Here is a 115,343-nt window from a genome sequence, read left to right on the forward strand (position 1 = left end):
GCCACCAATGAGCTGCACGATATTGCTCTGGTTTTCTGAGGAAATATCAAAACGCTTGAAATCGAGTTCACGCCGTTTCTTCAAAAAAAACACCACCCATAAACTATAAAGCACGCTGCTCACCAGGAAAATAATAAAGATATTGACATTATAATAAGCCAGGACAAATGAGAACACCACTAAATTGAAAAGAGAAAAGATCGTATTTAACGATGAACCTGTTAGAAAACTCTGAATCCTGCCCTGATCACTCATTCGCTGCATGATATCCCCCGTCATCTTAGTCTCGAAGAAGCTCATCGGAAGTTTCATCAACTTGATCAAAAAATCAGTAAGAATAGAAATGTTTATTCTTGTGGTCATGTGTAGCAATATCCAGGAACGAATGAAATCTACACTCATACGACCCAGAAACAGCATGGTTTGCGCAATCAAAACAATGTAAACAAAGTTTAAGTTGCGTGTATTGATCCCAATATCTACAACTGATTGTGTTAAGAAGGGTAAGATCAGTTGTAGTAGACTTCCTACTCCCAGCCCCACAAACAATTGAACGATCAATTGCTTATACTTAAAAAGGTAACCTAACATGTAAGTTAGGTTCAGTCCTTTTTCAGGGTCCCCACCTTGTTTGTAGAAATCCGGACTAGGAGAAATCATCAAGGCAATCCCCTCAGAATGACCATTATTTTGGGTACTTAACCAATGCTTTAAAAATTCTGATTCGGTGTATTCCACTAATCCCTTAGCTGGATCAGAAATATAAAAAACCCATCCTTTTGATCTTTTGGAGACTATCTTATATAAAACAACAAAATGCTTCTGATTCCAGTGTAAAACACAAGGCAATTCAATTTCAAGAAGCTTATCCAGGGTGATTCTAATCCCTGTGGTACGAAAACCAATTCTTTCTGCTGCTTCGCTGATACCAAGTAAGGATACGCCTTCCCGGTTGATACCAGAGATTTCACGTAGTCGCTGAAGAGTATAATTTCGTCCGTAGTGCTTGGCGACCATGCGCAAACAAGTAGGCCCGCAATCCATTTGATCCGGCTGCTTAAAATGGGGGAATTTTTTCAAGTAATCTGCAATTTATTATGTAAATAAAATGACATTGATGTTCATTTTGATCAAGTCTCTTATGAATTCTGTGTTAAATACTAACTAGTGCTTCCTTAAGTTTATTTAAACGCGCGGAAGTATCTCGAAATGTATCGTCACTCCTGTAAGAGTCCCTTAAACAGATATCAGAATATCCAAAATCCTGTTGGACAGATATGAATGGATAAATAACCATTTTACGGCTTGTCATTTCTGAAAACTTTCCATCTGCAGTTACTGTTTCTGAAAAAGGCTCGTCCAAAATTTGCTGAAAAAATTGTTTAAAAACTACAACAAACTGTGTACTCCAGTGTGTATCTATCCACCATAGTTCATCGACTACTGGAACAGCTGTTCCGTAATTACCTATTCCCCCGGAAACAACATATGCACCCAGATCATTGGCCTTGATAATATTTTCTATTAATTTTTCTTTAGTATAGTCTTCCGTAAAGACATGATCGTCTTCGCATATGATAATAACATCGTCATCATTTTCTATTGCTATCTGAATAATTTTCCGAAAACTTTGCCATAAACCAACTGCCCCAATTTCGTGTCTACAGGCTTCAACTACCTTAATATCAAATTCTTTTCTCCCTGAAAATTGTAACTTTGTATGTTCAAGTCTTTCTGTTCTTTCGGGCAGATTGACAATATAAGTTGGTATAGTGAAGTTGTCATCTGTAAAACCACTCACATCAATTTCTTTCACTAGGTTTTGATAGAATCTCTCTACTTTTAGAATCTTTTTCATCATTGCCGACGTATTTTTAAACAGGAGATTTATGTATCCCTTAGTGTTGTTCATATGGGTTACATCCGAGTATCCAAATTCCTTCTGGATAGATATAAATGGGTATATTATAAATTTATTGTTTGATAGTGAAGCAATTTTTTTGTCAGCTACGTCCAGATCTTCAAAATCTGCTTCCAATATTGTTTTAAAAAACTTTTTAAATACTATTGTAAACTGTAGTCCTGTAAATTGATCTACCCAAAATATATTTTTTGAAACTTGTAAGGCATCACGAAACCAACTCACACCTCCGAGCAATATATCTGCATTTCTTTGCTCGCCTTGTAAAATGTACTCATAGAGTAACCTAGGCCTATATTTATTTGTGAATATATGGTCATCTTCACAAATAATCACATAATCAAGATCCAATCCTTTCGCTTCAGTAATGATTTTAACTATATTATGCCATAAACCCAATGCACCTATATGGTGTTTATTGACTTCCAATAAGTTTAGATCAAATTCTGATTTATCTTCAAATTGGGCTTTTATATGTGCTAATCTATCCGTACGTTCTTTTAGGTTTATAGCATAGGTGGGTATAGAAATACCGCTGCCTATATTTTTTCTTTTCATTCTACAGTTTTACTTTAGGCAAGTTTGCTTCTATCAGCTTTTTATAACTATCCAGGTGATCCAAACTGAAGCCTCTGAATCTGGCTATTTCTTTTCCATTTCTATTGGTGAAAATCACTATTGGAATCGCTGTAAAAGCATATTGAGCCTCTATTTTATCCAATTCATTTTCACTAATAATAAACTGATCCCAGTTCAGCTGCTCTTGTATTAAAGCTGTATTCCAGTCTTTTTTATTTTTATCTATCGATATACTGGCCATATAAAAGCCTTGGTCTTTGACCAACTCATTGAGTTTCTTTAACTGTGGGATCTCCATTCGGCAAGGCCCACACCAACTAGCCCAAAAAATCAGCATATTCAGATCTGCTGTTTTATTGATATTTTCTTTTCTAATTCCTAGGTCTGACATTAAAGATAAAGGCCTTGTGTTTTCTCCGACATTCAAAGAGTTAGATATATATTCTTTCATGCGGTTTCCTACCCTGGATTTTTGCACTTCCTCATCAAAATAATTTAAAATCTCTTTGAGCTCATCTTTCGAATAATTTTGACGGTATTCTAATATGCAGCTTAGGAGATAAAAAGAATATGGATTACCCTTAATCAAATTAACTACTTCTTTTAATCGTTGTTCACGTGCTTCACTTCGTGCCTTAGGTATATATCCAAAATTTTGATAGTCATACCGCTGGAATAAATCTGACTCCCTCCCTCCCTTTATATTTACTTGGATAGATCCATCAACTTTATTGAAATACGTAAGATTAGTTACTCCATAATCTAGCATAAAACTATCATTAGAGTGGTTTTTACCATCTTTTTTAATCTCGATTTCACTTCTGACAGCAAAATTATTTCTTTTAAAATCGTTATCAACATACTTCAAACTGGCTTTAAATGGTTCAAAGGAGACAGGTGGACGATATTTAAGCTTAAATCTTCCGTCTATGCAATCGGCAGAATCAAGAAGGACTTTCCATTTACCAGCCTCAATTAAATAAACCTTCTTTATTTTCTTACCAAAGCCGTCACCTTCAATAAGAATTTGTGATTTATCTATCTTCTTACACGAATAGTTTAAATAGCACAAGCACAGCATGATCATACCTAACACGTTTTTTATCGTTATCTTATTTAGCATGTTAATAAGATTGGTTTAGAGCCAATGTTAGCCGACAAGTGATTCCACTATTTTCAGCTAACATTGACAAAATTTGTTTTGCAATCATACTTCCGTCAACAACAGCTAGACGTTGCAGTTCGAGGAACTAGTAATTGTGGCAGGTGTTGAATGATTGTCTGTCTGGCAGAAACACTCAACAATTGGTCTATCACCATCCATAAATCCATACGAAGAACAAAATCCACTTTCCTTAACGTTACCACTAGTAATGAGCTGGCATGCTACATCTTTACAAACAGGTGAGCCACCGCCAAGACTACCACCAACACCTCCCATCACTTTTTTCAATTGCGCCCTTGTTAACACCTCTCCTTTGTTAAAGGCAGTCATACTTAGTTTTAATTTTTTCATAAAGATTTTAGACTTTTTGTTTAATATTTAGTAGCTGTTCAAGCTTGCTATCTATCGCTTCATGCATTTTTAAACGGCATGATCGTTATTTGAGTAAACCATACGTTAACCTATCAAATACTCAATATCCTCTAGCCTATAAGGCTCTGATAGTTTGTAGCCATTTATAAATATGGTAGGCGTAAAGGTAATTTCTGCCATTTCACACCATTGTTTTTGTTTTTTTGTTAGATCCTCCATTTCCCCATTAAAAGTGACGGGGTACTTTTTAGCCCATATATCATATTTACCTGTGCTATGGAGGTACCAATCGTTCAAAGCATTTTCTAATAATTTAGAGTTGTTTAAAGACGCTAGCGCACCAATATGTCGCGCCACCTTAGTTCGTTCATCTTTTTCATCATTACCTGTTGAAAAAATAACCTTTAGTTGTAAATCATCCCTGTACTGTAACCAATCGTGAATAGTTTGGTGCGCTTTGGCGCAAGGTCCACAAAAAGGATTACTAACCATAGTAATAACAGTGTTGGCTTGACGATTTCCCAAGGTAATAGGTGTTATGTCATCAGAAATAACATATCTATCCTGACTTGTAAGTAACTGACTAAAAAGATCACTGTTGTATTTAAACTTTCTAAGTTGTTGTTTTAAAGAATCGGTTTGCTCAGATTTGGTTAGCAATGGTTTTAAAACTGCCCATATGGCTATTGGGAACAAAAAAGAAAATACAATGCTAAATATTTCCCCAGTAGGTAAGAGCAGGCTGGAAAATGGATAGTTCAACATAAAAACTAATCCCTCAAGCCATAGAAGAACTTGTATAGTACAACACAATATGCACCAATTCTTTTGCTTAAACTGATAGCCAATAGAATAAATAGTATAAGGCAAGCAGACAATATTTAACCAAGCCAATAGCACAGCACTCGAAGGAGTAAATAATAGGCAAACAAAAGAACCTGTAAAATAAAACATACCTACTTCACTCCAACTTAACCAACTGGTTACCTTTGCAGCTTCGGATTTTAGGATTGCGTTACAATTATTTTTTCTACCTAATGAACATAAATTTTGGATAAATGGATTACTTGCATTTATACTGTGTGTGATCAATAAAACACTTACTACCACTCCTACCGACTTTAAAGCCAATAGAGATAAATATGGTAAATTGATACTAATGGAGCCCATTGCCATAATTAAGAAAGCTAAAAGAACAGCAACTAAAAAAGGTAATCTAAGCATATCCAACCACTCGCTAATCAAAGCTTGTATGTAGTTACTTTCTCCACTTTCCTCTTCCCTCTGAGCGTACAATATAATACCACTCCACCTGTTCAAAAAATTTTCTTTAGTTAAAATCTGATTTGCACCTCCTTCATCGCTATATTTTATGGTGTCGCCTTTAATACTCTCCACCAAAATGAATCTACCAGCGTCTTCAGGGAAATGAGCAATAAAAGGATAAGATAATTCTTCAGCTTTAAAATGTTGCAGATCTATTCTGTAAGACTCATGAGGCACTTTCCAACTGGTCAAACAATCACTTGAAGCTAATAAGCTGGGGTATTCTGGATGATCTGCCAAACATTCCCCGGAGGTTTTGGCCGTTACTTTAATATTTAGTTTCCTTAAAAGTTTATTTAATACCACGTTGGCATTTCCGCCTGATGATTTAGACAACTTCCAGTTTTGTAGAGTGTCAGATAGATTTCCAGTTGTTGTAAAAAAGGATTGATTCCTTTTAAAGATTAATTTGAGAGCGCCCATATTGTTATTATTAATTGTCCGAAGATGGACCAACAATTTAAACTCAACGTTAACCATTTATTACCTTTAGATTACCCGTCCATTTCAAAGACTTCTAGCAAACTCGATCTCCATACCAGCAAAGTCGACAAAAAAATCTACACGGCCTTTTGAAAAATCAAAACTTAACTTTGTTATAATATTCTGGCAACATAAGCCAACTAGCTTTGTGAGAAACCAATATATAAAGGCCAAATCTAACACGCTATTCATAAGCGTGAATATATCCAACTCTTATATACTGGATATTATATCTGTTTAGGCATCAACTTGCGACTAAAATGTTGTTTTGCTTGATAGTATAATAAAAGTAAAAAACTATATGCGAACGTACTCTCATCAAAGGAATAGTCAAATATTGATCTATCCATTTTTTTCCCTACAAAGAGATTTTAATTATTCAGAAAACTACAAGTCTCAAAACACATTCCAACAAAACTCTGAAAAGAATAAGGAACGCAAAAACCTTAGCAGTTCTTATATATCAGATGTATGGGATAATTATCAATTAAACGAGCTTGAAGGTCACTACAATTAACTATGACGATAATTAATTTAATTGGATGGTTCGGTGCCGTGGTATACATTGTCGCTTTCTTTTTGTTGACAATTCATGTTATTTCATCATCATCCTTCCTATATAATTTTTTGAATATTCTAGGAGCAATCGGTCTTATAATCAATGCTTATTACTTACGGGACTCGCCAAATATTATCGTCAATCTCGCATGGCTATTAATTGCTACAATTGGAATCAACAATCTATATAGAAAAAAGTCGAGACAAAAACCATAAAATCCAGTACTGATCGAAAATCTGAACTATGATCCAAATAACAAAAAATATCAGGGAGGTGTTAGATAATGCTAAATTGTTGGAAAAAGGAAATAGAAGTCCCATAAAAATCCGGAAAACCATTACAGGAATGACAAATGACAATTATATATGTGCCCTTTCAACCGGCGAACAATTTATAGTAAGATTCCCGGGTAAAGGAACAAGCGATATGATCAATAGAAAGGATGAACATCAAAACCAGAATTCAATTGCTCGCCTTGATCTAAATACAGAAGTTCTATTTTTTGATGACGATTCAGGAATAAAAGTCACCAGATATATTGAGAATACATTTGTACACAATCCATCGATCTACCATAAAATCCCCTATGTGTGTGAAGGTTTAAAGAAACTTCATAACTCTAACACTCATTTCAATAATAAGTTCTGTTTTTTTGACAAGATCCAATTGTATGAGACAATATCTTATGACCTTGGACTTATTTTATGCAACGATTATTTGGAAATAAAAACCGAAATACTGAAACACCAAGAAAGTCTCCATAGCAAAATGAACTGGCAACCGTGCCACAATGATCCCGTGCTTGAAAATTTTTTGATGGATGATAATGCTCATATCTATTTAATTGACTGGGAATATTCTGGCATGAACGATCCATTGTGGGACATTTCTTCTTTTGCGCTTGAGAACAGTTTAAGTGAAGATGAAGAAATCTATTTATGGAGTTGTTATTTGGACGATAAATACCCAACTCCCAACATGCTTGAGAAAATAAAACTGTTTAAAATTTGTCAAGACCTCCTTTGGTATGTATGGGCAAAAATCAAGCAATCACAAGGTGCCGATTTGTTGGATTATGCTGAAATGAGGCTAAAAAGGGCCATGCTGAATTACGATACTATCCAGTTAATAACAACAACACTATGAATGCGATTATACTTGCAGCCGGAACAGGATCCAGACTTATGCCATACACAAAGATGTGTCCAAAACCACTTATACAGGTTAAGGGAGTTCGGATTATTGAACGACAAATAGAGTTTATAAGAGAAATTGGCGTACATGACATTTATGTAATTACTGGGCATTTACATGAACAATTCGAGTATTTAAAAGAAAAATACAATGTTCAATTAATCTATAATCCGGAATACTACCGATATAATAATATTTATTCGTTTTATTTATGCCAAGAGTATTTTGGAGACACTTGGGTATTTGATGGAGATGTATTTTTAAACAAGAATTTCCTTCAACCAAATATTTCATGTTCTACCTATTTTACAGGAAAAAAGCAGATTCTGCATTCTGAATGGGAACTTATATTTAGCAAAAATAATATCTTGGAGAATATTGTTATTCATGAAAATCCCCAGGAGTTTAAAAAAAATGAAATCCCGGTTTATGTAATGTCTGGTGTTTCATACTGGACTCAAGCATCCGCAAAAATCATTCTCAAGGCGTTAAACGACAAAATTCCTTTATTGCTCAGGGATAATAGCAGCAACTTAGGCACCCAATATTGGGATCAGATCATAGTAGAAAATCTTGATAGATTAGATATTAAAATAGAATCCATCGAACCAGATGACTGGGCAGAAATAGATTGTGAGTATGATCTCTCACGATTATAATTCTACAAAAATTTAACTCATATTAACACAATCTTCTCTATGTTAACTTATATCATTAATTCCAATTTTAAAGAATCAAAACACTTAAAAATGGAAACCATATTGGAAAAGGCCTGGATAGACAAAGTGCCTTACGATAAAAATTCATCGCTCCAATTAGACAGGGACTATATGTTAACCAGGTATGGTTTTCCCCTTTCTAATTATGAACGTGACCATTTCAACACCCACTTCGAAATTTGGAAAATATTTAAGAATTCTGATGCTCCATTCTGCTTGATTATCAACGAAAACGTCAATTTTAAATCTCCTCTAAGCAACTGTATATTGGAATTGGTTAGTCTTTTAAGTGATGATCAAAAATGGGACGTATATTTCCCCTTTGAGAAAGAGGAAGTAAAAGATGTGGATAAATTTGACTTCGGTTATTTACTAGGCTGTTACTGGGGTATTGATGTATATTTTGTTAGTCGCAAAGGAGTTGATAAACTATTAAGCATAAATACAATAAAACAGCCGTTAGATGAAGAAATTTTAACAAGATCTATATTATGTGAATTGGAGGTATACTATGAAAACACCGATTATTTCGATTTCAAAGAAAATATTACTCAGAAAAAAGAGCGAAAATTAGCGATAAGGAACGCCATCTTTCAATCCAAAGCCTGGTCTTCTGAAAACAAACAACGAGTTCGAAATCTAATTCAAACAATAGGCGATCTGGCCGCTAAAAACAATGTTGATCTGATTCTTAGTGATGGGTCCCTTCTTGGACAGGTAAGACATGGATCTATTATGCCATGGGACGACGATGTAGATCTAGCCATCAACAACATCCAATACGAATTTTTTAGCTCTCTTATAACAAATCACACAACATTAAAACATTGTATTTGTCATTGGGGCAGCAGCAAAACGCCATACTGTAAAATCTGGAATGAAAATGGCAGTCCAATAAAAGGATATCCATATACTTTTCCTTTTGTTGATATCTGGTTCTTTTCTGAAACTGGAAATAGTATAATTTTTGATACAGGAACTGTATATACCACAGAAATATACTATCCTTTCTCGGAAATATGTTTTGAAGGATCCGTTTTCAAATTGCCTGCCCAACCTCTGAGATGTTTGGATATACTGTACACAAACTGGAGAAACAAAATACAGGTATTCTCATGGTCCCATCAGCTTGAGCAAGATTCGGTAATTCCACTAGGTTATGACATAATGGTTGACCGCGCCGGGAGAATTATCGATGAAACCTGAGCAGGCACAACAATTAGTCATCGAGAGAATTAACATATTTTATTAGAGATGTTAGATTTTTAGGTAATTTACCCTTAAACCCGGCTAATCTAATTTCAGTTCTACTTTTAACATCAAAATCGATCAATAAGACGCATGCTTTCTTTAAAATTAGTTCGTTTTCTGTGATATCACTGATCCCCCACTTTTCCAGGAAATAAAAAAATTCAAATAGATTTACAGTTTTGTTATGTTCACATTGCTTCGTAACCTGGATAGCACTCGATCCGATACTAACTGCTTCTATGGGATTGAATGCCAATTTCGATTTTTTACTCAGTAAGTAGACATAAGCATCAATATCGACAAACCATTTTAAATTTGGATCATAATATTGATCAAACTCAAGTTTCCTAAAAATCATTGAACTTGGTGGCCCCAACCAATTACCATAAAGCAAGATTTCTGGTGTTTTCTCAATATGTTCTATCCGGGAACTATCGGGAGTATTAATTCTAGTCGTTTCAAAATTATCTGAATTTACAATTCTTGAACTTACAAAACCCATCGAGGCCTCTACATCATTATCTAGTAAGTCAACAAAAATCTGCAAACTACAAGAATAATTAAACCAATCATCATGATGCATAATTTTAATGTACTTACCTGACGATTTTCTAATTGCCTCATTCCAATTTTCAGGGCTACCCAATTGCATATTATTTTTATAATATTTCATTTTCGCTTTAAATGCTGGCGGGTAGGATGCAATAAAATCCTTAACTATATCATCTGAACTGTCATCTGTTATAATTATTTCATAATCATGATATTCTTGCATTAAAATAGAATCTAGATTTTTTTTAAGCAAATGAATCTGGTTATAGGTAGGAATACATATAGAAACCTTAGGAATTTCCATGATTTTCTTTTTTACTCTCATTTAGTACAAAAATAATTTGATCTTAAATTTATATTCTGCGTTTCATCTTATTCTTACCGCCAAAAAAATGACTTCCTTCCTAAAGAAAGTTGGAAAAATTAAGTCTCTTCGGATAATATTTTAGCCTGTTTTTTTTCTAATTGCACTAAAAAATACGCTGATCATGCCAATAATTAATAAAGTCTTTCTTCCGCATAGAATTTTCAACTTACATTTTTTTCACTCCATTCTTTCTACTATAAAGTACATTCTTTAATAAGATCCATATCATTTACGGCCATCCAAATGATATTTAATGGATTTAAGTGTGTCGTTATTCTTTCCTTTTGTTTACGTATGTAAGGAATCCTCTTTCTCCACTCATTAGAATTAATGGATCTTACAATTGTTTCAATTGAAGCCTCAATATTGTTCACATCTAATTTCACATAAGCTCTATCATCGATAAATGACGATATATTAGTACAACCATCATAAAAACATAAGCTTTCTGCCAGAATCGGGTCCAACAATTTTTCTGTATAATAATTTTCATTAAATGAATTCTCACAGTTGAAGTGGTATTTATACTTCAATAATGCATCATATTTATCTTCAATTGGACCTTTATAAGAACTGATCATTTGAAAAAAATTTCCATTAATATTTTTACCCCACAGGTCAAATCCATCTTGAACAATCTGGTCCAAGGCATGGATAAACTTAAGTCGAGCTAGATGTCCATCCAGATAACAAAGATCACTTGTAACAGAGGACAAGAGTCCTGTTTTTCTAATTGCCATTCCTTTATTAGCGAATATTTCTCTCGATATATTTGTTGAACTCCAACCAACTAAAGATAAAGGCGCAATAAACGAAGTTTTATGTAGTCTATTATTCCTTGATGCTATGGGTTCAGTCCGAAATGTAATGGCCTTTCTGTCATCGTAATCTGCATCATCACTATATGGTCTTGTCAGAATGATTAACCTATCATAAGAACCCACCGTAAATTCAATATTTTTCCAAATAGTATTTCCTAAACTATAATCTTTTACCATTTCCAACATTTTTAAATCTGACTGCCAGAATCCCGTAATTTTAACACGAATCTTTTTCATTATATGAGAGAATTTAACCTATAAAATTGTCCTATTTATTCTCAGAAACTTATCTGTGTTATTTTTCAAAAACCCTTTAAATTTGAGTTGGCATCAATGTCCCTTAAAGGGGAAGTGACTTAAAGGAGATGTTTTATGGATTGTGAGCATAATTTATTAAGAGTTAATTCATCTCTAAGCTAGAAAGTAAAATCAGGATAACACCAATAATATTCGTTAATTTTTCATTAAATAAATGTTAATACATTTCTAATAATTCAGAGAGTGTATAGTACGCTGTAAATTTCATACTTCGATTACAAAAACAAAGCCTATGAAATTTTAGGTTTACTACTTCAATCCACTTCAGAAGCACCTTTGGTTCTCCACCGCCTTGTTAAGGCATAAAAACCAATAGAAGCCCATAATAAATTGGCTACAGCATTTGGTATGTCATTACTCATAATAGCTGTAGCTAATAAACATAATCCACCAACAATATTAAATGCTTGGAAGCCCCATGACTCTGGGGTTAACTTTTTTGTACTTAACAGTAAATAGCCCAGTGTACATAAGCACACACCCAGCCAGCCAATACTTGTTGATATCATATCTATCATAATAGGGGTCTAATATAGAGGAAATTTAATTCTGTCTGTTAATCTGATATCTTCAGAAGAAGATCCAATCATGATCTTAAACCAACCAGGTTCTACTATTCTTTCCATCTTCTGGTTAAGAAGAGAAAGATCGTGGGAAGTTAAAACCATAGATACCTTTTTACTCTCTCCTGGCTCGAGACTTATGCGTTCAAAGCCCCTTAAATTCATTACATAAGTAGTAACAGAACTAACCTCATCATGAAAGTAGAGTTGAGCAACTTCATCTCCCCTGATCTTTCCAGTGTTAGTGATCTTAAAATCTACTTTTATCTTCCCTGATTTTTGATAGGTACCCGCGTCTATTTTTAAATCACTGTAATTAAAAGTTGTGTAACTTAAGCCGTAACCAAAAGGATAAATAAAGCCGTTAACATTGGCATCAGATGAACTATGTGCATCAGCAGAAGGCTTCATTGGAAAAGAAAGAGGAATTTGTCCAACAGATTTTGGAAAGGGTACGGATAGTTTTCCACCAGGATTATATCTACCAAAAACAACATCTGCAATGGCGTTCCCCATATATTCCCCCAAATACCAGGTTTCCAGAATTGCAGGAATATGTTTGCTGGCAAAATTAATGGTCGCTGGCCTGCCGCCAACCAATAACAATATTGTAGGTTTATTCAGAGCAGCTACCCGCTCCAGCAATTCTTCCTGATGGCCGGGAAGTTTAAGGTCTAATCTGGATTTAGTTTCCCCAATCGTGTTCTCATTGTCACCCAGCACCAAAAATACAACATCTGCTTTGGAGGCTATCTCCATCGCCTGATCTATTCCTTTCTTTTCTTGTTCCGATAGAGGAAATGATTCTACATCACTTTCCGGAAAATGATCATCCGTATGGTTGCAACCTTTCGCATATAAAACATTTACCGAAGCGGGGAGCATTTTTGTAATTCCTTCAAAAACCGTAGTAACCCTAACCCTTGATGGTCCATATCTGGAAAGTAAACTCTCATGCTCTTTAGCATTAGGACCAATAATGGCAATATTTTTCAACTTTTCGGGGTTTAAAGGCAAGAGGTTGTCCTTGTTTTTGAGTAATACAATCCCTTCCCTTGCGGCTTGCAAAGCTATATTACGAGCATCTTTTGTATGAACAATTTGATCCGCAGCTTTAACATTTTCAACAAAAGGATGATCAAATAACCCAATTTCAAATTTCACCTTTAACACCTCTTTTACTCGTAAATCCACAACAGACATTGCGATACTTCCATTTTTAATGCCCCTTCTCAAGCCCCTTAAATAATCGGCTGGATTATGAAATTCTGTTCTAACATTTAAACCCGCTGTTAAGGCCAAGCGGGCGGCATCTGCTGTATCTACAGCGACATGATATTTGTCAAACAAATCTTCAAGGGCATGACTGTCACTAACCACATAACCATTAAAGCCAAATTGCTTTCGCAGGATATCCGTTAAAAAATATGTACTGGCAATAATTGGTACCCCATCATAATCATTATAAGAAGCCATCACGCCTTTCGCTTTTGCTTCCTGAATTCCAACCCTGAACGGCTCCAGGTATAAGTTCCACATTTCCCTTGGTGCCACATGCGGATCCGTACGGACGCCGCCATCACGCCCACCAACAGGGATACTGTAAACAGCGAAATGTTTAACTGTCGAAATCACTCCATTTTCTTGTATACCAAGTATATTTTGTTTCCCCAGCTGGCCAACAAGGTAAGGGTCACAACCATAAGTTTCTTCAATACGCCCCCAACGCGGATCGGAAGCCACATCCAATATTGGTGAATAAACATTGGTATAGCCTAACGCCTTTGCCTCTTTGCCGGTAACATTTCCAATTTGCCGAACCAGATTTTTGTTAAAGCTGCTTGCCTGTGCCAGCTGAGATGGAAAATAAGTCGCTTTCATATGATTCAGTCCGCGGATTCCCTCTGTTGTAAAATCAACAGGTATGCCAAGTCTGGTTTCTTCAATAAACCATTTCTGAATGGTATTGATGGCCTGCGCATGTGAAGAATATGGAAACGCATACAGCGTATCTCTTCTATAACCGGTTAATTGCTCATCAATATTTGCAATCCCATCCTTCCATACACTGTCCTTCCAGGAAGAAGCGGGTAAACGATCTTTCAAAAAAGCACCATAACCATAAAGAGTTGCCAACTGACAGGTCTTTTCATCCACCGTCATTTGTTGCAGTAAGTCATTAACCCGTTCATCAATGGGCTTTGAAATATCTTCGTACACATCTTTTTTACCATTTTTATTAAAATCAATCCAATGGTCTTTATAAACGGTGCCTTCCTGTTTAAAGGAACACAACAACAAAAAAACAATAACGATGGTAAATCTGTATTTGTATATCATATCTAATGATGCAATAAATGTGTTAAATCAAAATTAACATCTTGCTGGCGTTTGAGCGAAAAAAATATTACCATTGGCATCCGCTTACCCGGACAAGATAAATACCAAATATGGAAAGCCTCTCAGTAATGTCCTCAAAGCATAGAAGCTATTAAATCTGTTATCCTTATTTATTCAATATCTGTATCTGTTATGCCTTTATTTATACCCGTAACTTTATGGAGTTAATTTAATTAAAACATGGAAATACAAAACTCAGTAAATAAAGACATTCAAGAAATTTTCAGACTGTACAAAATAGCCACAGATTTCCAAAAATCGAAGTTTATTGTTCACTGGCCAGAATTTGAACTAAACCTGGTACAGACAGAAATCAATGAAAACAGACAATGGAAAATTCTTATTGACGGCAAAATAGCTTGTGTTTGGGCAACAACCTTTAATGATCCTCAAATTTGGGAAGAACGCAATGATGATCCTGCAGTCTATATCCACAGGATTGCAGTAAACCCTGAATTCAGAGGCCAAAATCTTGTACAACAGATCGCGGAATGGGCAAAGCTATATGCTCTAAGCAATGAAAAACGATTTGTGCGTATGGACACTGTCGGTGAAAACACCGGGCTTATTAATTATTATACAAAATGCGGCTTTGACTTTTTAGGATTGCTGAAACTTCAAAATACAGAAGGATTACCAGCCCACTATAACAACGCAATAGTAAGTTTGTTCCAGATTGAAGTTTAGGAGAACCATTCTGTCTAATCCTTTTTCCTTTCTCCTCCCTCCCCGGTCTGCACCCAAGAAAAATATGTTTTACTGATCAAGCCTCAGAACCTGGAAGGTTCAGCGAGATCAAAAAACATATTTTTCAAACAAAATTCTTATTGTAAAAATGAAATCAGGTTATTAACTTATATTCGTATTTTATGTAGATTACCTCAATTTTACATTACTTTATGAAATCAATTCCGCTGGTTATTTTAGGGCTATTACCCCTAACCATGTTCGCTCAGAAACAACAAACAGCCCCCTACCAGTTAAAAGGCGAAGTTAATTTTCCAAAAGGCGACGAAACCGGGCGCAAAATATACCTTGTTTACCAGCAAAATGGACAGCTAAAAACAGACAGCGCTCTAATTAACAACAACAAATTTAGCTTTAACGGAACAGCAGATATCGCTATTAAAACCATTCTGCAGTTTACAAAACCCAATACTACGCCCGAGCCAGACACCGACCCAAACACCCTGATACTGTACTTAAACAAGGGCCTGACAGATGTTAAAGCCACTGGTTTTTTAAGCCGGGCACAAGTAACCGGATCTCCGGTACAAGAAGAATATATAGCCTTTACACGAAAATACAGTAAGTGGGACAGATTGCTGAGATCAACGGATCGGCGCAGGAGAAATCTGGATAAAAAGGACTTATTAAAATTGCAATCCCTTAATAAGAGCATCGATTCCCTTCAAAATTTAAAGATGAATGACCTTTCTGCCTATTTAAACGAAAGCACCGCTAAACCCTTTGCTATTGAATCGATTTTGATGTACCTAAAAGCCAAAGGATCATCATTAGATGAGCACAAGATCGAGCAATATTTTGACCAGTTACCCGAAGATCAAAAACGATCAGTTTACGGGCAGGAAGCTCAAAAAATGATTGCCGATTTAAAGAAACATAATTAAGAACCATTAGAGCAAAAGCCATTCATGAAGATATTTTTTTCTATACTCCTTTTACTTTCCCTGAATTTTAAATTCACCCACGCACAATCAAAACACGAAACCACTATTTCCGTCATAAAAGATGTGAATTTTTATGATGGTTACGCCAAACCCGTTAATGAACCCGTTAAACCAGGAATAGTACGCATCAGCAACACCAAATATATCCGCAAGCTGAGTAACCAGGAAAAACAAAGCATTGGCGATTCCATAACCCTTAAAGTAGTAGTTAAAGCAGGTTGCGATAATTATGACAGGATAGGCAGAGTTACACTTTTCTATGTACCAAAGGATAAAAATTACGATAGCCCCGAGGCAAAGCAATTTGAATTGCTTAGAATTATGACCCCCTTTAACTATAAAACCCGCGAACCAGATAATACCCCTTATACAACAACCATCAATCAATTAGCAGGTTTATTTAAAAACAAACAAGCAGATGTATGGATAATGACCGAAATCTTTGGCACCACAAGCGCCGGCCAAAAAGAAACCATGGGCTGTGACGGATCATTATTAACCTATACAGCTTCGGTAAACCTAACCAGCTCTAAAACAAAAAAGAATAGCCTTGTACAACCAATTGCCTTATTGAGCTATTTCCCTTTAAACGGAGAAGACAGCACGGCCGGACACAATACCAAGGAAGTTGCATTTCATGTAGACAATAACATCAAAACAGCCGTATTGTATTTAATCACCTCCGGACATGGCGCAGGAGAAGGCGGAGAAGAATACAACTGGCGCGAGCATGTCATTTATGTAGATGGAAAAGAATACACACGCATAGCGGTAAACCAAAACTGTGCACCTTACGAAATTTATAACACCCGCAGCAATGGAATTTATGGTCTTAATATTGCACAAGAACGCCGCAGCTGGTGCCCGGGTGCGCCCGTACCCACCAGAGCTATAAATTTAGGCAGATTGGCCCCAGGTGATCACCGTATAAAAATTGCAGTCCCGGAAGCCAGATTGTTAAACAATCAAAGCACCTATTACCTATCGGCCTATATTGCTGCAGAATAAGCGTTATAACAGAAAACATATTTTTCCTCCATAAGTCACAAATGTAATATTACATTTGTTTAGTGTTTAATGAGATAACAATTTAATAATCAAATTGATATGTACACATCCTTACGGAAACTTGTTCAGAGCAATAAAATTGACATTAAGACTTTCGAACTACTTGCCGGGCATATCACTCCAGTAACATTGTCTAAAGGTACCTTTCTTATCAGGCAGGGACAGCGGTGCGACCATATCTACATTATTGAAAATGGGTTTGCCCGGATTTTCTCGGTTATCAACGAGAAAGAGACAACAATCCTTTTTGCTAAGGAAAACGAAATCATTACCTCAACCTATTCGTTGTTTACCGATAGTCCCAGTAACGAAAACATTGAAATACTGGAGGATTCATTGCTATTAAAAATACATTACGGGGAGTTTTCAGATCTTTGTAAGCAACATGCCGAATTGTTCGTTCTGTATCGCCTGTTAATGGAAAAATACTACCTGTCGCTCGAAGAACGAACCCTCTCCCTACAATTTGATAGTGCGCTCGAACGTTATCAAAAACTGCTTACCCAATTTCCCTATATTCTCCAAAGAGCTCCACTCGGCCAGATCGCTTCCTTTCTGGGTATGTCACCTGTTACCCTAAGCCGTATGAGGGCTAAAATCTAAGCATGTTCGTTTTTAGCAAATGCTAAAAAATCGTCTTCCTTCTTTGCTGAAATTTGTGTTGTAGATCAAAATAAGATGACCGCAAGTTTTAGATTATAAATAGTGTTCTGGTCAAATGTTTTGCTAAATCAAACACAATGGAAAGAACAAGTTTCAGCAGCAAATTTTATAGGGTGGCAATCCGGTTGAAAGGGATAAAGGGCAGTCTTGAAAAGGAATTTCAAAGGGGGGAGTGGAACGGGAGCCAAAAAGCAGCCGCAATGCCTCAAAAGGTTATTATGGGATGCGATATCTTCTATCGAGACAATACAACAAAGAGAACTGTTTGGCAACTGCAAAAAAAAGGCAGAAAACCAGAAAAATATCTTTTATACCTGCATGGCGGGGCTTTTGTCCATAATATCAGCACCTATGATTGGCCGTTTCTAAACAGGATAGTCCAGCATACCGATTACGGAATAATCGTGCCGGACTATCCACTGGCACCTGAATACGGTTATCAGGATGTTTATGATATGCTTGTCCCTTTGTATAAAGAATTGCTCCATGATATTGGAAGTAAAAATCTGGTTTTAATAGGCTTTTCAGCGGGAGGTGGGCTCACACTTTCATTTGCACAATACCTTAAAAATATGGGACAGGAGCAGCCTGCACAAATTATTCTGCTGTCACCCTGGCTTGATGCCACATTGCAAAATCCCGAAATTACTGCGCTTGATGGAAAAGATCCCTATTTGAGTGTTAAAGGTTTGAAATTGTCGGCTAAGGCATATGCAAAAGGTGACGATCTGAACAATTACATGATAAGTCCGATAAATGGTACTTTGGAGGGTTTGGCTCCCATGCATTTGTTGATCGGTACAAATGAAATCCTGCTTGCCGATGCGCGGAAACTGGTGGCTTTAGCAGAATCTAAAAACGTCCATATTGATTACCATGAATACTACAAAATGTACCATGCCTGGATTTTTCTGAACATGCCCGAAGCGCGAGATGTTTTTGACCAACTAATCAATATTTTAAAGTGACGCTTAGTTAAATTGGTTGTCATCCTGCCTTACAAATATTTTTTTATTTCGTGTGACCCCGACTATCTAAAACTCCAGCTTAAGCCTGATCCCTCCGGAAGTCAAATTGGTCTTTAGATTCGAATAGGACCTCATCGGAATCTTAATAAAAGGCTCGATAACCAAATGTTGCTTTTTACTGATCTTTTGGCTAAAGCCGTAAGACAGATTATAAAAACCAAGATAGTTTTGTTGCGGAAGCTCATCTGACGCAACGGGAACCGTTTCTGTTGAAGACATCAGTTTACTTTCGAAACCTGGCCCATCCTCTCCGGATACCAATACATCAACAAATTTTTTCTCCTCATAAGCCAGGACCTGAGATTTTCTCAGCACACCTGTAACAGATACACCAATACTCACATAGGTATGAGAACTCAAGCTGTATTTGAAATCTATGGGTACATCTAGTCCAGAAATGGAAGTTTGCACAGAAGTAAGCGTCTTTCCCGGAACATCCGGCGGATCCTTTTCCAGCTTATTTAAAGCAGAAAGCTGACTCAGGGAAAGTCCGGACGTGATAGAAAATCTGGCATTCAAAGCATACTCCAATCCTCCGCCAACACCCAGTCTCATCTTTCCTGAATTACTGTAACTATTGGATACCAACGCGTTGTATTTCCATTTTTGTATATCATGATGTTCTGCAGGGCTATCCTCTTTCAAAGCAACAAATGGATTATTTTTTTCTGCGGGTTTTGAATATCGGCGAGTAGCCGCAGGAGGAGTCCTGAAAGCATTTCTACAGGAATCTTTGGATGGCCAGGAATCCCTGGAATCTCGTTGAGGAGAAATCATTTCACTGGAAGTCATTTGAACATCTTCTGTTCTTTGTTGCACTATTTTCGTCTGAACTGGCAGCATTTTACTTCTACTCACCTCCAAATGCTCAGGCAATAGCTTTTTTTCCACTTTTATTGCAGCTACAGATGGAGATTGCGCGTGTTTTTTCTTCAAATACGGAGGTTCTTTCCAATAAAAAAGAGCAAAAAAGAATAAGATAAAAATTGCGGCCTGCGTTGTCCACCCTATCCATGCCGCATTTTTCTTTTTACGATGCTGCTGTTGAAAATTTTCCCAGGCACCGGGCTGATAAGGAAATTCCTCCTGCTGGAAAATTTCTTTAACATGTGTCAAAAATTCTTCTTCAGTATGTGCCATTGGGTTCCATATTAATTTGGTACAAGGTTCTTAATTTGAGTTTTGCCCTGTTCAGATAGACCCGGCAAATGTTCTCTTTGATGTTCAGCATTTTTGAAATCTCCTGGTGCGAAAACCCCTCTATTTCATAAAGATTAAAGATGAGTCTTTGTATTTCGGGCAAATGGTTCAGCAGATTCATCAGATCGGTCACATTCAATTTTAACATCTCTTCTGGAAAAGTCAGAGGATGGTGCAAGTCACTAAATTCATTTTCCAAAATATCAATTCTGGGCTTTTTTATAAAATCAATCGCGATTCTTGAGGCAATTTTGGCCATCCAGCCTTTAAAAGCCTTTTCCAGTTCTTCTGGTCTTTCTGGTGGTTTGAAAGACTCTATATATCTGAATATCTTGATGAAACTGTCATTCACAAGTTCTTCGGAATCATGGATGTTTGAAGTATACCTTACAATTACAGCCATTATATATCCATAAAACATCTTGTAAATCTTCTCTTTGGATGAATTACTATTTTTGCTGAATCCAGACAGGATTTCTGCAAGTCCGAAATTGCTTTTCATCGGCCTCAGCATAGTGCAGATTTTAGTGTCATCTTTTTAAAGGGATCAGATCATCAAAGAGAATAGAACAGGACTTGCTGTTTGAGACACAGCAGGCCCTGCCCCATTCTTAATAGCTTACTTGTTTGTCATCACTTCGATCCCCAGTTTGGTGGCATCAGTAGCATCTTTTAAGCCTCTTACCCAAACAGTATAGATTTTTCCTTTTTCAACCTTAAATTTGTCCAGGGTGGCCAGAACATCCGTCTTTCCGTTTTCTTTAATCTCAAATTTAAGTTCCGCTGCAGGATCTATATTAACATAAGATGAAGCTTCTTTGAATGCTTTTTTGTTCAATGCAGCCTCCGTCTTTCCTGCAACGTATAGGTCAAGCACCGTAGCTTCAGGAGATAAATTCACGAAACGCACCTTTGCTTTATCTGTCGCAGGAGCAGAAAGATCATCTTCAACCAAGACAACAGCTGCCTTAGGAGATTTATCTCCAACCAGAAGTGTATACGAAACTCCGGTTTTTGCAGTATAGTTGATTTTTGCAAGTACATCTGTGGCATCTTTCTTTTTAAAACTGAATTCCCCTGTTCCTGGTTTCAGGTCCATATAGTCAATGACAGTATTATAATTTAGTGCCTTTGATGTGGTTACTTTAGTACCATTTGCAAAAAAAGAAAGTTCAGGGGCGCCAGGTGAAGAAACCACCAAAGCAATTTTTGCAGGTTTTACTGCAGGGGGATCTGTAGCTTTGTCTTTTTTACATGCCGCCAATAGAAGCGCAGAGCATAATAGTATCGTTCCTTTTTTTGCTAAAGCTACCGCGTAATTTTTACTTTTCATTTTTAAAAGTTTAAGTGAATAGATTAAATGATTTTAATTTCTATACACTTAAACTTGCATTTGATCAGGAACGCAACAGGTGCTTCCAGATTTATTCTTAGACCGTATGCGGATTGATTACAGCATAATATTTCAGATCTATAATGTTATTTGGCAAAGGTCTGGAGTTCCATGACTTATGGATAGCCAATGCCGCACCTACGGCAGTAGCCTGGGCCATGTGTGCCGCAAAAACTTCCATATCCGGAAGTGCTCTGGCCAGTAAATTCATAAATAATGTATTTTTACTAAAGCCTCCGTCTACAAAAATCCGCTTTACCTGGGTATCCGTAAGCACCCTGCGGGTAGAAATAACCTGTTCATGAACCAGATCTGACATCAGCTGATGATAAGCAACTGCAGCCGATTCATAATCATTAAGATTTCGTTTGCCAAATGCGGAAACTTTAAGGCCGGAGGTCTTTTCTTCTGGCAAAGTATCCACCTTCTGCTCCATCAGTAACAATCTTTCCATGACCTGTGGATCATAACTCATCGACCTGAAAGAAATACTATCTGCTCCAAAATGAGCTGCAATTCGTTTAAGTTGCTGCTCGTGTTCATAGCCCGCAAATAGCCTGGAAGCCTTCACCGGCTTACCTTCATACTGCAAATAACACAAACAGTCATTTTCCAATTCCTCTGCAGTTAGCGGCGCTGCATTAAAGGGATTAAAACTAATGCACCAGGTACCTGTTGACAATAAAATAAAAGGTTCGTGGAAATTAACCAGGTAAGGTACCAGGGCAGCTGAACTGTCATGTAGCCCAGTCCCTACGGCACAACTGCTCCCGGGAAAAGCAGCAGGCATTACACTGCTCGAAGGCACAATAGGCGCCAGTTTATCTGCTATATGCTCTTTTCTAACCCATTCATGGTATTCATTTTTTGTAAAATCCCATAAATTGGTGTGGCAACCGATACTCGTAATATCAGAATAAGCCTTACCGGAAATCAGGTAGCTTAAGTATTGGGGCAAATGAAGGGCATATTTAATCTGCTCAAACACTTCCGGTTTTTGATACTTCATGCGGTAAAGTTGCATTCCTGAGTTTAAACTTCCCAAAACCGGAGAGGCTGTTCGATTGGAAAAAGCTTCCATCCCACCGTAGGTATTGTAAAACTGTGTCTTCAAATCCTCCGGATACCTCTTAAGATAGTTGTACAATGGTGCCAATGGCTTACCATTGGCATCAATATAAACGAAACTCGCCCCGTAAGTTGCAAAATTAATGGCTTTGATCTCAAATGCTGGATTTCTAAAAACCTCCGTCAGGGAATCAAAAACAGAAAGTCTTAGACTTTCCAGGTTCTCACAGGGATCCCCGTCCTCATCAGAAGTCTCTATAAATCTCGCTGTTCTCTCAAAAACAATCTTATAGTGCTCATCAAAGAGAAACAGCTTTTTGTTTGTTTTCCCAACATCAAAGACCGCTATAACAGGTACTTTTTTGATTTCCGACCCCATACCTAAAGTCCCGTTGCTACCGTTTTAGTTCCACGGTTTTTAATCAGTTCCTGTCTGACATTCAATTTTCTGAATACTTCTAATGGTGCCAAAGCAGCCCCTGAGCGTAACCTTGCCTCAGCAACCAGTGAACGAACATCAGTTCTGAAAGCATGTTGCAGGATTTCCTGGCAGCGGACCACGTCATTAACAGCTTGTGCCTCCTGCAATGCTTTGCGATCTACAGATAAGGCTTGTGCGTAGGCAATCATAATGGCCTCTACAGATTGCAGGAGATCTTCAAGCGGATCCTTAACGTTATGAGATGCATCAATCATCCAGCCCAGATCATCCTCATGGTCCATTCCTCTGGCATCCATTCCTTCTACCAGCTCATTAAAGATCAGGAACAACTGGTAAGGCTTCATACTGCCCGCAGTTAAGTCATCATCTCCATATTTGGAATCGTTGAAATGGAAACCACCCAGTTTTCCTTCCATAAGTAATAAAGCAACAATCTGTTCGATGTTGGCATTAGGCAAATGATGTCCAAGATCAACCAACGTAAAGGCCTTTGAACCCAGCTTATTTGCAAACAATAAAGACTGCCCCCAATCGCCAACGGTAGTAGAATAAAAATTAGGTTCAAAAGCTTTATACTCTATAAATACCTTCCAGTCGCTTGGCAAAGCCGCATAAATTTCCTGCAAACTTTCAAGTGTATTTTGAAATGCTTTTCTGAAATTAAGCTGTCCGGGAAAGCATGAACCATCGGCTAACCAAATGGTTAAGGCTTTTGAACCTAATTCAACACCCTGTCGGATCACTTCTATATTATGCTCAATCGCCGTTTTTCTCACCGCAGGGTCAACATGCTGTAAAGAGCCAAATTTATAACTGTTCTGCTGTCCGGGCTGATCCTGAAAAGTATTCGAGTTCATGGCGTCAAAACGCAAACCCTGCTGTGCTGCAAGATTTTTGATCGCGCTTACGTTATCTGTAGTATCCCAGGGAATATGCAAAGAGATCGCGCCACTTGAAGCGTTTAGTTGATGAAGCAGACCTATGTCTTCTATTTTTTCTTCAATATTCCTGGGCTCACCCCCCGAAGAAAAACGACCAAAACGGGTACCACCCGTTCCTAAAGCCCAGCTCGGAATTCCAATTTGAAAAGAGATCAGCTTTTCTATGATCGCTTCGACATTTGGAATATCTGAGCCAACAGACTCTAGTTTTCTCTTATGAGCAGATAAACTTTCCTGGTTATATTCCTCTATATGATAGTTTTCTAAATTCATCAGTTTATATTTTGGTTACTATTTATCTGTTTATTAACGAACAAAAGCATTGGCAACGCCTCCATCTACATTTAACACATTACCTGTTGATTTATTCATTAAGCCACTTACAAATGCAAAACAAGCATTAGAAATATCTTCAGGCAAAATCACTTCATTTAATAGCGTCCGTTTTGCATAAAAAGCAGGCAGTTCAGCTACAGAAATGCCATAAGCTTTGGCTCTTCCCTCTGCCCAGGCACCTTCCCAAATCTTGCTGTCAGAGATCACTGCGTCTGGATTAACGGTATTGACCCGAATATGATCAGCGCCTAATTCAGCCGCATTTAACCGGCTTAAATGCAGTTGAGCAGCCTTTGCAGAACCATAGCCGGCATTATTTGGCCCGGAAACCAGGGCATTTTTACTCACTATATTCAGTACATCACCACCAATATCCTGCTTGCGCATCACTTCTACTCCAAATTTGGTGACTAAAAACTGCCCCTTAACCAAAATATCATATAGAAGATCCCAATCTTGTTCCGTATGCTCTTCAATAGGTTTCGAAATAGATATTCCTGCACAATTTACAACAATATCCACCCCGCCAAATTCCAGGCAGGCCCTTTTGAAAGCATTATTGATACTATCTGCTTTCGTTACATCCAAAATTACTGAAGTAAATGCATCCCTCCCAAATTCCTGATGAAAACTTTCATTGGCTTTTTCTAACCTGCTGGCATCATTGTCATTAATCACTACGCAAGCGCCTTCTTCAATAAACTTATGCGCTATCGCCTTACCAATTCCCCCGGCACTGCCTGTAATTAAAGCAATTTTTCCAGATAAGGCTTTAGGTTTAGGCATCCGCTGCAATTTAGCTTCTTCCAGGAGCCAATATTCTATATTGAAAGCTTCCTGTCTGGGCAGTGAAGTGTACTCAGAAACGGCCTCTGCCCCCTTCATTACATTGATGGCATTGATGTAAAATTCTGCAGCTACCCTGGCCGTTTGCTTATCTTTAGAGAAGGAGAACAGACCTATTCCAGGATATAAGATAATCACCGGATTGGCATCCCGTATGGCTGGACTGTTGTCATGTTTGCAAGATTCATAATAGGCCTTGTACATTTCCCTGTAAGCTTTAAACTCTGGTGCCAGCTTTTCTTTTAAAGCTTTAACATCACTTAAATCAGCTGCAGCGTCCAGCTTAAGAACCAGGGGACTGATCTTGGTCCGTAAAAAGTGGTCAGGACAACTCGTACCCAAGGGTGCCAGTCTGTCCAGATCATTGGAATTGATAAACTCCAGCACCCTGGCGTCGTCTGTAAAATGGCCGGCCATATGCTTTTCACTAGAGCAAAAACCTCTTAAAACTGGTGCAATAGCAGCAGCTTGCTGTAATCTGAGCTCAGGATCTGCAGCCGGAATCTTTTGCCCACCAAATACCGGTCCTTTTTTACCATAGTTCTGTTCCAGATACTCAGCACATTTCTCTACGACCTCCAATGTATTGATATAACTTTCATATGCGGTATCTCCCCAGGTAAACAAACCATGAGAACCGAGCATAATGCCACGAATCCCTGGATTTTCGTCCAAACACTGACGCAGCATCAAGCCCAGTTCAAAACCGGGTTTTTGCCATGGTACCCATCCTATTTTACCTCCAAACAATTCTTTGGTAATTTGTTCCCCATCCTTTGCCGCTGCTATCGCTATGGCTGCATCCGGATGCAAGTGATCAATATGTTTGAAAGGCAGAAAACCATGTAAAGGTGTATCTATAGAGGGTGCTTTAGAATTCAGGTCATAAATACAATGGTTAAACAATTCTACCATTTCATCTTCATGCTGAAGCCCTCTGTAAATGTTCTTTAAATTCCTTAAACGGTCTACATACAGCGCCGCAAGCCCATTTTTTTTCAATGTCCCAATATCTCCTCCTGAGCCTTTAACCCACATCACCTCTGTTTCTTGTCTGGTAAGGGGATCAACAGCCATTGCTTTGCAGGAGGTATTCCCTCCGCCGTAATTTGTTAAGCGCAAATCTGCGCCCAATAAGTTAGAACGGTAGATTAACAATGCAACCTCATCGCCAACCATTTCAGCGGCCTTCGCATCGTCCCACAAATAGCTTACATGTTTAAATTCAGTTGCTTTAGCAGTCATAATAATTATTATTCATTGATTTTGGTGATTTCATTTATTTGATAGAGTTGCCGTATCCTACAATAAAAACAGATAAGATCAGGATGGTTACTCCAGCCAATACAGTTACAAAAGTCTTTCTTTTTACCCCGCTCCATTCTTTAAGAACCAGCCCCCAGCCATTGGCCACCAAAATGATACAGGCCATATGCAAAATCCAGCCGCTGGCCCCATTACCTAATTTACTTTCTCCCATTCCGTAGAAAAAGAACTGTAAAAACCAGGTGGTACCTGCAAGCGCGGAAAAAATATAGTTTTTAAGTAGTGGTGCCTTTTTATTGGTGTAATCACCAAAGGTTTTATTGCGCTTATTGAGCACCATACACCAGAACAGATTGGTGGTTAGCCCGCCCCATAAAATGACCACATAGGTTACATTGTTCTGGAACAGGAATTCTCCTTGTCCGGGATTTAATGCCTTCCAGGCCTCATTGGCATGGCCAGCCATGTCCTTACCGGCATCAATACCAAATGCGAAACAGGCACTCAGGATACCTGATATTATAGAAACGATCAACCCTATTCCGATTTTATAGTCCTTGTTCGATGGATCTCCTTTGCCTGAGGCCACCAGATCTTTTTCTTTCATACTTCCGGCCAGACCACAAACAACAATCCCAATTACACAGATCACCAGGCCTGTCAATACCATTTGCCCCCATGGGCTGCTTGCCATATCTGATAAGCTGTTTTTACCCGGAGTTGGATTAAAGTCATAGTATAAAGAGGGTACCAACGCGCCAAATACTGAACACAAGCCCAAAATAATGGTACTTCCAAGAGATATACCGAGATAACGTACGCCAAGTCCATAAGTCAGCCCTCCTATTCCCCATAATAGACCAAAGAAATAAGTCAGTAATAAAATTTTGCCGTTGGTTTGAACAATAATGTCCATAAAACCAGGAATGGTTAACCAGGCAGCCAGTGGCGGCACAATCAGCCAGGAACACAGACCTCCAACAATCCAGTAACTTTCCCACGCCCATCCTTTTACTTTTTTATAGGGTATATAGAAACTACCGGAAGCAAAGCCTCCTATAAAATGGAAAATAACGCCGAAAATTACCTGCATAAAGGATTTATAAATGGTTAATAGTATAAAGTCCTAATTTATGCAAGTTGTTTTATTCAACTGTCATGTACCATCATGCTAATGCATAAACCGGCATTGGATCGGCTAAATAGAAGCCCGTTTAGTAAATTTAAAAGGCACTTCAACATGGGCCCTGGATTTGTCCAGTATCATTCGTGCAGCGGCAGATCCCATGAATCTGAAATCGGTAGATATGGTGGTAATCCCATTAAGCAGTATTTTCTTCAGAGGCGTTTCATTGTAAGAAATAACACCCACATCAGAACCGATCTGATACCCCATCTCAAGAATACGTTCCAGCAACTGCACAAGATCATTTTCCATCAAATTGATGAACACTTCTCCTTCATTGATAGGTTCCTGCTCAATATTGCTGACTACGTAATGAGAAAATGCGTATTGCTGACAAAAACGATGAAATCCATCCAGAATTTCTTTTGGAAAATAACTTTTTGCAGGAAATATGATTTTTAAGGTGTGGTATTTACTCAAATCGGTTAAAGCCTGTTCCAGTGCGTCATAGATATTCTGTTCAAAATTCTCATAAACTGCACCAAAGGTCCCATCAACCCCTGGAATAAACTTATCCATCAAGATCAGTTTTTCTTTTGGGATCGTATTGATAACCTCCTTTGCATATTCGCCACCCTCTATGAAATGAGGAATGATCACATAATGAGAATACTCGCCCATTTTCTTCTGAGAAAGAAACTTCTTAAAAAGCATAAAGTCATTATTGTAGATATAAAAATCCACAGACACATCATCGCCTAATGCAGCAATAAAAGCATCGTAAACAATTTTTTTATGTGCACTCAGTTTATTAAACAATAGAAATATCTTAATCTTCAGTTTAAAATCTACGTTGGAAATATAATATCCCTTACCTGGAACAGAATTAATAACGCCTATTTTTTTCAGGTACCTGTATCCTTTTTCTGCTGTATCTCTCGAGATCTCGAGTTTATAACTTAGTTCATTGATAGATGGAAGCAAATTGTCCTTTTTAATATTGCCCAGCTCAATCGCATTGATGATCGCGTCAGAAAGCTGCAAGTATTTTGGTGTAGCAGAATACTCATCAATATGTACAAAATCAAAAAAAGGTTCAGCCATCATTTCTTAAACAATTTAGTTATTTAATTTGGAACTGATACTTACCTGCTGTAATTTCCAGCTGATCGGCCACTATCTGATCATTTCTATAGGCCTTTTTACCGCCAGCTAATGGAAAAATAACGGTAGCGCTGGAATTGGCTGGAATGTTAACGGTATAGATAACCGATTGGCCTGATCTTTTCCAGGAAGAAACAATCTTACCGAAAGGTCCGTCATGTTCAGACTCAAAATGTTCCAGTCCTGAAACAAAATTGGGCCGCAGCAATACATTCTTAAACCCAGGATGTTGCTCATCCGGATGGATACCGCCCAGGCCTTTAAAAAACCAGCCCCCTATTTCTCCAAACATCATATGGTTTAAAGAAATATCCCTTGCTGCTTTAATATCCCAGTTTTCATAAAGGGTAGTAGCTCCATTTACAATCCACCAACCCCAGGAAGGATAAGTATCCTGAGCAGCAAGCTTGTAGGCAGTTTCTGCCTGTCCATTGTCACTCAATGCATTTAAAATGGCTTTAGCCCCGAGCACGCCAACATCCAGGTGCATCCCATCAGCAGCCACCTTCTTTGCAAGCTGTTCGGCCAGTTTAGTTTTAAATTCGTCAGGAACAATACCCCATTGAAGTGCCATGCTCAGTTCAGTTTGCACGCCTGAGGCATAGGTACATTTTTCCCGGTTGAAATATTTATCGTTAATGGCCTTTTTAATTTTCTCGGCAAGGTTAGTATAAGCACTGTAATCAGCCTGTTTACCAAACATTTTTGCTGCCTTCGCTAAAATAACAGCATCTACATAATAATAAACAGAGGAAGTGTACTCCAATGAAGAAGGTGATTTAACCGGTACCCAGTCTCCTCTTCCAAAAGTGGTTAATCCTGATGGGCTGATCTTTTCAATATAATCAACATACTTTTTAATACTCGCATAAGAATCTTCGAGCAATTTACTATCGCCATAAAAAAGATAAATATTCCATGGAATAATGGCAATGGTACTGGTCCAGTCTGTACCGTTGGCTGTACCATAGCCCCAGCCTCCGGTTGGAATAATATCAGGAAGTACGCCATCCGGGCGCTGCTCGTCGCGGTGGTCTGCCAGCCATTTCTCATAAACCGTAATCCCGTCGAAATTAAATAAACCAGTCTCCACGGCAAAATGCCCATCACCTGTCCAGCCATTCTTCTCTCTTTGCGGACAGTCTGTTGGATAGCCCATCAGGTTAGACAAATAAGAATTATTCGTTGCCCACCATAAACGATCTATCAAGGGGTTAGAAGAACTGATTTTTCCTGTAGCTGCAACATCACTGTGCATAAAATAACCGGTAATACTCTCCTTAGTTAAGTTTATTGGTTTACTACTGGTTACTTCTACGTATTGAAAGCCTTTGTAATTAAATTTAGGCATGAACTCAAGTGGCCCTTTGCCAGATAAAGTAACAATATCTGTTTGAAAAGGATCTGTATTGTCTTTAGGCCTGTAATATACATCGATATTAGAAAGGTCTACCCTTCCGTTTTCATATAAACGTTCCCCATGTTTTATCCGGATTATAGTTCCGGCTTCGCCATTAACCTTAATCTTACTTACCCCCGATATATTTCTGCCCAGATCAAAAACATAGGTGGTATCATTGAATTTTTTCACCGATCTGGCCGGAATTTCTTCCACATTACGGATAGGCTGCATAGCCTGACTCACCACCTGACCTGAAGGTGCTTTGCGTAAAAATACCTTTGTCCATTTCGCATCATCAAAATTTACAGTATTCCAATTGGGCTGTTCAAGCCGCGCATCATAATGCTCTGCAGTATAAATATTGTTCAGTACAATTGGACCAGAGCTGGTTTTCCAGTCTTTTCCTGAAGTAATCACTTCTGAGGTTCCATCGGCATATGTAATTCTTAAATCCATGCAAAAAGCAGGTCTTGCCCGCCATGGTGCCTTATCAAAATTCCATACGGCTATAGATTGATGGTTGTACCAGCCATTGCCCAGCAACACACCAATTGCGTTCTTTCCCTCTTGAACTTGAGCGGTTACGTCGTAAGAAACATACAGGTTCCGCTTATCAAAGCGAGTATACATTGGATCCAGTCTATGGTCTCCAACCTTTTTTCCATTTAAATACAGTTCATATAATCCAGCTATCGCGATATAAGCCCTGGCAGATTTGATCTTTTTCGAAGATTGGAATATAGTTCTGAAATAAGGCGCTTCACGCTTATTGATGTCGTCTCCGTCACTGATCCAGCTCCCCTTCCAGTTTTCCATCTTCATCATACCGGTTTCGAAACTCGATACCTTGGAGAAATTTCCAGGCTTACCATCCTGGTCCCATACCTCAATCCCCCAAAAGTATTTGGTAAAAGGTTTTAATACAGCTCCACGATAAGAAATTAATGAAGCACTTGTCGTACTTTTTCCGGAATCCCAGGAAGCACCTCTTTTTTTTACCACATCCAGGGAATCTTCGCTCACCAAAATACGGTAAGCCGTTTGTTTTGCACCTTGTCTGCCATCAGAAATCATCCAGGAAAGTCGCGGATGCAGTACATCTATACCCAACGGACTGGTTAAATGTTCGCATTGAAGGCGTATAGCCGAGGTTCTGTTTGGAACGGTATCTGCCTGTGCACTTAAACCAAGTGTTAAAAAACAAGAAAGCAGAACATTCTGGAAAACAGGCTTCATATCTAGCTTAGAAAGGTTCATATTGGTTTTAAGAGGTAAATTGCAATAATAAACCTCTATTCCGAGATTAGCAACCTGTACTGTCCTGTTATTCCTGTTCCTGCCACTCTGCGTATGAATTTTGCAGGGTTTCCAGAAATACCGGGGTTTCCTGTGCCCCTGAGACAGCATATTTTCTATTGAATACAAAAAATGGCACACCACGTACACCAACTTGCTGTGCTTCATAAATATCAATCCTCACCTCATCTGCATAACTCCCATTCTCTAATGCTGCCTTTAGTGCGACCGGATCAAGTCCAATTTCAGATCCCAATTGAATAAGAGTGGGATAATCATCGATATTTTTTCCATCGGTAAAATAAGACCGGAACAGAGATTCTTCCGCTTCATTCTGCTTACCATATTGTTTTGCAAAATGAGTAAACCGATGCGCATTAAATGAATTTGCCACAATTGAAGCGTCAAAATTATAAACTAGTCCTACCTGTTTAGCCAACTGGCTGACATGATCATTCATACCCTTTGCCTGCTCAAGACTAATTCCTTTATGTTCCGACAAAAACTGATGCAAACTTTTATCCGGTTGTGTAACCAGTTCTGGCGCAAGCTGGAAACTTTTCCAAATCAATTGTACTTTATCTTTATCTGGGAACTGTTCCAATGCTGCTTCGAACTTCCTTTTGCCTATATAGCAGAATGGGCACATTACATCGCTCCATATTTCTACTTTCATTGTATTTTCCATGTGTGTATATTACAAATTCAGCATAAAATTAGCAATTACAATTTGAATAGGTCACTCTCTCTATTTTAACTGAAAGAGACAGACCTTCCAAAGTCAAATCAATACCTTTGTTAATTCACACGGAGGAAGTTCGACTATAGTAAGTCCAGAGATTTTAAGACCTAAATGGGATGAGGTGCAGGATGTACTTTCAGGTAGAAAACCACTAAGTTATTTATCAAAAAATTGTCCAGATTAATTGTTTTACGAAATGAAAAGAAGGTCAATGCAGACTCCCCACACCTTGCCACAATTTCACAAGCTACAGGTGGTTGGTTTTTGATACTTGTAGGTGTAATGTCCTTCTTTTTTTCATTGTTTGGGTCATCTGCAAAACGCATGCCTTCTGCATTAGCGTATCTTGGACGCATATCTTATGGAATGTATGTTGTTCATATAACAATATATTGGATAGTATATAAAATTTTCAAGGATGAATTATCAACTTTTAGCGATAAAATAGGTTTGCATGAATGGAAAAATGAAATAGGGCTTGTTATTGCATTTCTTATAACGGTAACCATAGCTATGCTATCGTACAATTATTTTGAGAAGCAATTTTTAAAATTGAAAACCCGATATACGTTTATTCCCTCAAGAGATTGATTTGTAAAAATTAGCTGTTCGTATTTCTCTCAATTACATCCATGAAAAAAAACCAATGGGATTGCCCTCGGTATCAAGACATAAACTGCAATAGCCCGGCGCATCCACTGGAAATTTGGATTTTAAAATTTTGCCACCAGCTGCTGCGACTTTTTTCTCACTCGCAATACAATCATCGGTAGGAAAATATACAATGGTGTTTACTACTTTTTCGTCTCCGGCTTTCGTGCCTTCCATTTCTATCAACGCACCGCTAACAATACTGCTGTCTTTGCCTGTAGCAAAGGAAGCCATTTTTAATGCTGGAATGCCAGCTCCTCCCGGGGTTTCCACCACTTCATTGATTTTTTCACTCAAGACACTTGCATAAAAGTCTCTGGCTCTATGAATGTCTTTTACATAAATTTCAAACCAGCAAATGATATTTTTTTTCATAACAGAATATTTTTAATTAGGAATGGATATGTAATTGATTTGCAATGAGTATTGCGATTATTTCCATGATTGAAAAACCCGACAATAGATAAGAAGTATAGGGGATAGTGAAAAAAACAAATTAACCTTGTGGCAAACCAATAAGCTATTTTCTTCCTCTTTTCCACCTGGACTTCTATTTAAGTTGGTTAAACATTTCTTGTATGCGGTCATGCGCCATATTAATGCCCTGGGCAAATGGCATTTTAAGCAGTTGATTCCTGATTTCAACAGATTTAAATATCATTTGCATCTTAAGCCTACTTGTGCTGTACGTAAGTTTTTCGAATTCGATAAATTCCAGTTGAACAGGAAAAGGTGCATTTTCCATTTCAAATGTCCTTGTAATTTTCTCGTTGAGAATAAATTCAAGCGTTACTCCGCTGGCGCCAAAAACTTTATTACCGTTAGGGTCAATTGTTTCAAGTTGCCAGATACCGAATTTCTTATTTTCCTGTTTCAGCACTTTCGTCGCTCCGTTTTTGTGCGACATCCATTGCTCAATAATTTCAGGCTCCGCGTGCGCTTTAAAAAGCAATTCCAACGGCAAATCAAATTCTCTTGTAATGATCAAGTCCTGCTTGCCTTCTTCGGCAATGATTTTTGTTTTTTGTTCCATGTTATTCGTTTTTATAGTTTTTCATAACTGTTTCCAATTTATTGCAACCAATAGCAGAATAGTCCTTCTAGTGGGGTCGGCAATGGCCTGGAAAACGTCTCGTCGCAGATTCATTATGTAGCTATTTGACTACAAATATAAGTGTAGTTATTTGACTACGAAATTTTTTTTAAAACTTTTGTTATATTACCTGGCTTGCTATTGATAAAGGACTATATAGTAATTAGAATAAATTTTATTTGATATCGCTTTTAAATCAACGACTCCTGGCGTATGCTTATTTAGCATACACCAGAAGAGTTATATTTTAATTTGTTAATGTTTTTTCAAGTAAAACTTTAAGTTCCGGTGTAGATGGCCTTGGTGAATCAACTGTTACGATCTTACCTGTTTTATCAAATACCATAAATCGCGGAATACCATCAATTTTATAATACTTAGCTAACTCTCCCCATCCGGAAGCAAATAACTGTACCCCACCAAGATTTTCGTCTTTAACCATCTTTAGCCATTTTTCTTTATCCTTAGCCTCATCTACAGAAATACTTACCACTTGTACGTCTGTACCTTTCAATTCTTCCTCCAGTTTCTTTAAATGAGGAATTTCCCCTTTACAAGGTCCGCACCAAGTTGCCCAGACATCCACCAACACTACTTTCCCTTTCAAATCAGCCATGGACACCATATTTCCATTTTTATCAGGATAAGAAAAATTGAATGCGGCCTCACCCGGTTTTAAGGTAGCTAAAGGAGCGAGGATTTCCCTTTGTTGTTTCTTCAGCTGTTCTGTCAAAAAGTACTTTCCGAAAACATTGGTATAAGCCATATATTCTGAATAGTTCTTCAACCTGCTCATCCTTTCCAATACAAAATCTCCCTTTAAAGTATCATTCGAGATTAAAGGCAACAGTGCCCCCAAACCTTCTACGCCATCCTTATAAGCAACTTTTTTCTGGCTGATATTGATCATCAACATAGAATTTAAAAGCCTTTTTCCCCAAGGATATCCGTAAATTTTAGCCGCTGTTTTACTCAGTTTAACGATACTTAAACCTTTGTAATAATTGCTAAACTCTTCGGACGAAGGATGCGCCGTGCGAGGCGTATTTATAAAATTCGATGCATAATTAGCCAGATCAAGCTCAATAATTTCTTTTATACGATGGTCGAATTTAGAATTCCCAGTGGTCCTTCCTTTCAAAAAGTTACTGGATTTTGCTACTACGTTTTCTAAGTCCGGAAAGAAATCTACGTAAGTACTAGATGCCCCACCCTTCATGAAATTTATGGACTTCTGATAAATTGGCTCCGACAATTTGAACCAGTCTCTTAAAACCACATTCTCCTTTGAATTGGATGAACCCGTCAATTCATAATTATTTTCTTTAAGCGTTAAAGAAAGTTTATCCCCCTGCTTAAAATAAAATGTATAATTGTCGCTTGGATTGTTTTGGCCGCCTGTACCGATAAGGTATAAACCTTCATATTCAGGATAAAAGACAAATCCGAATTTCCCCGCTAAATTGGGGGTTGTATCTGCAATTTCCTCTGGCTTGCCATCGCTCACTTTAAATAGCTTCACGTGACCTGGCTTTTCTCTGTTCATCGAACCTGTAACTTGTACGGGCGACTGCGCAAATACATACATTGACCCAAGTGTAAGGATAAATGTGCTGCCTATTTTATTCATATTCATAACTGGTTGTTATTGATTAATGTTCTATATTCTAAAAGTCTGTTTACTCTCTGTAAGCAACGTCGATGATCTTCCCCATTCCATCAAATGATTTGTAGACCGACAAATTTCCGTTAAGATTTGGCACGTTATACAAATCCATTTTCCCTGAAGAATCCGGGTTGGTCTCCTCATAAGTACAAACAATTAATTTTGTTGCATACCCGGCATATCTCGCATTGTCAGGTTTGTAAACCATTTTCTGGTATTTAATCAAACTGATTTTTCTGGATCCATAGTCCAGAACCATTGTATTAGATTTATCAAATACATTATACCTGTATATCTTAGAACCAACCGTGTATATTAAATACCCTTGCTGAGGGTCTATGGCAAATTGTGTTGCCCCTGCCATTTGAGATGCATTTGTAATTTCATCAAATGCCAGAGGCACGAAACTATATGCATCACAACTTATCCTCGCCAAAAACAATTTCCCTGCAGTATTCTTAAATAAAGCATAAGTCTGCGCACTAACTGCCGTAGTAGAGGCCATATATACGAGCTCCATATCGATATGACCAGGATCAAATAAAGAAGGCGCGGAAGGCGTAGCATCATCCACAACCGGAACAGATACTGAAGTGCCGTACTCTTTGTGCTCCATGAACCTCTTTTTATCCACATCATATAGTAGTGCGTAAGAATCAATTCCCTGCTGGTAGCCTTCTGCGTAAAACGGGGAGATATTTACGGTCTCACCAGTGATTGTTTTGTTGATTGGGCTGCTGTACACTATAGCAAATGTGGGGTTCTCAAAAAACAGTTGGCCTAAGTTATCGTACATATAGCTTAAATTACCCCCCTGGCATCTAACGGATCTAGCATAGTATACCGGAGGATAATAATTGGTCATTGTATTAACGATATCGGTGTACTTACTGAATGTGTTGTCGTCCGTATTGATCACAAAAGTATTCTGGTCTGTTCCTACGAGAACGGATCTTGGAGAGGTACTGGCGTAGAGGTCTCTTCTTTGATAAAAGTACACCATTTGAGGTTTACCTTTTAATTTCAATGTACTGAAAGAAGCGAGCACGTCTTTATAGTAGTTAAAATTGTCTGTTTTGGCATCGTAATTTAAGTAATCCAGCCTCGCCCCTTTATCAATTTCATTTAGTACTACCCATCCATCCGAAATATCCGTATTGATCTGCAACGCAAATTTCTTCCGCCAAATGACTCCGGTACTTTTTTCTGTTACAGTATAATAAATGGTATAAGGTTTATTTGTAGACGCGAGGCTGATTACCCAATCCAGATTACGGGTAGTAGCAAGGACCTTAGATACTGCAGGTATAGTTTGAGGATCCAGGGACAGCCATTGATAACTATACTTACTCGTGTCATTTGAATTATCTTTTGTAAAAGATAATTTTGGCATAATCGATAGCTTGCCGCCCCTCAAAACGGTATAAGCATTATCAATTCCATTAATTGCACTTTCATTAATATCATTATAACTATAATTACCTGTATCTTTTTTACAGGATATAATGACCACGGACAATAGCAAGAAAATCCCTGTTAACCCCGTTTTAAATTTATGTTTCATCACTTTTTTATGAGTTATATTTAAATTTCTTATTCGGCATACTGCCCCATTTTCATTAAGGTTACTCCGTCGGCTTCATACACCGGAGTGCCTTTCGCTTCCATTTGATCTAAATAGATCTTTAAGCCATTACTCCAGCCAATTAACCTGTAGTAATTTGAATTGGTCATAAACCAGTCTGGTTTAACGATTTCGTCTGTATTCAAATTAAATCTATTGATCAGCAACTGAAATTTAAGCGTACTAAAGGCCCCAAGATAGTCTTCTGTAAAACTACCGTAAGAGCTGCCAGACACCCAAAAGGGTGGAGCTCCAGCAATATCATCTACTTTGATCTTTAAACGGGTAACATATTGCTTACGGGTTCTACCACCGGAAACAACGTCATTATTTAAAAAAGCATTGGTAAAATTCTCATTCGGTTTTAAGTCCAGATACAAAAACAAACTATCTTTTCTTATATTTTCTGTTCGAAATAGTTTAAAAAAAAGGGTGTCGGCCACTTTTCCTGCTTTGATTACGGCCTTTTCGTTTAAGAGCTTATAATCCCTGTTCACCTTTAATGTGCTGCTATCGGAGATGGACAAATTGTATGGTCTGTCCATATTAGTTGCAGAACCTATAGATCTGACAACAATTTTGAGTAAAGAATCCTGAACATTGATTTTTGCATAACCAAAACTAATATTTACATTGTTTGTGGTTTCGGCGGCAGGAAAATAAATGCTATTCTTGCTAAGCTCATCATTGTAGGTTAGGATATCTTCTTTTTTACAAGCTGCAGTTATGATTACCAATAACATGCATACATAGATCAATTTCTTTTTCATCATGATTTGATTAACTAAGGTCTATCTTGGACCGGTCTCGGATAAAGGAATTGGCAATACATAATTATCTGCGCTCATCGGTAAATTGCCGTTAGATGACGCTGCAACAACAGAAATTGCATTGGTCCTTTTATAAAAGAAAAACAATTGGCCCTCTCCATAAAACTCCCTTCTGTATTCTTTAAGGATATTTGTGGTTAACTGCGATTGAGTTGTAGTAGAAGGAAGTGCACCAATGTTCCTATGTATGCGAAGTTGGTTCAAATCATCAATGGCGTTGATCAGATTAGGTTCACACTCTGCGGCAATTAAATACATCTCCCCCATCCTGATCAGTGGTACAGTTCTGTTCGCCGGCGATGCCGCGCTTGGAGCATCCTGATATTTAAAAAAAGTAGGATAAGCTTTACCGGCAACTTTCCAGATGTACTGGCTCCGGTAATCGGTCGGTAGATTTTCAAATATGGTTTTGTTTATAAATGTACCGCTCGTATTTCCTGCTAATATGCTTCCATCAGCCACACTTGGACTAAATACGTCATTGAATAAATCATTCAATTTCGGATTTTCGACCGCAAAGATGAGTTCCGTAGAGAAGATCTTATTGCTAATCGCGGGGACATTTAAATCTGATGCTGTAATCCATGGAAACTTGCTTTGATTAGAAATGAGAAATTTTGCTTCTTTTAATGCTGCAACTTTATCCCCTTTCCATAAATATGCCCGGGCTTTTAATGCTCTTACCGCATAATAGTTCATCTGATAGTTGCGGGAGGTACGGCCAGGTACACCTGTAGTAGGTCTGCTTACCATAGACTGTCCCACTGCCGGGTCACTTTCCAATAATAGCTGCTCTGCCGCAGCCAAATCGTCAAGTACCTTTTGCATAACGAAATTAGTGGGTTTATAATCCGAAATATCCTTTCCCAGTTTGTCATAATAAGGCAGAAACTTTGTCACAGAGTCTACGGTTGTATAGTTTTTGGTGAACATGCGCATGAGATCCAGATAGTAAAACGCACGTAACCCATAAGTTTCCCCCTGATAACGTTTTTTTGTTTTTACGTCCAGTATGCTGCCATAAGTTTCCAAACTTTGGAGATATTTATTGGCGTTTGCAATATTCAAGTACATATTGGTCCAGATCCTATCTATTTCTCCTTTAACATAGGTATCTCCAAAACTGTATTTTGATACAGGGAAATAGGTATTTGTGGAGCTTAATGCATATAATTGCGCCAGCACATCCATAGTAGTCATAGTAAGGGTGCCCCCGTACATACCATTATCTCCATTTTTAATATAAAAGCCGTTTAATGCATCGGCAAAACCTTGTGGTTTCGAATACAATTGCTCTTCGATAAACTTATCCTCAGGTTTCACGTCAAGCCATTTGTTACATCCGGCTAAAAGGAGTAAGCCAAATAGTAAGCTGTATATATATAGTTCTTTTTTCATTGTTATCGTTATTTATTTGAAGGTTGCCCTAATACTCATGGAAATTGAACGTGCAAAAGGATAAGCTGTTCCGCGTTCAGCTTTAACAGTAGAAGCATAGAAGAAATCATTGGAATATGCATTTATACTTAACGCAGACAAACAGGCGTTATCCAACCATTTTCTGTTTTTAAACTCATACCCCAGGTTCACAGATTCACCGCTAAAGGAGGTTTCATCTTGTATAAACCTGGATGATATAGGTGTGGTCTCTGTAGCTGAAATGGCTTTAAATTCTGTAACATCCCCAGGATTCTTCCAACGGTCGTACAAAGCCCTTTTATCCTGGTTCTGGCTTAGTCCAGTATAACTTATATTTTCTACTTTTTGATAAAGCGCATCGTTAAATGCTTTTCGGCCAAACACGTAGCGTACGTAGAGCCCAGCGTTAAACCCTTTATAAAAAAGGGTTGTATTGAATACCCCTTCTGCTTTTGGACGGGAACTCCCCACAACGACCTGATCGTTTGGATCATATGTAAAAGTTTGCTGGCCATTTTTCTTCAGGAAAACTTCTCTGCCAGTTGCCGGGTCTATCCCTAAGGAAGGTACTGCCCATAAATCATAGGCACTATAACCGTCTCGATACCGCGTTAATGCATTGCTGTTTCGCAACTCATTATTTAGACCTGACAATTTGTTGTCAAAATGATCGTATTTTTGGTTTAACATTGCTCCTGTTGCACCTAATGTCCAAACTACCGTGCCAGGTTCGTAAATTGGAGAAAAAGAAACTATACTTTCTATACCCTTTACTGTCGACGTCCCTGCATTGAACGGGTAATTACTTAAACCTGTTGATGTTGGAAGTGTAATGGCCACTACCAGCGGATCCGTCACCTTCTGATAGGCATTGAATTGGATATTAAGTCTGTTGTTTAACAAAGCTGCATCTATACCTACACTGGTTTGTTTGGTACTCTGCCATTCCAGATCAGGGGCACCCAGGGCACTTAAATAAACACCCTGACCAAGACTATTTATGGCTGCATTATAATTGTACACAGATTGGCTTACATTACCAAAGTTCTGGTTTCCGGTTAAACCATAGTTGCCTCTCAGGCGTAGGCTGTTAATCCAGCTCACATCCTTTAGAAAATGTTCTTTATGTAGGTTCCAGCTCAAACCAATAGCATAATAAGGTGCAAAGCGTCTGTTAGAACCAAATGCAGTGGAACCATCCAGGTTAAAGTTTACATCCATGTTATACCGCTGGTCATAGGAATAGTTAACAGAGCCGACCAATGAGGTACGGCGGGTTAATAAATTTGCAGCACTTGGTGTAGATCCGCTTGGAAATCCATATGCAAAGGCTGGGTTTCCATTACTTGCATTTGGAAAACCTATTGCCTGATATCCATTTAATGTGGAATTATTCTGACTAATCTCTCCCCTCAATAAAGAAGTTACCGCATGCAGCTTCCCGAATACTTTTGCATAGGTTATTCCTGCATTAACAGTATAACTCACCTGACCATTCTTTTGATTGGTAAAAGATCCTCTTAAGGCAGGATCCGTTTCCTCGGCATATTGTGTATCCAATGGACTGATAAACACCTTACCTTCTGTACTGTTTTTTATGATTTGGGCACCTGCCTGTAACCTGAATGAAGGTGTAAAATCAGCACTCAACTGAAAATTATTTTGCACATTGAAACTGGAAGTGGTATTAAAGCTTGCTAAGCTGGCGTTATAATATGGATTTGGAACGTTAAGTGAAGGCGTGCTTTCAAGGTACATCTGATCTGGTCCAAGCACCCGATAATAGGGGTTTGTATTTACCCAGTTGTCAAAACTTCCGTAAGGAGATTCTGCTGATTGCGACCCGCTAATGTAAATCCTGTTCCCAATGTTTAAGATTCCTGAACGATAGGTTAGATTGAGGTTCGCACCCCAGTCATCTCGTTTACTGCCTTTCATTGCGGCGTTATTTTGTCTGATATTCATTCCAATATCATACCGTATCTCATTCGAACCACCTGATGCGGCAACAGAGTGTCGATGAGAAAAACCGGTCTGTAATGGTTTATTCAGCCAGTACGTATTAACACCTTTCAATACTTCTTTAAGCCTGCTGTTATAGATACTATCTAATGCCAATTGATTTTCAGCAAAGTCCGCTTTACCTGTATAACGGCCGGCTAATTTTTCAAATGTGAGCTTTTCACTGGCATTCATCATGTTATAAGAGGAAAGATCTGGCATTTCAACAGCAAGATCTGCAGTATAACTTAACCTGATCTTACCAGGAAGTGGTTTTTTGGTTTCTACCACAACCACACCGTTAGAAGCCCTTGACCCATAGATTGCTGTTGATGCGGCATCTTTGAGAATAGTGACCGAAGCAATGGTATTCATGTCCAGATCAACGATGACTCTCAATGAAGTTTCAAAACCATCCAGGATAAACAAGGGCTGATTTGGATCAGTAGAAAATTTGTCGCGAAGGGCAGCCGTTGAGATACTCGTCTGACCACGGAGTTCAATGGTAGGCAAAGTATTGGGGTTTGAACCAAACGTGTTGTTTACAATCTGCACAAAAGAAGGATCAACCGTCTTTAAACTTTGAACAATATTCTGGTTTCCCAGCATTTTTAACTGATCACCTGTAAATGATGCCGTAGCACCTGTAAAACTTTCTTTCTTCCTTACAGTCATCCCGGTGATGACCACATCTTTCATCGCAGTTTCCAATACCTCCATTCTGATCTCTAAAGAAGTCTGATTGGGTTTAACTTTAATTTCTTGTGTTTTATAGCCAACATAAGAAACCATTAAAATATCTTTACCTGGTTCTATCGATATCTTAAACTTGCCTTCACTATTACTTGCGATGGCTTTTGATGAAAGTCCTTTAATCCGAATGGAAGCGCCGGCTATTGGCTTTCCATTTTCATCCAAAATAAGACCAACAAGGTCCATCTGGTTTCTTGTGAAAGTCTCAACTGGTTTATTTTTAATGATGATGGATTTATCTTCTATAGAATAAGTAAAGGGCTGGTTTTCAAAACAGGCCTTCAGAACAGTTGAAAGTGAAGCTCTGACCATTTGAATAGTTACAGGTTTTGAGCCTTTCATTTGTGGAGTAGTATATACAAAATCATATCCAGTCTGTTTCCTGATTTCTTTTATAACCTCCTGCAAGGGTGCATTCGTTTTGTCCAGACTAATGATCTGGGCGTAACCAGCTGCGCTCACCTGGAGCAAAAAGCTGGTCATTAAAATAATGGTTAGGTTGATTCGCATTATATATTTTCGTTTATCTGCTTCTTTGATCTGCCGAAGGATCAAGTTCACATATAGCAGTATTTTATTTGTCGTACAGACAAATTTCTCACGCTTAATTAGCGCATTAAATTTCATACATTTGAATTTAGCCCCCTTGCCTATGGTTTGTAGGTATTAGAGGGAATGGTTTGGAATTTAGTTGATTCATGTGTTTAGCATAGTAAAGCGTATTCCGGCCATCAGCCAGGAGTGGGTCCAATCACTCCTGGCTATTTAAGGATTACCATAAAGTATAATTACTCCATAACAATCACCCTCCTTTCTTCAATCTTAAAATGTACGCTTCCAGTTTTTTCCAGCATGCTCAAAACCTTAACCAGGGATTTGCTTCTGGAGATTTCTGCATTAAAATTTATATCGCTTATTTTCCCCTGGTAAACGACTTCGATATCATACCAGCGCTCTAATTGATGCATAATGTTCCTGATATTTTCATCTTTGAAAACAAAATCACCATTCATCCAGGCCATTACCTGATCCCTATCTGCGGTCAGAATTTTAACTTCACTTCCAATTTCTGTCTGCATACCCGGTTTGAGCATATAATCTTTTGCATTCCAAATTACTTTTACACTTCCTTCAAGTAAGGTTGTCCGGGTTCTTCCCTCGGAAGGATAGTTATTGATATTGAAATGGGTTCCCAGTACCTCTACAATTTGCTGCTCCGAACGCACCTTAAAAGGATGGTCTTTATTTTTGGCAACTTCAAAATACGCTTCTCCAGTGAGTTGTACTTCCCGGAAGGTACCAACAAAAGCAGTTGGATAAGTTAATGTGCTGGAAGAATTTAACCAAACTTTAGTTCCATCTGGTAAGCTAAGTTGGTATTTCCCCCCTTTTGGGGTAGTGAGTTTATTGATCAAAACGTTAAACGCACTTTTCTTATCAGAGTTATAGATGAGTTCTCCATTCGTTGTTTTATGGATACTTGTTTTTCCTTCATTTGCCAACAGGCCAGCTTTAGTATCCTCAAGCACCAATACTTGACCGTTAGCCAGAGTTAATACGGCTTTATTACCTCCTGGCTTCACATCATTCCTATATCTTTCTGCCTGGTTAACCTGCGATGCAGGTTTGTCTTCTTTAAACCGGAGCATATAATAGGCCCCAGATAACATTAAGATGATAGAGGCCGCAGCTGAATATTTTATCCATAACAACCTGGTCTTGCTTTTTTGATCTGTATGATGAACAGGAAGCGCTTCCCAAATGGCTTTGCCCGCATATTCAAGCTCTTCCTCATCTGGCATAAAATTGCTTTTATGAAGTTCTTTAATGTGCCAGCTTTCTATAATAGCTTTTTCTTGATCTGTACAAGTGCCAGCTTTATATTTCTTTAGTAAATCCTCTGCCTTATAGTTGTTTTTCATAGTTCGGGCAGCTCCATAGCACTGCTTTAACCATATGTAGGTTAACTAGGCACCTAGGAGTAGATTTTTTTTTAGTATTAGAAATTAATGCTGATAAAAATCGAAAACAGCTTCAATTTAGTTTTCAGGATTTTTACTGCATTACTCACTTGCTTCTTAACTGTTAAATCAGAAACACCTAATTTTTCAGCGATTTCTTTATGAGAGAGCCCTTGATTGCGACTGAGTTCAAACATCTCTCTCATTTTTGAAGGTAATTGCGAAACTTCATTTTCTATAACCGCTGTGAGTTCTTTTATGCGAAGTTCATCATCTGTAATATATTCACCCTCGTCAATGAATTGCTGTAAATACAATTTATAATCGGTCCTTACTTTTTTATGATCAAGTAAGTCGAATATCCTGTACCGCACTGCAGTGTATAAATAAGTAGAAAGAGAATTGATCATCAGCGTGGCCCCTTTGTGCCACAAATAAGTAAACACTTCCTGAACAATATCTTGTGCATCATCGGCATCAGACATTACCTTCCTGGCATAAACATACATAATTGCCCAATATCGGTTATAGATCTGTTCATACGCCGTCCGATCGCCCGCTTTAAACAGCGTCAATAGCTCGTCATCCGGAATATGTTTTAAATCTACTTCTTGCATTTATAGGGCCAAATATACAAATACTAAACATAAGTTAATAAAAACTAACTTCTGTTTAGTATTATATCTGTGCTCTTGATTTTATACCCTGATAATTAAATTGGGCGACTTTACAATTAAAGAGGTAGAAATGAATAAACGGGAAAATTGTAATAATTATTAGTACTGAAAAATGTTGTACCACAATTAACTGATAAAGAGGCTAGTCCAAAAAGCATAGACGAATAATCAATTCCCTGAACTTCAGCAGCTTTCCAGGATAAATTTGCAGTACTGTACCTCCATAATATTTTATAAGAAGTTCCAGGAAGTGTATAAATACCTTTGTTGGCATTATACAAACTCACCAGATCATCTTTTGCGGTTGAATTAATGGGGATGAAACCACTTATAATATGCGGAGAAACAACTTTATCGGCATTGTCATCAATTCGGTCGGCATGATAGCCCGAAGGTGCAGTACCAGCGCCTAATCCCCATTCATAAGATGACAGGCCACTCGTAAAGGTCCACCATTTTTTATCTGCCTGCATGGAGCTATTCATATAAGTCATGTACTGTGTATTTGCCGCATAAGGATGACATAAGTAATAGCAGAATTGTGGAATGAAATCAGAAAGAAAGGAAGTCGGATTGTCAGTCAAGACCTCATATCCCCAATAATTTGACTTGGGTAAATTTGTAGTATTGGCATAGAAGTTATTCCATAAAGTCGTAGCAGGTCCTCCATTTCCATTTTCAGCTTTATAGGCCAGATAGGCTACAATCATATATTCATTATAGGCGGCTGTCGTTCCTACTCCATTTCCGTTTGCATCAAGAGAAAGGTATATTTTTCCTGTTGATGAATTGGCTATAGCTTTTGACCAGTTGATGGATTTATATAACGAGTCAGCAAGATTGCCAATAATCGTATTTGTACTGAAATATTTCTTGCAAAATAATGCTCCTGAAACCATTATGGCAGCATCAATTGTACTGTATTCTGAACTCCAGGCTTGAACTCCTGTTTCCATATCAACAAAATGACGTGGGAAACCCGCTGTGTTTACATCCAAGTGAAAAGTACTGTTATAGCCCAGTACGGTCTTTAATGTTGTAATGACCTGTTGACTGCCATTGGAAATCCAACCCATTTTATCAGCAATACAAAGTGAGGTGAGTCCGATCCCAATATTGGCTACCGATGCTGGATGGTAGTCTGTTCCGCTAAAAAGTTTTGAATCTCTATAAATTCCCTTTGAATTGCGCTGCATTTCATAAACCCGATAGGAATTTCGAAACAAATCTGTCAGAATTGCTGCAGATGGACTTTTACTATCTGACACTACTTCTGGAAGTGGTGCAATAGTCAATTTGTCTTCTTTGGAACAAGATGCAATTCCCAGAAAGAACATTACTAAAATGAAAAGTGAGGTATTTTTAATTCTTTGTAATTTCATATCTTTAAATTTAAATGGTCTGTTTAATTCTGCCATAAACATTCTCTATTTTAACTGAAAGATAGCCTCTATTGCAGCATGATCTGAAGGAAACACGACCCTGTGATAATCGATCACTTTCGACTCTATTGGATTAAGCTTTCGTCCTTTGTAATAAATAAAGTCGATCCTATCTCTTACCCCATACAAACCGGTAGTTGTAGCCGCTCTCACTCCCCAGGTTAGGCCAGGATCCAGTAAAGGATTGATATGAAGTTCTCTGTAGCTGTCTGAAAACCCTGCTTTTAGCATTTCCTTACTTTCTGGCCATTCTACCTTTCGATTGTAATGGATTGCTTTGGTTTCCGATATCCAGTCCAAATGCGAGCCCATATTAAAATCTCCAGCCATAATTACAGGCAAATTATCAGCGTTTTTAAGATAGGGATCAATTTTTTCAAGTATTTGTTTTATTTCCGCATGGCGGGTAGCACCTTCATCAGCAACCAGCTGTTCCGGGCTTTCGTTTTTCTCTCTGATGCTTGCATCAACATCCGGCAGGTAATTAAGCCAGGTGTTAAAATAAACAAGCTTTCTGTTTGGACCTAATGTTAGTTTTACCCCACCAAAATTACTGGGATGAAATTCCCTGATGGTTTCTGCGATTGGATAACGGCTCATAATAGAAAGATTTGAGCTGATCAGATAAAAATAGTACCCTAATGAATCAGCAATGGTTTCTCCTGAACCATAGGTTTCTACAAGACCAACAATATCGGCCTTGCTGGATTTAATAATTTCAATCACACGTTCAAGTCCAACTGCTTGTCCGGTGCGATGTCCCCCGTGCCATATGTTCCAGGACAGAATTTTTAAATGGCTGGGATCAATTACTTCTTCCTTCTTGAGGGCATCCGGAAAAAACTGTAAATATTGTTTTTCTACCTCTGCGCTCGTAATGGCTCCATTCCATACTTTTACCTCATCAATGAAACCATTGAAAGCATTCCATTGGGAATTAGATCCATACTCCCACTTTTCATCAGATCCACCAACAATCGTTGAAAATGTGGTTTCTAAACTCCCAAGATCTGGAGTATTGTAAATCGCTGTATTTCTCCCATCCAGATACAACCAAACCTCGTGTCTGTTTCGATCGAGGGAAACAACGATCTGATGCCATTGGCCGTCATTTATGCGTTGTCGTTCTGCAGTAGGTTTATAATCATACCTATGTTTACCATCATTTAGTGTCAATGCCCAGGCTCCATTGTCTTGGGAATAAATCTGCCAGCCAATTTTTGTATAGTCATCAGCAATTTTATTTCCCATCACAGGAGTACCCATATGAGCATTGGGTAATGTCTTTACCCAAATCTGCACGGAAAAAGAAGCCTTTTCGGAAAATCCAGGTAAATCTTTTTTATCCAGCTGAACAGGTCTTCTCAAAATCGCATTTGCAGACAGATCCAATGCTCTACCGCTTAAACCTTTCGCATATTGAGATTGCTGAAGATCTGCAGTATAATATGCGCTGTCTTTCCTGGTTATTTTTTCCTTAACATTGAACTCATCAAAATTCAAGTACAACGAAGGTTTCTGGGCCTCTACCCTCAGAAGAGCTAGAAGTAAGATTAGACTTAGTGATATTTTTAATTTCATATTGTTTAACTCCCGTCTATTTTAGTTCAATTTGCATAATGGTATACAGACTATTTAGTTTGGATTCATTTAGCTTCAAAAATATTCTGCCCTTATTATTTCCATAATTAACAGGTTCTTTTCCATCAAAGTATAAGATTCATTTGACTTTCAGCAAGAAAAGTACTTGTAAAAAATCTTTTCGTCATTATTTATTTGTATTATCTTGATTTACAAATTTACAAACAGGTAGACTCCTCCCGAATGGAAGAAGTCTATTGTTAGCTAACTTATTGTATAACGATCATTGAAGGAGATGGTAAAAAATAAATTGATGATATATACAAAGAAGATACTCCGGTTTGCGTAACAGACTGAAATTTCAACGAAGAATCGCCATTACCACTGTAAAGGGTTACTTCCAATTGATCTCCAATTGCTAATTGTATGCCTGTATTAACAGGGAGTGTTCCTGTTGTTGGAGCAAGACTTGTTGAATAAGTTTGACCCGTAGTAATGTCATAAATAACCAGATATCCTGCATTTGCTTTTAGGTTTCTATAGGTTACAGGTGCTATGGTTACCAATGACTTTGATGATGTTTGCAAATTTGAACCGGGTACTACATTTATCATTTTTTCACTTGAAAATGCAGTTAGTGTACATACAACTAACAGACTAAAAATTAACTTTTTCATACTTCTGGATTTAAGGTTTATAATTAAAGGAATTAAAATTATCGGTTAATATTATGTTGGTCACATTTATAAGATCTATTCTAAAAGAAGCATATATTTTTTCTATACTACTGATCCCCCCGCATAGGACCGTATAATCAAAACTTTTTCGCGGCGATTATCGGCATAAATATTTTTTAAAAAACAGTTAGAAGCAATCCATCACAGCTTTGCCACGCCAACTTTGTGGTGTTTTCAATCCAAATATCCATGCTATCGTGGCGGCGGTATCATAAGTGATAATAACGTCTTTTATTTCATGATCTTTTTTGATCCCGGCACCGTTAATTATCCATGGTATCTGAATTTCGTCCAGAGACTTTCCACCATGTCCCTTGTTTATTCCACCGTGATCAGCCGTAACTATAATAATAGTTTCATCAGCGATCCCAGCTTCTTTTACGGCTTGTACAATTTTTCCGATCCTGACATCTACTTTTTGCAACGTATCGTAATAAGCAGCAGTTCGATGTCCTATCTCGTGACCTGCTCCATCTGGCTGGCTTAAATGGATGAATGTAAAAAATGGCTTCTCCTTTTTAATCACCGCAGCTGCAGTATCCGCACAGAACTCGTCGCCGGCCTTACCGCCTGGTATAACAATGTCAATAGCATCCTTTTCAATAAGTGGAGCAATACCTTGCCAGCTATATATTACTGCAGTCTTTGCAGAAGGTCTTTGATCTCTGATTACACTGAAAATAGTTGGAAATATCCCATACTTCGTTGTGGTAACTGATGGGATCTCGGGTACCTTGCTATTCCATTCTGTATAGCCATGTTCCGTTATTCCTGCCCCCATTAACATAGAGGCCCAGTTATCAGCACTGGAGGATGGCATTACACACCTTGCTTTTAACGACCATGAACCCTCCTCCATTATTTTTTTAAGATTAGGCATTTTTGCATCTGGCAAAGCATAGGCACCAAAGCCATCACAACCTATTAAAACAACATGTTTTACTTTTTTAACTTGAGCGCTCAGTTGCAAAGCAAAAGAGAAAAAACAAAAGACAACAATAATTTTTTTCATTTGATTGACCATTTTAGTAGTTTAAGATCATTTTGTGTTCCAACCATTTATTTAGCAACACTTTCAATAGCAGCCCCAATTGGGTTTACAGAAGTAATGATAGAACTCCTTTCCTGGGAAAGGAGTTCTATCTAATTAACTTTAAATGTTCTGGAAATTATTACCAACCCGGATTCTGTTTTAAATTTTTGTTGATTAATAACTCCGTAGTTGGTAAAGGAAAATAATAATTTTTAGGATCTGTAAACGTCTTTACAAGGGTTGGATTAACGACCACGTTCCCGCTATTACCATTAGATAAGTAAATATTTGATCCTATAACAAAATAAGAAACACCTGATACCGGGTTAGCTGGTTTGCTTGTTACCACAGCTACATCCGGTTGTCCATCGCCATTCAAATCATAGGTTCCTAATCCTGGAAAATACATCCCTAGAAATTGCTGCGCCAATAGCGCCCCCGCCTTCCATCTCATCAAATCATCATAACGGAAATTTTCACAAGCCAGCTCTACTCTCCGTTCACGCCGGATTTCAAGGATTACATTTTGTAGTGAACCCGTTACACCTGGATAATTTACAGCCAATGCGGGATCTAATGGTACATTCATCAGCAAGTGTGGCATACCTACCCTATCGCGAAGTAAATTAATCGACATATCCAAATCAGTCTGTGTAAAGCTTCCTGTTCCACCATTAGCTAACTCAGCTTTTGCCTCTGCATAAATGAGTAGGATCTCTCCATATCGAAAATCTATTGCGGCATTATAATTAGTATTGTAGGTAGGTGTAGTAGGATCATAGTATTTTATCTGCGCATAGCCCGTGGGCGCAAAACCCAATGTTTGTGTCCCTTTCAAATCACCATAGACTACCGTAGGTTGTAATGCAGTTTGCGCCATCCTTGGATCACGGTTATTAAATTCTTGTGTGATCATCTGGGTTGCGTATCCCGGTGTCGAAGTGAAAGGAATACCATTTGCCGTCAGATATGAATTCATCAGCCCTTTCGACAAACTCAAGCCGTAAGCTCTCATATTGCCATCAAGCGCGTTAGTAACATGCAGGGTATTACTGTAATAATAGCCTAATATTACTTCTGTATTTTGCGGATCAGTGGGTGAATAAAATAAAAATAAATTTAAGTAATCTTTGTTTGGGTTTCCGGTAGTGTATAATTTAAAAGTATTACTTTGTATCACTGCCTGCGCAGCGCTGCTGGCAGTTTGTAAAAGGGATTGCCAACCCGCTATTCCCCTATATTCCCGAAACGTTCCCTCATGCAATGCGGCTCTTGCCAGCAAAGCCTCTGCTGTCCATTTAGTGATGGTACCCGAAAGTCCCGTCGCATTAACATTATTAACCGCATAAGTAAGATCGGACATCACAGAATCCATTACCAGTTGCCTGGTATCCCTTGCTTTGTATAAATCTCCATCGTCATTTGGCAGTATGGTCGATCCGTACCATGGCACATCACCAAAGCGTTTTACCATATCAAAATAAAACCATGCCCTGAAAAAGCGGGCTACTCCCGCGTAGTGTTTTTTTACAGCATCCGAAGCATTTGCTTTTTGATAATTCTGTAAAAAATAATTTACCTGGCGTAAATAACTCCAGGTCCACCCTGCTTGACTAGCGCTTGTGGGCAGCGTGATCTGGCCAGCCACAACCTTATTAAAGGGGTTACTTTCATAATTATCGCTTTGCTGATCGCCCAATGCTATTGAATTACTGCCCGGCAGGTAAGAATACAATCCGTTGCAATAAGTATTCAAATCATTGGCATTTGCAAAAAAGTTTTGTGCTGTTAAGTTTGACACCGGATACCTGGTAAGAAAACTATCTTTTTTACAGGAGTATAAGGATAAGATACTTATCACCACACCTAATAACATATATATATCAATCTTTTTCATCGTAATAATTTCTAATTATACACTAAAACTTGGCATTAAGACCGAATGAATAGCCGCGTTGAAAAGGGTAGACTTTTCCTGCACCAAAGTTCCCCCCCAATGCTTCCGGATCAAATCCTTGTGGTAAATGGTCTGACTCCCAAAGATCCTCACCGCTGAAATAAACCCTTAAGCGGTCAATACCTATTCTCTTAAATAAAGGCAGATTAAAGGAATAACCTACAGTTAAATTCTTCAGACGGATATAGGCCGCGCTATATAAATATCTTGTTTGCGGAACAGCAAGGTCAACCCATGGTCCGTCATCACCCGCTCTCCAGCCTTTCAGACTGGGATAAAGTGCATCCGGGTTTTGCGGTGTCCAGGTATTCCCAACTATATTTTTGTATACATTATCCCACGGAGCAAAAAACATACTCCAGTAGTATCCGCTTGTACCCGGCCAGAAGGTTTCTTTTCCTACTCCCTGGAAGAAAATACTGAAATCTATATTGTTCCAGGTGAAATTTCCCCCTACACCAAAATTATACCGGGGGCTTGTATTACCGATCACATGGGCATCACCAGAGTTTCCAACTGTACCATCACCATAATCAATTTTTCCATCGTGATTCAGGTCGGCATACTGGATTTCGCCAGCTTTGTTCCAGGGATAATATCCCTGCAATTTAGATTGATCAGGGGCTCCCTGCGCTGCAGCATCCGACTGGAAGATTCCCATAGTTGTCATCCCCCATATATCACCAGGATGCGCCCCAACATAATAATCACCTCCGAACCAGAATTTATTAGGATTATTATATCGGGTAATTACAGTCTGCGAATCCCAAACATTTGCCCGTAAACCAAAGTTAAAAGGCTTTCCGGCCAACTGAAACTGACTGTTATAAGTGATGTTCAAATCCCAGCCCTGAGTTCTTAAATCAGCTGCGTTTTCCAAAGGCTGAGTTGCGCCTAATACAGCCGGGAGTTGGAACCCTTTAGTGATCATGTTTTTGGTATCGCGCTGATACCAATCAAAAGTGGCGTTTAATTTATTAAACAAAGTGATATCTATTCCAGCATCTTTATTGTACACTTTTTCCCAGGTAAGCGTTGGCGATACTAAATTGGGGGCATACACCGCTATTGGCTGGGCCCCATTTAAAATATTACTGATCTTGCCAGAGCTCAGTGTAGGAATAAAACTGTAATTACCCAGACTCTGGTCATTTCCTAGGGTGCCGTAAGAGGCCCGGAGTTTCAGATTATTTACAACCTTTGTCAGCCCTTTGAAAAATGGCTCCTCAGACACCCTCCATCCTGCAGAAGCAGAAGGCAAAAAAGTATAATGCTGATCTGCAGGAAAACGGGAAGATCCATCATAACGTGCATCTACTTCCAGCAGGTATTTATTGTCATATGAATAGTTCAGACGGGAGAATGCTCCTCTCACTGCCCATTCATAACCATTCCCCTTTACCGAAGGTGTGGCTCCTGTTGACTGATCAATATAACCTACACTACTGCTGATCAGGTCGTTATTAGAGGCTGAAAAATAGTTATACTTGTTTAATTCCTGGTTATAACCAACCATTCCTTTAAAATAATGTTTACCCATGGTTCTTTCATATTCCGTATAAATATTAATTGCCTGGTAAGAAGTATTATCGGCCCAGGCAGAGGCATCGCTATGCCCTGCATAGGATATTACCCTGTCAGGGCCGACCTCGTACGGAAGGGCGACCTGGTAAGCCTGGTTGTAATTATTGGTTGCCCTAAAAGTATAATCACCTTTAATTCTCCAGGTATCTTTAAAAAATGATGTCGTAAAACCTACAGTGTTTTGCGGTTGGTTAGTTGCTGTATTGCCACGGCCGCCGTCCTTTAAGTAACCAACTTGTACACCAGATGACGTATAAGAACCATCCGGATTTGTAAGAACACTATAAGACTCTGCACGTCCAATTTGATGGTAGAGATCTCCGGAAGTAAAATCGGAGGTCCATAGGGAAGGATAATTATAAACCGTGCGGTTATAGGCTGAATTGGTATAAAGATGCAACCAGTCTGTAACTTTAAAGTCTAATTTTCCACGAATGTTAAACCGGTTGTAATAATCAGGATTATAACGAAATACGCCTGTTTGCTTGTTGTAATCGGCAGAAAAGTAATAAGTGATTCTCTCGCTCCCCCCACTCACACTCACGTTATGGGTCTGGCTGTAATTAGTTGGGTTATATAATTCATCAAACCAATTTGTTGCACCAGCATATTCATATAAATTAGGATTTGTCGGATTTACAATTGTTGTTGGCAAGCTAGGATCTAGCGACCGTTGTTTAGCGTAAGCAACCAAAGCTGCATTCCAGTCTGGATTATTTACTCCATAATAACCGGAATAAGCCTGATTCTTAAGGTCAAACACCGTACCTGGGTCGGTTACCACATCTGGTAGGTTGGTGATCTTGCGAATTGCGTAGTTCATACTATAACTCACTTTGGGGTCTCCCTTTTGCCCCGCTTTTGTAGTGATCAGTATAACACCAAATGCCGCCCGAGAACCATAAACTGCTGCAGAAGCCGCATCTTTAAGCACAGTAGCACTAGCTACGTCGTCAGGATTAAGGTTGTTAATATCAGTTTGAACACCATCTACTAAAATCAACGGGCTTCCGCCGTTAATAGAAGTAAAACCCCGGATATTAAAGGTAGGTGCAGCCCCTGGTTGTCCACTGCTGGAAGTTATCGTTAGGCCAGGTAGCTCGCCTTGCAAACCTCTTCCAATATTAGGAATAGGCCTATCTTCCAACACCTTTCCACTAATGGTGCTCACTGCTCCTGTCAGATTAGCTTTCTTTTGGCTACCATAACCCACCACAACCAATTCACCAAGATCTGAAGCATTTTCTTCTAACTGAATATTTACGCGGGTCCTTCCATCAACTGGAACCTCTTTGAGCTTGTAACCGACAAAAGAGATCAATAAAACATCATTCTTTTCTGCTTTTATTGAAAACTTGCCTTCACTATCGGTCATGGCTGTTGCTCCCGACCCCTTAACCTTAATAGATGCACCTGGCAACGGGACATTATTTACATCTGTTACTTTTCCAACAATATCAACAGGAATAGTTGGGTTGATTGTCGTTTTTGGAAAGAAAGAAATTGGCTCCTCCTTTTTAAAAAGGATGACCGATTTGTCCTCTACTCTAAAATCAAAAGGCTGTCCGGCAAATATTTTCTCCAGAACATCGTTCAAACTTGCATCCTTAACATGAATGGTAACTTTATTGGCATCCTTTAGAATTGTAGCAGTAAACAAAAAATCATAACCTGTTTGCAGGCGAATTTTGTTAAATACGGAAACCATTTGCGAATTCCTTTCCGACAACGTGATCTTCTGAGCAAGTGAGCTTGCACTTACATGCAGAATAAATGCAGTTAAAAGGATGGCGATTAGATTTAGTCTCATAATCCATTTTCTTTTTTCAGCTATAACAAAATAATCTCTGATCAAAATCTGCTTTAGCAAAGTTCTAACTGTATAGCCTGCTGGCCATACAGCGATTTTACGGTAAAAGTTGTACATTTGTTTTGATTGGTTAATGCGAACACCTCCACATTTTGCGATGAATTAGGTGTTAGCGGTTCATAAATGGTTTATTCATTTTAGGCTCCAGTCTCAGTCATCCTGGCCCACCCGGGATGACTTTAAATTGAATAACCTGTGCGATATTTTATGGCGTTACAGTTATCCTCCTTCCTTGTATTTTAAAGTGAACACTTTTTGTTGTTTCCAGCATTTTTAAAACTTCACTGATATTTTTGGAGCGTGATATGGTACCATAGAATCCTATATCTGATACATTTCCGTCAAATGTTATTTCTATATTATACCAGCGTGCTAGCCTGGGCATAATCGTTTTTATGCTTTCATTGTTAAACCGAAAATATCCGTTCTTCCAGGCCAGAGCCTCTTCAAGATCTGCTTCACCAACATCTAAATGATTCTCTTTCAAAACAGATTGCTGGCCAGGCTTCAACATTTTAGTACCTGATTTTGTATAAACCTTAACCGACCCCTCTTCGAGCACGGTTTTTACCGTATTGTCATCTCCATAACTATTGATGTTAAAATGTGTACCCAAAACTTCAACAACCTGCTGATGGGTAATAACCTTAAAAGGTTTAGATTTATCATGGGAAACCTCGAAATAAGCTTCTCCGTTGAGTTCAACAACACGTTCACTCTTTGAAAAAGAAACTGGGTATTTCAAGGTAGAGGCCGAGTTCATAATAACATGAGTACCATCCGAAAGGGTAATGGTATACTGCCCGCCCTGGGGTATAGTCAAAGTATTGTAGACAACAGGCAAACTGCTGTCATCAGCTCCATTCGAATAAATAATCTGACCATCGTCTGTTTTTCTCACTAATGTTTTACTTTCCTTGGCCAGATTGCCATTTTTTGCATCCGTTAAAACAATATTTTTACCGTTGGATAGCGTGAGTACCGCATAATTACCTCCTGGTTTGATATCGGCTAGTTGCTGATCATTTTTTTGAAATGCGGGATGAACAAAACAGACAATTACTGCCCCAATTAGAAGCACAGCTATGGTTACAAGACTGATTTGTAAACTAAGTTTGGATTTGAAAATCCTGCTTTTTAAATTTTTAGGCTCTCCGGAAAGTTGTTCTTGAATTCTGGAATAGATTGCATCCTGAAGTTGGTTCTTCTCCCTTTTGCCCAGATTTTCTGCATAACCTGGTTTATCATCATACTGAGTATATAAAAAGTCTAATTCCTCAATTTCCGATTCGGATGCTTTATTTTGATAAACCTTTTCTATTAATTCTGTTATTCTTTTCTGATCCATAGCAACTCCAATTATCTATAAGTCGTGTTGAATCAGAAAAACCGCTATTGAAAAATGATTTATTTTTCCAGAATATATTAGAGATCAGAATTAGCTCGCATTGTAATTACGAAAATCGGCTTTCATAATACTCATGGCCTTTCCAATATGTTTCTCAACCGTACTCACCGAAATGCCCAATTTCTCTGCAATTGATTTATTCGACATCTGCTCTATTCTACTCAATAAAAATACCTCACGGCATTTTAAAGGCAGTCTATCTGTTGCTGAAGTAATTTCCTGAGATAATTCCTTGGCCTCCAAACTATTTTCTGGCGTAATATTATAAGACTGTGGTTGATTCAATATGTTGTTTACATGCCGGTTATGGCTAGCCATTGAACGAAAAACATCAAAGATTTTATATTTTAATGCATTTTTAAGATAACCTTCCAAAGAAGATTTGATTTCAAGTTTCTCTCTTCTCAAAAAAAGACTTACAAATATATCCTGGACGATCTCTTCTGCAATTTCTATATAGCCCACTCTCTTATAAGCCATATCCAATAACACCTCCCAATACCTGTTGTACAGCTCCTTAAAGGCTAAACTGTCGGCTACCCGTATCAAATCCAGGAGCTCTTTATCACTGCGACTATTTGGTTGATTTGAATCCATGAGAAAAATTTTAAAATAATTACTTTTTATCTCTTGTTGAATAGGTATTCATAAACCAAATATAGTAATACTAAACTGAGGTTTAGTATTACTATTATTTTATTTTTTCGTTAAATTGCTTCTTTTATCGTTTTGACAAGTCTTCAAAACGGATAAAACTAAGGCATCAGTTCCTTCAGTTTTTTGCTCAGTCCTTCTCCCCTCAGGTTCTTTTCGACAATCTTCCCCTCTCTGTCTACCACCACCATAAAAGGAATGCCACTAAACAAATAATCATTCATCACCTGCTTAGAATCTTGAGCATTAACCTGTGGCCAGGGCATATTTTCTTCTTTTAAGGCTTTTTTCCAATCATTGGGTTTGGCATCGATAGAAACACCAAGTATTTCCAAACCTTTATCATGATATTTAGCGTATAGTGCCTTGAGATTAGGAATTTCCTGCCTGCAAGGCCCGCACCAGGATGCCCAGAAATCGACCACCAGATATTTTCCTTTAAAATCAGCAGGGCTGTATTTCTTCCCGTTCACATCTGCATAGCTAAACGCTGGTACGAGATTTCCGTTTTCTATCCTTTTGGTTTGGGCCTTATTGGCCAGAATAGCTTCTTTTTCTTCCATTGCCTGTTTGAACCAAGGGTATTTCAAAGTTAACCCCTCTAAAGTGGACATCATGAGTTCTGAATCCTTTTTCCAGTTTAAAGCCTTAAGGGCATATAATACAGTTGGCCTGTCTTTGTACATTCTTACAATATTACGGATCCGCTCTTCCTGATCATCATACAATGCACCCATTTGATCCCCCGCAGCTCTCATCCATAAAGAATCCTTTGCTTGATTGGCTTTATATTGTTGTTTACCAATGGCAATCATGGTTTGATAATTTCTGTAAGAGATAAAATTAGCAAGATTGATTACATTATTATCCTCCGATCCCTCTATTAAGATATATGGTGGGTTTTTAACTTTTACCCTCGCTGTATCTATACCTCTGAATTTAATTTTCAGATCATCTTTGTCCGCCCAGAAATCAATCCTGTCCATATAATAAACCCTGATCTGATAAAAATCAGGCTTTGCAGTTTTAATGTGGAAGCTAAAAGTATTGTCAGCGTTTAACTGTACACTATCTATGGGGCTGAAGACTTTTTTAAAACCCTCTCCTTTCATTTGTCCAAGATAAATTTTGTATTTACCTGTAGGATCAGGGAATTTAACCTCTCCCTGTACCACGATCTCTTTCGCGATGGCCTTATTCCTTTTGGGAGTCTGTGCAAATAGGGTACTGGTCAACAATAGCAGACCAGCACACAATTTCATTTTATAATTCATGATTTCTTTTTAAAAAATTACAGCTTACAAGAACCCTTTTATTGACATTGGGAAACTTTCGCCTCTTTGTTCAGCCTCGGTTTTAAGTTTTTGCTGGAATACGATTTGCTTATCTACAGACTGAACATCATCTGCCTTACCTTGTTTACTTAAGATTGCCTTTTTAAAATACAGGAGATCAACAGCTACAGGCGGAGTAACATCCGTTTTCAACAACAGGTCTACCCAACTCACTCCATCTTTCAGATGATCCTCAGGAGCTGAAGCAGTAAATTTCCTGGTAAAATTCAATAACATAGAGGCTTTTGCACCAACATAAGAAATTGGTTTTGCCGAAGTGATCATTTCGACCATGACCTTATTGAAAGTATCCCAGTCTCCCTTATTTCGGCTGCTGATCAACTTCATTTTAAGAACTTCGGTTGCTGCTTTATCATTATGAATCGTCCCCAAGGTTTTGATCAGCCACTCTTCTTTTTCAGCATCAACCGGTTTCCTTCCATAATAAGCTAAACTTAAACCACCAACTTCTCTTCCAAGCACATTTAGGATATAGGTATTTACCTGTTCTTCGCCATGAGCTTTATTCAACTCCGTTCTGTGACCCAGAACATATTTAAATGATTTTGATTCCGTATTAAATAAATACTTACTCATTAATGCCCATACGTCTCCCTTTTTAAGATCGGTTGTTGGCAATGCATCAAAATAAGTAGTAGCCACAGCCTTAGATTTTTCGGCGTCATTTGAATTGCCAAGGGTTTTAAAATAAGCGGTAACTGTGCTCACTGAACGGTCTCCTGCTTCAAACTTCTGCGCCAAACCTTTCAAGGAAAGCGCAGGATTCAATGCAGGTCTTGACAATTCCATAAAATTCTTTGCCGAAGGAGCTCCTACGATTTTATGCACGATCTCTCCCTTATCGTTAATAAAAAGTAAGGTTGGATAGGCTGTTATATCAGATTCATAACGCTTTTTAAGTTCTAATCCCTCTCCTTTTTCCATATCATAATGCACATTAATAAAATTTGCATTAAAGAAATCTGCTATACTGTCTACGGTAAATACCTCTTTGGCCAAAACCTTACAAGGTACGCACCAGGAGGTATAAGCATCCAGGAAGATCAGTTTTTTTGATTTCCCAGCTTCCGCCAGACGATCGGAAAAGGTACCCTCATGTTTAAAATCTATGGATTTATTTTGCGCATTAGCGCCCAGCAATAAGCCTATGCTTATTGCACATGTTAACATTGTTCTTTTCATTTTATGTGTTCTTTATTCTCTTTTTTACTTTTTTTAGTATCCAGGATTTTGTGTCAGTACACCACTGGTAATGTTAATTTCTGATTGGGGTATTGGGAATGGAATCTTGTTTGCTGGAAAACCAGGATTGATGGCAAGTCCAGAACGCTGTCGATCGAATCTGTCATGCCCTTCGTAAGCCAATTCCCAGCGTCTTTCTTGTAAAATCCGGGTGATCAGTGCATCTTTACTGGCAAAAGATCCGGTCGTATACAACGCAGGTTTTTGTCCGGTTAGGAACGCACGCTGGTAAATGGTATTCAGCAGATCTACCGATGTTTGATTGATGCCATCCCTTCTGGCCAGGGCTTCTGCTTTGTTCAGCATTACTTCGGAAAGCCTGATCACCATTACATTATCGTATCGGTTTGGACTGGTATACTTATTGGTCCCAATTGCTCCAGCAGGAAGATTTAAACCACCAGGGCCGATCATTGTAGTGCCACGCAGATCATTCTTGGTATAAGACTGAATGAAAGCTGGCTCCACTACAAACGAAAATCCATGAGCTATAGGACTCGTACTCCAACTCAAGGGATATCCGTACACAATCTCTTTGTTAAAAGGAATATTAGCCGAAACGGTTTTAACAGAGCTGTTGTTTGGAAATACGACTGATGGGTCTGCAGCAAGCACATAATTATTGTCTGCCAATACCATATTGGCATTATTTACTGCACCATCATAATTTCCCAAATAAAGGTAAACCCTCGACAAAAATGCTTTGCCTACAGATTTAGCGGCCCTGGACCTCAATTTTACATCCATGAAATTTGCGGCTGCACCTGGATAGGCATCTGGAAGATCAGGAATGGCCTCTGTCAAATCCTTCACCACCTGATCAAATACCTGCTTATTGGTAGATCTTGGAATAATCTGGTTCACATCAGAGCGGTCAAACGCAGTTAACCTTAACGGCACACAAAGTCCACCTGGATTGGTCAAGGCCTGATCACCATACAAAACCCCAAGGTTCATATAGCTAAAAGCCCGCAAAAATTTCGCTTCTGCAATAAATTGCTTCTGCAAGCCCACATCAAATTTTGCGTTCTTCGCCAGATTATTGATGATCACATTTGCGATGTTAATCACATTATAATGCCCAGTCCATACCCCTAATGCAACCGCATCATTGGCATCGATAGTTCCCGTATAGTAGTTATTGGTTTGCAAATAAGCGATGCCCGTACTTTGATCTGCTATAGGTATTTCCTGCTTCTGTGCCTCAAACTGTGCTTCAAAACCACCTGCCAATAACCGTTCTGTTGTATTTTTATCTTCAAGCAACTGTGTTTCTACCAGGATGTTTTCTGGCTTAAGGTCCAATTGTTTATTACATCCTGCTGTGAGCAATACCATTGCCACCACCAGACCATAAAAAGGATTGATATGCATTTTCATTTTCTTCTTCAATTTATTCATTGTTAAAAACCCATTTTTATACCTAAGCGAAAACTCCGTGGATTTGGCAAAGTAAATTCATCCCGGCCAACCTGTATGGCGGACGAACCAAAAGCACTTACTTCCGGGTCAATCCCAGAATATTTTGTGAGCACAAAAACGTTATCTGCCTGAACGTATATTTTAAGAGATTGAACGCCTATTTTTTTCAATTTTAAAGGTTCGAAGTTATAGGCTAGAGTCGCTGTCCTTAACTTGATAAAAGAAGCATCTTCCAAAAATCTGGAAGTTGTTCTGCTTAAGGTATAGTCATTAGAAGAAGGTATAAGATTGCCAGCGAGGTTCAAACTGGAATTGGACGCATTCAACAATGCAGGAATATCAGTCTGCTGTCCTGGGCTTTTCCAATAATTCAACAAATCTGGTGAAAGGTTATTTCCGTCGTTGCTCGTATAAGCATACAGATAAGCTTTAGATCCGTTGATCATCTTATTTCCATAAGAGAAAGAGAAAAAAGCATTAAATTCAATCCCCTTATAGCTAAAGGTATTGTCTATTCCACCAAAGAATTTTGGTGCAGCATCGCCAAGTAGTTTCCTGTTTTTATCGGATCCGTTAGCGGGTAGCTGTACGTTCTTTTCAGTTACATTGCCTGCCTGGTCTATCCATTGCGGATTTCCATTGGCCGGATTTACCCCCGCCCATTGGTATAGATAGAAAGCTGTTGCAGACTGACCTTCCATCAAAAACCTGCCCACTGTTTTTTCCAGCGTTACCCCTAAAGCAACGGGATCTGTAAGACCATTCTTTTCATACAGTTTTTCCACCCGGTTTACATTATGAGTAATATTAAAGGAACTTGTCCATTTAAAACTCTTGTTGTTGATGTTGGTTGAATTAATGGTGATTTCTACCCCCTTATTGGTCAGTTCCCCAACATTTTGCTGCTGGTTAACAAAGCCTAGATAGGCAGGTATAGGAAAAGAAAGAATGGCATTTTTTGTTCTTTCATTATAGTAATCTACTGTAAAGCTAAGGGCAGATTGGAACATAGATATGTCCAGACCAGCATTATACTTGGTCCTGGTTTCCCATTTCAAATCCGGATTATTTGGGTTGACAGGAATGATGGCCACGTCTCCCGCCCAGCTTACATTACCCGGAATATTACCATATGTTCCTTTATTGCCATAATATCCTGTTCCACCGTCAGATCCGGAAAGGCCTAAACTTCCCCTCAGTTTTAACTGGTCTATAAAAGTAATACCTTTCATAAAATCTTCTCCTTTAATATCCCAGCCGGCAGAAAAAGAAGGAAAACCAACATAACGTCTGTCCGCACTAAATTTAGAAGAGCCATCCAAACGATAGGTTACTCCAGCCATATATTTTCCCTTATACAGATAATTCATCCGGCCGAAATAAGACGCCAGCGCCCATTGCTGCTGAAGGGCAGAACCAAAAGTTCTGGTACCTGCAGCATTCAAACTAAGAGCCTGATCGTTTGGAAAATTGCCAGCTGAAACACTGGTTGAATTTTCAGTTGATTTTTCAAAACTTTGTCCCACAACAGCATTCAGGCTGTGGTCCCCCAGTGTCTTGATCATCGTCAGCGTATTATTCACTACCCATTTACGCCTCCATCCATCTGTTTCCGAAGCCAGACCTCCAGAAGTATTCGGTTTGTTAGAAAACCGGCTAAAAGCCCTGCTGGTTTCCCAGTCTACACCAACCTCTGAGCGTAATTTTGCCCAGGGCGTAAGTTTTAATTCAGCAAACAAGTTACCGACCACACTGTTGTCACCCAGCGTATTGACCGTAGTAGCCGAATACCCCACAGGGTTTAGGTCGCGTGCAGCAGGGGCAATTACCGGATTATTCCAGGTATTCCATACATAATTTCCAAAAGCATCAAATATTGGTTTGTTTGGTGCTGTAATAGCGGCATCACCATACATCAAGTTTGCATCCAGGGCATTATTAGTAGTCGAAGAAATGTTTAGGTTTGTTCCCACACTTAATGTCCGGCTTAAGTTTTGGTTTAGGTTAATCCGACCCTGGTAGCGGGTGTAATCATTGCTGATAATATAGGGTTGGTCTTTAGTATAGCCTCCGCTGATGTAATAGTTTCCTTTCTCATTGCCATTAGAAATATTAAAGGCTCCATTATAAGCATGTCCAGTTCGCTCAATCTCCTTGATCCAATCTGTATTTACACCTTTAGGAAAAACACCCGCCTTATTCCTTGCCTTAAAATAGGCAGTATAAAAATCTGCATACTCATCGCCGGTCATCACTTCATGCGCTCCAAAAGGCTGATTTATAGAGGTAGATAACTGCACCCCTATTTTAGGATTGTTATAACGTCCTTGTTTGGTTTTGATTAAAATAACCCCAGAAGCACCTCTGGAACCATAAATTGCCGTTGCATAGGCATCTTTTAAGACCTCTATAGATTCCACATCTTCCGGATTGATCAAATCCAGCGGGTTACGTTCAAAAGTCTCCCTATTGTTTTGAGTTAAGGAATTCGGTACATTTCCAGTAAAACTGCTCCCATAGGTTCTTCCGCTAAAGTCGCTGGTATTGTTGTCCCGGTCTATTCCATACATCGGAATTCCATCTATCACGATCAATGGCGAATTTCCTTTTCCATTAATGCTGGTAATCCCTCTAACAGTGATCGCAGAAGCGGACCCCGGGACACCAGAAGGCATGACCTGAACGCCAGCTATCCTACCCACCAGTGCATTATCTAAACTATTTGGCAAAGAGCCTATTGCGTTTGGTTTTAGACTACCAATGGCCCCAGTCAGATTTCTCCGCTCGGTTACGCCATAGCCTGTTACCACAATCTCATTGAGTTTACTCATAGACGCGTCTAATTTCACTACACGCAATTCCATAGCCGCAGAGATTTCCTTCGTGGTATAACCTATACAGGTAAATGTGAGGATACTTTTTTTATCTGGTACAGCTATACGGAACTCCCCGTTTTTATCTGTTACAGTTTTTAATTTTGTTCCTTTTACGGTTACTGTTATTCCTGCAAGTTGTTCTCCGTGTTCATTCACTACCTTACCTGAAATAATTACGGGATCTGATAGCTTTTTTACCTCAGCTTTTTTGATCACCACTGTTTTCCCGGAAATGGTGTATACCAAAGGCTGGCCAGTTAAACACAGCCTGAGCACTTCTTCAATGGAGGCATCTTTAACCTCTACACTTACCAGTGTGGCATCTTTAAGCACCTGGTTACTGTAAAGAAAATTGTATCCGCTTTGCTTTCTGATCTGTTTAAAAGCTTCTTCGATACTTATATTTTTTTGTGAGAGCGAAATTTTCTGTCCAAATCCTGCTGCACTCACGTGGAGTAAGCCTACTATTAATAAAAAAATGGTTAGTTTCATTATTCTCAGGATTTTTTTAAGGGCATAAGACAATTGCTTATTGCCATTTACAGCTATAATTTCATACATTTGGTTGTTAGGTTAAGTTGGTTATTGGTTTCGAGCTAATGATTTTTTACAGACACCTTCATTTGCCGGGAGCGTCGCAACCGCTCCTGGCTTTTTCAGGACTGTTCTTTTTGAAGAGAACTATGGCATAATGATGATCCTCCTTCCTTCAATCTTAAAATGAACCATTCCTGTTAATTCTAATAAATTCAATACGTCTTTAACATTACCGAACCGTGATACCGTTCCGGTAAACTCATAATCCGATATGTTTTCTTTATATTCAATGTCGACATCATACCACCGGGAGATCTTTTGCATTACACTTCTCAGTTTCTCTTTATTAAAAGAAAAGTCGCCGTTCTTCCAGGCGATTGCAGATTCCACATCTGCAGGGACAATCACTAATTTGCTGCCAGGTGTATAGATAGCCTGTTCTCCAGGTTTAAGCGTTCCAATACCTTGCGACGATGAAACCCTAACAGATCCTTCCAGTAAGGTCGTTTTGATGACCGCCTCATCACTATAACCGCTGATGTTAAAATGCGTACCCAGTACTTCAACTTCCTGTCCCTGGCTCTTCACCTTAAAAGGATGCTTTTTATCCTTTGCAACCTCAAAATAAGCTTCTCCACTGAGCGTAACGATCCTTTCCTTCCGTGTTTCAAAAGAAACAGGATAGGTTAACCTTGAAGCTGCATTTAGCCAAACCCGGGTGCCATCCGGTAACTGGATCTGATACTGTCCTCCCCTTGGTATTTCAATTGTATTGTACGCAGAAAGACTTTCCGTTTTTTGTGTGTTTCCAGTACTGTATACAATTTGTCCTTCCTTCGATTTGGAGATCTCTACATCCCCTTCCGTGGCCAGTCTACCTTCTGCAGCATTGCTAAGTACAATATGGCTTCCATTGGCTAAAGTTAAATAAGCTTTATTTCCACCCGGCACAATAGTATTTTCAGCCACAAGTTTTTCTGGTCCATGACTTATCTTGCCATACCAGAATAGTCCAATGCCTAAGCAAATCATAATAGATGCTGCAATGGCCATACGTGGCCATATTCTAATTTTACGCGGCTTAACTGGCTCCACTTCCCGCCAAAACTTATGCAGGGACTCCGCTTTCAGAACCTCTGGATCCAGCCCCATTTCTTTCCAGCTTTGCTGGTCTTGCTGATAAGTTTCATAAGCCAGATTATACAGCGCAATTTCTGTAAGATTTGCTGTACCATCGGCTATTTTACCCGCCAGGTTGATGAATTCTTCATTACTCATTAGGATGCTTTATAAGAGTAAGTAACCTGAGACCTGTCTTTTACTTACAAGAAATTAAAATATTTTTATATTTTATTGTTTACATAAAGAAATACATCCAGAAATTCATTTTACCTAAGTCTTTCCGGAGCTTCTGCAAAGCCCTTGAAATCTGCACAGACACTGTTTTTTCAGAAATATTCAGTTTAACTGCAATTTCCTTATTGCTCAGATGCTGTTCTCTGCTCATTTGAAAAATTTCTTTGCATTTCTCAGGTAGATCGTTAGTGAACTTTTCGATCATAGATTTCAATTCCTGAAGTTCAAGGCTTTCTTCACTAAGTACAAACTCCTGTTCTATATGTGCAAGACGATAGTTTTCCCGCACTTTACCTCTTCTTATATAATTAGAAACCTGATATTTTACCGCCATTAACAAATAGCCTTTCAGGCTTGTAATACGATGGTGCTCTCTATGTTCCCAAAACCAAACCAAAACTTCCTGAACCACATCCATACAGGCATCCCGGTCCCGAATCACGTTGTAAGCAGAGCGAAATAAATCTGCAAAAAGCAATTCATGTATTTCGTTAAATGCATGATGGTCCCCTGCTGCTATTTTGTTTAACAGTTCTGTTTCATTTTGATGGGATTTAATGGTCATGCCTGCCTTGGATTCAAGTCGATAAACTTATTAAAAAAATTGCCAATTATATGCAATTTTTATTTGTTCCAATATGTTTCTACGAAATGTGTTAAAATCTGGTATAGAATGTTGATTAGAAACGCAAATTGAAGGCTAAAAATCTCTGAGGGCATTACCCCCTATATAGACGTGCGATCAATGTCTGGTTTTAAACTTTTCATTTCTTACTTTAATTTCCGCTCCAACCCTATCTACATCAAAATCTGGAAAGATAATTGTATAATCTTTCCAGAAGTCTCCAGGTACTCCGGTATCCTGAAATTCAATAAGCTTGTTGTTTCCCAATATCTCCTTATTTGTAAACGGCGTTTGATGAAGCGTATCCACATTGGTAGTTAAATAGTTTACACGGACATTCGCATCGAAATTGTATTTTTTCTTCTTACTGCTTAATCCCAAAGTATTGTTATAAATCGCGGTGGAAAGTATCCATTTACTACCAATTTCGCGATAGGTAGTCTGCAAACGTTCTCCTTTGTTAAAAATCCGGACGTCTGCTATATTCATCATCATCCGTTCCACCGCATTTCCAAAATGGGAAAACTGCAAATTTTCATTGCTGATTTTATAATCAAAAGCCATAAACGCATAGGTAGCCGAGTCGATCCATACCTTTCCTTCATACAATACATCTTTCAATTTTTCTTTCGGATAAAATGTAATCTTATAAGCTTTATGCCCTTGATAATATTCAATCCCTTCTAATTCAAAGTGGTGCTTTCTTAGTCCTTCTTTGTTAAATATGGGATTATGGCTAATTTTTTTTACAATATCCAGCTCAAAAACCTCTTTAGGCTTCATACCAATATCAAGTCCGTGCGTGGCCTGATCATCAATAACTGAACGCATTTTAATCAAACGAAGTTGGTTATTTTTCCTTTTTACATAACTATAATTATAAACATCAAATACAGCCTCTGAAACCTGTAAATATTCACTTTGTTTTCTAGTAAATGTCCTATAAAATCCATTTAACGTATGCGGTACGCTGAGATAACAATTCGGAATATTTTGGATGGCTTTCTGAATAATAAGAAGAGGGCTTCTGTGCGTAATAACCACTTCTTTTAAAAGTCCGGCACTTCTTGAAAGGAGAATCCGAATTTGTACGGAATCTTTCAAACTACTTAGAGGAATAGCCTGAGTTTTATAACCAAGACTTGAAATTTGCAACTCAATTTTTCCTGACCCATTGGCTTTTAGATCAAATTCTCCGTTGCGGTTGGTCGTGGTTCCTTGTCCCGAACCTATAATCAATATACTTGCAGATTCGAGGGGAACATGGCCAATAGAGTCTAACACCTTTCCAGTAATAACAACAGGTCTATTTTGAGCACAAGTGGGATAAGCCAGGACCAATAAAATGATCAAACCATAAAAGCGTTTAAAAATCATAAGGGAATGAGATGTTTATTCTGCCAAAATAGACGATCTCACCTGCAAAACACTCAAATTATGATTCTTTAACATATTTTAACTCATATCATGGAAGCTGATCACTAAGAAGGTGCACCGTTATCATTTTCTTTAATCTATGGAGATCCTCCTGATCAACCGGAATATTTTCATCTTTTCCAAGGTCGTCCCAAAACCTGATTTTGATACAATCATCTTTGTCCGGATCCTCTTCAAAAGCCGCTGCTTCCTCAGCATTCATAGGCCCACCCTGAAATCCCAGGGTTATCCTGCTTGCCTCCGATAACTCATCATAATAGGTTTTATCTTTAAAAGTCAGATACCTTTTTACCCTGACATGGCTAGACACCAATTTAACCATACGCTCAGAAAAGCCATGACTCAACAAATACTCACCACCCAGCCGGTCATGGTCTTGCCTGCCATATCCGTCCATACTCGTTTCATTTTCCAGAAAATGGCCAATGTCGTGGAGAAAAGCCGCAAGAACCATTTCGTCTGAAGCACCTTCTTCTATGGCAAGGTTTGCACATTGCGTCATATGCATCAACTGAGTTACGTTCTCTCCGTAATCTTCATTTCCATATTTTTCGTAAAGACCAAATATCTCCTCAACTGAATGCGAAATTTCTTCCTTTTTTAAATTCATCTATCAATTTTTAGCACACAGCAATACTAAACAATGTTTATAAAAAGACGATATAGAAGATATTATGATATCATTAAATTAAGAAGGCTATTTTTAATGTGGCCATGATCAGGATTCATCCTTAGTGTTTTTCACTAAACCGATACCCGAGATAAAAAAGATAAGGCCAATTATTCCCGCTACGACCAGTTCCCGGGTTTGAAGACTATGCTTTACAAAACCAAAACCAGCATATATTAGCCCTATAATTCCTAAGATGGTTAATATTGTCCCAAAAATTCGTTTTACATTCATAAGTCTTTTTGAATAAGACTACTACAATTCTTATGCCGCTAAATAGGTACAGAGATCAGAAGTCTGACTTTCTCATGCTGTTGATCCAATCCCGGATCAACTTCACCCCTTCTTTATGTACCACTGTCCGGGCAAGTTCTGGCATAGCAACTCCAGGTTCTGCACTATTCATTCTGTAAAGAAGTATAGACTGCGCCGCGTTACCTGGAATCACATCATAATCTAATCCACCAGCTCCACCACCAGCCGAAACCGGTGCTTTTTTTATGCCCAAATGATCTGGATTTGTCTGCTCATATTCCAAAAAGAGTCCGGTATTATACGCATCCCCGCCTTTAGTATGGCAATGTGCACAATTGACATCCAAATAAGCCCTGGCCCGTTGTTCCAACGTAAAATGCTTCGCATCTGCCCAATTTGGAAGTTGCTTAACCTCGCCAATGGGCGGCAATCCCTTTAATACACCTTTTGCAGCCCATTGTTGTAACTGGTTCTCCCCTTGCCCGGCAACTGTAAAATTCAGATTTCTGGCTTTAGGGCCTATTGGTGTCAAGACATCATTTTTAATATGGCACCTTTTGCAATCGTTGGTATTGGGCACCTGGTAATTCGTCAACAATTTGTTGTTATCGTTGTCCAGCAAGGTAATTGGAATTTTTGCTCCACTAATATGTTTTATAGCATCGGTCTGCTGTGCATTCCACAGATAATTCATCACTTTCCATTTTTTATCTTTTGGATCTTTAGCCAGTAACCGTGTCTCAATCATCACATTTTGATGTTCTGTATTGATGTAAGCAAAGTTTTTGATAAGGATTGTCGAATCCGGAAAGTCAAGTGCTCCATTGGCCGTATACTTCATCGCAGTTCCTTTAGGCAGTACAATGAACCGCTTTTTCACTGCATAATCCGTAAATAGTGGTGTGCTGAGTTCGTAACTTACAACACCTTCTTCTGGAATCAACTTCTGGAGTTCTCCCTTAAAGAATCCATATTCAGAAAGCTTTTCTTTAAATTGGAATTCAGTTTCTACCTTTTGACCAGACTTTCCCTTACAGCCATTTCCCGCCACAAGAGCTAAGGAGACTACAAAAAGAAAAAGAGCACTAAAAATATACGTTTTACGCATGAAATACATCTAATTAAAATCCTTATTTTATTGAGTTTTGATTGCCGGATTGCATTTAAAAGCCGCCATATTTGTTGTTGGCTTCCAATTCTGAACATGAGCTATATTTAAAAAATCAGCATTAACAAACACATTATCCCCGGCTTGATCTATACAAATCGAATCTGGATTCAATGCACTCCCCTTAGTTAAAATATTACTGGAAATGCCATCATACATAATAAAAGGTATGCGCTTGTTTTTTCGCGCTGGCTCAAGCTGGTTTAATTGCTGCTCCACCGCTACAAGTATTTTACCGATCCGATGTTCGTATACAGGTTTAGGAAAAACAGGCCCCATAGTAATGGTGTTGTTGTGAATATGTATATTCTTGGAGATCGGATAATAGTTCGGATTTATTTTTTTTCCTGCCTCGCTATCAACCGCAAAACCCGAGGCAATCATAACGGCCGAAGCATTGTTATTGAGGATTCGATTGTTATAGATCTCCACATCAGATGCCGCCAATACAATGATCCCCGACCCGGGGGAGGCATTCCCTACCCCCCATGTTGTTCCGAAACTACCTGACTTTGCAAAATTCCTAAAGTTATTATCATGGATGTGGTTGTTATAGGCCTTTACATGCCCCCCTCTTTTCGAAAGGTCAGGTAAATCAAAAACCAGAAATCCTGCCGTATTGTTGTAAAATTCGTTATCGTACACTTGCGCATGAGAAGTATTCTCGATTTCACAGCCAGCAACGTTCTTCGCAGCCTTACAATTCCTTACAATGGCGCTATCCGTTTGGCCAACATAGATTCCTGCATCAGAAGAACCTTCCGTATAGCAATTTTCAATCAATACATTTTTACACATCACCGGATAAATCGCATACCCTCCACTGGTAGAATCAGCCTTACTCCATACCGCATGTAGCTGGGAGATAGTTACGTCGCGGCTTTTGTTAATTTTCAGCAAATCTCCTTTAGAATCCCGGATGGTCATTCCTTCTATCTTAAAGTCCTTTACATCCGTTACCCTGATCGCTTCTCCCCCCTGGCTTTGCCGGGTAAAGTCCAGTATCGTTTTATCATGTCCCTCACCCAGTATCCTGATGTGGTTTACCTGAGCAATACTCAGGTTATCAAATTTATAAAGACCCTCTTTTAAAGTAATGGATGTACTGTCTTTTATCGCTAAAAATGCATCAATAATCTTAGCCTCTTCTCCTGGCTTAAAACTAAGATTGATTTTATAGTTGTCCTGGCGATCGGTTGAATGCGTACAGGAAAGCTGCAAGACAGCGCTAAAGAGGAAAAAACATACCGTAATTTGGACTAATCGTTTCATAGCTGAGATTTATCATTAATAATTATTAAAGAACATTGTAGGCGTAAGTCAAATAGTAAACAGCCCCAATGTTTGGATTTGCAATACCGGTAGAATAGTATTTATTGGTCAGGTTTGTTCCCCCCAGTTTGATCGTTGAATGCGCTTTGATCAGTTTGTAACTCACCTGCGCATCAATTACTGCTGAAGAAGGTACCTGTCCTTGGGCTAAACCTCCCGAAACCACGTAGAAATAGCCTGGTTTGTAACGCATAGCCGTTCCAAAGGACCAAACTTGTTTTTTACCGAAACCAGTATTTCCAAATTCTAAATTCACATGGTAATGAGGGGTATTGAAATTATTGATCTGACTGTTGTTCTTATTTTTCAAATAATCGGAGAAATAATTGACCTTAGCCAGAAAATTATGAGACAGATCAATACTTAAACTTGCTGCATAACCGTATGTATTTACAGTTTGACCACCATTAAAGGCAATGTTATACTGCACATAGGTACTATGATCCTTAAAAGCACTTACATCATCTGTACCAGGCGTATTGGCAACATTTGCATAGCCGATGAAATTTTTCCAGGTTGAAAAATAACCCAATACATCAAACAAAAACCTGTCGGCAATCAAGGCAGAATAGCCCAGCTCAAAAGCATTTACAGACTGCGGCTTAATGTCACTGTATTCGAATTTTTTCAATAAAGAAGCATTTCCTGATTGCTGATAAGCTGTTACACTTTCTAAAGTATAGGGTGCATATTGATCAAAATGGTACGTACCATTCAACAAATAAGAAGACCCACCCGAAGAATAACTGTTATAACCGCTAAGCGTATTTTGCAATGCCTGAATATTAGAAGGAAAACTATAAGCATTCTGGTAAGAAAACCGAAGATAATTCTCCTTGGCCAACTCATATACAGCCGAAGCCCTTGAGGTTACTTTAGGCGACGAAAACAGGGTATTCTTGTCATATCTGAAAGAAGTGCTCAGGTTTAATTTGTCTTCAGCCAATTTCTTACTCAATTGCACGTAAGCACTGTATTCTTTTACATTAATGGGTTGATCTTTATCTGGAAAAAGTGTGTTCCTGCTATCCAAACGGTAAAGACGCCAGTTCACCCCGGCTATAACACTCATAAATTTAACGAGTTCCGAAAAATTATATTGAGCCTCAGCATTATACAATTTACTTCGATCTAAGAACAAAGTTCCCCCTTCAGAAATAGGTGTATTTGAAATTTTATCTTTCAGCACATTAAACTCGGGAGTTCCCAACTCTACCCGGCCTTTATCTGCGAAAGCTCTCGCCGCAAGGTTGGCATCATTCAACGAAGCTCCCCCTGCAAGAGCGGTAAGTAAAGCAGAAGTATATTCAGGATACCAACCGCCCGTATTGCCATCGTAACTGGTTTTCCAGGCCTCATTAATATACTGGGCCGTTGGTCCTGCAATAATCGTATTTCCCGAATTTTCCTGTGTGGTGTAAGCGCGAACAAACCATTTATCACTTTTTAGCTCTACCCTGTACTGTGCAGCCTTAAAATTTTTAAGCTGGTAACGCGTATCATTGGTATAAACGATACTCCCTGTACCAAAAGTACCAGACATAATGGCTTCCAGCTTTGGATTAATCTTATATCGAAATTCGGCATTGGCCTTAAACATCCTGGCGGTATTGTCCAGGTATCCGTATTCAGGATAGCCTGTACGCGCCACGTAATTAGGTTTTGCCAGCAATGGATTTATAATTGGAGCCAGGTCAGGATTACCGGCCAGAGCCCCCTGTAAAAAAGGATTAATGTCTGTAGAAGTTGCGCTCCCATAATAATTTACACCATTATAATTCGGATCAGTAAATCTGGTGCCAGGCCCGTTTTTATTGGTCGTATCGGTAGCTACCCAATCTTTAGCCAGTGTATATTGAGCATTGATTTTAAACGCCATTTTCTCGTTGATCTTCTTCGCATAACGGATTGTCCAGTCATAATATGGAGAAGCCCCCTGAGGATCATTACTGCTGCTGTTTTTAATATGGTTTATCCCCTGGGTAACCAGCACACTTAAACCCTGATACTTAAACGGGTTTTTACCGGTCATAACCATAGTACCGTTTAAGCCTCTGGAACCATAGAGTGCAGACGAAGCCCCGGAAAGGACCTCTATATTATCTACATCCAGCTCTGTCAAACTGATCGCAGAACCCAGTGGAAAATTGAGCCCGGGGGCCTGATTATCCATTCCATCTACAATCTGTGTAAAATTGGTATTTCCGCTGGTATTAAAGCCCCTTGTCGTGACGCTTGTAAAACCAATGCTGGATACAGTTACATCTACCCCCTTTAACCCTTGTAGCATATCCATATAGCTCAACTGCGCAGAATTGGTAATGTCTTTACTGCTGATTTGTTCAATGGTAACAGGAGAAGATAGTTTTTTCTGTACCACCCTGCTTGCCGATACCACCACTTCCTGTCCAAGTATAGAGGTAGGCTTAAGAATGATTTCTATTGGTGTGAAATTCTGAACGGTGACCTTTTGAGTTTCAAAACCAATAGAAGAAATAATGAGGGTAAGCGGCAAGGCCTTCTTCACCGTCAACTGAAATTTTCCACGATCATCTGAATAGGTACCCTCATTTGAGTTTTCTACATGAATAGACACCGCGTAAACCGGTTCCAATGTAGCCTCATTTTTCAGTGTCCCCCTAATGGTTTGCGCCTGGAGGCTTGCCATCATAAAAACAGGAAATAGCAAAAAGCATAGTATGTTTTTTTTCATGCCCGATAGGTTTTAGTTGATTTGGTTAGTGCAATATAAATCGCACAAACCTCAATACGGTCTCTTAAAACCTATTTTGGGGTGAAATACCGCAATTATGGGGTGAATAGAAAACTCTTAAATTGATTTTGATAAGAGGCAGATACCGGAACCTGGACATCTGGAAAAACATTAAACTGCAGCAAATAGCCTTTAGCCGTTTTTCGGGAAGATGACACATGTTTTATATTAACCGCATAAGAACGGTGAACCCTCACAAATCCTAAATGGCTACACTTTCCCTCTATTTTCTTTAACGTAGTCCGAACCAGCTCTTTTTTAACTACACCCCCAAGCAGATAATATATTTCGACATAATTATCCTCCGATTTAAAGAACAACAAATGATCCGTATGCAGTGTAAACACTACTTTTCCATTTTCATCTTCAATGGGTAAATTATCCAGATGCATTTTCGATTCATTCATTTTGGAAAGAACACAGGCCAACTGATGTTTATGCGAGGCAAATAAAACGAGCAGAGAGATGATGTAAGGAATGATGGCGATCAGTAAAGTATATTTAAACGTATCAAGATAATAACTTATGGTGAGATCGGGGTGGTTATTGAACTGCCAGTCTACTGCAAGAACCACTGCAGATAAAATCATCATTTCACCAATCCCCCAGAGCACATACTGCACACAGGTCAACATTTCCAGATGAAACCATTTTCTTAAACCAAATTGAGTAAGTGCAAGGGTTGCTGCACCCAGGATCGAAAAAACACTTATAATCTCAAAAAAAGATAAATTGGTTACACTATACCATTTGTTAATATTAAAAGGAATAAAGATATAGGTAAAAGAAAGGCTAAAAACAAAAATGATCAGAATAAATATATTTTTGTCTCTCGTGCTATTCAGCAAGGAAAAACGGCTTTCCAGTGCCATTTTAATCATCGGACTAACCTTAAAAGATGTGATTCCTTGCATGAGGTTAAATTAAGAATTAAATACCCTTAATTTAATCATTTTTCAGATAATGGCTAATATTCTTTGAAAGAATTTAATAACTTACCATAAACTAATCATTCTAAGAATAATGATAGATTCCATTACCGAAGTTTTTGAGCTTCAGCAAAAAAACAAATACGCACTTAGGTACAGTACAGCCCAGCAGCGAATCAATAAGCTGCAGGCATTAAAATCAAGCATTCAGACGTTTGAAGAAGAGATCTATACTTCTTTACAAACCGATTTAAGAAAAAGCAGATTTGAATCTGCTGTTACTGAGCTCATTTTTATCTACAGTGAGATAGATTTCGCCATTAAGAAGCTTAAAAAGTGGATGAGACCAGCCTATGCAGGCAAAAATATTGCGAGTTTATTTGCTAAAAACAGAATCTATTATGAACCAAAAGGCGTTTGCCTGATCATTTCACCATGGAATTATCCATTTCAGCTCATGATGAGCCCCTTACTTTCTGCAATAGCAGCAGGCAATTGTGCAATTTTAAAGCCATCTGAATTCAGTTCTGCGACCAGCGCAGTCATTACAAAAATCATTAAAAAAACATTCAGCAAAGATGAAATCGCTTGTTTCGAAGGCGATCAATCCGTTTCGGAAGCCTTGCTTAAACTCCCCTTTGATCATATTTTCTTTACTGGAAGTACTGCCGTAGGAAAGGTGGTCATGAAGGCTGCAGCAGAAAACCTCAGTTCGGTAACCCTGGAACTGGGTGGAAAATCGCCAGTGGTGGTTGACGAAACAGCAAAAATAAAAAATGCGGCAACTAAAATTGCCTGGGGTAAACTGATCAATGCCGGACAAACCTGCATCGCACCAGATCATGTATTTGTACACAGATCTAAACTGGATGAGTTTATAACACACTATAAGTCTGCAGCCACAGCTATGTTTTTGAAAGAAAACGGACAGACCGATGAATTATCCTACGCAAAGATCATCAATAGAAGGCATGCAGACCGTTTAATGGATCTGATCAATGATGCAGTAAATAAAGGGGCCAATGTCGCCTGGGGAGGAGAAGCTGTTTTAGCCGAACTCAACATTCAACCCACCCTCCTCTGCAACCTGGCTGAGGATAGCAAAATTATGGGAGAAGAGATTTTTGGCCCTATACTTCCTGTTATACCTTATGATACTTTGGAGGATCCCATGGATAGGATCAACGAAAAAAACAAACCCCTGGCCCTTTATATCTTCAGCGAAAGCAAGACCAATATTAAACGTTTATTAACTGGTACCAGCTCAGGTGGTGCATGCGTCAATGATGTCTTGATTCACATATCAAATCCCAATTTGCCCTTTGGTGGCGTAAACGGAAGCGGAGTGGGTAGCTGCCATGGAATTTTTGGCTTTAAAACATTTTCACATGAGAGAGCCGTTGTCTTCCAATCCTCTTTAAATATGTCTGATATCATTTATCCTCCTTACACCAAGAAAGGATGGGTATTAAAAATGCTGACTAAATTCATGTGATGTGTAATAACCTAGACGAAGAGCATTGAATTGATATATAGTTTATCCTTGCCTTTGGTTAAACAGAGGCAAGGATAAAAAGTGGATCTACTTCAAACTTAATTCTATTACAGGAATTTCATAAGGCGGTTTTGATTTAGGAAGACTTAAAACCAAGCCATTTCCCTCAGGCTTAAACAAAATTTCCGAGTCGTCATTCAAAAATTGTGCATAGCTGATTTTACCATTATAGTTAGGTAAAGTGATTTTGCCATCGCTCGGATAATCAAAAAGATGCAGGTATAATTTCTTCTTAGACGGATTGTAAGTAACCCGTACATTCATTTCCTTTGGCAAATTGAATTCATCAGGAGGAAAAGTACAATCATATATCGCCTGATTATTGGCATGCATCCAATAGCCCAGGCTATCCAGTGCTTTGTTAGCCCGATAATCAAATTCACCACGGGCAGTAGGCCCTACGTTTAAAATCAGATTGCCACCATTTGCTACAGAGGTGGTCAGCAGATCGAGCAGTTGGTGCTGGCTTTTCCAGGTATTTTCATCTCTAAAATAGCCCCATGAGCCTGAAAAGGTTTGGCAGGTTTCCCAATATTTACCCTTATATTTCAGGAGCTCTGCAGGCTTCACCTGTTCTGGCGTCACAAAATCATAACCATCGCTATACTCTTTCAAATCTGCTCTATCATCCAGAATAATATTAGGTTGAAGTTTTCTTATGGTTTTCACAAGATCAACAGAACCCCAATCTTCATGCCCCTTACCAAATTTACCGGGATAGGAGAAATCTAGCCAAAGGATGTCAATTTTCCCATAGTTGGTCAATAGTTCTGTAATTTGATTTTTAAGGTAAGCTCTATAACGCCCCATATCCTTCCCTTTGTTTAATCGCGCATAAGCCGTTTCTTTACTCGCCTCATTTCCATCTACCCTAAGCGGATGCGTGTCATCAATTGTGAAATCAGGGTGGTGCCAGTCGATTAAAGAATAATAAAATCCAATTTTAATTCCCTCCGCACGAAACGCCTCTACAAACTCTTTCACCAAATCACGCTTAGCCTGCGTCTTGGTGGATTTATAATCCGTATACTTTGAGTCAAACAAACAAAAACCTTCGTGATGTTTGGTCGTAAGCACCGCATATTTCATACCGGCAGCCTTCGCTTTTTTTGCCCATTCCTTAGGATTAAATTCATCAGGATTGAAGTTATCGAAGTATTTTTGATATTGATCATTCGTAATTTTCTCATAGTTTCTCACCCATTCATGCCTTGCAGGTAATGAATATAATCCCCAGTGGATAAACATCCCGAAACGGGCATCCGTCCACCACTGCATGCGATGGGACTTTTGCGCCGGCGTTTCTCCCAACAATGATTTTGTTTGGGAAAAAACAGGAAATGAGAAAGCAAAAATGCAGAGAAACAGAGCCGTTCTTAAATTTTTCATAAAAGTGTTTAGTCTAGAATAAAACACGATCAAGATAGCAAAGCTATGAATAGCCAGGACACCCTTTTCTTACAATTCGTTCAGTCATTTTGGCATCCCAAAATCCAGGTTAAAACCTAATCGATCCTGGTTCCGTTTTCAATGGATACCTACGGGACATTAGGCATAGCGTATCACTTTAACAAATAGACAAATGGTATAGTGGATGATATAAACCATCCACTATAACTGTTTATTCAATCAGGCATCTGGTATCTCAGGCTCAACCAGCTTAGCCAACTTCTCCAGCGATTCCTGCCAGCCTAAGTAGCACATTTCCGCAGGGATAACTGAAGGAATATTTTCCTGTGTGATTTTAATTTCTGTACCCACCATTGTTTTCCGAAGCGAAACAGAAGTAATCATTTCTCCAGGAAGATTAGGGTCATCAAATTTATCAGTGTATTTCAGAAACTCGTTAGGTTTCAATTCAAGATATTGTCCACCGAATGAATGACCATGACCAGTTGAAAAATTCAGAAAAGACATTCTAAAAGAACCACCTTTCTCTACTTTCATTTCATGGACGGTACAAAGAAAGCCATATGGAGGCAACCATGAGGCAATTGCAAGGGCTTCAGTAAATGCGCGGTATACCTTTTCCGGAGCCGCTTTAAGAACCCTGTGTAAAGAAACACTATTGTCTGACATAAAATTCATTTTTCTATTTTCCTACTCGTATGGCTTTTCGGTTTCGCCCGTTTTAATTGGTTTCTGCTCCATTTTGCTGCTTAATTTTTTATGATTAACCTCAGCATTACAAAGATGTAAGGAAAATCCGATTTTGACAGAGGCCAAATAAGACAATTTAACGGGCTATTTGCGACCAAAAAGAAAAATACTACCTTTGGCTCATTTTAAAACAGATATAATATGTATAATCTATTAAAAGGGAAACGCGGTATCATTACCGGCGCATTAGATCAAAACTCCATTGCATGGAAAGTTGCTGAAAAAGCGCACGAAGAAGGTGCTTCATTTGTATTAACCAATGCTCCGATTGCCATGCGCATGGGAGAGATCAATGCTTTAGCAGAAAAAACCGGATCACAGATTATTCCTGCAGATGCAACCAGTGTTGATGAGCTAACCAACCTGTTTACCCAATCACAAGAAATCTTAGGCGGTAAAATAGATTTTGTACTGCACTCTATAGGCATGAGCGTAAACATCCGTAAAAAGATTCCTTATACAGAATCAAACTACGACTATTTTATGAAAGGAATTGATGTTTCAGCTTTATCTTTCCATAAAATGCTGGCTGTTGCTAAAAAACTAGACGCCATTAATGAAGGCGGTAGTGTTGTAGCCCTTACCTATATGGCTGCACAACGCACCTACCCTTTCTATACCGATATGGCTGATATCAAGGCTATGCTCGAGTCTATCGCACGTAGTTTTGGCTACCACTATGGTTTAGAGAAAAAAGTACGTATCAATACAGTTTCCCAGTCGCCAACAAAAACCTCGGCTGGTACAGGTATTAAAGGATTTGGTGATTTCTTTGATTATGCTGATGCTATAGCACCATTAGGCAATGCAGATGCAGAATCATGTGCAGATTACTGCATCACCCTGTTTTCAGATTTAACCCGTATGGTAACTATGCAGAACCTATTCCACGACGGCGGATATTCCTCAACCGGAGTAAGTGACATCGTGATGAAAAAAATGGGTCTGGAAGAATAAATTAGTTAAGCCTTTGCAACAGTCAACCTATTGCAAAGGCTTTTCCAAAACATTAAAAAGCAGATACCTAACATCATCACCACAATATAGCTCAACCATCCCCCTAACTCTACTAGCCTAAGAACCATTGTACAAAATTCCAGGCTGTATGAAGTCCAATAGGTAATGCGAGCCCCCTTGTTTTAAGTGCTGCCATTCCAAAAAACACAGAACTAAACTGGTGATAACTGTTTCATTGAAAACGGATAGCAACGCCATTAAATCTCATCCATAAAAATCCTTATTCGTACTTCAGCGCCTCAACCGGATTGGCTTTTGCAGCCTTGTAAGCCTGAAAACCAACCGTCAAAAATGCAACAACTGCAGTCCCTGCTATAGCGGCCAATATAATTGACAAAGACACAGTTGTCCTGAATTCAAAATTAGTGAGCCATTTATCCATTAGATAATAGGCCAAAGGCACACCAATACAGGCCGCAAAAAACACCATTTTCAGAAAAGAAAGAGAAAGGAGTTCCATGATATTGCCAACGGAAGCCCCCAATACACGGCGTACACCAAACTCTTTGGTACGCTGCTCTGCACTATAAGCCACCAAACCATAAAGCCCCATGCAAGAGATCAGGATCGCTATCCCACCAAACAGATTGGCCAATACACCCAGAATCTTTTCCGACTGCAGCTTTGCAGTATACAGATCATTCACAAACTTAATTTCAACAGGGTAGCTCGGATTTATACTTTTGGCAACAGCCGAGATCAGCTCCACGTTTTTACTCAAACTATTGGCTGGATTTAACCGCATATTGATAGTGCCGCCATTGTTTTTACTGAAATTAATAACCATAGGTCGTCCAGAGCGATAGGGCGAATCCCATAAAAAATCTTTGAACACACCAATTACCTTTAGTTTGTTGTCAAAAAGCGTTACCATCTTGCCAACAGGATCTTTCAGTTTCATCATTTTCACAGCAGTGCCACTCAGTAAAATAGCAGCCGTATCTGATGCAAAGTCCTTAGAAAAATCACGCCCGGCCAGCATTTGCACACCGTTTGTCTTCACAAGATCATACTGCGTTTCGAGTCGGTTAAATACAATCTCCTCGCCCTGTTTATCCATTCCCGGCCATTTAAATCCATAAAACCAATTGTTCACATGAGTCATACTACGCGATGCCTGGTTTACCGAAGTAACCGCACCTGTCTTTAATGCCAAGTCTTTAAACAATTCAAATTTTCCAAACAATTCTCCGTTTTGAGGCATCTCCGCAAGTAAATTGATGCTATAACCTACAGGCCTGTTCTTTATAAACTGTATTTGCTTATAAATAACCAGCGTAGAAATGATCAGCATAATGGCAAAACAAAACTGCGTTACCACAAGTACCTGTCTCAGGTTGATGGGAACAGCCTTTGCCCTTGCTGTTTTCTTTTTTAGAGTCTGAATGGGATTAAAGGAAGAAAGGAATACTGCAGGATAAATACCCGCCAAAATACCGGTCAGCAATGCTACCGACAATATGCCCAGCCAATAGCCTGCATTGGAGTATTGGATCATGATTTCCAGACCAAGCAGGTTATTGAACATTGGTAAAGTAGCCTCAACAATAGCTACAGCAATCAGCACAGCAACAGCAGTAAGCACCATGGCTTCGGTTAGAAACTGTGTAACTAGTGAACCTCTGGTTGCACCAATCGTTTTTTTAATTCCCACTTCTTTGGCCCTGCGTTCTGATTTAGCAGTAGCCATGTTCATAAAATTGATACAGGCGATCAGCAAAATACCAAAGGCAAGTGCAATAAACAGATAGATACGCTCAATCTCACCACCTACACTCTTCCCATTTAAAAATTCGCCGTGCAAATGTAAATCTGAAAAAGGGAATAAGAAGTTTTCATTTCTTTGGTCTGTATAGGTTTCATTAAATAGTTTTTTAACCTTGGAGTTAATCAGATCAAGCTTAGTCGCGTCGTTTACCTTAGCAATTGCCAGGAAACTGAAATTTCCCCAGCCAGGATGTCTAGCCTCATCATCTATATTTTCATAAAAGGACCATGGCATCAAATAATCAAATCTGAGTGAAGAGTTAGCGGGCTGGTCCTTAATCACGCCGGTTACCCTAAGATCAACATGGTTTGCATACGTTACAGTTCTGTTTAATATATCAGTAGTGCCAAATAATAGCTTCGCAGTACCCTCAGTAAGGATAATAGCATTTGGTGTATTTAGTGCAACATCCGGATTGCCAGTTATAAATTCATAGTTAAATATTTTCAGAATCTCCGGATCAGCAAAAAGATCAACTTTTTTAAAGCCGTTTTCCTTATTAGCAATTAGCGACTCATTGCCACCGGCAATGCGGGTAATCACATCCACTTCTGGTACTTTAGCTTTAATAGCCATTGCAATTCCATTTCCTGGTGATTCTCCCGTCCTGGTAATCTTTCCGGTCGCATCCTGGAAATTGGTCATCACCTGATAGATTTTGTCCGCCTCCTTAAATTGACGATCAAAATTCATTTCGTAATTGACATATAAAAGCAATAGCAAGCAGGCAGATAAACCAACTGCCAGACCAATAATATTAATAACCGAAGAAGTCTTATTTCTCCAGAGATTACGCAAGGCGATTTTTAAATTGAGTCTGAACATAGCAATAAGTGATTCACCAAGTTTGTGCCAAGAGCCACAAAAACCACAAAACACTAATATACAGAACTTTAAAATAAAACCATCAACAAAAACCGTTCATTATCGAACGGTCCCCGTACATTCCCGTACAATCCTGCAGTTACCAACCTTTTATGGCGCTTCCCTTAAAGGCTACCTTCGCAGCTTCTTCAACTTCGTTAGATTGATAAGCCTTAACAAAACGCTTCACCTTATCCTCATCTTTATTATCTTCCCGGGCAACAATTGCATTTACATAAGGCGATTTGCTGTCCTCTATAAAAAGACCATCTCTTGTAGATACCAGGCCAATAGGCGCAGCAAAAGTGTTATTAATAATCGCTATGGATACATTTGCATCATCCAGAGACCTTGGAAGCTGTGGTGCCTCGAGTTCAAGGATTTTTAAGTGTTTAGGATTATCTTCCACATCGTTAAGGGTTGGCAAAAGACCAACACCTGCTTTGAGCTTAATAAGACCGGCTGTTTGAAGCAGCAGTAATGATCGGCCACTATTGGTTGGGTCGTTCGGAATAATCACTGTACTCTCGTTTTCAAGCTCCTTAAGGCTTTTGATCTTTCTGGAATAACCGGCAATTGGATAAACAAAAGTATTTCCCACTATAGCAAATTTGTAGCCCCGTTGCTTTGCCTGTACATCCAGATAAGGTTTATTCTGAAAGGCATTAACATCAATATCGCCTTGATTAAGGGCCTCATTGGGCATTACATAATCATTAAACTGCACCAGTTCAACATTAAGATTATATTTTTCCTTGGCCACCTTCTGAGCAACCTGTGCAATAGTATATTCCGGACCAGATTCAACCCCGACTATAATATGGTTAGGATCATTTTTTTTAGCCCCGCCACTGCAGGCCCCAAGAAAAGCTATGGATAATATCAGCGCTGGCTTTAAGTATTTTTTGAAAGTGGAATTCATTTTATTAGATTTTATACTTTTATTTTCTGTGATCAAAATATTTTGAAAGGCGATCGCCACTAAACTGAATCAGGAATACAATAACAACCAGCAATACCAACACAGTATTCATTACCAGAACATTATAACCAATATAACCATATTGATAACCGATCTGCCCAAGTCCGCCGGCACCAACAGCACCACCCATAGCAGAATAACCAACAAGAGTGATCAGGGTAATCGATGCACTGTTGATAATCGCCGGTAAGGCTTCGGGAAGAAGCACCTTACGGATAATCTGCATCGGTCTCGCGCCCAGGGCCCTGGCAGCTTCGATAAGTCCATAGGGAATCTCCAGCAAGCTATTCTCTATCATCCTTGCAATAAAGGGTGCAGCCCCTATACTCAAAGGAACAAGTGCCGCTTTTACGCCAATTGAAGTTCCAACCAAAGCTCTGGTAAACGGAATCATCCAGACAATTAAAATAATAAACGGAATGGAACGGAAAATATTTACAAGAACCGCAAGAAGCCTGTTTAAAAAAGGATGTTCGAGAATCTGCCCCTTTCGGGTAATAAAAAGCAATATACCTGTCGGCAGGCCTATAACAAAACCAAAGAAGCCAGAAACAAAAGTCATCACAATGGTCTCGAGTGTACCGCTCATTAAGAGCCTGATCATAGATTCAGACATAGCCAAGCACCTCCACGCCAATATTTAAGGTTTTATAATAAGCGATCGCACGTTCATGATCTTCCTTCTTTCCATGAGCCTCTACAAGGATAGTTCCGAATTTGATTCCGGCAGCATGTTCTATCTGAGCGGTGATGATGTTGTTACTCACACCAAACAACGCTGCAGCCTCCGAAAGCACGGCGCTATCGGCAGAATCACCATTGAAACTGAGCTTGATAACCGGGTTACCAGATCCAGATGCATTGATTTGGATGCGTTCCGCATATGCGCTGGGCAGCGTTACTTTAATAGAAGAGGAAATGAATTTCTTTGCAAGATCGCTCTTGGGATGAGAAAACATCTCGCTTACCGTACCCTGTTCTACCAGCACTCCCTGACTGATGATCGCTACCTCATCACAGATCGCCTTTACCACCTGCATTTCATGCGTAATCAGTAATATCGTAATGCCAAATTTCTCATTGGTATCCTTCAAAAGCTTCAAAATGGAGGTGGTTGTCTCCGGATCAAGCGCGCTGGTTGCCTCATCACAGAGCAATACCTTTGGGCTCGCAGCAAGCGTCCTGGCAATAGCCACCCGCTGTTTTTGTCCACCTGAAAGACTTGCCGGATAATCCGCATGCTTATCCTCCAGCCCCACAAAGTTTAACAATTCGAAAACCCTCTCCTTGATTTTCGCTTTTGAGGCACCTTCCAGTTCAAGTGGAAAAGCAACATTTTGATAAACCGTTCTCGAGGAGAGCAGGTTAAAGTGTTGAAAAATCATCCCTATATGCCTGCGTTCATTTGCCAAAGCAGACCTGGAAAGTTCCATCAGGTTTTTTCCATCAATAAACACTTCTCCCGACGTAGGCTGTTCAAGCAGATTTGCGCACCTGATCAGCGTACTTTTACCAGCTCCAGACGCACCTATTACTCCGAATATTTTACCCCGGGGTACATGTATCGAAACTCCTGAAAGCGCTGTAACAGATCGGTCCCGAAGAACAAATGTCTTGGTTATATTATTTAGCCTTATCATTTAAAATTATACAAAACCATTGGCCAAAAAACATTGGCCAAAAAACATTGGCCCTGCAAATATATTTAAAATCTATAGATATTATAGTTTTTAAAAGACATGGAGTTACCACCCTGCAATGCATAACCTGTTTTTTATAAATATTCTCTATTTTTACTTTAAAGATGAAACTATTCCTCACTGATCCAAATTCTGGCGGCCACTTACTCCTCCTGAGTGAAGAGCAATATTTTGATCGTCTTTTCTATAGCAGGGATCGCGACAACAAATACTTCACCATCGTTTGGAACCGTGGCGGGCAGCAAGTCGTTACTATAGATGGAGAAGAAATTGACTTCCCTTCACAGACCATCTTGCCCCTGATGTTTAACCAGTCTTTCTTTTTTGAACAGACTTCAGATCTGGTGGCCTGGCAATTCAACCGCGAATTCTACTGTATCATCGATCATGATTCGGAAGTCAGCTGTGTTGGATTTCTATTTGGAATAGGCCGCAATTTCTTTATCAATGTAAATGAAGCTGCACATCAAAAAATGTTGTTGCTCCACAATATGTTTATTTCCGAAATGAACACCTCCGACAATGTACAAAATGATATGCTTGTCATGTTGTTAAAGAGATTGATTATAACCGTAACGCAATTGGCCAAATCCGAATACCTCCCGGATCCTAAATTACACAACGACAGATTCCATATCATCCGTAAATTCAACCTGCTGGTCGAAGGCAATTTTCACAATGAGCATTCCGTTAATTTTTATGCCCGGCAACTCAACAGGTCTCCCAAAACGCTGTCTAATCTCTTCGCCATCTTCAATCAGAAAACACCCATTCAAATCATTCAGGAACGTATCATTATCGAAGCAAAGCGGCTTTTGTATTATACCGATAAATCTGCAAAAGAAATCACCTACGAATTAGGATTTGAAGATCCCGCCTATTTCTGCAATTTCTTCAAAAAGCACACTTCCTATTCCCCAATTGGATTCAGAAACAGAAAAAGTATAGCATAAGGGAAAAAATTACAATCCATTGGGAATTCTCTCTATTACCTGAGCCTACATTTCATGCCACCTTTGTATCGTTGATATGAACAAAAAAATCGACGCCAAAAACATGAAAACTCAAAACGTAAAAAGAAACATCAAAAATGGTTTATTAGCTACAGCGCTAACAATAGCTTCTGTAACAGGTTCAGTTCATGGAGCAAATGCTCAGGAAATTAAAAACGTAGTATTGGTTCACGGAGCCTTTGCCGACGGTTCCGGATACAAAGCACTTTACACCGAATTAACTAAAAAAGGATACCATGTAACCGTAGTACAAAATCCCTTGACTTCCCTTGAGGATGATGTCAATGCAACCAAGGTTGTTCTGGATAAACAAGACGGCCCGGTCATCCTTGCCGGACATTCCTGGGGCGGAGCAGTGATTACAGAGGCAGGAAATCACCCCAAAGTAGCAGCCCTCGTTTATATTGCAGCTTTTCAGCCCGATAATGGAGAGTCCGCTTTGCAATGGCTTCAAACCGCTCCTCCTGCTCCAGAAAACGGCGTCCTTCCTCCAGATGAGAAAGGAATAGTTTACTACGATCAAGCAAAATTTCACAAAGGCTTTTGTGCCGATATCAGTAAAGAAGAAGCCGATTTCATGTATGCCTCTCAGGGAGCATTCTATGCAAAAGGATTTACAACCCCTATAACCCATGCAGCATGGAGAGATAAACCTGCATACGGTTTAATTGCTACAGAAGACAAAAGTATTGCACCAGAAATCCAGCACGCCATGTACAAACGTTCTCATACCAAAGTAACAGAGGTAAAAGGCAGCCACGTGATATTCATGTCGCAACCAGAAAAAGTTGCCAGTGTGATCATCGAAGCAGCAAAAGAAAATTCAGCAAAAAAATAGCCCAACCAACAAAAACCCTTCTGATTATACTTCAGAGGGGTTTACTATGATCAGCACTTACCGATCCAAAAATCTACACATAAAGCTTTTGCTCATCCGTATAATATATTCTGGTACCAGCTGCCGCTTTTACCCGAATATTTTGCCCCGTAGGACTCTTCTTTTTCTCTGCATGATGAATCATCAACAGATCAGGTTTCACGAAATGAACAGCACCAAAGTTTACTTTTTTGATTTGTTTAATTGCATCGAGCAAAACATATTTCATTGTTCTTCTGAGCACTTTTACTTCTTCCAGGGGGATGCTACCCGCAATTGAAAAAGGAGAGATTTCCGCGTACCAGAGAATTTCATCAGCATAGGCTTCATCTAATCCCCCAATCACATTTTGATCCAAAAGAACATCTCTGATTTGTCTGGTATTATTCAGGAATACATCTTTCAGATATTCTACAGTCATTTCCTTACTCAATACATCCGTACTACTGATCTGAACAGGATTTAAGAAAAAAGTACTTCGCTTCAAGGGATCTCTTACAGAAATAATCTGGCCTCCGCTGAAATGCAGATCTAATAACCCAGGAGAAGCCTCTTCTCCTTCTAAAACCAACAATTCTGCCCGTGATGTTACATGCATTTCCAAGACCGTATGGTTCTTAAATTGAAGGCATAAAGTCAAACCTCTGCGAAATACAATTTTTAACTCTTGGCCCTCCAGGCTTTCCTTCAATCCTGCTATAGAAACATTAATGCTTTTTTTAGAGCTGATCTCTACTTTTTGCAATATTTTGTTTCTAAATTTTTTATCAAAATTTTCAGCAAAAATCTCTAAATAAGGTAATTCTAACATAACTAAGGATCGGGCATTAGGTAATTATCCATTTAAAGGTACAGGTGTTTAACGCTTTTTTTCAATCTTTAGACAATTCAGTATTGATCTAAATCAACTTAAGACAAATCACTATAGTTCCAATCTGCCAAAAAACTTCAAAAAGTCTTCAGAATTTAATATCATATTTACGTATGAAATTACTGATAATAGAAGATGAAGAAAGTTTACGCAGAAGCATCCATCAGTATTTAACATCTGAAGGAAATATTTGCGACTCTGCCTCGAATTATGAACAAGGGTATCAAAAACTATCCATTTACGACTATGATTGCGTTCTGCTGGACTTAACTCTGCCAGACGGAGAAGGTCTTCTGCTCTTAAAGTACCTGAAAAAGATCAATAAAACAGACGGGGTATTGATTATCTCCGCCCGCAATTCTTTAGACCAGAAAATTGAAGGATTAAGCCTCGGTGCCGATGACTACCTCATCAAACCTTTCCATTTGTCAGAACTTTATGCCAGGATACAATCCATAGTAAGACGTCGGCACTTCAATGGCAACAGTATTTTTCATTTCAATGAAATAGAAATTGACACCACTGCAATGGAAATGAAGGTTCATGGCAAGCCCGTCTATTTGACAAAAAAGGAGTTCGATCTGCTATTGTATTTCGTTGCCAACAAAAATAAAGTGATTTCTAAAGCTGCAGCTATCGTACACATCTGGGGGGATGATGCCGATATGGCCGACAGTTTCGATTTTATTTATACCCACATCAAAAATGTAAGAAAAAAATTAACAGATTCAGGATGCAAAGACTATTTCCAATCTGTATATGGAATAGGCTATAAATTTACGGATAAATGAAATTATTCACCAGCTATAACAGGATCTTATCCGTCATTACCCTCACAGGATTGCTGGTTATTGGCTTTCTCTTTTACCAAATGCTGGGTCAGTACATCAATAAACAAATTGACGATCATTTGTACGAGGAACTTCTCGAAGTACAGGACTTTGCACACGTCAAGAATATTCTACCCTCACCTGATGGTTATGATGATGTCATTGTAGACTATAAAAAAATACACAAACTCGCTGATAAGCGCAAAATATTTGCAGATACAAATTTCTATAATCCCAAAAAAAGACATCATGAAACAGCAAGGTACCTGAAAACAGAACTGCTCTTAAACGGGCAACCCTACGAGATCATGATCATCGCATCAAAATTTGAACGTCAGGAAGAAATCAAAAGTATCATTCTCATCATCTTACTACCGGTAATTGTGTTGTTGTTGATCTTATGGCTGGTCAACAGAATCCTGATCAAAAGGATGTGGTTACCATTTCGCCAGTTGTTAGCCAATATTAAAGCATTTAATATTAACCAGGAAAAGGTATTTGAACCCATTCAAACCAATATTGAAGAATTCAAAGAATTGAATAAGGCCGTCCTTAATGTTTCGCTTAAGGTCAAATCAGATTACAAGGAGATCAAGCTGTTTACCGAAAATGCCTCTCATGAAATGATGACGCCACTTGCAGTAATCAACTCCAAACTCGACACGATGCTTCAATCCAATACTTTAGGTAAAGAAGAAAGTGAAATTCTGGATGATTTGTATAAAGCCACCTCAAAATTAACCAAGTTGAACCAATCCTTACTTCTCCTGGTTAAAATTGACAACAATCAACTTCAGGATAAAGAAGAAATTGACCTTAAGGCCTTAATTAATGAAAAGCTAAACTACTTCCTCGAACTCATTCAAAAGAGAAATCTAATCGTAAAAACAGAGCTTGTAGCATCAGTTATTTACGCAAACTATTATTTAACGGAAATATTAATTAATAACCTTTTTAGCAATGCCATACGGCACAATCACGACGGCGGCTCTATTCTGATTACATTAACGGAAGATAGTCTTGCATTTTCCAATACCGGTACCCAGAGTGCGCTACATCCTGTGAAAATTTTTGAAAGATTTTATAAAGACAACGCTTCTGAAGGCACTGGGCTTGGACTCGCCATTTTAAAACAGGTATGTCTAAGACAAAACCACAAACTAACTTACCGCTATCAACAAGACTACCACCAGTTTACAATCATCTTTAACAAAACCAAAAATAAACCTTAGATAGCTATATTTTAACCTTTTTTAACAAAGAACTTCATAATGTCTTCAGAATTGCCGTTGATATTAGATTCATCATTTAATATCCAGGAAGATGAAATCATTATTCATAACACTGCTTGGCCTCCTGCCAGCTTCTTTAATCTGGCACAGCAATTTCAAAGAGGCCCAACTAGAAGCACAAACCTCACATAAACAGATCCTGATCAATTTCTCCGGATCAGATTGGTGCGGTCCATGCATACGTCTAAGAAAAGAGATCCTGGGATCCGATGCTTTTGAAAGTTACGCAAAAGACCATCTGGTGTTGGTCCAGGCAGACTTTCCGCGTCAAAAGAAAAATCAATTATCTGCTGCCCAGGTTAAACTAAATGAAGCACTGGCAGAGCAATATAACCCTGATGGTAAATTTCCCTACACCCTATTGGTAGATGAAAAGGGCAAAGTCTTAAAATCCTGGGATGGTTACCCTAATGAAAGCCCCGAAAAATTTGTACAGGACCTGAATACCAATTAACGAAGCAACCATGGCACAGGCAACTTATAACCGTGTTTTAAAACTCATGGGAAACCGCTTTGAGTTTACCGTCATTGCAGACGATCAAACTGCAGGCGAAAAAGCCATTGATACAGCCATAGCCGAAGTACAACGGATCGAAGAATTATTGAGTACCTTCAAAAACACCAGTCAAACCAGCCTCATCAACCAGTATGCCGGTATAAAGCCAGTACAGGTTGATCAGGAAGTGATTGACCTTATCCAGCGTGCACAAAAAATATCAGACATTACCCAGGGTGCCTTCGACATCAGCTACGGTTCGATTGATAAAAGCCTTTGGAACTTTGATGTGAACATGACTTCCCTACCCGATTTTGAAACCGCCTTGCAATCGGTAAGCCTGATCAACTATCAGAATGTCATTATAGACACTCAAAACCGCACCGTAATGTTGAAACATGAGGGTATGCGCATTGGATTTGGTGGGATCGGAAAAGGTTATGCTGCCGATAAAGCCAAACAAGCCTTACAAAACATCGGGATTGAACATGGAATAGTAAATGCAGCCGGCGACCTGATCACCTGGGGAAACCAGCCGGATGGCAGACCATGGACCATAGGCATTGCCGATCCCGATCAGAGCGACCGCCCCTTCTCCGCACTGAACATCAGCAATATGGCCATTGCCACATCCGGTAATTATGAAAAATATGCCACCATTAATGGTCGCAGATATTCACATACCATTGATCCGAAAACGGGCTTACCCGTTAGTGGAATTAAAAGCGTCAGCATCCTATGCCCCAGTGCCGAACTGGCCGATGCACTGGCTACACCTGTAATCGTCATGGGTGCACAAGTCGGCCTGGATATGATCAATCAATTGCGGCAGGTAGCCTGCATCATTATCGATGACCAAGATCAACTCTATACCTCCAAGAATATTAATGTAAAACGATGATATGAAAATGTCCATTCCAATTTCAGTACGGCTACGCACAGGCTTCGTTGCCCTCTGCCTGCTCAGTGCATGTGCAACCGTAAAGCCTTATCAGAAAAATAAACTGAATGATGCCGAAATGACTTTATCTTCCCGAACGGCCCAAAAGTTTGAACAAAGTTTCCAGTTATACCGCGAAGGCGGTTCAGGTGCCAATGGTGGCAAAAGTGGTGGTGGTTGTGGTTGTAACTAAATAAAATCATGAGAAAGATTTATCTGCATGTACTCATGCTGTTCCTGGGGGTTCTGGGTGCCCAGGGACAAATTAAAATTAAACCCGCTCCTTCCGATACGAGCAATTACCAAAACCGGAAACTCAAAATTGATGAGGTCAACCTGGTATCGGCCTATTACCACCAGAATGGAAACAATTCTGCCGTTACAGGAGGGATAGGAACAGAAAAACTAACCGATTTTGCAAATACAATTGATTTGCAAATGTCTAATTACAATAAAGCAGGAAAGAAAAACACCTTTTTATTTGAACTGGGCGTAGATCATTATACCTCAGCTTCTTCCGATAAGATCGACCCAAGTACCATATCTTCTGCCTCCATGGCCGATACACGGATTTACCCATCCTTAAACTGGACACGCAGCAATGAAAAGACAGGAAATTCCTTTGGTTTCACCGGATCGCTTTCTACAGAATACGACTATAAATCTGTGGGTGCTGGTTTTAATCTAACCCGCCTGTCTAAAGACAAAAACACCCAGTTCGATTTCAAACTACAGGCCTTTTTAGACACCTGGAAGGTCATTTTACCGATAGAACTCAGACCTGCAGCCAGTCTTGGCAATGGCAGAGAATCCAGAAGCGAAGGCTCAAGTCCACGAAACTCGTTCAGTGCCTCTTTTTCACTATCGCAGGTCATCAATCAAAAACTACAAGCACTGATCATTCTTGAACCCGCCTATCAGCAAGGCCTGCTGGCCACCAGATATCAGCGGGACTATTTTACAGATGGATCACTTAGAGCAGAGACACTGCCAGATAAGCGTTATAAACTACCTATAGCCGCCAGACTAAATTACTTTGCCAGTGATCAGATCATCATCAGAACCTATTACCGATATTTCATGGACAACTGGGGCATAAGAGCACACACAGCCGAACTGGAAGTACCTGTAAAACTCACTCCATTTATTTCCGTAAGTCCCTTTTACCGTTACAATACACAGACCGGCACACGGTATTTTGCCCCTTATGGTCAGCATGATCCATCGGCCGCCTATTTCACCAGCGACTATGACCTGTCTACCCTAAACAGCGATTTTTATGGCGCAGGCATACGTCTTGCCCCACCTCATGGTGTATTTGGATGGCAACATCTCAATATGTTAGAATTAAGATACGGGCATTATAACAGATCTACCGGTTTGGTTTCTAACATTATAACGTTAAATTTAAAGGTAAAGTAAAATCAAAATGGCAACCATCGAACCTCAAAGAAGAAATATAGACAGCCCGGCTGCAATCAAAAAATACAGCAGATCTGTTAGGCTTTGGCATTGGTTAAACCTGATCATCATTTGCGGATCCCTGCTCACTGTAGCATTAAATTCAACCATTTTCGATGTAAAGAGCAACACCACCTATGTGCAAACACAATTGCAGCAATCAGGCGCAACAGTTACCGCGCAGCAAGCTAAAAATGTAGCCCATGGAATGGAAGATAAAATCTGGGACCTCCATATTTATTTCGGTTATGCCCTGGCAGCCATATTTCTTTTCCGGTTGATTGCCGAATTTTTCCAGCCTAAAGACCAGCACTTCTTCGGCAGACTTAAAACCGCTTACCAGGATTACATTAAAAAAAGTAAAAAGTCCAATTCAGCCTTACATGACCTTACCGTCAAATCCTTATATTTTATCTTTTATGCATTGCTGGCCATTATGGTTTTAACAGGCCTCTCTATGGCTTTTGACCAGGAACTGGGCATCAGTAAAGCAACAAGTCATAGTATAAAAAGCTTTCATGGCTTTTGTATGTACCTCATCCTCGCATTTATAGCTGTGCACATCATCGGTGTGTTCCTTGCCGAAAGAAAGCAAAACAAAGGCATTGTATCCGATATGATCAACGGAGGTTAAACATTCATCTGAATTACCCTATACCTTCAGTGATCTCTTCCAATATCTCAAAAGCACATTCAGCCATTTTGTTTCCTTTATTGTCCAGCAAAGGATTAACCTCCACCACTTCAAAACACACCACCTTTTGAGTGCTTATAATTTTATTCAGAATCGTAATAATTTCCTGCTCATCAAAACCTTTAGCTACCGGTGTTCCCGTTCCATAAGAGATCAAATCACAATCCATACTGTCCACATCAAAAGAGATATAAATCAGATCACAAGCAGAGAGTTTCTCCAAAGCCTCTTCCACGCACGCGTGTAATCCTCTAAAACGCACTTCCTCCACCTTGTAATTCTTAATGCCCAGATGCTGCATCTGAATATCCTCTGCTTCCTCTGTATCCCTAACGCCGAAATAAATCAAATGATCGGGTTTCAGTTTCGCTTCCGCGGTACCAATTGTTTTTAAATTCTCCCATAAAACCAAGGTTTCCCCTGCAACATCATTGACCTGACAATTCAAATTATCATTGCCCAGAGCAGCAGCCAAAGGCATACCATGTATATTTCCAGACGGAGAGGTGTAAGGCGAATGCAGATCCGCATGAGCATCTATCCAAACCACACCAAGCGTACTGTCCGGATAAGCAGCCTTGATTCCACTGATGGTACCCAAAGCAGAAGAATGATCTCCGGAGAATACGATTGGAAACTCCCCTTCTGTTAAAGTATGCTCTACCGTTTTGGCAACCCGGGTACATTGCTGCACCACATGTTCAATTCTTTTGGCAAAGGAATTCCTGTCTTTATTATAAATCGTTTCATTATGCGTCTCCACATCAACAAAAGGGAAATTATTAAAATACTCACTGCCTTTATTAATAGCTGCAATTTCAATCGCATCTATCCCCATGTCAGATCCCCGCGTACCCGCGCCAATATCAGACCTGTTTTTAATAAGCCGAATTCTTTTCCTCATTACGCAAAATCCAACAGAACTTCCTCAATAATCAGCAAACATTCCTTGATCTGTTCCGCCGTAATTACCAAAGGAGGAGCCAAACGGATCTTGTTGCCCTGGGTAGGTTTAGCCAGCAAGCCTTTCTCTTTAAATTTAACGCAAATATCCCAGGCCAGATCAGACTCTTCCGTACAATTGATCACAATGGCATTCAGTAAACCTTTGCCCCTAACCAGTTCAATAACGCCTGTTCTTTTGGCAATACCCTCAAGCCCTTTGCGAAACAGCTCACCAAGTACCTGGGCATTTTCAGCCAGTTCTTCATCAATAACAACCTGCAAAGCCTCCAGCGCCACAGCACATGCCAGCGGGTTTCCCCCATAAGTAGACCCATGTTCGCCCGGTTTTATCGTCAGCATCACCTCATCATTGGCCAAAACCGCCGATACAGGCAATACCCCACCCGAAATTGCTTTTCCTAATATTAAAACATCTGGTTTACTGTCTTCATTATCAGCATGTATATCATAGGAAGCCAGCATACTGCCTGTGCGGGCAATCCCCGTTTGAATCTCATCCGCTATGAACAGTACATTGTAGGCTTTACAAAGCGCTTTGATGCGAACCAGATAATCACTATCCGGAACAACAACACCAGCTTCTCCCTGAATAGGCTCCACAATGAAACCCGCTATGTTTTGATCAGCCTTTAAAAGCGTTTCAAAAGCATCCACATCATTATAGGGAACATGAACTATCCCCCCTACAAAAGGCCCAAAATCTTTTGTCGCACTCTCGTCATCAGAAGCCGAGATAACCGATATCGTCCTGCCATGAAAATTTCCCCTGGCAAAAACTATTTTGGCCTGATTGGTTGGAATACCCTTCACCTGGTACGCCCATTTCCGGCACAATTTCATCGCACTCTCTACAGCTTCTACCCCCGAGTTCATAATCAGCGCCTTTTCAAAACCGAACAACTTACAAATAAACTCCTCAAAAGCACCCAGTTGATCGTTATAAAAAGCACGGGAAGTCAGCGTTAGTTTTTCCGACTGACGCACCAATGCTTGTATAATTCTTGGATGACAGTGCCCTTGATTAACGGCAGAATAGGCCGAAAGAAAATCATAATATTTCTCACCTTCCACATCCCATAAAAAAACACCTTCCCCTCTTTCCAGTACTACAGGTAAAGGATGGTAGTTATGCGCACCATATCTGTTTTCTTTTTCTATTAGCTCTTCGCTTTTAGTTAAATTCGCTGAAAATCTCATTGCTATTTGTTATTTGGTTGTCGCGAAGATAATATTATTTATTATTTTTAAGGATAAAAAATAAAATTTGACTTTTAAAACCAATAAAAAAACATATTTAACTTAAAATACCATCATTAAGAAAAAACATAATCTAAACAAAGAATGGATCACCTAGATGAATTTGATATTCAAATTTTAAAACAACTTGAACAAGATGGACGAATGGCCTATTCCGCTATCGCAAGCGCACTTGGTATATCGAACACCATGGTCCATCAAAGAATCTCCAGATTAACCGAACAAGGCATATTAACCGGCATCAAGCCGGTTTTAAATGAGAAAAAAATCGGTTATGACTGGGGAGCCTTTACTGGCATTACGCTCGAAAAAGACCACGATTCAAACCGTATCATTGAAGAATTAAAGAAAATACCAGAGGTAACAGAGTGTTATTACATTACAGGTACCTATACCCTTTACTTAAAAATTATCGCCAAAAACCATGAACACATGAGACAAGTGCTCTACGAAAAAATAGATAATATACCAGGTATTGCCAAAACAGATTCTATTATTGAACTGGGCTGCGCATTTAGAAGGAACATTATTTTGTAATCCTCCATTTGGCCATTACCGATTGAAATCATTGCGCAAACGTTTGATAATTCCCCCTACCTATCCACCACATAAGCAGCATTTAACAGTACTGGTTTGGCAAAAGCCAAACCAGATACAAAAACAGCTTATTGAGAATTTGTTGTAACCTCCAGCATAGATGAATAGTTGTAATAACTACCCGCATTTATTGTCCTGCCACCCCCACGTACATAATAATGTGTAGCCGGCTTCAATTGGGAGATCGTATAATCGTAGCTTGTGTTTACTATAGTAGCATTATCCAATGCTTCCGTATTGGTTAAACCCCTGTTACTCGTATAATTATTCACGTCAACCGTATTAAAAGGAGCCGCTACAGCCAATACCCTGGCAATTTTTTGCGTGCTCTGAGCTGGTTGTGCAACATTTACCCTCACCGTAATACTTGTACTTGTTTTACTCAGCAACGCGCAAGTTATCGTAAGGTATGGAACCACCTTAATATCAATTTTAGTTGAGCCATTCACTTTTACATTCAATGTATCCAAATAAAAGAAAGGCCCGGTAGGAACAATCTTATAACTACCATTAAAAAGAAAGCTATGCATATAACTTCCATCGGTGTGAAGCGCTGTTTGAATAGCCGAGGGTTTGGGGTAATCTGTTTGAAAAAGTTGCAGATATCCACCGCCGACATTTGTTTGCTGGGGCACGTTTTTTCCAGTTGTGATATCTATGATATTACCTGAAAGTTCTGCATCAGGAGATTTATAATTGTCCTTTTTACAAGCGCTGATTAACATTATCAGCAAAAAGGAAAAACATATGAATAGTTGCTTCATCATGATAAACTTGATTTTATAATCGTTTAATTACTGTCATTTATTGATAACCTGGATTCTGAATATATGGCGGGTTCTGCTGCGGCAAAGGCTCCAAATATAATTTTTCAGGGAAAGTGCGCGTAAGTTTTGGAGCCACCGCCTTTTCGAAAGTATATTTCATTGTACCTGGATCTACACCATTTTGCCACATGATCCAAGGATACAATGCATGAAATTGCGTATTATTCAGCACAGTACTTGCAATATGCCATCTGCGTAGATCCCATAGCCGGTGATTTTCAAAAGCAAGCTCCACCTTTCTTTCATGCCTGATTTTATCCAGGGTAATTGAACTTAAAAGTGCTATACCTGCTCTCTCTCTGATTTGATTAATGGCATCCATAGCAACCCCGGTGTTACCGAGTTCAAATGCAGCTTCTGCATAATTTAAAAGTACTTCACCATAACGAAAGACCATCCAGGGCGTAGTAGAACGACCATACGGAACACGATTAACCGGATCCATGAATTTTTTAATATAAAATCCGGTTTTAGTAGGATCACTTGTTGTCAACGGACCATCCTTTCCAACAATGTTAAAAATGCCGCCAGCCGGATAAACTGCACTCAAACTCTCAGAAGTATGCTTTACTCCATTATCAATTACCCCTCTTCTTACTTCAATAACGCCCCCCTGCCAGGAGTCAAAAGGCGTTAAAATCGATGCAAACATCCGGGGATCTTTATCTTTAAATAAATCAGCAGGTTTGTTGTAGAAGATGGGATTTCCAGCACCATCATTCACCTTAAGGGTACCTGGAGAGCCATCTGTGTATTCAAATTCTTCAACCATTTCCAGGGTAGGATTGGTGGCGCAGCCATAATCTATTTTAAAACTTTGCGGAGCATTATAAAAATCAAAACTATGGGCTTTATCAGGTGATAAAAAAGATTTCGTTAAAATGGCCTCAGAATTACCAGAAGTCAGAAATAACTGCTGAAAATTAAGTGCTTTATTTGGGTTAGCATCGTACAAGGCATATTTTTTTGATTTAATGATCAGGTCAGCAGCATCCATTGCCTTTTGCCAGTAAGAACCGGCCAGGCCTGCATTGATACCCACCAGTCCATTTAGCTGTAAAAACCCGTATTTAGCGCTCGAGGCAGCATAAAGCATTGCTCTGCATTTTAAAGCAAGCGCACTGTATTTATTTACCCTAAATGTATTGGCTGGATCATCACTATAATCTTCGGGTAAGTCTGTACCAGCGGCATCCAGCTCCGTAGAAATAAAATCATAAATTTCCTGCTCTTTATTACGTGGAACAACCAAACTGGAAACATCATCGCCTGTTTTGTAGACCTGTACCTTAGTCACTAAAGGAACACCACCGTAACGTTTTACTAAAGCAAAATACTCAAAGGCCCTAATAAATCTTGCCTCAGCAAGAAATCTCTTTTTTGAAGCATTGTCTATCGATGCATTTGGTATTTTTTCTATAAAATCATTCACTCTCCTGATCCGGGAGTAATCCCAATCACCATACCAGTTTCCCACAATTGCATTGTTAATTCCCCCCCAAACATAAGTGCGTACCGCTTCATCTGTAGTGGTAGATGGAAAACCAGCTTCATCACTTACTGTGTAATTAAAATCTTCGGTAGGCATATCATTATAAAGCGTAACAGTTAACGCTGTAACACCACTTACACTGCTATAAGCAACATCTTCCGAAACCAGATTTTTAGGCTGTCTGTCCAAAAAATCCTTCTTGCATGACACCATGCCAATCAGCAACAGCATCAAAAACACACTATATATTTTAATTCTTTTCATACTATTTTGATTAAAAACCAACATTTAAGCCCAATGACCATAATTTTTGCTGAGGGTAAAAGTTACCTCTCCCACTTGGTTGTTCAGGATCTATGAACTTCACCTTACTTAAGGTGAAAACATTCTGACCTGAGACATAAATTCTAGCGGTACGCATACCAACTTTTTGAATTATATTTTTTGGAAACGTGTATCCCAGATCGATGTTTTTTATCCTTAGATAAGTAGCATCCTGGAGCCAAAAAGTAGAATAAAGTCCATTATTCGGAGAGCCTGAAATAATGGTTGAAGGATATTTTCCTGGAATCCATGGACTGTTGGGATCATACAAGTCCTGTCTGTGCCAGCGATCGGTAAACATAGCCAAGGTATTGGCGCCATTAAAAAATGGATTTTGTAATTCTTCGCTGTAATTTCTGTTAAAATTCGAAGCACCCTGCAGCAATACAGAAAGATCAAAACCTTTATAATTCACATTTAGGTTAAGACCAAAAAATATTTCAGGCGTAGCACCTCTTCCTATAACAGTTTGATCCCGGGAGTCTATAACTCCATCGCCGTTCAAATCCTTATAGCGTATATCCCCCGGCAATAATGTTTTGTTTGCCTGGGCATCCTGCACAGGAGCAGTATTAATTTCCTGCTGAGACTGGAATTGACCAATTGCTACATATCCTCTGCTGATGTTCGTCCAGCGATCAGTCATATTACCTTGATAATTCCCTAAAGAACTGGTTTGCGGACTTTGCTCTAAATAGCCATTCTTAGTACGGGTAAACGTTAGGTTTGGAGAAATGCTGTACTGCCATTTACCAATCGTATTTTTATGAGTAAGTTCAATTTCAAATCCCCTGGTATTATCACCATTAAGGTTTTCTTGTGGTAAACTGGCACCAAAAGTATTTGGCAAGCTTAAAACACGAGTAGCAAGCAGTCCGGTTCTTTTACGATAAAAAACATCTACCGAAGCACCTAACAATCCTTTCCACAAAGAAACATCCAAACCCAGATTGCTGGTGTAAGAAGTATACCACGTAAGCAGAGGATTTGTCAAGCCACTGGTTGTCAAACCTGGTATTGCCTGACTTCCAAACACATAACTATCATTTGGATAATTGTAACCTGGTATATAACGAAATGGAATAATGTAATTAGCTGCACCTGCATCATCTCCCCCATCATCACCTACTTTTCCAAATGAGGCCCTAAGCTTTAGGTTATCTATGGTTGTATTATTCTTCAGGAAATTCTCTTCATTAATGCGCCAACCAATGGATACATTCGGAAAGAATCCAAAACGGTGATCGGGTGCTACCTTATAAGTACCATCATACCGAAAGCCCAGCTCTACCAAATATTTGCCAGAATAATCATAATTAAATTTTCCAACATATCCTTCTCGCGCAATTTGGGCAGAACTCCCATCATTGCTCTGATTATTGGGTACACCGGCAAACAACTCATCAAGATTATCTAAAAGAAACTCCTTATAAGCCGACAGATAAGATGTATTCGTCTCCGTCCTTTCAAATAACAATAAGCCAGAAACATGGTGCTTCGTATTGAAAGTTTTAGCGTAGTTCAACGAAAGCTGAAAGGCCTGATCATCCTTATGATCATCCTTCACATTTAAATTACTCGGATCATTTGCGGTATAGTCTATATCATAGGCTTTGGTAGCTGTATTGTACTTATATAAATTGTATTTCTTGATATAGCTTTTAGAACTCGCATCCGTATTTTGATAAGAATAAGTCGCTTTGGCACTCAATCCATCAATCCAGGGCAAATCGTAAGTTAATCTGGCTATGCCCGAGAAAAATTTAGTACGGTCTGAACCATATCCGGATATCTTACTATCCGTTTGGGCAAGAGAATTCTGCTGCACATTTGATGGTGCCAAATAGTTGGTATTGTCATTGGCATATATAGGAAAAACAGGACTTTCTCTTTTTATGGTGGCCATGATCAAAGAAGAGGATACACCCGGTGTTTGAAGATCTCCCAAACGCCCGCTCAGGTTGAGCTCAGCAGTAAGACGCTTATTGATCTTTGCGCTCACGTTGCTCCGAAAGTTATACCGTTTAAATCTGGTTGAATTGCTTTTCCATATGGCATCCTGATTTAAATAACCAATATTAAAAAAGTATTTCACATCTTCGGTTCCGCCATCAACATTAAGATTCTGATAATATTGAGGGGCATTTTTACGGACAGTAGAATTAAACCAGTCGTAAGACGATAATGTTCCATTTTTATACTGATCTACCTGCTCCCTGGTAAAAGGAAGTGACAAAGCAGCTGCAGGATTATTATTTTTAACCCAGGCATTTACAGCGCCCTCATTACTTAACTCTGCAAATATGCCCGCATTTGCCAATTCAGGATATTTTGTCGCATTATTTTGTAAACCATAATAGGAACTATAATTGATCCTGGGTTTTCCAAGCATTCCTTTTTTTGTGGTCACCAATATGACCCCATTGGCAGCACGCACACCATATACGGCGGCAGATGCATCTTTTAAAATAGAGAAATTCTCAATTTCGTTCGCATCTATCTGAGAAAAATCAGACGGCACCCCATCCACAATAACAAGTGCATCACCAAAGCCTCTGATATCTATTGTGCTCCCATCTTTACCTGGTTCTCCGCTATTTTGAATAGCCCTTAAACCCGGTAACCTGCCCACCAGCGAATTGGTGATGTTTGCTACCGGTGCTTTTGCCAGTTCCGTCCCTTTGACCTGTGATATGGATCCTGTAACACTTAATCTCTTTTGGGTACCATATCCAACCACAACAACATCATTTAAAATCGAATTAGTGGGTAAGAGTTGAATAAAACCAAGGTTCTCCTTAACAGGAATTTCTTTATTGGAATAACCTATAAAAGAAACAACGAGGATTGCATCCTCTGGTACATTGCTCAAAGAGAACTCGCCATTTAAATTCGAAACAGCAGATAAACTCGTGCCCTTCACTCTTACACTAGCACCAGGCAGCGGCTTGTTGTCTTCATCAATAATTACACCTTTTATAGCAATATTAGAATGAGCTTTCCCCCGCTCTCTGTTGATTTCTAAAATGGGTTTACTTTTTACAAGAATCGTTTTCTCCAGAATTTGATAAGTCAGAGATTGGTTCGAGAAACAATCGTCCAATGCTTCCTGTATGGAGACATCTTTCTTATTGATCGTTACAGGACTTGCCTTTTCCATCACCTGGTCCTGGTAAAGTACCAGAAACCCGCTTTGCTTTTTGATGGATTCCAATGCTTTGCATAGAGGTATATTCTTTCCATTCAGTGTGATTTTCTGACTGAAAACCTTTGCATGTACTTGCGTAAGTGCAATTAATAATAATAGAAGGGTTAGCTTCATAACCTTTAGTAACTTAGGTGGTAGCCATAGGAATGGCATACCCCGATAGAATGAGAAAATTTTCATTAATTTTGTACGGTTTGGGTTGATAAGTATATGTCACAACAATAATTAACCTGTTCGAGCTCAAACAAAAACAGGTAGGTCAGCTCAAATCAATTGTCGGGAAGCGTTGGACCGCTTTCCGGCATTCTTGTTTAAACTCTAAGGATTCGCATTTATTTTTCCATGATGTATATAATTGGTTAGGTGAAAAGTTTGGTTTTTTATCTTTAGCGCATCACTATTATTTTTTTGTTCTCAATCTTAAAGTGCAGGCCGGTAACACTCATCATTTCCAACAATCTCGATGCTTTTAAATTACGGGACAGGTTACCTGAAAAAGAAACGTTAGAAACATCGTCTTTATAAACAATTTCAACATCGTACCATCTTGCAATTTGACGCATGACCACATCAATATGGGTATGATTGAACTGAAATAATCCGTTTTTCCAGGCCACTACCTCTTCAATATTGACTTCCCTGGATCGTATTCTATCTGTTCCAGGTTCTGTTATGGCCTGCTGACCCGGTTTTAACACCATCTTTTGAGCCTTTTTTACAACACTAATACTACCTTCTATCAATGTTGTCTTAACCAAAGGCTCGTCATTATAGGCATTTACATTAAATTCAGTTCCTATATCCTCAATAGTTACCCCATTAACAGCTACCCGAAAAGGTTTATTCGAATTGTGCACCACCTGAAAATAAACCTGACCAGTAATCGTTACTTTGCGTTCCTGATTAAAGGATACAGGAAAAGAGATAGAAGACCCGGCATCTAAAATAGCTTTGGTGCCATCAGGCAGTTCTATGATTGGCCATTGCCCTCCATTTGGTGTTCTAACGGTATTGTATACCGGTTGTCCCTTATTATCGGAATATTGCGCACTTTCTTTGTAACTCAAAACATTTGAACCGTTTTTCTGAACCAGGGTATTTTCCTCTTTAGCAATAATTCCATTTTGAGCACTACCTAAACTAATTTGTTTGCCATTTGACAACACCAAAACGGCCTTATCCCCACCCGGCAAAAGATCATGTTTCACACTGTTTTGGGAAATCAGCTCTTTAGGATTTTCATAGAACATATAATAGCTTCCAACCGACAAAACACATACAATAGAAGCTGCAACAAGAATTTTAGACCACAACTGATAGGAACGCCGATTTTTTAATTTTTGGCTGATGCCCGTATTTTGCTGAACGTTCTCCCAAATCAGCTTTCTATATAAATAAAGTTCATCATCATCTTTTAATGTCCATTTATCTTGTTTCGATTTTGAGAGGTACCAACTTTCCAATAAAACAGTCTCTTCCTTGCTGCAGGTTCCATTTATATATTTATCAAGTAAGCCTTTTAGTTCTGTTTGGTTCATCTGAAAGTATTTCGTCTATTTTAATGTTAAGACGACTTACTATTACCCGAGTATGAGATGAATGTTAAAAAAAGATAAAATTATTTTAGGAACCCTATTTATGCATCAAATAAGCAATCAGGAAGGCAGACATACCCACCTTTGTTCTCAAGATTCTCAATGCGTTACTAATTTGGCTTTTTACAGTATGTTCACTGATATTTAATTGAAGGGCAATCTGCTGATAGGATAAATACTGTTTACGGCTTAAGATAAATACCTCACGCATTTTTTCAGGAAGCGCATTGATCTCATTTTCAATGATAGCTGCCAATTCTTTCTCCCGTAATAAGTCGTCAGAAATCAATTGTTCTTCCAGCATGAAATCATTGATAGATTTCAGATAATCATTCATTACCTTTTTATGTTTCAGATGATCAAAAACTCTATTACGAACAGCTTTGTACAGATATGATGAAAGAGAACCGTTAAGATCAAGAGATTTTGATTTCAACCATAACCCGGTAAATAGTTCCTGAACGATATCTGCGGCCTCCTCATTGTTTCGCAGCAAGTTACGGGCATGAAGAAATAACACTGTCCAATACCGCTCATAAATTTCAGCAAATGCAGTTTGATCACCAGACTTCAGTAAGACAATTAATTCACAATCTTTTAAAGAATTTTGAACAGGCATGTGGATGTATCATCTTTTTATAAATTAAATCTATACTATTTTATTCGAACTCTGGCGCGCAAACGTTTGCATAAATTAATTTACCAATGTGATGTTCATCATCACCGATCAATACCGGAATGAGTGAAAACTTACAGAAATTGGCCTTTATTTTTCTAAAGACATTAAAATCAACGCTAAAATGGCTAGCTATTTCGTTGCCTCAAATGAAAAAATGGATTTCGAAGAGCAGATTTTCATGGCATCATCTTTTGAGAATCCCTTTTTTATCAAAGCATCGTAATAGCTTTTATGAATACCAGCCAGCCTTTCAAGCGTTGCCGGATCCTCGTAAAACTTCAGCTGAGCATTAAATATGTTTTTATAAACTATGGAAAAATTGTTAAATATATTGTCAGACATTACAGAATCACTATTGACAGTTAATGCAGGAGCTGATAAATGCACTGAATCCTGAACTACACCTGTATAACCAGCTGAACTATTCTTACCTGATTTTAATAGGCTCACATTATAATAGTTAAAGAATCTGATCTCACTACTCCGTTCCATTGGTGACAACGCACGTTCTATAATATTTATTTCTTTAGTGCCAGGCTTCACTTTTTCGAAATAGACTTTAAATTCCACCAGTTCATTATCTGTAGTTGCCGTATATTTTAATGGCCTCAAAGGAATTCCTTCGCATTTTATAAAAGCATAACGTTCCTCGCCATTGGCATTTTGAAGGTACATACTTTTGTTTATTTGCACCCATTTACCCTTATCGGAGAAATGTTTAAAGGTGATAATGGTGTTGTTATGGGTAACCTCAATTTTGCTGATCGTGGTTGAAGGGTCTTCTGAAGCACCTACCGCCGGCATATTTACTGATTGACAAAAACCTATAGCAGGTAACATCAGATATAACAATAGAATTGAAAATATTTTCATCGTTTTTTATTTTAAAACACAAAACGCTTAACTGTAAGCAAATGCATAATTTTCGTTCAATCAAAGAATAACTTTTTATACTTGAAGCAAGTTACATATTATCATTAAACCCTCTCAATCACAACACCAATCATTATGAATAACCAATATATTTTCATGAATTAGTATTGTTTTATTAAGAATCGACAAATCTTTATTTTACCAATGTATAATTTCCTTGCAGATAGGTGGGTGATGTCAGAAAAGCTATGCCCGCCCACTATCTTAATTCCATCTTTATTGGAGTGGAATAGCCATCTCACAGGTATACATCTTTTGATGATCTAATAAACCAGCAGAGATGTTCATCATAGCAATCGGCTATCGCCTGATTTCCACTGAAGATTAAGCACTAAATCGCAGTTCCATTGTTTATATGCTTTAAATATTTTTTGCAGCTTCAACAATATCAATATTTTGAAAGGTGAAATCCAAAGTAAACAGTTGTACTCACCATTTCCCTTCCCGCACTCACAAAGTGCATCCATCCCTGAACAGCATCTCCCGAAAAATTCTCCGGCAGCTTCAAACTCACCTCTTTTGCTGCCCGATCGGCTATATTTTCAAACACCACATACTCCTCCTTATCCGGATTATAAAAAATAAAATTAGCCCGATCACTATCCCCGCAGAAAAGAGAAGGCGACGCATTCTCCCATTTGATGAGCAGCCGACCTTCAGCCATCGGTGTAATTTCCAGAACCCTCGAGATCAGCAACTCTCCCCTGCTAAAAATAACCTGCGAATAATCTATTTCAAATGCAGCATCAGCCCCGCTTAAAGCATTCTTTAAGTGATAAGACACACAAGCATTCATCGGGGTCATTAAACACTTAAAACTCTGATAACCCACATTAATCACATCCACCAAAGGCCTCAACCAGCCACTAACAATCGCCATCTTTAACCGCTGGTTCATTTGCGCCAAAGTCGGCGGTTTCTTTGAAGGCACAGGAAGGCTCCTGATGTAATCCACCCCCCTATTACTCGCACCAATTACATTCCCCACTTTTCCAGAAAATGGACCATTTATCCCGTTTTTATATATAGCCATTGTTTTTTTCTAACGATTTTACTTAAAACGCCTCGTCATCCTGAATTTATTTCAGGACCTCGGACTCGCTAGTCCAAGATACCACCCTGCAGCGGCATGACGAGGCGTGTTAGCAGGCGCTTTACCTACAACACCGCAGTCGTTCCTACATACACACTATCAGACACCTCCTTGCGGTTCACACCCACAAAACTCATCCACGCATGCACATCATCACCAATCCACTCCGCAGGCACATCTAACGTAAAAGTCAGCCCACTACGAGCCGCAACGTCTTCCGCCGTCACAAACTGCTCCTTGCCCGGATTATACAACAGCAAAGTCGCCATATCCGTTGCAGCACTAGAACTACCCGTAGCAGGCGCATTGTTCAACCACTCAAACTTGATCTTAGCCGGCGTAACAGATTCCACCCCAGGAGCCGAAGGCCTCAGCAAACGCCCCTTACTAAACACCACCTTCGGAAAATTGATATTCAGATTAGGATAAACACCCGTAATCGCCTTATCAATATGAAAAGCAACCGCCGCATTCATAGGCGTCTGCTTACCCTTATAAGATTGATAACCAATCTTAATCAGATCATTGATAGACCTTAAAAAACCAACCACCACTTTCATCTTTAAACGCGGTATCAACTGCGCCTCCGTAGCCGGTTTACTAGACTTGCGCGGCAAACTCCGCATATAATCTACACCCCGCCAAACAGCGCCAATCACGTTACCAATTTTTCCACTAAATCCTCCAAGGATTCCTTTTAAAAACTTTCCCATTTTCTAGAAATTTTAAATGTTAAATACTCATGTTAATTCATAAACTCCCCAACTCAGCCGCGGCGCCACGGCGATTTCAAAAGCCTACGAAACAAAAGTATATCAGCCACTTACAACATCCTAGAACAGCAGGCATAGACAGGCATCGACAGTCAAAAACGATCAAAAGCAGGCATAGAAACCCACGTATTTTTGCTCAGACAAAGTAGTTTCATCAGTATGAACAAGACCACCAATACATGCAAATTCAAAATTAAAATGATATAACCAGTTGTTAGAAATACCTAAAAATAAAAAGCCCCATTATGTAATGGGGGCTTTAAATGAGAATGTACAGTTAAAACGCCCGTCTAAGTATAGACTATCCAGCTTTTTCTCCTGTCTCTTATGCAGCTCTTTTGGGCATTGCCCTATAGATTTTACCATCCAATTCACATCCACCTTTTGCATGTTTAGGATGCTTTACATCAATAGTTGGGTCATTAGGATTTACATTAAACTGAGGTTTTCCCCACTGTTTGAAGAAGAAAGGAACGCATGCCATCTCACATTTCATCCTTATAAAATCAACCCATTCTTTCTTCAACGGCCTGGCTTTTGGCCCGGATTCCCCCCCTACAATTACCCAGTCTATTTTTTGCAGATCCAGCGTATTAACCGCATCTATTAATGGTTCAATAGACAAAAATTTTGTTTTTGCAGGTGTGTTTGAAAGGTCATCAATTCGGTAAGTATATTTTTCATTTTCAACAGAAACTCCCATCCAAATATTTTCTGTCCAATTTAATTCATTTGCAATTTCCATTAATCTTTCAGAACGTTTTGTCAACACTTGATAAATATGCTGAGGAGTCTGATTCATCACAGCAAATACCGCTTTTATGTAATCCAAAGGAACCTCAGGATGAAATAAATCACTCATTGAATTTACAAAAACAACTTTCGGTTTTTTCCAGGTAAATGGTATGGTTAATGTATCTGGATGAACTTTCACTTTAAATCCTTCACTATATTTTTCCGCTCCCATAGATTTTAGTCTTCTGGTCATCACTTCCGCGTAGCAATTTTTGCATCCGGGACTTATTTTAGTACATCCTGTAACTGGGTTCCAGGTTAATTCTGTCCATTCTATATTTGACTGCGCCATGATTCTTTCAAAATTATAATAATTTAAAATCTACCTTAAATACAATATTACTAATAAAATTAGCACTCACCATAAAAAACACTTATTTCTCCTATTTTAATCTATAATCTAATTTGCGTTTATTTTTATAGACATTTTCATAATTTGCCAGAGGAGAATTATTGTCATAAAAAACTTCTCCATTCTTTTTCATCTGTTTAACACATTCCACAGCATGAGATGGAACATGTCCTTCGGCGATCACATGATCGTACAGTTCAAAATTATTCTTTATATCTCCATTTAAAATCCGAAACTTAACACCATCTTGAAATGAACGTATTTTTGACTTCCTCACTCCCGAAAACATATTGATTTGATTAATACTGGCTTCGTCGTCAATATCAAAATTTGCTTGCCCATTGCTTTTATTCTTTTTCCAGGCAATATCTAAAAACTTATCCACCGCCCTCGGATGCGAAGCGCCAAAGATTATACCATGAATGTTCACTCCTCTTTTTAATGAAAATGGATACAATTTAAGTTTAGTTTGGGGAGGCAACTTATTCCGTATCTGAGCAATGATGTTGACATGAATAAACTTATAATAATCTTTTTTGGCTTCGTCCATATTGATATCAAGGTGCATTTTAAACTCAGGACTTTCACCGAATCTCCAAAAATATGAAGAAGAATTAAAATAAAGAAAATCAGCTTCTCTGCTTTTTTCCAACTCTAAGAAATATTTTTCAGATGTAAATTTAATTCCGTTCTGATCTAAAAACACCAAGGAGGGACTTTTATGAATTTCAGGAGCTAATTTTGGAAATAGCTTTTCAAAATCTTCATTACTATATTCTATTTTCACTATCTTTTCTAATCCCGGAAAGCTATCCAAGAAATTTCGACACGCAATCATAAGAAGATTATATTTACTCTCATCATATTCATTCAAATAAAGTTTTATCTCAACTTCATTCTTAAAAATGTTCCCCCTATGTTGTTGAATCTGATTAAGGATTCTGATTGGACTGCCCGGAACTCCGTTTTTGTCGTATCCCGTACCAGCAAAAAAATCAAATATACATACTGATCTTTTTTGCATTATAAATGTAGGTAACCAAGCTTCCGTATAATCTTCAAAAATTTCCAACTTGGTAATCGTTGGTTCATCAAAAGGTTTGCTGTGCAAGTCTATCGCTGCCATTCAAAGTATATATTTAGTTTCAGCAAAAATAATATTTCAATAATTAAAAAACAACAAAATTAAAGAAAATAAAACTTACAAATTATTGATTATCAATGCAATAAATTTAAAAACACACCAATATTTCATGTTATAAAAACTAGCTGTAGAAATAATTATATCCTCAATTTCATCAGCACGCACCAGACAAAAATCCATGCAAATTCAAAATAAAACCCATGTAATTTCAAGATAAAACCCGTGTAATTTCAAAATAAAAGTCATGTATTTTCAAAATAGAATACGTGTAATTTCAAAATTAACGTATATTTGATGATGGAAAAATTTATTACAAGACAGATTTCCAGCAAGATAGAACTGCAGAAAACTAAATTCCCAATCATCGCTTTAACTGGCCCCAGACAGTCCGGTAAAACAACATTATTGAAAGAAATATTTCCCGATTATCGCTATGTATCTTTAGAGAATCCAGATATACGCGCCTTTGCAACAGAAGATCCTGTAGGTTTTCTAAACCTATATAACCAGAAAGTGATTTTTGACGAAGTTCAACGCGTACCCGAACTTTTTTCTTACATACAGGGCATAGTAGACGACAGCGGACAAATGGGTCAATTTATCCTATCGGGTTCTCAAAATTTCCATCTGTTAAACAGCATTACGCAAACTTTGGCCGGAAGGGTAGCTTTATTTAAACTTTTACCATTCGATTTTTCCGAATTAAAAAACGCCGGTATTCCCGGCGCCTCCTATTCTCAAACAGCAGTTAAAGGATTTTATCCTGCCATATATACACGTGAAATAGATCCTGTGGTATTTTACGCCAATTACATTCAAACCTATATAGAAAAGGATGTAACCGAGTTGCTAAATATCCGGGATTTAAGTCTGTTCCGTACGTTCATTGGCTTATGTGCGGCCCGGGCGGGCCAACTATTAAACATCAATTCACTTGCAAATGAATGTGATATATCTCAACCCACAGCAAAAGCATGGCTTTCTATTCTCGAAAGCAGTTATATTACATTTCAACTCCAACCCTATCATCAAAATTTCAATAAACGTCTGGTAAAAAGCCCCAAACTTTATTTTTACGACACTGGATTGCTTAATCACCTGTTAGGCATCAGAACACCAGAAGATTTTGAACAAAACAGGCTTAAAGGCAATCTCTTCGAAAATATGATCATTGCAGAATACCAGAAGAAAAATAATCATCAATATCTTCACCAGGATTATAATTTCTGGCAAGCAAGTAATGGCAGAGAGGTCGATCTATTGATCAAAACACACAATGGCTTTGATATTTTTGAAATCAAGGCAACCCAAACAATTTCAGCCTCTTTATTTAAAGAATTGGATTATTTTGAAGAATTAACACCTGGCCTGGTTATTAAAAAACATTTAATTTACGGTGGTGATGAAGATCAGAAACGAACTAAATATGACGTAATCAGTTGGAGAAATACATAATTATATCCTCAATTATATCAGCAGTAGAAACGGCCGGATATACTCCGGCCGTCTCTATTGCAACTGCTCCAAAACCAATCCCAACGTCAAACCCGTATACCTGCAAAACTCCTCCACAGTAACCAGGTCCTTCCGGCCCTTATTCAGCTCCGCCTTAATGGCCGAAATGAGCTTCTGCGCAGCAGTTCTACCCTTACCCGTCAACACCTGTACGTCCTTTGTATACACAAACAACCTAGCCATAACATTCACCCCTTTCTATACACCCTAAACATCCTGGCACAACCAGCCATCAGGGTCAAATCCCGCACCGCTTTCCTAAAATCATTCCCACTCCCCACCCAGCTAAACACCCTAACCATCAACCCAGAAGCCTTCCCATCAGGCTTCCACAAACACAAAGACAACACCTCCAGATCAAAATCACACTCAAAAACCAACTGCACACCCCGGTCATCAACCAGCTCATAATAAAACTCCTGCATCCCACCAGCAGCAATCCCCTTAGCCAACAACTCCATCTCCGCCACAAACTCCAGCGCCCTAACCAAGCGGTTCACCCTAAAAAGTATCCCGTCCTTCTTAAAAACCAAGCAAGCCCGGTTCCCCCTCATCAAATAAATGTTCAATCGTAAATGGTTATTCATTAATATTTAAGTTTAAAATTGATTAAAAAATAAAAACCCGCAGAACAGAGCATCACTGCCCGCTGCGGGTTTCCTGTACCCAAATTATGGTTGCCGTCATCCCGGACCTGATCCGGGATCTCCGCCTTTCCAGCTCACCACCCGGAAAAGCCAATACACCAACCAGGTCTGCACCCAAGAAAAATATGTTTTCATGATCAAGCCTCAGAGCCTGTAAGGCTCAGCGCGATCAGAAAACATATTTTTCACAACAAGAGAGGTTATTGCTTACTCACCACACCAGGCCCGGAAGCCACTTCCGCATCACTCGTAAAACCCTGCCCATCAATATAATCCTGCAACGTAGGATACACAGAAGAATCAAACACAACCTTGCAAGGAACAGAACCCGCAGCACCACAACTCGGCGTAGACCCCGTAGCCAGCGTCCAGTTAGCCGCATTCCTCGCACCAGTAGACGTACCCAAATTGTACGTGTAAGCAATCAAACCCGCCTTTTTACCAGACGTAAAAGCAAAAGCCGCGGTCAACCCGCCAGCACACAGCACGACCATTAAAGCCGCTTTAAACGATTTTTTCATGTTTAAATAATATTAGTTGTTAAAAATTAATTGATTATATATTCAATCCGTGTCGCGCGCCACAAAGAATATTCAGGAAGAAACAAGCGAGTACCAGAAAACCTGGCACCCGCAGGTATTAACCGACAACACCAAAGCCAGGGCTAACCAAGCCAAGAACGGCAGCAGTGTTTACTTTAATTCGAAATGTAAATGAGAAACCGAGATGCGTAATGTTCATAATAGAGTGCTTTAATTTTGATATATCCAAAGATCACCAAACTCCGAATAAGAAAACTTAGTATATCCTAAATTCGACAAAACACTACATACCAACACATTACTTGTTATTCCTATCCCTTAAATATTCCGCCTTATACTTGCTGTAATCCGACTCATACATACTCACAAAAGAAGCACAAAGCTTATTAGGCAGCTCCTGAAAAGGATAACGCACAGCAAAATAAGCAAACCTTTCTTTCGCACTTAGCGTCATCATATAAGCCCGTTCCGCATCAATACGCTTTTCCAAAAGCATCATCGCATCTTTAAGCTTATCCGTCTCCTTATATTTTTCCAATTCAACATAATGAGCACGCGTCAGCACCCATATTTTACACTTAGTAACCGTTGTGAATTCTATAAGCGCCTTCTTCCCTTCAAAAAAGCCATCCATATCTGTAAAAATCTCACCCGCCTTATAAAAACGTTCCACCATCTTAATCCCATTTCTCTTTACAGAACCTTCCACAAGCCCAATCTCCAGGTAAAAGGCAAACCCCACACTACTACCCTCTTTAAGTAAAATTTTCAGTTTATCATGCTCTTCAGCATACATCACAGCCTTAAGTTCAGTTCTGAACGGTATTGTAACAGGAAACATACCATGTAGTTTTTCAAGCAATTCTTCAATAGCCATAGAGCGTTATTTTGAGAGTTAATAAATGATTTAATTTCATTGGGATACTATAAAGGATACTCAGTTACACTCAGTTCCGCCTTCCCGTTTTTATACAGCAACAGCAGGTTTTCCATGCTGATCTTTTTAACATCTTCCGGATACACCAAATCGAAAGCCTCAATGAATTTTAGAGGCGAGTTAAAAGCACATCTCAGCTGAAGCCGCACCTCATTCTCCTCATGATTACGGAGCATCACACTCATCTCAATAAGCTTATCCCCATGCAGTACCACCTCAACACCCTCCTTAGTCGTGATGAGATTAGCCTGAGTCCAGAAGTACTGGACCAAGTCACTAGTTTTGATCATAAAATTTATATTTAGTTAGTTAATTAATAATTTTTGGCAAAAATTTGATTAGGTAAATGGTAAAAAAACCGCTATCACAGCGGTTTCTCTTTAACTTATTCAGATTGTTTGTGAGACCAAAAGATCACTCTAACTTCTTAGATTTTGATTGTGTCAACGTTTTAAAATTAACTGGGCTGACCACTTTTTTACCTGATTTTCTCTCCAGATCTTTCAATGCACTTCCAGCTACATTCCCACCTAATTTTGCAGCATCCTGATTTTCCTCAAAACCTTGAGCATCCCGACTTGTTGCAATTACAGCAGTAGAAGCTTCGCCCAGCATTGTAAATATCAATTCCACATCAGTCATATGATCTCTTAAATTATCAGAAGCTTTTGTAAGCCCCTTAAGGTTTTTATAATCAGAAGGAATCAGACCAAATGTTGCATTACTGATTTCAGCAGTTAATATGCTGTATTCTAAGCCTTCCTTAACGCCACGCTTACTCCATTCATTTGTTAATTCATCTCTTACAGCAATACCCCTGATCCTCTTTTCAATCCATTCGTCACTATAACCTTTTGCTTTGTAAATATGCCTGGTTCTTTGAGCAGCCAATTCAGGATTTTCAATTTCCTGCATCCGTTCATATCCTACCTTTGCAAGCCAGACTTTAAAAGGTTCAGCCTTTGGAGAAGGTACAGATTGTATTAAGCGCAACAGCTGTTCGGTATCAGCAACATCCGTCAAGCGCATTTTGCCGTCTGGAGCTTTCAATTTCAACTGTACGAATTTTGCGTACACTTCAACCAATTATAACCGAAAATAAATCAGTAGTTTATACTAAATAATTTTGCCTCACAAACATTTCAAAGAACTTCTTGGTACCGGATATCCGATGATTTTTATTTAAATCCCGCCACTTAACCACCTATGCTATCTCAATTGGAAGGGCAATAAGGAAGAGGAATTATACTCCCAACTCTGCACCCTTACCGGTCTGCACCCAAGAAAATATGATTTCATGATCAAGCCTCAGAATCTGTAAGATTCAGCGCGATCAGAAAACATATTTTCCCCCTCCTGCACCCTGTAATTCACGTTTTTATGGTTTAAACCCCTTCCTATAAACCTTAGCCGTCACCCCATTCCTCACCTTAAACCACCTGCTGAAATACGGCAAATCACTAAACCCCAGCAACTCCGAAATCTCCTTAACCGAATGCTTCGTATACTGCAACAAATACAAAGCCTCCCGGTAAATCCTGTCCTGCAGCAACTCATAAACCGATCTCCCCAAATAAGCCTTTGCAAACCTGTTCAATGCACGAATAGAAACACCCATTTTAACCGCATACACATAAACATCCCGGTTATACCTAAAATCGTTCTCAATCAAGGATTGCAATACCCTTAACCGCTGAAAGTCTGGCGCGTAATAGCCAGCGTCTACCAGCCTAAAACCTTTAGCATATGATTTCGTTTCCTGCAACATCACTATAACAATTTATCAAATCTTCTTCGGCACCCGCGGTATCGGCTTATAATCAATAATAAAATCAATCACCCTATCCAACTCACTCAACACCAGATGAACCAGTTTCAACCGAAAAACATCAGGCTCCTCCTTCCCCTCAGCACCACCAATATCCGTCAGTTCAGGATCAAAACGAACCAGCAAATCCACCCCCTTG

The 115,343-nt window shown here is 38.9% G+C and carries 99 protein-coding genes and 1 pseudogene (1 of these 100 running past the window's edge); 23 read left to right on the forward strand and 77 right to left on the reverse strand.

Going from position 1 to position 115,343, the window contains the following annotated elements; all coding sequences use genetic code 11:
- The 5 genes from R2S08_RS25310 to R2S08_RS25330 form a co-directional block, all read right to left on the reverse strand.
- The coding region (locus R2S08_RS25310) for a peptidase domain-containing ABC transporter (RefSeq protein ID WP_316837735.1) at nucleotides 1-1,080 on the reverse strand (1,080 nt) is incomplete at its 3' end.
- A gap of 73 nt (nucleotides 1,081-1,153) precedes the next feature.
- Entirely contained in the window at nucleotides 1,154-2,479 is a 1,326-nt protein-coding gene (locus tag R2S08_RS25315; RefSeq protein ID WP_316837736.1) for a hypothetical protein, read from the reverse strand.
- A gap of 1 nt (nucleotide 2,480) precedes the next feature.
- Nucleotides 2,481-3,623, reverse strand: coding sequence for a TlpA disulfide reductase family protein (locus tag R2S08_RS25320; RefSeq protein WP_316837737.1), 1,143 nt, complete (start codon nucleotides 3,621-3,623; stop codon nucleotides 2,481-2,483).
- Between the two features lie 105 nt (nucleotides 3,624-3,728).
- Nucleotides 3,729-4,016: a hypothetical protein gene (locus tag R2S08_RS25325; protein ID WP_316837738.1), complete on the reverse strand. Its 288-nt coding sequence runs from the start codon at nucleotides 4,014-4,016 to the stop codon at nucleotides 3,729-3,731.
- Between the two features lie 105 nt (nucleotides 4,017-4,121).
- A complete protein-coding gene (locus R2S08_RS25330; RefSeq protein WP_316837739.1) occupies nucleotides 4,122-5,786 on the reverse strand; it encodes a thioredoxin domain-containing protein in 1,665 nt (554 codons plus the stop codon).
- 579 nt (nucleotides 5,787-6,365) lie between these two features.
- On the opposite strand from R2S08_RS25330, the gene R2S08_RS28910 reads away from it, so the two are divergent.
- The 4 genes from R2S08_RS28910 (at nucleotide 6,366) to R2S08_RS25345 (ending at nucleotide 9,524) form a co-directional block, all read left to right on the forward strand.
- A complete protein-coding gene (locus R2S08_RS28910; protein WP_410479538.1) occupies nucleotides 6,366-6,620 on the forward strand; it encodes a CBU_0592 family membrane protein in 255 nt (84 codons plus the stop codon).
- A gap of 28 nt (nucleotides 6,621-6,648) precedes the next feature.
- A complete protein-coding gene (locus R2S08_RS25335) occupies nucleotides 6,649-7,551 on the forward strand; it encodes a phosphotransferase (protein WP_316837740.1) in 903 nt (300 codons plus the stop codon).
- On the forward strand, nucleotides 7,548-8,258 hold the full coding sequence (locus R2S08_RS25340; protein ID WP_316837741.1) for an NTP transferase domain-containing protein: 711 nt from the start codon (nucleotides 7,548-7,550) through the stop codon (nucleotides 8,256-8,258). Before R2S08_RS25335 ends, R2S08_RS25340 begins: the two co-directional genes overlap by 4 nt.
- A gap of 90 nt (nucleotides 8,259-8,348) precedes the next feature.
- Nucleotides 8,349-9,524 (forward strand): LicD family protein, encoded by a 1,176-nt coding sequence (locus R2S08_RS25345; protein WP_316837742.1) that lies wholly within the window; start codon nucleotides 8,349-8,351, stop codon nucleotides 9,522-9,524.
- Between the two features lie 13 nt (nucleotides 9,525-9,537).
- Here the strand turns inward: R2S08_RS25345 and R2S08_RS25350 are convergent, their stop codons facing one another.
- From R2S08_RS25350 to R2S08_RS25365, 4 genes are all read right to left on the reverse strand, one after another.
- Complete coding sequence (locus R2S08_RS25350) at nucleotides 9,538-10,425, reverse strand: glycosyltransferase family 2 protein (RefSeq protein WP_316837743.1); 888 nt, start codon at nucleotides 10,423-10,425, stop codon at nucleotides 9,538-9,540.
- Between the two features lie 257 nt (nucleotides 10,426-10,682).
- Nucleotides 10,683-11,546, reverse strand: coding sequence for a glycosyltransferase family 10 (locus tag R2S08_RS25355; protein ID WP_316837744.1), 864 nt, complete (start codon nucleotides 11,544-11,546; stop codon nucleotides 10,683-10,685).
- 335 nt (nucleotides 11,547-11,881) lie between these two features.
- On the reverse strand, nucleotides 11,882-12,145 hold the full coding sequence (locus R2S08_RS25360) for a CBU_0592 family membrane protein (protein ID WP_316837745.1): 264 nt from the start codon (nucleotides 12,143-12,145) through the stop codon (nucleotides 11,882-11,884).
- A gap of 9 nt (nucleotides 12,146-12,154) precedes the next feature.
- Nucleotides 12,155-14,530 (reverse strand): glycoside hydrolase family 3 N-terminal domain-containing protein, encoded by a 2,376-nt coding sequence (locus R2S08_RS25365; protein ID WP_316837746.1) that lies wholly within the window; start codon nucleotides 14,528-14,530, stop codon nucleotides 12,155-12,157.
- Nucleotides 14,531-14,770: 240 nt separating this feature from the next.
- On the opposite strand from R2S08_RS25365, the gene R2S08_RS25370 reads away from it, so the two are divergent.
- From R2S08_RS25370 to R2S08_RS25390, 5 genes are all read left to right on the forward strand, one after another.
- Complete coding sequence (locus R2S08_RS25370) at nucleotides 14,771-15,277, forward strand: GNAT family N-acetyltransferase (RefSeq protein WP_316837747.1); 507 nt, start codon at nucleotides 14,771-14,773, stop codon at nucleotides 15,275-15,277.
- A gap of 212 nt (nucleotides 15,278-15,489) precedes the next feature.
- Nucleotides 15,490-16,221 (forward strand): DUF4369 domain-containing protein, encoded by a 732-nt coding sequence (locus R2S08_RS25375; RefSeq protein WP_316837748.1) that lies wholly within the window; start codon nucleotides 15,490-15,492, stop codon nucleotides 16,219-16,221.
- A 24-nt stretch (nucleotides 16,222-16,245) separates the two neighbouring features.
- Nucleotides 16,246-17,289 (forward strand): peptide-N-glycosidase F-related protein, encoded by a 1,044-nt coding sequence (locus tag R2S08_RS25380; protein WP_316837749.1) that lies wholly within the window; start codon nucleotides 16,246-16,248, stop codon nucleotides 17,287-17,289.
- A gap of 99 nt (nucleotides 17,290-17,388) precedes the next feature.
- Entirely contained in the window at nucleotides 17,389-17,952 is a 564-nt protein-coding gene (locus tag R2S08_RS25385; protein WP_316837750.1) for a Crp/Fnr family transcriptional regulator, read from the forward strand.
- A 137-nt stretch (nucleotides 17,953-18,089) separates the two neighbouring features.
- On the forward strand, nucleotides 18,090-18,980 hold the full coding sequence (locus tag R2S08_RS25390; protein ID WP_316837751.1) for an alpha/beta hydrolase: 891 nt from the start codon (nucleotides 18,090-18,092) through the stop codon (nucleotides 18,978-18,980).
- 66 nt (nucleotides 18,981-19,046) lie between these two features.
- Here R2S08_RS25390 and R2S08_RS25395 read toward each other — a convergent pair whose 3' ends face one another.
- The 11 genes from R2S08_RS25395 to R2S08_RS25445 all read right to left on the reverse strand — a co-directional run bounded on the left by R2S08_RS25395 (nucleotide 19,047) and on the right by R2S08_RS25445 (nucleotide 32,618).
- Nucleotides 19,047-20,180 (reverse strand): hypothetical protein, encoded by a 1,134-nt coding sequence (locus tag R2S08_RS25395; protein ID WP_316837752.1) that lies wholly within the window; start codon nucleotides 20,178-20,180, stop codon nucleotides 19,047-19,049.
- The gene (locus R2S08_RS25400; RefSeq protein ID WP_316837753.1) at nucleotides 20,167-20,742 is read right to left on the reverse strand and encodes an RNA polymerase sigma factor; all 576 of its coding nucleotides are present in this window, start codon (nucleotides 20,740-20,742) and stop codon (nucleotides 20,167-20,169) included. The genes R2S08_RS25395 and R2S08_RS25400 overlap by 14 nt, the downstream gene beginning before the upstream one ends.
- A 117-nt stretch (nucleotides 20,743-20,859) precedes the next feature.
- Nucleotides 20,860-21,573, reverse strand: a complete 714-nt coding sequence (locus tag R2S08_RS25405) for a DUF4397 domain-containing protein (RefSeq protein WP_316837754.1) — start codon at nucleotides 21,571-21,573, stop codon at nucleotides 20,860-20,862.
- Between the two features lie 97 nt (nucleotides 21,574-21,670).
- Complete coding sequence (locus R2S08_RS25410) at nucleotides 21,671-23,080, reverse strand: FGGY-family carbohydrate kinase (RefSeq protein ID WP_316837755.1); 1,410 nt, start codon at nucleotides 23,078-23,080, stop codon at nucleotides 21,671-21,673.
- A gap of 2 nt (nucleotides 23,081-23,082) precedes the next feature.
- Nucleotides 23,083-24,357: a TIM barrel protein gene (locus tag R2S08_RS25415; protein WP_316837756.1), complete on the reverse strand. Its 1,275-nt coding sequence runs from the start codon at nucleotides 24,355-24,357 to the stop codon at nucleotides 23,083-23,085.
- A gap of 33 nt (nucleotides 24,358-24,390) precedes the next feature.
- Entirely contained in the window at nucleotides 24,391-26,511 is a 2,121-nt protein-coding gene (locus R2S08_RS25420) for a bifunctional aldolase/short-chain dehydrogenase (protein WP_316837757.1), read from the reverse strand.
- A 34-nt stretch (nucleotides 26,512-26,545) separates the two neighbouring features.
- Entirely contained in the window at nucleotides 26,546-27,625 is a 1,080-nt protein-coding gene (gene rhaT, locus R2S08_RS25425) for an L-rhamnose/proton symporter RhaT (protein ID WP_316837758.1), read from the reverse strand.
- Nucleotides 27,626-27,730: 105 nt separating this feature from the next.
- Nucleotides 27,731-28,765, reverse strand: a complete 1,035-nt coding sequence (locus R2S08_RS25430; protein WP_316837759.1) for a substrate-binding domain-containing protein — start codon at nucleotides 28,763-28,765, stop codon at nucleotides 27,731-27,733.
- Between the two features lie 16 nt (nucleotides 28,766-28,781).
- Complete coding sequence (locus R2S08_RS25435; RefSeq protein ID WP_316837760.1) at nucleotides 28,782-31,481, reverse strand: alpha-L-rhamnosidase; 2,700 nt, start codon at nucleotides 31,479-31,481, stop codon at nucleotides 28,782-28,784.
- Nucleotides 31,482-31,548: 67 nt separating this feature from the next.
- A complete protein-coding gene (locus R2S08_RS25440; RefSeq protein WP_316837761.1) occupies nucleotides 31,549-32,196 on the reverse strand; it encodes a DsbA family oxidoreductase in 648 nt (215 codons plus the stop codon).
- Between the two features lie 173 nt (nucleotides 32,197-32,369).
- Nucleotides 32,370-32,618, reverse strand: a complete 249-nt coding sequence (locus tag R2S08_RS25445) for a hypothetical protein (protein WP_316837762.1) — start codon at nucleotides 32,616-32,618, stop codon at nucleotides 32,370-32,372.
- Here R2S08_RS25445 and R2S08_RS28915 point away from each other — a divergent pair.
- Nucleotides 32,545-32,853: an acyltransferase family protein gene (locus R2S08_RS28915; RefSeq protein WP_410479540.1), complete on the forward strand. Its 309-nt coding sequence runs from the start codon at nucleotides 32,545-32,547 to the stop codon at nucleotides 32,851-32,853. The genes R2S08_RS25445 and R2S08_RS28915 overlap by 74 nt on opposite strands.
- Nucleotides 32,854-32,886: 33 nt before the next feature.
- Here R2S08_RS28915 and R2S08_RS25450 read toward each other — a convergent pair whose 3' ends face one another.
- The 30 genes and pseudogenes from R2S08_RS25450 to R2S08_RS25595 form a co-directional block, all read right to left on the reverse strand.
- Nucleotides 32,887-33,288: a VOC family protein gene (locus R2S08_RS25450; RefSeq protein WP_316837763.1), complete on the reverse strand. Its 402-nt coding sequence runs from the start codon at nucleotides 33,286-33,288 to the stop codon at nucleotides 32,887-32,889.
- A 175-nt stretch (nucleotides 33,289-33,463) separates the two neighbouring features.
- Entirely contained in the window at nucleotides 33,464-33,946 is a 483-nt protein-coding gene (locus R2S08_RS25455; protein WP_316837764.1) for an SRPBCC domain-containing protein, read from the reverse strand.
- Between the two features lie 42 nt (nucleotides 33,947-33,988).
- A pseudogene (locus tag R2S08_RS25460) lies at nucleotides 33,989-34,060 on the reverse strand (transcriptional regulator); the annotation flags it as partial.
- 193 nt (nucleotides 34,061-34,253) lie between these two features.
- Nucleotides 34,254-35,642: a TlpA disulfide reductase family protein gene (locus R2S08_RS25465; RefSeq protein ID WP_316837765.1), complete on the reverse strand. Its 1,389-nt coding sequence runs from the start codon at nucleotides 35,640-35,642 to the stop codon at nucleotides 34,254-34,256.
- Nucleotides 35,643-35,685: 43 nt separating this feature from the next.
- Nucleotides 35,686-37,236, reverse strand: a complete 1,551-nt coding sequence (locus tag R2S08_RS25470; protein ID WP_316837766.1) for a PKD-like family lipoprotein — start codon at nucleotides 37,234-37,236, stop codon at nucleotides 35,686-35,688.
- Nucleotides 37,237-37,265: 29 nt separating this feature from the next.
- Nucleotides 37,266-38,069, reverse strand: a complete 804-nt coding sequence (locus tag R2S08_RS25475; RefSeq protein WP_316837767.1) for a DUF4843 domain-containing protein — start codon at nucleotides 38,067-38,069, stop codon at nucleotides 37,266-37,268.
- A gap of 18 nt (nucleotides 38,070-38,087) precedes the next feature.
- Nucleotides 38,088-39,524, reverse strand: a complete 1,437-nt coding sequence (locus tag R2S08_RS25480; RefSeq protein WP_316837768.1) for a RagB/SusD family nutrient uptake outer membrane protein — start codon at nucleotides 39,522-39,524, stop codon at nucleotides 38,088-38,090.
- Nucleotides 39,525-39,536: 12 nt separating this feature from the next.
- Nucleotides 39,537-42,926, reverse strand: a complete 3,390-nt coding sequence (locus tag R2S08_RS25485; RefSeq protein ID WP_316837769.1) for a SusC/RagA family TonB-linked outer membrane protein — start codon at nucleotides 42,924-42,926, stop codon at nucleotides 39,537-39,539.
- 161 nt (nucleotides 42,927-43,087) lie between these two features.
- A complete protein-coding gene (locus R2S08_RS25490; protein ID WP_316837770.1) occupies nucleotides 43,088-44,221 on the reverse strand; it encodes a FecR family protein in 1,134 nt (377 codons plus the stop codon).
- Nucleotides 44,222-44,298: 77 nt separating this feature from the next.
- On the reverse strand, nucleotides 44,299-44,877 hold the full coding sequence (locus tag R2S08_RS25495; RefSeq protein ID WP_316837771.1) for an RNA polymerase sigma-70 factor: 579 nt from the start codon (nucleotides 44,875-44,877) through the stop codon (nucleotides 44,299-44,301).
- A 116-nt stretch (nucleotides 44,878-44,993) separates the two neighbouring features.
- Nucleotides 44,994-46,319, reverse strand: coding sequence for a hypothetical protein (locus R2S08_RS25500; protein ID WP_316837772.1), 1,326 nt, complete (start codon nucleotides 46,317-46,319; stop codon nucleotides 44,994-44,996).
- A 45-nt stretch (nucleotides 46,320-46,364) separates the two neighbouring features.
- On the reverse strand, nucleotides 46,365-47,960 hold the full coding sequence (locus tag R2S08_RS25505; protein WP_316837773.1) for an endonuclease/exonuclease/phosphatase family protein: 1,596 nt from the start codon (nucleotides 47,958-47,960) through the stop codon (nucleotides 46,365-46,367).
- A 269-nt stretch (nucleotides 47,961-48,229) separates the two neighbouring features.
- Nucleotides 48,230-48,637 (reverse strand): hypothetical protein, encoded by a 408-nt coding sequence (locus R2S08_RS25510; protein WP_316837774.1) that lies wholly within the window; start codon nucleotides 48,635-48,637, stop codon nucleotides 48,230-48,232.
- 187 nt (nucleotides 48,638-48,824) lie between these two features.
- Nucleotides 48,825-49,709: an alkaline phosphatase gene (locus R2S08_RS25515; protein WP_316837775.1), complete on the reverse strand. Its 885-nt coding sequence runs from the start codon at nucleotides 49,707-49,709 to the stop codon at nucleotides 48,825-48,827.
- A gap of 160 nt (nucleotides 49,710-49,869) precedes the next feature.
- Complete coding sequence (locus tag R2S08_RS25520; protein ID WP_316837776.1) at nucleotides 49,870-51,627, reverse strand: RagB/SusD family nutrient uptake outer membrane protein; 1,758 nt, start codon at nucleotides 51,625-51,627, stop codon at nucleotides 49,870-49,872.
- A 22-nt stretch (nucleotides 51,628-51,649) separates the two neighbouring features.
- Nucleotides 51,650-55,081 (reverse strand): TonB-dependent receptor, encoded by a 3,432-nt coding sequence (locus R2S08_RS25525; protein ID WP_316837777.1) that lies wholly within the window; start codon nucleotides 55,079-55,081, stop codon nucleotides 51,650-51,652.
- Between the two features lie 265 nt (nucleotides 55,082-55,346).
- Nucleotides 55,347-56,489 carry a FecR family protein gene (locus R2S08_RS25530; RefSeq protein ID WP_316837778.1) on the reverse strand — a complete coding sequence of 381 codons (1,143 nt, stop codon included), beginning with the start codon at nucleotides 56,487-56,489 and terminating at the stop codon, nucleotides 55,347-55,349.
- Nucleotides 56,490-56,579: 90 nt separating this feature from the next.
- Nucleotides 56,580-57,146 (reverse strand): RNA polymerase sigma-70 factor, encoded by a 567-nt coding sequence (locus R2S08_RS25535; protein ID WP_316837779.1) that lies wholly within the window; start codon nucleotides 57,144-57,146, stop codon nucleotides 56,580-56,582.
- Between the two features lie 158 nt (nucleotides 57,147-57,304).
- Nucleotides 57,305-58,477 carry a TlpA disulfide reductase family protein gene (locus R2S08_RS25540; RefSeq protein WP_316837780.1) on the reverse strand — a complete coding sequence of 391 codons (1,173 nt, stop codon included), beginning with the start codon at nucleotides 58,475-58,477 and terminating at the stop codon, nucleotides 57,305-57,307.
- A gap of 24 nt (nucleotides 58,478-58,501) precedes the next feature.
- Nucleotides 58,502-59,740, reverse strand: a complete 1,239-nt coding sequence (locus tag R2S08_RS25545) for a thioredoxin family protein (RefSeq protein ID WP_316837781.1) — start codon at nucleotides 59,738-59,740, stop codon at nucleotides 58,502-58,504.
- A gap of 33 nt (nucleotides 59,741-59,773) precedes the next feature.
- Nucleotides 59,774-61,201 carry a RagB/SusD family nutrient uptake outer membrane protein gene (locus tag R2S08_RS25550; RefSeq protein WP_316837782.1) on the reverse strand — a complete coding sequence of 476 codons (1,428 nt, stop codon included), beginning with the start codon at nucleotides 61,199-61,201 and terminating at the stop codon, nucleotides 59,774-59,776.
- A gap of 2 nt (nucleotides 61,202-61,203) precedes the next feature.
- Nucleotides 61,204-64,659: a TonB-dependent receptor gene (locus tag R2S08_RS25555; protein WP_316837783.1), complete on the reverse strand. Its 3,456-nt coding sequence runs from the start codon at nucleotides 64,657-64,659 to the stop codon at nucleotides 61,204-61,206.
- Nucleotides 64,660-64,779: 120 nt separating this feature from the next.
- Nucleotides 64,780-65,913 carry a FecR family protein gene (locus R2S08_RS25560; protein ID WP_316837784.1) on the reverse strand — a complete coding sequence of 378 codons (1,134 nt, stop codon included), beginning with the start codon at nucleotides 65,911-65,913 and terminating at the stop codon, nucleotides 64,780-64,782.
- 79 nt (nucleotides 65,914-65,992) lie between these two features.
- Nucleotides 65,993-66,556, reverse strand: coding sequence for an RNA polymerase sigma-70 factor (locus tag R2S08_RS25565; protein WP_316837785.1), 564 nt, complete (start codon nucleotides 66,554-66,556; stop codon nucleotides 65,993-65,995).
- Between the two features lie 177 nt (nucleotides 66,557-66,733).
- Nucleotides 66,734-67,993 carry a carboxypeptidase-like regulatory domain-containing protein gene (locus R2S08_RS25570; protein ID WP_316837786.1) on the reverse strand — a complete coding sequence of 420 codons (1,260 nt, stop codon included), beginning with the start codon at nucleotides 67,991-67,993 and terminating at the stop codon, nucleotides 66,734-66,736.
- A gap of 88 nt (nucleotides 67,994-68,081) precedes the next feature.
- The gene (locus R2S08_RS25575) at nucleotides 68,082-68,663 is read right to left on the reverse strand and encodes an HDIG domain-containing metalloprotein (RefSeq protein WP_316837787.1); all 582 of its coding nucleotides are present in this window, start codon (nucleotides 68,661-68,663) and stop codon (nucleotides 68,082-68,084) included.
- A gap of 349 nt (nucleotides 68,664-69,012) precedes the next feature.
- Complete coding sequence (locus tag R2S08_RS25580) at nucleotides 69,013-70,086, reverse strand: SO2930 family diheme c-type cytochrome (protein ID WP_316837788.1); 1,074 nt, start codon at nucleotides 70,084-70,086, stop codon at nucleotides 69,013-69,015.
- Between the two features lie 27 nt (nucleotides 70,087-70,113).
- A complete protein-coding gene (locus R2S08_RS25585; RefSeq protein WP_316837789.1) occupies nucleotides 70,114-71,418 on the reverse strand; it encodes a parallel beta-helix domain-containing protein in 1,305 nt (434 codons plus the stop codon).
- 25 nt (nucleotides 71,419-71,443) lie between these two features.
- Nucleotides 71,444-74,191, reverse strand: coding sequence for a TonB-dependent receptor (locus tag R2S08_RS25590; protein ID WP_133783098.1), 2,748 nt, complete (start codon nucleotides 74,189-74,191; stop codon nucleotides 71,444-71,446).
- A gap of 95 nt (nucleotides 74,192-74,286) precedes the next feature.
- Nucleotides 74,287-75,165 carry a LytTR family DNA-binding domain-containing protein gene (locus tag R2S08_RS25595; protein WP_316837790.1) on the reverse strand — a complete coding sequence of 293 codons (879 nt, stop codon included), beginning with the start codon at nucleotides 75,163-75,165 and terminating at the stop codon, nucleotides 74,287-74,289.
- Between the two features lie 109 nt (nucleotides 75,166-75,274).
- Here R2S08_RS25595 and R2S08_RS25600 point away from each other — a divergent pair, with 109 nt between their 5' ends.
- Nucleotides 75,275-76,675: an aldehyde dehydrogenase family protein gene (locus tag R2S08_RS25600; protein ID WP_316837791.1), complete on the forward strand. Its 1,401-nt coding sequence runs from the start codon at nucleotides 75,275-75,277 to the stop codon at nucleotides 76,673-76,675.
- A gap of 87 nt (nucleotides 76,676-76,762) precedes the next feature.
- On the opposite strand, the gene R2S08_RS25605 is transcribed toward R2S08_RS25600, so the two are convergent.
- Together R2S08_RS25605 and R2S08_RS25610 are read right to left on the reverse strand one after the other, a co-directional pair.
- Nucleotides 76,763-78,124: an alpha-L-fucosidase gene (locus R2S08_RS25605; protein WP_316837792.1), complete on the reverse strand. Its 1,362-nt coding sequence runs from the start codon at nucleotides 78,122-78,124 to the stop codon at nucleotides 76,763-76,765.
- A 240-nt stretch (nucleotides 78,125-78,364) separates the two neighbouring features.
- Nucleotides 78,365-78,814, reverse strand: coding sequence for an SRPBCC family protein (locus R2S08_RS25610; protein ID WP_133783083.1), 450 nt, complete (start codon nucleotides 78,812-78,814; stop codon nucleotides 78,365-78,367).
- A gap of 222 nt (nucleotides 78,815-79,036) precedes the next feature.
- Here R2S08_RS25610 and R2S08_RS25615 point away from each other — a divergent pair, with 222 nt between their 5' ends.
- Complete coding sequence (locus R2S08_RS25615) at nucleotides 79,037-79,852, forward strand: enoyl-ACP reductase (protein ID WP_133783081.1); 816 nt, start codon at nucleotides 79,037-79,039, stop codon at nucleotides 79,850-79,852.
- A 280-nt stretch (nucleotides 79,853-80,132) separates the two neighbouring features.
- Here R2S08_RS25615 and R2S08_RS25620 read toward each other — a convergent pair whose 3' ends face one another.
- The 4 genes from R2S08_RS25620 to metN form a co-directional block, all read right to left on the reverse strand.
- On the reverse strand, nucleotides 80,133-82,505 hold the full coding sequence (locus tag R2S08_RS25620) for an ABC transporter permease (protein WP_316837793.1): 2,373 nt from the start codon (nucleotides 82,503-82,505) through the stop codon (nucleotides 80,133-80,135).
- Between the two features lie 139 nt (nucleotides 82,506-82,644).
- A complete protein-coding gene (gene metQ / locus R2S08_RS25625) occupies nucleotides 82,645-83,466 on the reverse strand; it encodes a methionine ABC transporter substrate-binding lipoprotein MetQ (RefSeq protein WP_316837794.1) in 822 nt (273 codons plus the stop codon).
- A 19-nt stretch (nucleotides 83,467-83,485) separates the two neighbouring features.
- A complete protein-coding gene (gene metI / locus R2S08_RS25630) occupies nucleotides 83,486-84,130 on the reverse strand; it encodes a methionine ABC transporter permease MetI (protein WP_410479539.1) in 645 nt (214 codons plus the stop codon).
- 4 nt (nucleotides 84,131-84,134) lie between these two features.
- On the reverse strand, nucleotides 84,135-85,166 hold the full coding sequence (gene metN, locus R2S08_RS25635; protein WP_316837796.1) for a methionine ABC transporter ATP-binding protein MetN: 1,032 nt from the start codon (nucleotides 85,164-85,166) through the stop codon (nucleotides 84,135-84,137).
- Nucleotides 85,167-85,330: 164 nt separating this feature from the next.
- Here metN and R2S08_RS25640 point away from each other — a divergent pair, with 164 nt between their 5' ends.
- Both R2S08_RS25640 and R2S08_RS25645 read left to right on the forward strand, forming a co-directional pair.
- A complete protein-coding gene (locus R2S08_RS25640; RefSeq protein WP_316837797.1) occupies nucleotides 85,331-86,179 on the forward strand; it encodes an AraC family transcriptional regulator in 849 nt (282 codons plus the stop codon).
- Nucleotides 86,180-86,282: 103 nt separating this feature from the next.
- Nucleotides 86,283-87,077, forward strand: coding sequence for an alpha/beta hydrolase (locus R2S08_RS25645; protein WP_316837798.1), 795 nt, complete (start codon nucleotides 86,283-86,285; stop codon nucleotides 87,075-87,077).
- 73 nt (nucleotides 87,078-87,150) lie between these two features.
- Here R2S08_RS25645 and R2S08_RS25650 read toward each other — a convergent pair whose 3' ends face one another.
- Complete coding sequence (locus tag R2S08_RS25650) at nucleotides 87,151-87,927, reverse strand: DNA-formamidopyrimidine glycosylase family protein (RefSeq protein WP_316837799.1); 777 nt, start codon at nucleotides 87,925-87,927, stop codon at nucleotides 87,151-87,153.
- A 173-nt stretch (nucleotides 87,928-88,100) separates the two neighbouring features.
- Here R2S08_RS25650 and R2S08_RS25655 point away from each other — a divergent pair, with 173 nt between their 5' ends.
- The 7 genes from R2S08_RS25655 (at nucleotide 88,101) to R2S08_RS25685 (ending at nucleotide 93,640) form a co-directional block, all read left to right on the forward strand.
- Nucleotides 88,101-88,778 (forward strand): response regulator transcription factor, encoded by a 678-nt coding sequence (locus R2S08_RS25655; protein WP_133783060.1) that lies wholly within the window; start codon nucleotides 88,101-88,103, stop codon nucleotides 88,776-88,778.
- Entirely contained in the window at nucleotides 88,775-90,049 is a 1,275-nt protein-coding gene (locus R2S08_RS25660; protein ID WP_316837800.1) for a HAMP domain-containing sensor histidine kinase, read from the forward strand. The genes R2S08_RS25655 and R2S08_RS25660 overlap by 4 nt, the downstream gene beginning before the upstream one ends.
- A 91-nt stretch (nucleotides 90,050-90,140) precedes the next feature.
- Entirely contained in the window at nucleotides 90,141-90,563 is a 423-nt protein-coding gene (locus R2S08_RS25665) for a thioredoxin family protein (protein WP_316837801.1), read from the forward strand.
- Between the two features lie 10 nt (nucleotides 90,564-90,573).
- The gene (locus tag R2S08_RS25670; protein WP_316837802.1) at nucleotides 90,574-91,506 is read left to right on the forward strand and encodes an FAD:protein FMN transferase; all 933 of its coding nucleotides are present in this window, start codon (nucleotides 90,574-90,576) and stop codon (nucleotides 91,504-91,506) included.
- 1 nt (nucleotide 91,507) lies between these two features.
- On the forward strand, nucleotides 91,508-91,738 hold the full coding sequence (locus tag R2S08_RS25675) for a DUF4266 domain-containing protein (protein WP_316837803.1): 231 nt from the start codon (nucleotides 91,508-91,510) through the stop codon (nucleotides 91,736-91,738).
- Nucleotides 91,739-91,746: 8 nt separating this feature from the next.
- Complete coding sequence (locus R2S08_RS25680; protein ID WP_316837804.1) at nucleotides 91,747-92,967, forward strand: DUF3570 domain-containing protein; 1,221 nt, start codon at nucleotides 91,747-91,749, stop codon at nucleotides 92,965-92,967.
- 7 nt (nucleotides 92,968-92,974) lie between these two features.
- Entirely contained in the window at nucleotides 92,975-93,640 is a 666-nt protein-coding gene (locus tag R2S08_RS25685; protein ID WP_316837805.1) for a cytochrome b/b6 domain-containing protein, read from the forward strand.
- 13 nt (nucleotides 93,641-93,653) lie between these two features.
- On the opposite strand, the gene R2S08_RS25690 is transcribed toward R2S08_RS25685, so the two are convergent.
- Nucleotides 93,654-94,604 (reverse strand): arginase, encoded by a 951-nt coding sequence (locus R2S08_RS25690; protein WP_316837806.1) that lies wholly within the window; start codon nucleotides 94,602-94,604, stop codon nucleotides 93,654-93,656.
- On the reverse strand, nucleotides 94,604-95,863 hold the full coding sequence (gene rocD / locus R2S08_RS25695) for an ornithine--oxo-acid transaminase (RefSeq protein ID WP_316837807.1): 1,260 nt from the start codon (nucleotides 95,861-95,863) through the stop codon (nucleotides 94,604-94,606). The genes R2S08_RS25690 and rocD overlap by 1 nt, the downstream gene beginning before the upstream one ends.
- Nucleotides 95,864-96,007: 144 nt before the next feature.
- On the opposite strand from rocD, the gene R2S08_RS25700 reads away from it, so the two are divergent.
- Nucleotides 96,008-96,460: an Lrp/AsnC family transcriptional regulator gene (locus R2S08_RS25700; RefSeq protein WP_133783040.1), complete on the forward strand. Its 453-nt coding sequence runs from the start codon at nucleotides 96,008-96,010 to the stop codon at nucleotides 96,458-96,460.
- Nucleotides 96,461-96,588: 128 nt separating this feature from the next.
- Here the strand turns inward: R2S08_RS25700 and R2S08_RS25705 are convergent, their stop codons facing one another.
- The 10 genes from R2S08_RS25705 to tcmP form a co-directional block, all read right to left on the reverse strand.
- Complete coding sequence (locus R2S08_RS25705) at nucleotides 96,589-97,287, reverse strand: DUF3823 domain-containing protein (RefSeq protein ID WP_316837808.1); 699 nt, start codon at nucleotides 97,285-97,287, stop codon at nucleotides 96,589-96,591.
- Nucleotides 97,288-97,324: 37 nt separating this feature from the next.
- Nucleotides 97,325-99,103, reverse strand: coding sequence for a RagB/SusD family nutrient uptake outer membrane protein (locus tag R2S08_RS25710; RefSeq protein WP_316837809.1), 1,779 nt, complete (start codon nucleotides 99,101-99,103; stop codon nucleotides 97,325-97,327).
- Between the two features lie 10 nt (nucleotides 99,104-99,113).
- Entirely contained in the window at nucleotides 99,114-102,485 is a 3,372-nt protein-coding gene (locus R2S08_RS25715; protein ID WP_316837810.1) for a TonB-dependent receptor, read from the reverse strand.
- Between the two features lie 272 nt (nucleotides 102,486-102,757).
- The gene (locus R2S08_RS25720) at nucleotides 102,758-103,909 is read right to left on the reverse strand and encodes a FecR family protein (protein ID WP_316837811.1); all 1,152 of its coding nucleotides are present in this window, start codon (nucleotides 103,907-103,909) and stop codon (nucleotides 102,758-102,760) included.
- Nucleotides 103,910-104,003: 94 nt separating this feature from the next.
- Entirely contained in the window at nucleotides 104,004-104,585 is a 582-nt protein-coding gene (locus R2S08_RS25725) for an RNA polymerase sigma-70 factor (protein WP_316837812.1), read from the reverse strand.
- Nucleotides 104,586-104,774: 189 nt separating this feature from the next.
- On the reverse strand, nucleotides 104,775-105,518 hold the full coding sequence (locus R2S08_RS25730; protein ID WP_316837813.1) for a hypothetical protein: 744 nt from the start codon (nucleotides 105,516-105,518) through the stop codon (nucleotides 104,775-104,777).
- Nucleotides 105,519-105,966: 448 nt separating this feature from the next.
- Nucleotides 105,967-106,611 carry a DUF6266 family protein gene (locus R2S08_RS25735; RefSeq protein ID WP_316837814.1) on the reverse strand — a complete coding sequence of 215 codons (645 nt, stop codon included), beginning with the start codon at nucleotides 106,609-106,611 and terminating at the stop codon, nucleotides 105,967-105,969.
- A 125-nt stretch (nucleotides 106,612-106,736) separates the two neighbouring features.
- Nucleotides 106,737-107,384, reverse strand: coding sequence for a DUF6266 family protein (locus R2S08_RS25740; protein ID WP_316837815.1), 648 nt, complete (start codon nucleotides 107,382-107,384; stop codon nucleotides 106,737-106,739).
- Nucleotides 107,385-107,769: 385 nt separating this feature from the next.
- Nucleotides 107,770-108,531, reverse strand: a complete 762-nt coding sequence (locus R2S08_RS25745) for a phage Gp37/Gp68 family protein (protein ID WP_316837816.1) — start codon at nucleotides 108,529-108,531, stop codon at nucleotides 107,770-107,772.
- Between the two features lie 91 nt (nucleotides 108,532-108,622).
- Complete coding sequence (gene tcmP / locus R2S08_RS25750) at nucleotides 108,623-109,717, reverse strand: three-Cys-motif partner protein TcmP (RefSeq protein ID WP_316837817.1); 1,095 nt, start codon at nucleotides 109,715-109,717, stop codon at nucleotides 108,623-108,625.
- Nucleotides 109,718-110,029: 312 nt separating this feature from the next.
- On the opposite strand from tcmP, the gene R2S08_RS25755 reads away from it, so the two are divergent.
- Nucleotides 110,030-111,190: an ATP-binding protein gene (locus R2S08_RS25755; RefSeq protein ID WP_316837818.1), complete on the forward strand. Its 1,161-nt coding sequence runs from the start codon at nucleotides 110,030-110,032 to the stop codon at nucleotides 111,188-111,190.
- Nucleotides 111,191-111,244: 54 nt separating this feature from the next.
- Here R2S08_RS25755 and R2S08_RS25760 read toward each other — a convergent pair whose 3' ends face one another.
- The 8 genes from R2S08_RS25760 to R2S08_RS25795 all read right to left on the reverse strand — a co-directional run.
- Nucleotides 111,245-111,433 (reverse strand): hypothetical protein, encoded by a 189-nt coding sequence (locus R2S08_RS25760; RefSeq protein WP_316837819.1) that lies wholly within the window; start codon nucleotides 111,431-111,433, stop codon nucleotides 111,245-111,247.
- 5 nt (nucleotides 111,434-111,438) lie between these two features.
- The gene (locus R2S08_RS25765) at nucleotides 111,439-111,837 is read right to left on the reverse strand and encodes a hypothetical protein (RefSeq protein ID WP_316837820.1); all 399 of its coding nucleotides are present in this window, start codon (nucleotides 111,835-111,837) and stop codon (nucleotides 111,439-111,441) included.
- A 260-nt stretch (nucleotides 111,838-112,097) separates the two neighbouring features.
- Complete coding sequence (locus R2S08_RS25770) at nucleotides 112,098-112,418, reverse strand: hypothetical protein (RefSeq protein WP_133783009.1); 321 nt, start codon at nucleotides 112,416-112,418, stop codon at nucleotides 112,098-112,100.
- A 319-nt stretch (nucleotides 112,419-112,737) separates the two neighbouring features.
- On the reverse strand, nucleotides 112,738-113,316 hold the full coding sequence (locus tag R2S08_RS25775; RefSeq protein WP_316837821.1) for a hypothetical protein: 579 nt from the start codon (nucleotides 113,314-113,316) through the stop codon (nucleotides 112,738-112,740).
- Between the two features lie 47 nt (nucleotides 113,317-113,363).
- Nucleotides 113,364-113,666 carry a hypothetical protein gene (locus R2S08_RS25780; RefSeq protein ID WP_133783005.1) on the reverse strand — a complete coding sequence of 101 codons (303 nt, stop codon included), beginning with the start codon at nucleotides 113,664-113,666 and terminating at the stop codon, nucleotides 113,364-113,366.
- Nucleotides 113,667-113,790: 124 nt separating this feature from the next.
- On the reverse strand, nucleotides 113,791-114,432 hold the full coding sequence (locus R2S08_RS25785) for a hypothetical protein (protein ID WP_316837822.1): 642 nt from the start codon (nucleotides 114,430-114,432) through the stop codon (nucleotides 113,791-113,793).
- A gap of 322 nt (nucleotides 114,433-114,754) precedes the next feature.
- Entirely contained in the window at nucleotides 114,755-115,144 is a 390-nt protein-coding gene (locus R2S08_RS25790) for a helix-turn-helix domain-containing protein (protein ID WP_316837823.1), read from the reverse strand.
- Between the two features lie 15 nt (nucleotides 115,145-115,159).
- A protein-coding gene (locus R2S08_RS25795; RefSeq protein WP_316837824.1) for a hypothetical protein crosses the window boundary here: on the reverse strand, nucleotides 115,160-115,343 show its end. It continues 224 nt past the right edge of the window; 184 of the gene's 408 nt are visible here — the last part of the coding sequence; the start codon falls outside the window, past its right edge — the gene reads right to left on this strand; it ends in the stop codon at nucleotides 115,160-115,162.

This window comes from Pedobacter nutrimenti, from assembly GCF_032678445.1.
In the GTDB taxonomy this organism is placed as follows: Bacteria; Bacteroidota; Bacteroidia; order Sphingobacteriales; family Sphingobacteriaceae; genus Pedobacter; species Pedobacter nutrimenti_A.

What these genes read in the sequence shown, in the direction of transcription:
- R2S08_RS25780 (WP_133783005.1), bottom strand. Translation starts at nt 113,666, where the DNA reads ATGATCAAAACTAGTGACTTGGTCCAGTACTTCTGGACTCAGGCTAAT.
- R2S08_RS25480 (WP_316837768.1), bottom strand. Translation starts at nt 39,524, where the DNA reads ATGAAAAAAGAACTATATATATACAGCTTACTATTTGGCTTACTCCTT.
- R2S08_RS25645 (WP_316837798.1), top strand. Translation starts at nt 86,283, where the DNA reads ATGAAAACTCAAAACGTAAAAAGAAACATCAAAAATGGTTTATTAGCT.
- R2S08_RS25610 (WP_133783083.1), bottom strand. Translation starts at nt 78,814, where the DNA reads ATGTCAGACAATAGTGTTTCTTTACACAGGGTTCTTAAAGCGGCTCCG.
- R2S08_RS25720 (WP_316837811.1), bottom strand. Translation starts at nt 103,909, where the DNA reads ATGAACCAAACAGAACTAAAAGGCTTACTTGATAAATATATAAATGGA.
- R2S08_RS25620 (WP_316837793.1), bottom strand. Translation starts at nt 82,505, where the DNA reads ATGTTCAGACTCAATTTAAAAATCGCCTTGCGTAATCTCTGGAGAAAT.
- R2S08_RS25385 (WP_316837750.1), top strand. Translation starts at nt 17,389, where the DNA reads ATGTACACATCCTTACGGAAACTTGTTCAGAGCAATAAAATTGACATT.
- R2S08_RS25485 (WP_316837769.1), bottom strand. Translation starts at nt 42,926, where the DNA reads ATGAAATTTAATGCGCTAATTAAGCGTGAGAAATTTGTCTGTACGACA.
- R2S08_RS25455 (WP_316837764.1), bottom strand. Translation starts at nt 33,946, where the DNA reads ATGGAACAAAAAACAAAAATCATTGCCGAAGAAGGCAAGCAGGACTTG.
- R2S08_RS25495 (WP_316837771.1), bottom strand. Translation starts at nt 44,877, where the DNA reads ATGCAAGAAGTAGATTTAAAACATATTCCGGATGACGAGCTATTGACG.
- R2S08_RS28910 (WP_410479538.1), top strand. Translation starts at nt 6,366, where the DNA reads ATGACGATAATTAATTTAATTGGATGGTTCGGTGCCGTGGTATACATT.
- R2S08_RS25655 (WP_133783060.1), top strand. Translation starts at nt 88,101, where the DNA reads ATGAAATTACTGATAATAGAAGATGAAGAAAGTTTACGCAGAAGCATC.
- R2S08_RS25515 (WP_316837775.1), bottom strand. Translation starts at nt 49,709, where the DNA reads ATGAAAAAAATTATTGTTGTCTTTTGTTTTTTCTCTTTTGCTTTGCAA.
- R2S08_RS25615 (WP_133783081.1), top strand. Translation starts at nt 79,037, where the DNA reads ATGTATAATCTATTAAAAGGGAAACGCGGTATCATTACCGGCGCATTA.
- R2S08_RS25345 (WP_316837742.1), top strand. Translation starts at nt 8,349, where the DNA reads ATGGAAACCATATTGGAAAAGGCCTGGATAGACAAAGTGCCTTACGAT.
- R2S08_RS25450 (WP_316837763.1), bottom strand. Translation starts at nt 33,288, where the DNA reads ATGAAAAAAAATATCATTTGCTGGTTTGAAATTTATGTAAAAGACATT.
- R2S08_RS25550 (WP_316837782.1), bottom strand. Translation starts at nt 61,201, where the DNA reads ATGAATAAATTGAAGAAGAAAATGAAAATGCATATCAATCCTTTTTAT.
- R2S08_RS25670 (WP_316837802.1), top strand. Translation starts at nt 90,574, where the DNA reads ATGGCACAGGCAACTTATAACCGTGTTTTAAAACTCATGGGAAACCGC.
- metI (WP_410479539.1), bottom strand. Translation starts at nt 84,130, where the DNA reads ATGATCAGGCTCTTAATGAGCGGTACACTCGAGACCATTGTGATGACT.
- R2S08_RS25600 (WP_316837791.1), top strand. Translation starts at nt 75,275, where the DNA reads ATGATAGATTCCATTACCGAAGTTTTTGAGCTTCAGCAAAAAAACAAA.
- R2S08_RS25765 (WP_316837820.1), bottom strand. Translation starts at nt 111,837, where the DNA reads ATGAATAACCATTTACGATTGAACATTTATTTGATGAGGGGGAACCGG.
- R2S08_RS25540 (WP_316837780.1), bottom strand. Translation starts at nt 58,477, where the DNA reads ATGAATTATAAAATGAAATTGTGTGCTGGTCTGCTATTGTTGACCAGT.
- R2S08_RS25520 (WP_316837776.1), bottom strand. Translation starts at nt 51,627, where the DNA reads ATGAAAAAGATTGATATATATATGTTATTAGGTGTGGTGATAAGTATC.
- R2S08_RS25325 (WP_316837738.1), bottom strand. Translation starts at nt 4,016, where the DNA reads ATGAAAAAATTAAAACTAAGTATGACTGCCTTTAACAAAGGAGAGGTG.
- R2S08_RS25705 (WP_316837808.1), bottom strand. Translation starts at nt 97,287, where the DNA reads ATGATGAAGCAACTATTCATATGTTTTTCCTTTTTGCTGATAATGTTA.
- R2S08_RS25500 (WP_316837772.1), bottom strand. Translation starts at nt 46,319, where the DNA reads ATGAAATTACAAAGAATTAAAAATACCTCACTTTTCATTTTAGTAATG.
- R2S08_RS25360 (WP_316837745.1), bottom strand. Translation starts at nt 12,145, where the DNA reads ATGATAGATATGATATCAACAAGTATTGGCTGGCTGGGTGTGTGCTTA.
- rocD (WP_316837807.1), bottom strand. Translation starts at nt 95,863, where the DNA reads ATGAGATTTTCAGCGAATTTAACTAAAAGCGAAGAGCTAATAGAAAAA.
- R2S08_RS25745 (WP_316837816.1), bottom strand. Translation starts at nt 108,531, where the DNA reads ATGGCGCAGTCAAATATAGAATGGACAGAATTAACCTGGAACCCAGTT.
- R2S08_RS25390 (WP_316837751.1), top strand. Translation starts at nt 18,090, where the DNA reads ATGGAAAGAACAAGTTTCAGCAGCAAATTTTATAGGGTGGCAATCCGG.
- R2S08_RS25470 (WP_316837766.1), bottom strand. Translation starts at nt 37,236, where the DNA reads ATGAAACATAAATTTAAAACGGGGTTAACAGGGATTTTCTTGCTATTG.
- R2S08_RS25510 (WP_316837774.1), bottom strand. Translation starts at nt 48,637, where the DNA reads ATGAAAAAGTTAATTTTTAGTCTGTTAGTTGTATGTACACTAACTGCA.
- R2S08_RS25445 (WP_316837762.1), bottom strand. Translation starts at nt 32,618, where the DNA reads ATGCGTCCAAGATACGCTAATGCAGAAGGCATGCGTTTTGCAGATGAC.
- R2S08_RS25595 (WP_316837790.1), bottom strand. Translation starts at nt 75,165, where the DNA reads ATGCAAGGAATCACATCTTTTAAGGTTAGTCCGATGATTAAAATGGCA.
- R2S08_RS25585 (WP_316837789.1), bottom strand. Translation starts at nt 71,418, where the DNA reads ATGAAACGATTAGTCCAAATTACGGTATGTTTTTTCCTCTTTAGCGCT.
- R2S08_RS25575 (WP_316837787.1), bottom strand. Translation starts at nt 68,663, where the DNA reads ATGAATTTAAAAAAGGAAGAAATTTCGCATTCAGTTGAGGAGATATTT.
- R2S08_RS25370 (WP_316837747.1), top strand. Translation starts at nt 14,771, where the DNA reads ATGGAAATACAAAACTCAGTAAATAAAGACATTCAAGAAATTTTCAGA.
- R2S08_RS25535 (WP_316837779.1), bottom strand. Translation starts at nt 57,146, where the DNA reads ATGGATTCAAATCAACCAAATAGTCGCAGTGATAAAGAGCTCCTGGAT.
- R2S08_RS25320 (WP_316837737.1), bottom strand. Translation starts at nt 3,623, where the DNA reads ATGCTAAATAAGATAACGATAAAAAACGTGTTAGGTATGATCATGCTG.
- R2S08_RS25710 (WP_316837809.1), bottom strand. Translation starts at nt 99,103, where the DNA reads ATGAAAAGAATTAAAATATATAGTGTGTTTTTGATGCTGTTGCTGATT.
- R2S08_RS25665 (WP_316837801.1), top strand. Translation starts at nt 90,141, where the DNA reads ATGAAATCATTATTCATAACACTGCTTGGCCTCCTGCCAGCTTCTTTA.
- R2S08_RS25680 (WP_316837804.1), top strand. Translation starts at nt 91,747, where the DNA reads ATGAGAAAGATTTATCTGCATGTACTCATGCTGTTCCTGGGGGTTCTG.
- R2S08_RS25380 (WP_316837749.1), top strand. Translation starts at nt 16,246, where the DNA reads ATGAAGATATTTTTTTCTATACTCCTTTTACTTTCCCTGAATTTTAAA.
- R2S08_RS25525 (WP_316837777.1), bottom strand. Translation starts at nt 55,081, where the DNA reads ATGAGACTAAATCTAATCGCCATCCTTTTAACTGCATTTATTCTGCAT.
- R2S08_RS25420 (WP_316837757.1), bottom strand. Translation starts at nt 26,511, where the DNA reads ATGACTGCTAAAGCAACTGAATTTAAACATGTAAGCTATTTGTGGGAC.
- R2S08_RS25675 (WP_316837803.1), top strand. Translation starts at nt 91,508, where the DNA reads ATGAAAATGTCCATTCCAATTTCAGTACGGCTACGCACAGGCTTCGTT.
- metN (WP_316837796.1), bottom strand. Translation starts at nt 85,166, where the DNA reads ATGATAAGGCTAAATAATATAACCAAGACATTTGTTCTTCGGGACCGA.
- R2S08_RS25660 (WP_316837800.1), top strand. Translation starts at nt 88,775, where the DNA reads ATGAAATTATTCACCAGCTATAACAGGATCTTATCCGTCATTACCCTC.
- R2S08_RS25335 (WP_316837740.1), top strand. Translation starts at nt 6,649, where the DNA reads ATGATCCAAATAACAAAAAATATCAGGGAGGTGTTAGATAATGCTAAA.
- R2S08_RS25440 (WP_316837761.1), bottom strand. Translation starts at nt 32,196, where the DNA reads ATGAAAGTAGAAATATGGAGCGATGTAATGTGCCCATTCTGCTATATA.
- R2S08_RS25770 (WP_133783009.1), bottom strand. Translation starts at nt 112,418, where the DNA reads ATGAAAAAATCGTTTAAAGCGGCTTTAATGGTCGTGCTGTGTGCTGGC.
- R2S08_RS25400 (WP_316837753.1), bottom strand. Translation starts at nt 20,742, where the DNA reads ATGAAAAGCAATTTCGGACTTGCAGAAATCCTGTCTGGATTCAGCAAA.
- tcmP (WP_316837817.1), bottom strand. Translation starts at nt 109,717, where the DNA reads ATGGCAGCGATAGACTTGCACAGCAAACCTTTTGATGAACCAACGATT.
- R2S08_RS25730 (WP_316837813.1), bottom strand. Translation starts at nt 105,518, where the DNA reads ATGAAAATATTTTCAATTCTATTGTTATATCTGATGTTACCTGCTATA.
- R2S08_RS25570 (WP_316837786.1), bottom strand. Translation starts at nt 67,993, where the DNA reads ATGATTTTTAAACGCTTTTATGGTTTGATCATTTTATTGGTCCTGGCT.
- R2S08_RS25790 (WP_316837823.1), bottom strand. Translation starts at nt 115,144, where the DNA reads ATGTTGCAGGAAACGAAATCATATGCTAAAGGTTTTAGGCTGGTAGAC.
- R2S08_RS25555 (WP_316837783.1), bottom strand. Translation starts at nt 64,659, where the DNA reads ATGTATGAAATTATAGCTGTAAATGGCAATAAGCAATTGTCTTATGCC.
- R2S08_RS25685 (WP_316837805.1), top strand. Translation starts at nt 92,975, where the DNA reads ATGGCAACCATCGAACCTCAAAGAAGAAATATAGACAGCCCGGCTGCA.
- R2S08_RS25755 (WP_316837818.1), top strand. Translation starts at nt 110,030, where the DNA reads ATGATGGAAAAATTTATTACAAGACAGATTTCCAGCAAGATAGAACTG.
- R2S08_RS28915 (WP_410479540.1), top strand. Translation starts at nt 32,545, where the DNA reads ATGTCCTTCTTTTTTTCATTGTTTGGGTCATCTGCAAAACGCATGCCT.
- R2S08_RS25435 (WP_316837760.1), bottom strand. Translation starts at nt 31,481, where the DNA reads ATGAACCTTTCTAAGCTAGATATGAAGCCTGTTTTCCAGAATGTTCTG.
- R2S08_RS25430 (WP_316837759.1), bottom strand. Translation starts at nt 28,765, where the DNA reads ATGATGGCTGAACCTTTTTTTGATTTTGTACATATTGATGAGTATTCT.
- R2S08_RS25560 (WP_316837784.1), bottom strand. Translation starts at nt 65,913, where the DNA reads ATGAGTAATGAAGAATTCATCAACCTGGCGGGTAAAATAGCCGATGGT.
- R2S08_RS25735 (WP_316837814.1), bottom strand. Translation starts at nt 106,611, where the DNA reads ATGGCTATATATAAAAACGGGATAAATGGTCCATTTTCTGGAAAAGTG.
- R2S08_RS25475 (WP_316837767.1), bottom strand. Translation starts at nt 38,069, where the DNA reads ATGATGAAAAAGAAATTGATCTATGTATGCATGTTATTGGTAATCATA.
- R2S08_RS25365 (WP_316837746.1), bottom strand. Translation starts at nt 14,530, where the DNA reads ATGATATACAAATACAGATTTACCATCGTTATTGTTTTTTTGTTGTTG.
- R2S08_RS25410 (WP_316837755.1), bottom strand. Translation starts at nt 23,080, where the DNA reads ATGGGGTCGGAAATCAAAAAAGTACCTGTTATAGCGGTCTTTGATGTT.
- R2S08_RS25415 (WP_316837756.1), bottom strand. Translation starts at nt 24,357, where the DNA reads ATGAATTTAGAAAACTATCATATAGAGGAATATAACCAGGAAAGTTTA.
- R2S08_RS25580 (WP_316837788.1), bottom strand. Translation starts at nt 70,086, where the DNA reads ATGCGTAAAACGTATATTTTTAGTGCTCTTTTTCTTTTTGTAGTCTCC.
- R2S08_RS25740 (WP_316837815.1), bottom strand. Translation starts at nt 107,384, where the DNA reads ATGGGAAAGTTTTTAAAAGGAATCCTTGGAGGATTTAGTGGAAAAATT.
- R2S08_RS25465 (WP_316837765.1), bottom strand. Translation starts at nt 35,642, where the DNA reads ATGAATATGAATAAAATAGGCAGCACATTTATCCTTACACTTGGGTCA.
- R2S08_RS25375 (WP_316837748.1), top strand. Translation starts at nt 15,490, where the DNA reads ATGAAATCAATTCCGCTGGTTATTTTAGGGCTATTACCCCTAACCATG.
- R2S08_RS25590 (WP_133783098.1), bottom strand. Translation starts at nt 74,191, where the DNA reads ATGAAAAAAAACATACTATGCTTTTTGCTATTTCCTGTTTTTATGATG.
- R2S08_RS25330 (WP_316837739.1), bottom strand. Translation starts at nt 5,786, where the DNA reads ATGGGCGCTCTCAAATTAATCTTTAAAAGGAATCAATCCTTTTTTACA.
- metQ (WP_316837794.1), bottom strand. Translation starts at nt 83,466, where the DNA reads ATGAATTCCACTTTCAAAAAATACTTAAAGCCAGCGCTGATATTATCC.
- R2S08_RS25650 (WP_316837799.1), bottom strand. Translation starts at nt 87,927, where the DNA reads ATGTTAGAATTACCTTATTTAGAGATTTTTGCTGAAAATTTTGATAAA.
- R2S08_RS25775 (WP_316837821.1), bottom strand. Translation starts at nt 113,316, where the DNA reads ATGGCTATTGAAGAATTGCTTGAAAAACTACATGGTATGTTTCCTGTT.
- R2S08_RS25700 (WP_133783040.1), top strand. Translation starts at nt 96,008, where the DNA reads ATGGATCACCTAGATGAATTTGATATTCAAATTTTAAAACAACTTGAA.
- R2S08_RS25505 (WP_316837773.1), bottom strand. Translation starts at nt 47,960, where the DNA reads ATGAAATTAAAAATATCACTAAGTCTAATCTTACTTCTAGCTCTTCTG.
- R2S08_RS25350 (WP_316837743.1), bottom strand. Translation starts at nt 10,425, where the DNA reads ATGGAAATTCCTAAGGTTTCTATATGTATTCCTACCTATAACCAGATT.
- R2S08_RS25715 (WP_316837810.1), bottom strand. Translation starts at nt 102,485, where the DNA reads ATGAAGCTAACCCTTCTATTATTATTAATTGCACTTACGCAAGTACAT.
- R2S08_RS25640 (WP_316837797.1), top strand. Translation starts at nt 85,331, where the DNA reads ATGAAACTATTCCTCACTGATCCAAATTCTGGCGGCCACTTACTCCTC.
- R2S08_RS25405 (WP_316837754.1), bottom strand. Translation starts at nt 21,573, where the DNA reads ATGAAAAGTAAAAATTACGCGGTAGCTTTAGCAAAAAAAGGAACGATA.
- R2S08_RS25530 (WP_316837778.1), bottom strand. Translation starts at nt 56,489, where the DNA reads ATGGATCAGAAAAGAATAACAGAATTAATAGAAAAGGTTTATCAAAAT.
- R2S08_RS25340 (WP_316837741.1), top strand. Translation starts at nt 7,548, where the DNA reads ATGAATGCGATTATACTTGCAGCCGGAACAGGATCCAGACTTATGCCA.
- R2S08_RS25490 (WP_316837770.1), bottom strand. Translation starts at nt 44,221, where the DNA reads ATGAAAAACAACTATAAGGCAGAGGATTTACTAAAGAAATATAAAGCT.
- R2S08_RS25565 (WP_316837785.1), bottom strand. Translation starts at nt 66,556, where the DNA reads ATGACCATTAAATCCCATCAAAATGAAACAGAACTGTTAAACAAAATA.
- R2S08_RS25690 (WP_316837806.1), bottom strand. Translation starts at nt 94,604, where the DNA reads ATGAGGAAAAGAATTCGGCTTATTAAAAACAGGTCTGATATTGGCGCG.
- R2S08_RS25545 (WP_316837781.1), bottom strand. Translation starts at nt 59,740, where the DNA reads ATGAAAAGAACAATGTTAACATGTGCAATAAGCATAGGCTTATTGCTG.
- R2S08_RS25760 (WP_316837819.1), bottom strand. Translation starts at nt 111,433, where the DNA reads ATGGCTAGGTTGTTTGTGTATACAAAGGACGTACAGGTGTTGACGGGT.
- R2S08_RS25355 (WP_316837744.1), bottom strand. Translation starts at nt 11,546, where the DNA reads ATGAAAAAGATTCGTGTTAAAATTACGGGATTCTGGCAGTCAGATTTA.
- R2S08_RS25395 (WP_316837752.1), bottom strand. Translation starts at nt 20,180, where the DNA reads ATGGCACATACTGAAGAAGAATTTTTGACACATGTTAAAGAAATTTTC.
- R2S08_RS25605 (WP_316837792.1), bottom strand. Translation starts at nt 78,124, where the DNA reads ATGAAAAATTTAAGAACGGCTCTGTTTCTCTGCATTTTTGCTTTCTCA.
- R2S08_RS25725 (WP_316837812.1), bottom strand. Translation starts at nt 104,585, where the DNA reads ATGCCTGTTCAAAATTCTTTAAAAGATTGTGAATTAATTGTCTTACTG.
- rhaT (WP_316837758.1), bottom strand. Translation starts at nt 27,625, where the DNA reads ATGCAGGTAATTTTCGGCGTTATTTTCCATTTTATAGGAGGCTTTGCT.
- R2S08_RS25315 (WP_316837736.1), bottom strand. Translation starts at nt 2,479, where the DNA reads ATGAAAAGAAAAAATATAGGCAGCGGTATTTCTATACCCACCTATGCT.